This window comes from Nonomuraea sp. NPDC049486, assembly GCF_040676925.1.
GTDB classification, from domain to species: Bacteria; Actinomycetota; Actinomycetes; order Streptosporangiales; family Streptosporangiaceae; genus Nonomuraea; species Nonomuraea ferruginea.
Map to the genome: position 1 here is coordinate 55,515 of NZ_JBFAPV010000002.1, position 110,920 is coordinate 166,434.

The window sequence follows — 110,920 nt, forward strand, 5'->3', positions numbered from 1 at the left end:
GGACTCGCCGGTCTTGGGGCGCTTCTTGCCGACGTACTCCGGCCGCTCGATGTGGGCGGGAACCTTTCGCATGGGCGAAATTCGGCCGGGCTGGAGCAGTGTCGTCATGAAACCTGAGTCTACGGGGCAGAATCGACCTCATGACCGATGGCCAGTGGTGGTTCTGCCTCAAGCACATGCGGGTCGAGCCCGACGTGGGCTGCCCCAACAAGGACCGGATGGGCCCGTACGCGACCGAGCAGGAGGCTGCCGGGGCGCTGCAGCGCGCGGCCGACCGCAACAAGGCGTGGGACGAGGCCGACCAGGACGACGACTGACGGGAGTGCCACGGGTTCCGGCCCGTGGCCTCCGGCTCTCAAGCTGCGATAACGTTCCCTCATGGCCTCATCCGCTCAGCCTCCGACGATCCACGACGTGGCAAGGCTGGCCAAGGTGTCCACCTCCACCGCGAGCCGCGTGCTGGGCAACTACGGCCGGTTCAGCGAGGCGACGCGGAAGCGCGTCCTCGACGCGATAGAGACCCTGGGCTACCGGCCCAACAGCGTGGCCAGGAGCATGGTGACCCGGCGCACCGACACCCTGGGCGTGGTGTGCGCCGACATCAGCAGCCCGTTCTTCTCCGGCGTGGTGCGCGGCATCACCGACGAGGCCAGGAAGTCGGGCTACAGCATCCTGCTGACCAACACCGACGAGGACGTCCGCAGCGAGCGGGAGGCCGTCAACCTGCTGATCGACAAGCAGGTCGACGGCCTGATCGTCGCCACCGCCGACGTCGGCGACGTCGAGCACCTGCGGGCGGTCCGGTCGCACGGCAAGCACGTGGTGCTCTTCGACCGGCCGAGCAGCGCCGTCGGGGCCGACGCGGTCACCGTCGACGACGTCGCGGCCATGCGGGAGGCCGTGACCTACCTCCTGAGCCACGGCCACCGCCGCATCGGCATCCTGACGGAGCTGCGCATCGAGCGCGAGGCCGACTGGGCCACGCTGCTCCGTCCAGGGCTCGACCGCCTGCGCGGGGAGATCAACGCCAGCGCCGCCCGGCTGCTCGGCTACCTGCGCGCCCACCGCGACGCCGGGGTGGAGGTGGACCCGTCGCTGGTCGGCCGGACGGGCGGCTACGACGTCGAAGGCGCGGCCGAGGCCACCCGGCGCCTGCTGGCCTCGCCGGCCCGGCCGACGGCCCTGGTCACCACCGACAACATGATGACGCTCGGCGCCTACCAGGCCGTGCGCGAGCTCGACATCGAGATGCCGCGTGACCTGTCGTTCGTGGGCTTCGACAACCTCGACTGGACCACGCTGGTCCGGCCCGCCCTCACCGTCATCGAGCAGCCGGTGCACGAGATCGGGGCCAGGGCGGCCCGCAAGCTCATCGACCGGCTCAACGGCGACGAGGGCCCGCCCGAGCTCATCGAGCTGCCCACGTCGTTCCTGGTCCGCGAGTCGGTGGCGGCCGTCTGAGAACGTGCGGGGGCCCGGCGGACATCTCCGCCGGGCCCCGTGCGCGGTCAGGCGTGCTCGCCGCCCGCCGCCCAGCTGTCGAAGCCGGGCTTGTTGGCCAGCAGTCCGAGCTCGATCCGCAGGCCGAGGTCGTTGAGCAGGTAGCGGAACCGGACGCTGTCGTCAGGCTCCAGCCCGTCGGCCTCGACGCGGTACCTGCCGGTCGCCAGGAGCCCGGCCGTGGCCTCCTCGATGTCCGCCACCCAGTAGGTGAGGTGGTGCAGCTGCTGCACCCCGCCGGTGGGGGCCCAGACGCTGCCCTCGGCCGACTCGATCATCTTGACGTGGGCGGGCCCGCTCGCGGCGGTGACGAACCGTACCGGACGCTCCTCGCGCGAGCCGTCGGGGAAGCGGACCACGGTGTCCCACTCCAGGATGTCGCTCCACCCGCCGGCCACGGGCGTGGTGGCCGCGACGGCCTCCTCCAGGTCGTCGACCACGATCCCGACGTGCGCCACGCCCAGGAACCCGGCGGCCATGTCAGCGCGTCCTCTCGTAGGCGGCCGCGCCCGCCGCGGTGATCCGGCCGTCCCTGAGGTCGGCCTCGACCAGCTCGGCCGGGCGCTCGGCCGGGTCGCCGTAACCGCCGCCGCCGCCCGCGCGCAGGCTGACGATCTCACCCGGCAGGGCCGAGCCCTGGCCCTTGGAGGGGAGCGCGGTCTCGGTGCCGTCCTCGTGGATCAGCGCCAGCGACGCGGGCATCCCCGGCCGGCCGCCGGTCAGCCCCTGCGGCGCGAACTCCGGCCGGGTCTGCTCGGCCTCCGACAGGAAGCCCAGCGGCTTGCTGGAGATGTTGCGGTAGTCGGCCCGGATGCCGAGCCCGCCCCGGTGACGGCCGGCGCCCCCCGAGTCGGGGATGAGCGCGTACCGCTCCACCCGCAGCTCGTAGGAGGACTCGATCACCTCGGCCGGGATCAGCTGGCAGTTGGCCATGTGCACGTCGAGGGCGTCGGCGCCGTCGTGGTCCACGCAGGCGCCCGCGCCGCCGGCGACGTTGGCCAGCAGGACCACGCCGTCTCCCGACTTGGGGGAGCGGGACTCGCAGATGAGCACCGGCCAGCCCACGAACCACTCCGCGGACGCGCGGTGCGGCGCCGCCGCGGCCAGCGCCCGGGTGACGATGGACGCCAGGCGCTGCGAGGCGAGGTGCCGGTCCCCGACCGCGGCGGGGAACTCGGGGTTGACCGCCGTGCCGCGGGGCGCGTGGAAGGAGACCGGATCCAGCGAGCCCTCGTTGAACGGCACGTCGGAGGGCATCAGGCACTTCACCGCATAGTGCACCACGGAGCGCAGGGTCGAGTCGGGGATGTTCATCCCGCCGCGCATCTGCGGGTCGGAGCCGGTGAAGTCGAAGTGGATCTCCTCGCCCGAGATCACCGCCTTGACCACCATCCTCACCGGCGCGTCGAGGTCGAGCCCGTCGTTGTCCAGGCAGCCCTCCGCCGTGTAGTCGCCGTCCGGAAGCTTGGCGATCTCCGCGCGGGTCCGCCGCACGGTGTAGGCGAACAGCTCCTCGAACGTGTCGAGCAGCAGGCCGGTGCCGAACTTCCCGGCCAGGCCCGCGAACCGGCCGGCGCCGGAGCGGGCCGCCGCGATCTGCGCCCGCAGGTCGCCGTGGTTCTGGGCCGGGTGACGGGTGTTGGCGGTGATGATGTCCAGCAGGCCCCGCTCGGGAACCCCCTTGACCTCCACCTTCAGCGCCGGGAGGAGCACGCCCTCCTCGTACGCCGACTCCGACCGGGCCGCGGCCGTGCCGGGGGTGCGCCCGCCCCAGTCGGCGTGGTGGGCGATGACGCCGGTGAACCCGACGAGCGTCGCGGCGGCGTCGAAGACCGGGACGAAGATGTTGATGTCGTTGGTCTGGCAGGCGCCCAGGTAGGGATGGTTGTTGATGAAGACGTCCCCGGGATGGATGTCCTCACCCCACTTGTCCAGGCAGGCGCGCAGCGCCGGTGCCATGGACGCGAGCAGGCTCGGGATGTCGAGCGCGGCGGCGAGCATCCGCCCCCGGGCGTCGAACAGCGCGCAGGAGTAGTCGCGCATGTCCTTGACCACCACGCTGAGCGCGGTGCGGCGCAGCGCGGTGCCCATCTCCTCGGCGATGGTCTCCAGCGCATGCCGGACGACCTCGGTGGTGATCGGGTCGGCGCCGTTCTCGCGCGGCGTCATCATGCCTCCTCGCCGGGCTTGTCATAGGTGATGACCAGGTTGAGGTCGTCGTCGACCCGGAGCGTGGTGCCGGGGACGACCACCGTGGTGGCCTCCCGCTCCTCGACGATCGCGGGGCCGCGCAGCACGGTGCCCGGCGCCAGCGCGCCGCGCTCGTACACCGGGGTCCGCACCCGGCCGGGGCCCTTGAAGTAGACCTCGCGGTGGCGGGCGGGCTCGCCGCCCGCCTCGTCCGTACGGGCCGGGACGCCGGGGCCGTGGTCCAGGATCCCGTACGCCTCCAGGCCGACGGCCACCAGCTCCACCCGCTCCTCGGGGTTGCTGTGACCGAACTCGAACCGGTGCTGCTCGTGGAAGCGCTTGACCGCGTCCGCCAGCGCGCCGGCGTCGAGTTCCGGGGCGTCGATGAGCACCTCGACGTCGTTGTCCTGCCAGGCGTAGCGGAACCGGGCCAGCCGCACGTGGTCCACGCGCTTGACGCCGGTGCCGGCGAACCGCTCGGCGGCCGTCTCGGCCATGCCCTGGTACAGGGCCTCGACGTCCTCCGCCGGCACGTCGCCGACGCCGGCGTCGACCACCCGGGCGAAGGTGTACTTGATGTCGGAGCCGGCCAGCCCGACCGCCGAGAACGTGCCGGGGCTCGGCGGGATCAGCACGCCGCCGACGTCCACCAGGGCGCCGACGCTGAGCGCGTGCATCGGCCCGGCGCCGCCGAACGGCAGCAGGTAGAAGTCGCGCGGGTCGTGGCCGCGGTTGACGCTGACCACGCGGACGCCGCGGGCCATGATCGCGTCGGCCACGTCGAGGATGCCGATGGCCGCGGTGTCGACGTCGACGCCGAGCGGGTCGGCCACGTGCGTCTTCACCGCCCGCCTGGCCGCCTCCACGTCCAGGGGCATCTCGCCGCCGAGGAACGCCGCCGGGTCGATCCGGCCCAGCACCAGGTGCGCGTCCGTGGTGGTGGGACGCGTCCCGCCCCGGCCGTAGCAGGCGGGGCCGGGCATCGCGCCGGCGCTCTCGGGCCCGACGCGCAGCCCGCCGGCCTCGTCGACGCTCGCCAGGGAGCCGCCGCCCGAGCCGATGGTGTGGATGTCGAACTGGGGCACCAGCATGGGCCGCCCCTCGAACACGCTCTCCCGCTCGACCCTGGCCCGGCCCTCGTGGATCAGGCAGATGTCGGTGGAGGTGCCGCCCATGTCGAACGTGATCTGGTTCGGGTACGCCGACTGCCTGGCCACCTGGGTGGCGGCCAGGACCCCGGCGGCGGGCCCGGAGAGCACCATGCGGTGCGCGTTCGCGGCGGCCTCCTCCGCCTTCATCACGCCGCCGTTGGACTGCATGATGAAAGTGGGACAGGTGACCCCGGCCGGCTCCAGACCGCTCAGGATGCCGGACATGTAACGGGCGACCAGGGGCCGCAGCGCGGCGCTCACCACGGTCGTGCAGGCGCGCGGATACTCCTTGATCTCCGGCGCGACCTCGCAGCCGACCGCCACGGAGAGCTCCGGCATGGCCTCCCTGAGCGCCGCGGCGAGCCGCCGCTCGTGCTCCTCGTTGCGGAACCCGAACAGGAAGGTGATGGCGCACGCCTCGACGTCCGCGGCCCGTACCTCCTCGACCAGGCGCGCGATCTCGGCGTCGGTCAGCGGGGTCACCACCTCGCCCAGCCGGTCCACGCGCTCGGTGGCCTCGAAGACGAGGGACCGGGGCACGTACGGGCGGGGCTTGGCGACCCGCAGGTCGAACAGGTCGCCGCGGAGCTGGGTGCCGATCTCCAGCACGTCGCGGAAGCCGCGGGTGACCACCAGCGCGGTGCGGGGCAGCTTGGACTCCAGCAGGGCGTTGGTCGCCACCGTGGAGCCGTGGCTGAAGGTGTCCAGCGCCGCGACGTCCACGCCGCGGGTGCGCCGGATCTGGGCGATGCCGTCGAGGATGCCGATCGAGGCGTCATGCGGCGTGCTCGGCACCTTCTCGACGACCCGGCGGCCGTCCTCGTGCAGGACGACGACGTCGGTAAAGGTGCCGCCGACGTCGATTCCCAGCCTGGCCATCGCTCACTTCCCTTCCGGCTTGACGTACAGGTACTGGCTGATCTCGGGGGTGTCGAGGTTGTCCTTGGTCGCCACGACGAAGTCGTAGAGCTTCTCGCCCTGCGGGCGGGTGCCGTCCTTGGTGTACGCGGTCAGCGCCTCGACCGCGTCCTTGCCCATGTCGTACGGCTTCTGCACGACCAGCGCGTCGACCAGGCCCTGGCGCAGCAGGTCGACCTGGTCGGGGGAGGCGTCCACGCCGACGACCTTGATGTCGCCGGTCTTGCCGGCCTGCTGCACCGCCTTGGCCGCGCCGATGGCGGCGTTGGTCCAGGAGGCGAAGACGGCCTTCAGGTCGGGCACCCTGGAGATCAGGGCCGAGGTCTTGGCGACGTTCTCGGAGATGTCGGCGCCGGCGTACTCCTCGCCGCTGTTCTCCAGGCCGGCGTGCTTCTTCAGCTGCTCCTGCCAGCCCTTGAGCCGGATGTCCACGCTCTGGATGCCCGGGATGTAGCCGACGTAGCCCACCTTCCCGGTGCCCGCGAGCAGCTCGTTCACGGTGTCGGCGGCCATCTCGCCGCTGACGACGCCGTCGGACTTGAAGGTCGCCAGCCGGGCGTCCTGGTCCTCCACGTCGGCGTCGACGGTGACGATCGGGATGCCCTGCTCGTTCACCTGCCGCATCGGGGCCGACATCGCCTTGGCGTCGAGGGCCGACATGATGATGCCGTCCGGCTTGGTGGCCGCGATCGACTGCAGCAACTGGGTCTGGGCGGCCACGTCGAGCGTGGTCGGAGCCTGCCAGGAGAATTCGACGCCGAGCTCCGCCGCCTTCTCCTCGGCGCCCTTGGCCAGCGTCAGGTAGTAGGGGTCGAACTGGTCGTTGAGCAGCATGACGACCCGCGGCTTGGCGCCCGCGCCGTCCGCGCCGTCCGTGCCGCCCGCCTTCGCGGCGGTGTCCGGCGCCTCGGTGGCGCACGCGGCCAGGGTCAGCCCGGCCAGTGCCAGTACGGCGACCTTCTTGATATTCCGCAACATGATGGAGTTCCTCTCATTCGCCGGCTCTGGGCCAGGCAGGGGGGTTGAGCCGGGTGTTCAGGTGACGTTCATCGCCCGTCTGCGGTACTGGTCGACGAAGACGGCGAAGATGAGGACGCAGCCGACCGCGACGTTCTGCCAGAACGGCTGCAGGTTCATGATCACGAACCCGCTGGTGAGGGTCGCGGGGATGAAGGCGCCGACGACCGTGCCGGACATCTTGCCGCGGCCGCCCCACAGCGAGGTGCCGCCGATGATGACCGCGGTGATGCTCTGCAGCGCGATGTTCGCGTACCCGGAGACCGACGCGGTGGAGAAGCGCGAGATGTCGATCATCCCGACCAGCCCGGCCAGCAGGCCGACCATGCAGTAGATCGCCAGCAGGTGCCGGTCGACGTTGATGCCGGCCCTGCGGGCCGCCTCGGGGTTGGCGCCGATCGCGTACGTGCGCAGGCCGAACCGGGTACGGGCGAGCACGACCCACAGCAGGCCGGTGACCGCGGCGGCGGTCACGACCGGCCACGGGACGCCGAGCAGGGTGCCCATGCCGAAGGCGTCGGTGAGCGCCTGCGGCACCCCGCTGACGTTCATGCCGCCGGTCCAGACCTGGGCCAGGCCGAGGATGATCGTGCTGGTCGCCAGCGTCACGATGAAGGACGGGATCTTCGACTTCACCACCAGCATGCCGTTGACCAGGCCCCAGGCCGCGCCGGTGACGACACCCGCCCCGACGCCGGCCAGGATCGGCAGCCACAGCTCCGCGCCGCCCTGGGCGGTGCCGGCCAGGCCGGAAGTCAGGCCCAGCATCAGCTTGGCGGCCAGGACCGAGGAGAAGACCACCACCGCACCGACCGACAGGTCGAGCCCGGCCGCGATGAGCAGGAAGGTGACGCCGGCCGAGAGGATCAGCAGCTGGGACCCGGCCAGCGCGATGCTGGTCAGGTTGTAGTTCGAGAAGAACGTCCCGGACGGGGTGACCACCGTGAAGAACACGATGATCGCGACCAGCAGTCCGAAGATCGTCAGATTGGAGAAGCGCTGGCTGGCCAGCAGCCGCGCGGTGAGCGAAGGCCCCGCTTTGACGCCGGGGCTCGTGATCGTGCTCATGTCGTCGGTCCACCCGCTGGAATTCCCGCGCCGGTCATGGCGGCGATGAGGTCGTTGGTCGACAGGGCCGAGATCTCCTCGGTCAGCACGGTCTGGCCCAGGCGCAGCACCGTGACCCGGTCGGCGACCCTGAAGACGTCCGGCATGCTGTGCGAGATGAGCAGCACCGACAGGCCCCGCTCGTCGCGCAGCTGCTCGACCAGCTTGAGCACGAACTCGGTCTGGGAGACGCCGAGCGCCGCGGTGGGCTCGTCGAGCATGATGAGGGCGCTGCCCCACAGCGAGGCGCGGGCCACCGCGACCGCCTGCTTCTGGCCGCCGGACAGCGAGCCGACCTCCGAGGCCAGCGACTGCAGCTTGGCGCCCAGCGTCGACAGCTGCCGTTCGGCCGACCGGTTCATGGCGGCGCGGTCGACGAACCCCAGCCGGCCCAGCAGCCCCGGCTTGAGCACCTCGCGGCCCAGGTACAGGTTCTCGCCGGCGGTCAGCGTGGGCGCGAGCGCCAGGTCCTGGTAGACGGTCTCGATCCCGGCCGCCTGCGCGTCGGCGGGCCTGGCGAAGGTCACCGGGCGGCCGTCGACCGCGATGGTGCCGGAGTCGGGCGACACCGCGCCGGCGATGATCTTCATGAGGGTGGACTTGCCGGCGCCGTTGTCGCCCACCAGGGCGTGCACTTCGCGGGGCCGAACCTGGAGATCGACGCCGCGCAGCGCCTGCACGTGGCCGTAGCTCTTGGTGACGCCGGCCACGTCCAGGACAGGTGGGGGTGCGGTCATCTGGCCGCCTCCTTCCGGGAGTCGCTGATGGCGGTGGGATGGCCGAAAGCACCGAAGTGCTCGCAGACCGCGGCGGCGTACGCGGCCGCCCGCGCGGTCGCGTCCGGCAGGGCGAGCCCGTCGGACAGGCCGCACATGAGCGCGGCGAAGTAGGCGTCGCCCGCGCCCAGCGTGTCGACCGCACGGGCCGGCACGGCGGGCTGGACGACCAGCTCGCCCCGCCGCCAGACGATCGACCCGCGGGTGCCGCGGGTCACCACGACCGTGTCCGGCCCCAGGCCGCGGACCTCCTCGACGAGGCCGAGACACTCGGCCTCGGTGTCGTCGGCCCGGGAGAACATCGCCGCCGTCACGAACGGCAGGACCGGGGCCGCGACGTCGAGGCCCTGGTACGAGAAGTCGTAGGCGACGGCGGTGACCGCGTGCATCTTCGGCACCTCGGAGACCGTGAAGCTGCTGTGCCCGGTGTGGACCCAGTCGCAGCCGGAGAGATAGGCGAGATCCCGGTCCTCGAGCTCGATGCGGGTCACCGGCGGTTGGAACGTTCCGAAGAAGCGGTTGCCCTCGTCGTCGAGCGTGACGTCGGCGAAGGAGTTGGGCTCCGCCCGGTGCCGCACCCGCGTGACGTCGACGTCCTCGGCCAGCAGCGCCTTGAGCACGTGCGCCGCCGCCTCGTCGTCACCGAGGACGCCGAGGTAGCCGGCGGTCGCGCCCAGGCGCCGGGAGTGCACCGCCACGTTGGCCGCGCTGCCTCCCGGATACATCAGACCGGCGTGGAGGTAACGGTCGACGACGTTGTCCCCCACGCCGCACATGCGTGTCGTCATGGGGCTCAGTACTCGACCTTGTGCATGTATCGGCGGATGTCGAGATCGTGACCGGTCAGCGGCTCGAAGTGGTACGCGATGCGGGAGGCCACCGACGCCATGGCGATGTGGGCCACCTTGCCGCGGACCGCCGGGTCGATCCCGGGGAGGGTCAGCTTCGCCGGGTCCACGACGTAGTGTTCGCGGCCGTACCGGGAGAGGAAGGCGTTGACCCGCTCCGAGATCGGCCGCGTCTCGTCCTCGCTCATGAGGTGGATGACCCGCGTGCTGCGCGGGTCCACGATCTCGAACGGGCCGTGGAAGAAGTCGGCGCTGTTGAGGTGGGTGGACTTCTGCCGCTGCATCTCGACCAGGTAGCAGACCGACAGCATGTACGCCAGGCCCAGCAGCCGGCCGGTGCCCAGCACGAAGATGTTGTCGGCGTCGTAGAGCCGCGCCACGGCTTCGGCGGTGGCCCGCTCGGTCTCGTCCACGGCCGCGGCGGTGGCGTCGGGGATGAGGTCGAGGGCCGCCCGCAGCTCGTCCACCCCGTCCTTGAGACCGTGGGCCTCCAGCAGGGAGCAGGACATCTCTTCCAGGAGCTCGTACTTGCCGCCGGTGGCGGTGCTCTCGCTGCCGTAGACGAGGCTGAACTCGGCGGCCCGCGCCAGCTCGTTGTCGGCGTCCCTGGCCACGCTCACGACCAGCGCGCCGGCCTTGGCGGCGGCCTGCGCCGCGGCGACGGTCTCGGGCGTGCCGCCCGAGTGCGAGGAGGCGATCACCAGCGTGCGCCGCCCGGTGCGGCCGAGGTGGGTGAGCGGGAACTCGCCGGCGTTGACGTTCTGCACGCCGAACCCGGTGGCCTTGGCGCCGAGCGACATGGTGGCGGCGACCGACGACGCCCATGACCCGCCGACTCCGGCGAAGAGCACGGTGTCGACGTCACGGCGCACCGCCTCGGCGGCGATCTCCTGAGTGAGCGCGCGCTGGCCCACGGTGGTGCGCAGAGTCGACGCGATGTCCGACGCGATGGGGCGCAGGGGCAGGGCAGGGGAAGGCATACCTATCCTTGAGCTGGTTGTTTTGTCCTAGTTCGACCTTGCGAGAACGTTCCCGCGTTGACGTCAACGCTGCCACCCCCAGGTCAGCGTCGGCCAGAGAAATTCAATAACGTTTGGGTAACCGTCTTGACGTGAGCGGTGTCACTCGTTCAAGGCGGGAGCGGAATCGCCCGTACCGTCAGCGCGTGCCGACCGGGCCAGCCTCATCAGCTTGACCAGTGCGACCACGCCGATGGAGGCCCACACCAGATTCAGCCCCGCCGAGGGCCAGGCGTCGTTGTAGGCGCTGTTGACCATGAGGCCGACCGCGCCGCCCAGGTTGATGAGCTGATAGAGGAGCCCGTCGCCGTGCACCCGGGCGGACGAGACCAGGGCGTAACCGGTCAGGAGCAGGGCGGCGCCGAGCCAGCCGATGGCCTCAAGGAGAAGATCCATCAGGACATTCTGCGGATCCGCCGAGCTGAAGGGCAATCAACGGAAATTGAAGACACGCGTAAGGTCGGCTTCATGGACATCGACCCCCGGCGGTTACGCGTGCTGCGCGAGGTCCACCTGCGCGGCGGCGTCATGCGGGCCGCGGAGGCGCTGCATCTGACCCCCTCGGCGGTCTCCCAGCAGCTCGTGCAGCTGGAGCGGGAGGTCGGGCTGGCGCTCGTCGACCGCTCGCAGCGCCGCGTCTCGCTCACCCCCGCCGGGCGGGTCCTCGCCGGATACGCGGAGCGGGTCGAGGAGGAGCTGGCCGAGGCCAGGCGGGAGCTGACCCGCTTCACCGAGCGGCTGGCCGGGCCGGTGCGCATCGCCGCGTTCCCCACGGTGATCCAGCACATCCTGGTGCCGGCCCTGCGCGACCTCGCCGCCCGCCACCCGAGGATCGAGCCCGCCATCCACGAGGTCTTCGGGCCGCCAGCGCTGCAGGAGCTGCGGCTGGGGGAGGCGGACGTGCTCATCACCGAGCAGGACATGAGCCGGCCCGTGCTCGCGCAGCCCTCGCTGGCCACGCGCGCCCTGTTCGTCGACGAATATCGCGTCGTGGTGCCGCCTGACTGGCCGGAGCCGCCCCGGCACGTCTCCGAGCTGGCGGACGTGCCGTGGGTGGCGAGCGAGCCGCACCTCGCCTGTGGGCAGGCGCTCGACCGGCTGGCCGGGCTGCACGGGTTCGAGCCGCGCAAGCTGCACGTCATCACCGATTTCGCGCCGACCCTGGCGCTGGTGGCCGCCGGGCGCGGGGTGGCGATCGTGCCCACGCTGGCGCTGCTGGACGTACGGGAGGGCGAGGTGCTGGTCAGCGACATCCGCGACGTGGGCGCCCGCCGGATCGACGCCGTCACGCGGGTGAGCCGGACCCGTTCGGGCGAACCCGACCCGGTGCAGGCGGTGGTCATCGCCGCCATCGAGCGCGCCACCGCCGAGCTGGAATCCTCGCTCAGCGCCCGCCTCGGCCAGCCCCGCGACGAGGTCCCCGGCTGACCACCGCGGAGCGTGCCCGGCTGGACAGCGGGGCGGCCGGCGCGGCAGGCGAGGGTGTCGCCGGGCAGCAGGCCGGCGTCGTGCGCGCCTTGCCGCGGAACGACTACGGAGTCCGCGCCGAGCGGCGAGATGCCGCCCGCTGTCAGTCGGAGACGCGGGGGCCGCTCATCTTGTCGAGCAGGCGGGCCAGCCGCTCGCGTAGCCCGGGTCGTTGCGGGATCTCGCCCGCGGCGATGCTCACCAGGTGCTGGGCGCCGTCGAAGCTGACCGGCGCGTGCTCGGGGACGGCGATCGCGTCGTGCGCCAGCCCGGCCAGCTCCGCGTCGCCGCTCTCCAGGGCCAGGATGGTGGCGCCGACGCGGCGGGCGTCGTCGACCCGCTCCAGGAGCGGGGCCGGCGCCTGCTGCCCGGCCACCACGAACAGCGTCTCGCCGCGCGTCGTACGCTCGATCCGCTCCAGCCCCACCCGGAGGTGGGCGGGGGCGCCGGCGGGCGGTGACCAGCGGACCAGGGTGGGCGCGAGCTGCGGCAGGCCGGACAGGCGGGCCTCGTCGGTGAGGTGTGCGGTCAGGTGCCAGGGCTCGTCGCCGGGCGTGCCCACCAGCAGCAGCCCGCCGGGGGAGCGGGTGGTGCGCAGCGCCCGGCCCAGCTCGCGGGTGCGCTCAACCCAGCCCGTCTCCGCGAGGACTTCCCGCAGGTGTGCGACCGCCCCTGAATCCATGGCTCCATCGTGCCTGACAGGTGCGTCCGGGGTGAGAGGTTTCGCGGTGACCTTCGTGCACCCCCGACGTGTCAGTCCTTGACAGCTGGTGGCGTCCGCCGCGCCGGGGGCGTGTGTGGGCGCTGATGGCGTGCTGGCATGATGCGTCGTATGACTGACGTGAGCGGGCTGAGCATCGGCATTCTGGGCGGCACCGGTGACCAGGGGAAGGGGCTGGCGCGGCGGTTCGCGCTGGCCGGGCTCAAGGTGGTGATCGGGTCGCGGCGCGCCGAGCGGGCGCGGGAGGCGGCCGAGTCCATCGGGGCCGGGGCCACCGGGGCGGAGAACGCCGTCGTGGCCGCCGAGTGCGACCTCGTGATCGTGGCGGTGCCGTACGACGGGCACAAGGCGCTGCTGGAGTCGCTGGCCACGCAGCTCGCCGGGAAGATCGTGGTCGACTGCGTGAACCCGCTGGGCTTCGACAAGCAGGGCGCCTACGCGCTGCCCGTCGAGGAGGGCAGCGCGGCCCAGCAGGCGGCGGCGGTGCTTCCCAAGAGCCGGGTGGTGGCGGCGTTCCACCACGTCTCGGCCGTCGTGCTCATGGACCCGGCGGTGGAGAAGGTGGACCTCGACGTGCTGGTGCTGGGCGACGACCGGGAGGCGACCGACACCGTGCAGGCGCTGGCCGACCTGATCCCCGGCGTGCGCGGCGTCTACGGCGGGCGGCTGCGCAACGCCTTCCAGGTGGAGGCGCTGACCGCGAACATCATCTCGGTCAACCGCCGCTACAAGGCCCACGCAGGCATCCGCGTCACCGACATCTGACGGCCTCCTCCGTACGACCGCGCCTCGGCTCGCGACCGTGAGCCGAGGCAACCGGTATCCGCCCTGAGGGGACGCGCACGTCGTCGCGGACGTGGACAGATCCGGCAGCGCCGGACCAAGCGGCCGTCCAGGAGCTCACGAAGCGGAGGCACAGGTGACGCGCGCCGACCGGCCTCGGGACAGGAGCCTCCTGAAGGTGCAGGTGACGCGCGCTGACCGGCTTCGGCCCAGTGACCTTGCCCGGGAGCACGGGCTGTCCGCGCAGGCCGTGCGCAACTACGAGGATGACGGGATCCTGCCCCCGGCCCCGCGCGGTGACCAGGGGTACCGCCGCTACACGCCGGTCCACGCCCAGGCTCTGCGGGCCTTTCTGGCGCTCCGGCCGGGGTTCGGGCACCAGGGCGCGGCCGCGATCCTGCGGGCCGCCAACGCGGGCGACGAGGAGGCCGTCTTCCGCCTCCTCGACCAGGGCCATGCCGAGATCCTGCGCGACCGGGCCACGCTGGACGAGGTGACCGCCGCCCTCACCGAGCTCGCTCCGGCGGGCGACGAGCCGGTACGCGGGGCGCCGTCCGTCGGCGCCCTCGCCCGCCGGCTCGGCATCCACCCGGCCACGCTCCGCAAGTGGGAGAAGGCCGGGATCCTCCACGCCGAACGCGACCCGGTGACCGGCTACCGCCGCTACCCGCCCGCCGCGGTACGCGACGCGCACATGGCCCGCCAGCTCCGGCGCGGCGGCTACCCGCTGCGTCAGATCGCCGGGGCGATCGCGAACGTCCGGGAAGCCGGCGGGATCGGCCCGCTGGAGGAAGCGCTGAGCACCTGGCGCTCCCGCCTCCGGCGGCGCGGCCGGGCGATGCTCGACGGCACGGCCGAACTCGCCGCCTACCTCCGCCTGCGCGGCCTCTGACCCGGCTGGACGGGTCCTTTCGAAGCCGGTTCCGCATGAGACGCGGCCAATTTCCTGAATCCTCGGCCTATTTCATTCGGCCGGCGTTCACAGAAATGCGACACGGCGCCGGCAACGTTGTGCGCGCTTTGCGGCGGACTATATGCTCGGCGATCGTGAAACGACCTGCAACTGGTATTCGGAGGCTGTAGTGGGATCTCTGCAGAGAAATCTGATTCGGCTCGCCATGGTCGTGACAATGACCGCTTCCGGCATGATGACGGCCGGAGCCGGTATGTCGGCGGCCGACCCGGAACCCCAGGCGCCTTCTGAGCTGTCGCGCCTGCTGGGCGCCGACCTGGGCACGGTGTTGCACATGGTCCCCGGCGCCTTCTGCGGCAACCGGCTGGTCAACTACAACTCGCCTTCCTCTAATTCTCCCACGAAATGCGTCAACGGCGCAGAAAACAGCGGTAACTCCACCAACAGTGGGAATTATTACAGCGAGGGGGACCCCATCAACAGCGGCAACTTCTCGAACGTGAACGGCTCCACAGCGAGCAACAACGCGACCAACAGCGGGAACACGGCCAACGGATCCCAGTCTCTCGTGCGGTGACCCGGCGGCGGTAAGAGCGGGAAACATTGGAGTGTGAATGCATATGACTGGTCTTGCCATCGCCGGTATCGGGCTGGCGTTGCTCGCGGCGGGGACGCCCGCCTCTCCCGCCGAGTCGGCGATCCGGCAGAATCCCGCGACGTCCAGCGTGGCGGAGGCGGCCCATCCGGTGGACAGGGGCAATTCCCGAAACAGGGGGAACTACTGGAACAGGGGAAAGTCCGTCAACAGCGGAAACTTCACCAACGTGATCCGTTCCTACAAGTCCAACAACACCCATGCCGGCAGCGGCAACAACGTCAACGGTTCGCAGCACCTCATCGTGAGATCCAGCAAGTGGTAGAGGACCGCGATCAGAGCCAGCCGGCGTCTTCCGCGATGCGAATGGCGTCGATCTTGTTGCGGGCGCCCGTCTTGGTGATCGCGCCCGTCAGGTAGTTGCGCACCGTGCCGGGCGACAGGTGCAGGCGGGAGGCGATCTCCTCCGCCGAGGCGCCCCGGGCGGCCTCCCTGAGCACGGTCGACTCGCGCGGCGTCAGCGGGCTCTCGCCGTACTCCATCGCCGCCGACACCAGCTCGGGATCGAGCACCCGTAGCCCCGCCGCGGTGCGCCGGATGGCGTCGGCGAGCCGGTGGCCGGGCGCGTCCTTGACCAGGAACGCCCCGATCCCGGCCGCCAGCGCGCGGCGCACCTGGCCTGGCTGCCCGAGCGCGGTCAGCACGAGGATCCGGCACTCGGGGAGCCGCGCGCGCAGCTCGGCGGCGGCGGTGATGCCGTCGACGACCGGCAGGTCGATGTCCACGATCGCCACGTCGGGGCGGTGTTCCAGGGCGGCGGGCACGATCTCGTCGCCGCGCGTCACCTCGGCGACCACGTCGATGTCGGACTCCAGGCGCAGCAGCGCGGTGAGCGCGGCCCGGATCATGTGCATGTCCTCGGCCAGCATCACCCTGATGGCCGTCATGCCGGGACCTCCATCGCCAGCAGGAAGCCGCCCGTCTCGCCGCGCGCCGCGGTGAGGGTGCCGCCCGCCTGGGCGGCCCGCTCGGCCAGCCCGGTCAGCCCGCCCCCGAGGACGACCGGAGCGTCCGGGACGCCGTCGTCTGCCACCTCCAGGCGCACCCTCCCGTCACGGGCCGACGTGGTGATCGTGCAGGTGGTGGCGTGGCTGTGGCGCAGGATGTTGGTGACCGCCTCCCGCACGGCCCAGGCCAGCGCCTCGTCCGACCGCTTCGGCGGCGTCACGTCCGCCAGGTGGGCCTGGCAGCGCACGCCTGAGGACTCCAGCAGCGCCACCGCCCGGTCCGTCTCGCCCGCCAGCGACAGCTCGCGGTAGCCGCGCGCCACCTGCCGCACGTCCTGCGCCGCCTCCCTGGCCACCTGGACCAGCTCCGTCACCTCGCCCCGCGCCGACGCGGGGTCACGGTCGAGCAGCCGGGACGCCAGGTCGCCCTTGAGCGCGATGGCGGTGAGGCTGCGGCCCAGCCCGTCGTGCAGGTCGCGGGAGATGCGCAGCCGCTCCTTCAGAACCGCCGCCTCGGCCAGCTCCGCCCTGGCCTCCTCCAGGTCGGCGGCGAGCCTGGCCAGCCGCACCAGCGTGTAGATCATGGCCCCGGTGATGGGCACGGCGAGGGTGAAGAAGAAGGACACGATGGCGAAGGGCAGGCCGCCCCAGGTCGCGTTCGCCCCGTACAGCGTCATCACCGCGACGAGCGGCCCGCCCCAGCGCAGCGGCAGGAGCACCAGCACGCTTCCCGCCAGCATCGGCGCCGCCACCGACGAGTAGCCGGACGGCAGCAGGAAGTCGGGCACGTAGGTGACCAGCGTCTGCAGCACCAGCGTGAGCGGGAACAGGGCAGGCCGCCCGCCGCGCAGCCCCGCCCGCATGTTCACGTAGTGCAGGGCCACGACCGTCAGCATCATCGCCGTCGCCATGAGCCCCAGCAGCGCGCCGAACTGGTAGTAGAGCAGCCCGAGCAGCGTGTAGGCGATGGCGACGCCGGTCAGCAGGCCGCTCGCCATGCGCCGGGCGGAGGTGGAGGTCACGACGTCAGATTATGAGCGCCTCGGCTCCCACCGGAACCAGAGCCTCAGGCTCACGACCCCGATCACGGTCCACGCGGCCAGGTTCAGCGCGGGCGCCAGCACCTCGCCGTGGCGCACCGCGGCGACCACGGCGGCGGTCGGCAGCAGGTCGAGCGCCGTCTGGACGAGGGACGGCAGCGGGATCGGCCCCATCGCCCCCGCGCCCACCCCGGCCAGCAGGAACACCGGCATGGCGAACGCGGCCGACAGCTCGGCCCGCGGGATCGCGGCCGTGTACGCGGCGGCCAGCAGCGCCATCACCGCCGAACCCGCCACGACGGCCGCGGCGAACAGCAGCGGGTCGCCCGGCAGCGGCACGCCCGCCAGGACCCGCACAGCCACCGCCGACAGCGCGACGATGACCACGGTCTGGGTCACGACGCTGGCGATCTGCCCGCCCAGGATCTGCCCGTCGGTCAGCTCGGTCGTACGCAGCCGCTTGAGCACGAGCTGGTCGCGGCGCATGGTCAGGGCGACGACCATGGTCATGAACGTGGTGGTCGCCAGGACGATCGCGATCATGCCGTGGAAGAGATGGGCGACGTCGGCCACGCCCGCGCTGGTGACGTTCCGCATCAGGACCGGCAGCCCGATGGCCAGGCCCACGGGCGTGACGACCGAGCCGAAGAGCATGCCCCGGTCCTTCCAGAACAGGCGGGTGCCGAGCCGGTAGGTCGCGGCGAGACTCATCGTGCGCTCCTGGGCAGGTCGAGGAAGAGGTCTTCGAGGGTGGCGGTGCGGACCTCCAGGCCCGCCAGCCGCAGCCCGCGCCCGGCGGCCCAGGTCAGCAGCGTCTGGGCGGCCAGGTCGGGGTCGTCGGCGCGGCACACGGCCAGCTCGCCGTCGAGCGAGACCGGCAGCGGCAGGTCATCGGGCCGCACGCCGGCGGGCAGCCGGAACGCCACCCGGCCGCGCAGCCCGGCCAGCGTCTCGGCCATGCCGCCCGCGGCCACGACCGCGCCCTCGTCCATGATCGCCATGGCGGCGGCCAGCCGCTGCGCCTCCTCCAGGTAGTGGGTGGTCAGCAGGACCGTGGTGCCCTGCCGGGCCAGCTCGCGCACCACCTCCCAGGTGTCCACGCGCGCCCGCGGGTCCATGCCGGCGGTCGGCTCGTCGAGGAACAGCACGTCGGGCCGGCCCAGCAGGGCCAGCGCCAGGTCGAGGCGCCGCTTCTCCCCGCCGGACAGCTGGCGCACCCTGGTCGCCGCCTTCTCCTTCAGCCCGGCCAGCTCCAGCGCCTCCTCGCGGGGGCGGGGCGCGGAGGTGAAGTCGCGCCAGGTGTCGACGGTCTGCGCCACGGTCAGGTCGGGGAAGAACCCCGCCTCCTGCACCATGACGCCGGTACGCTGCCGTACCGCCGCCCGGTCGGCCACCGGGTCGAGGCCGAGCACCCGCACCGAGCCGCCGTCAGGCCGCTGGAACCCGGCCAGCACCTCCACGGTCGTGGTCTTGCCCGCGCCGTTCCTGCCGAGCAGGGCGAAGATCTGCCCGGCGGGCACCTCGAACGAGACGCCCTTCACCGCCTCGAAGGCGCCGTAGCGCTTGACGAGCTCGTTCACCAGGATCGCTGTCATGCCTGCGACTCTTCCCGGCCGGGGCGCGCGGCGGCAGTGAGGAATTCACGACCTGCGGGAGAGCTTGAGCAGCGCGCCGGTCACCGCCTCCGGGTCGACGACCGGGTGGAGGTGGTGGCCGGGGACGCGGAGCACGGGCCAGCCGCGCCGCCGCGCCTGCTCCGCCACCGTGTCGTACGGCGGCCCGAACCACAAGAAGGAGCAGCGCACGGCGTCCCACCCGGCGGGCACCGGCACCGGGTCGGTGTAGAAGCCGAGCGGCAGCCGCGGCTGCTCGGCGACCACCCGGTCGCGCACGGCCGGGTCCGCAGGGAACATGGGCGCCACGTCCTCCTCGCTCCACCAGTCGGTCCAGCGCGGCAGCACGCCGTCATCCCCGGCCAGCTCGCGCAGGAACGGCAGGAAGTCGTCCTGCCCCGGCCTGACCAGCCCGCGCTCGGGCGGCAGGTGGGCGTCGGCGAACACGCACGCCACCACCCGGTCGCCCAGCCCTTCCTTGATCACCGGCACGAACAGCCCGGCGTTGCTGTGGGCCGCCAGCACGATCGGGCCCCCGGCGGGCGTCGCGGCGCGCACCGCCTCCACGATCCGCGGCCAGTGCGGCGGGCCGCCCCCGGTGACTCCGGTCAGATCGGGCACCACCGCCTGGTGGCCCCGGCGCTCCAGCGCCTGGGCCACCGGCGCCCACGTGGACGGGCCCACGCTGGGGCTGTGTACGAGCACGAAGGTCATGCTGCACACCTTGCCGTACGCGCGCGCCCGCCCGCCGCGGTGTCAGCTCCTGGCGGATCCGCTCTCGGCCGGTGTCAGACGACGAGGGTCGGCCGTGACGGCAGGCGCTCGGTGGGGTCGTAGGCGTGCCAGGCCGCGGCGAGCACCCGCACCGCCGCCGACAGCTCCGCCTCGGGGAACAGGAAGTGCAGCCGCATCCGGTCCGCGAGGCCGCCGAGCGGGTCGAAGGAGCGGCCGGGCGGCACCGCCACCCCGTGCCTGAGCGCGACCTGGGCGAAGGAGTCGGCGTCGCCGCGCGGCAGCCGGACCCAGATCGTCTGGCCGCCCCGTGCCGGTTCGAACGACCAGGACGGCAGGTGCGCGCGCAGCTCGGCGCACAGGTGGTCGTGGCGGGCGCGCAGGACCCGTACGCGGTCGCGCCTGATGTCGTCGAGGCGGTGCAGCAGCGCGGCGGCGGCGAGCTGGCCGACCACGTCGCCGCCGAGGTCGTGCACGGCGCGGAGCCGGGCGAGCCGGGCGGCCAGCGGCGCCGGCGCCCTGATCCAGCCGACCCGCAGGCCGCCCCAGACGACCTTGCTCAGCGACGCGATCGTGACCACCTGCTCGCCGGTGGTGTAGGCGGTGAGCGGGGCCGGCGTGTCGCCGTCGAAGCAGAGCTCCGCGGAGACCTCGTCGTCGATCACCGGCAGGTCGTGCTCGGCGGCCAGCGCGGCCAGCCGGCGGCGTGCCGGCCCGTCCATGACCGACCCCGTGGGATTGCTCGCTGTCGGCACCGTGTAGAGCAGCGCGGGCCGCTCCCGCACGGCCCGGACGAGGTCGACCGGAGCGGAACGGCGGGCGGGTGGTTCTCCGGGGGAGAGGGTTTCCCGGGGGTCGAGGGTGACCGGGCGGATCGCGGCCGCGGCGTGGCGGAAGACCTCCAGGGCGCCGGGGTACGTCGGGGACTCGGTCAGGACCCGGTCGCCGGGGGACACCAGCAGGCCGGTCAGCAGGGTGAGCGCCTGCTGGGCGCCGTTGGTCACGATGATCTCCGCCGCGCTCGTGGGCACGCCGCGCCGCCGGTAGTAGGCGGCCACCGCCTCCCTCAGATCCGGCTGGCCGGCGGGCTGGTAACCCAGGTCGCGCATGCCCGCGAGCCGCCCGGCCGCTTCCTCGTACGCCTCCGCGAGCTCCGGCGGCGGCTCGTCCGGGGCGGCGCAGGTCAGCAGCGTCACCCCGTCGGGCGGGTGCAGGATGTGCAGCAGCAGCGGGTTCGCCGTCACCCCGTCGCCGGTGCGGGTGGCCGGCAGGTCGAGTTCGGCGACGCGGGTGCCGCTGCCCTGCCGCCGCATCACCCGCCCTTCCCGCTGGAGCAGCTCGTACGCGGCCACCACGGTGCCGCGGCCGACCGCCAGCCGTCTGGCCAGCACCCGGTCCGGCGGCAGCAGCTCTCCGGGGGGCAGCACGCCGTCGTCGACGAGTGCCCTCAGCCGGGCCGCGAGCAGCAGGTAGAGCGGCCCGCGCCCGGACGCCCAGCGGCCCAGCAGATCGACGAGATGGTCGACATTGGCCCCATTCATAGACCAATCTTGTGGGATTGGCTCTGATCTCGTGCGACTTTTCCGGACATCCTTACGTACATGACCGAATACCGTCCTGAAACCCGCGCGGTCCACGTGCCCCACCCCGTGGTCGAGGGCAGCCGCCCGATCACCGTGCCCATCTACCAGACCTCCGGGTTCACCTTCGACGACCCGGCGGTCATGGCCGACGGCATGGGCAGGCCCGACGGCCCGTACGTCTACGGCCGCTACAGCAACCCCACCGTCCGCGCCCTGGAGGAGGCCGTCTCCGGTCTGGAGGGCGGCGTCGCCGCCATCGCCACCGGCTCCGGCATGGCCGCCATCAACACCGTGCTGCTCGGCCTGCTCAAGCCGGGCGACCACCTGATCGCCCAGCGGGCCCTGTACGGCGGCACCGCGGGCATGATCAACGAGCTGGTGTCGCGGTTCGGCGTCGAGGTCAGCTACGTGCCCGAGCACGACCCCGCCGCGCTCCGCGCCGCCGTCGGGCCGCGGACGAAGCTGGTCTACCTGGAGACCATCGCCAACCCGATGTGCCAGGTCGCCGACCTGCCCGCGATGTGCGCGGCGGCCCGCGAGCTGGGCCTGGTCAGCGTGGTCGACAACACCTTCGCCACCCCTCTGCTGTGCCGCCCGATCGAGCACGGCGCCGACGTCGTCGTCCACTCCACCACCAAGTACCTGTCCGGGCACACGGACGTGGTCGGCGGCATGGCGGTGTTCGCCGACGACGCGCTCTACCGCGACGTCTGGCACTTCGCGATCGAGCTGGGGCCGTCGCCGGACCCGTTCGCCGCCTGGCTGAGCCTGCGCGGGATGCAGACGCTGGGGCTGCGCATGGAGCGCCACTGCGCCAACACCCGCCTGCTCGCGACCCGCCTGGCCGAGCACCCGTCGGTGGCGGCCGTGCACTGGCCGGGCCTGCCCTCGCACCCGTCGCACGAGGTGGCGGCCAAGCTGCTGCCCGACTTCGGCGGCCTCTTCTCGTTCGACCTGACGGGCGGGCGCGCGGCGGGGGAGAGGTTCATGCGGTCGGTACGGCTGGCGCTGGTCGCGCCGTCGCTGGGCGGCGTCGAGACGCTCATCCTGCACCCGGCCACCACCTCGCACCGCTCGCTCACCGCCGCCGAGCTGGCCAGGCACGGCATCGGTGAGGGCACGGTACGGGTCGCCGTCGGCATCGAGCACCCCGAGGATCTCTGGGCGGACTTCGAGCAGGCGTTGACTTAGTCCTTAGGCATTGAGGAAAATGCCTAAGTGCTGTCCGAGCTCCGCGCCGTGGCCAGCGAGCCGCGCCTGCTGATCCTCCACTGGCTCAAGGACCCGGTCGCGCACTTCCCGCCCCAGGTCGACGGCGATCTGGTGGCCGACGGGGTGTGCGGCCGGTCCATCGCCGGCAAGCTCGGCATGACCCAGCCCAGCGCCACCGGCCACCTCAAGATCCTGGAGCGCGCCGGCCTCATCCGCGGCAAGCGGATCAGGCAGTGGGTGTTCTACCGGCGCGACGAGGAGCGGATAGCACAGCTCAAACGGATGATCGAGGGGGAGCTGTGACGGTGACGTACGAGGACGTGGTGGCGGCGGCCGGGCGGATCGGGGCGCACGTGCTGCGCACGCCGGTCCTGGAGGTCGCGCCGGGGCTCGTGCTCAAGCTGGAGCTGCTGCAGCACTCCGGGTCGTTCAAGGTGCGCGGGGCGTTCAACCGGATGCTGGCGGCGGGCGAGCTGCCGCCGGGCGGGGTGATCGCGGCCAGTGGCGGCAACCACGGGCTGGCGGTCGCGTACGCGGCGCGGGCGCTGGGGGCGCGGGCCGAGATCTTCGTGCCGGAGGTGACCAGCCCGGTCAAGATGGCCGGGCTGCGGGCGCTCGGCGCCCGGATCAACCAGGTCGGGGCGATCTACTCCGAGGCGGCCGAGGCGGCCGCCAAGCGCGCCGCCGAGACGGGCGCGCTGAAGGTGCACGCCTACGACCAGGCCGAGGTGGTCGCCGGGCAGGGCACCACCGGGCTGGAGCTGATGGAGCAGACGGGCGGCGTCGACACCATCCTGGTCGCCGTCGGCGGCGGCGGCTTCGCCGCGGGCATCGCCCTCGGCTCCGCTGTCCCGCCTTCCTCCCAGGAGCCGCCGCTGTCCGGCTCGGAGGCCTCGCCCACGTTCGCTTCGGGTCAGGGCTTCCGGCAGGGGCGGCCCAGGATCGTGGCGGTGGAGCCGGAGCGGATCCCCACCTTCCACGAGGCGCTCAAGGCGGGCCGGCCGGTGCCCGTGGAGGTGGGCGGGGTGGCGGCCGACTCGCTGGGCGCCACCGCGCTGGGCGACATCGCGTACGAGATCCTCGCCTCGTCCGGCGCGCGCAGCGTGCTGGTCGCCGAGGACGCCATCGTGGCCGCCCGCCGCGCCCTCTGGGAGAGGCACCGCCTGGTCACCGAGCACGGCGGCGCGACCGCGTACGCCGCGCTGTTGTCGGGCGCCTACACCCCCGCGCCCGGCGAGCGGGTGGCGGTGGTGGTCTGCGGCTCCAACACCGACCCCGCCACACTCGCCGCCGAGTGACCGTCCACGGGGCCGGGCGTCGGGTGGAACGGTCGCGCGGTGATTTCAGGACGAAACAGGATGCGATGCCGGGATCGCCGGGATAGCGTCGCCCCTCATGAGCATGTCCCGGGAACGTCCCCCTTTCGTCGCCGATGAACGCACCCAGCTTGTGGGCTGGCTCGACATGCAACGCGCGATCGTCCAGTGGAAGTGCGCGGGGCTGTCGGAGGAGGACGCCGACATGCGGATCGACGGCGTCCCCCTGGCGAAGCTCCTCGACGAGTACGAGTGTCAGTGCCGGATCTCGAACGAGATCGTCGCCGCCCACTCGCTGGACGACGTGGGCAAACACCCCGACTACCGCTCGGGCGCGGCGAGCCTGCGCTGGATGCTGATCCACATGGTCGAGGAGACCGCCAGGCACGCCGGCCACCTGGACACCATCAGGGAACTGGTCGACGGCGAGAAGGGCTACTACTGACCCCCACCCGGGCTCAGCTGTACGTGTGCTCGGGGCCGGGGAAGGAGCCGCCGACGACCTCGTCGGCGAACGCCCGCGCGGCCCTGTCGAGCTCGGCGCCCAGGTCGGCGTAGCGCTTGACGAATCGGGCCGGGCTGGGGGTCAGCCCCATCATGTCCTGCCAGACGAGCACCTGGGCGTCGGTGGCGGCGCCCGCGCCGATGCCGATCGTGGGGATCGACAGCGAGGCCGTCACCCGTTCGGCCAGGTCGGCGGGCACGCATTCGAGCACGACCGAGAACGCGCCGGCCCGCTCCAGGTCCTTGGCGTCGGCCATCAGCTCGTCGCCCGCCTCCCCACGCCCCTGGACGCGGTAGCCGCCGAGCGCGTTGACCGACTGGGGGGTCAGGCCGAGGTGGGCCATGACCGGCACGCCCGCCGAGACGAGCGCCTCCACCTGGGGCACCACCCGCCGGCCGCCCTCCAGCTTGACCGCGTGCGCGCCGGCCTCCTTCATGAACCGGGCCGCCGACTCCAGCGCCTGCCCCGGTGACGTCTGGTAGGAGCCGAACGGCAGGTCGGCGACCACGAGCGCGCGAGAGGAGCCGCGCACCACGGCCGCGGTCAGCGACAGCAGGTCGTCGACGGTGACCGGCAGGGTGGAGTCGTAGCCGTACACCACCATGGCGGCCGAGTCACCTACGAGCAGGACGGGAATGCCCGCCGCGTCGAACACCCGGGCCGTCATCGCGTCGTAGGCGGTGATCATCGGCCACCGCTCCCCGCGCTCCTTGGCCGCGGCGAGGTCGCGCACGGTGACCCGGCGGCCGGAAACGCCGCCGTACAGGGTGGTTGAGGACATCAGGTCAACCTCCGAAAGCGTCTCGAGGCGCCCTGGTGGCGTCCCCGGACTCCCTCCGATGATGCCAGGCGCGGCCCCGGCAGGAAAACCCGTGGCGGAAGTGTCGGTGGGGGCTGGAACAATGGGCCTGGAGGTAAGCAATCTAGATGGCAATCGAACCTTACCGGCGTCTTTTCCGGCTGCCGGGTGTGGGCGTGCTGCTGCTGGTGGGACTGGCCGCCCGGGTCCCCACCACGGCCATGAGCATGGCGCTGACGCTGCATGTGGTGGAGACGCTCAAGCTGGACTACGTCATGGCCGGGACCGTCACGGCGGCGATCACGCTCGGCATGGCCGTGGGCTCCCCGCTGGCCGGGAGGTTGGTCGACCGTTACGGGCTGCGCCCGGTGCTGATCGTCACCACGGCCGCGCAGGCGCTGTTCTGGTCGTCGGCCTGGAAGCTGCCGTTCCCGGTGCTGACGGGCGCCGCGCTGGTGGCCGGGCTGCTCGCGCTGCCGGTGTTCTCGGTGGTCCGCCAGTGCCTGGCCGCCATGGTGCCGCTGGAGCAGCGCCGCACGGCGTTCTCGTTCGACTCGATGTTCGTCGAGGTGTCCTACATGACCGGGCCCGCGCTGGCGGTGGCGGGCATCACCGTGCTCGGCAGCGGGCCGACGATGACCGCCATCGCGGTCGGCACCGCCGGCGCCGGGATCGGGCTCCTGCTGCTCAACCCGCCGACCAGGTCGGCGGCCGAGCTGGCGGAGCCGGAGGTCAGGATCCCCAGGCGGGCGTGGCTCACCCCGCGCATGGTCGCGCTGCTGGGCACCGCCGCCGCCGCGACGTTCGTGCTCACCGCGACCGAGCTGGCCGTGGTCGGCACCATGAAGGACTCAGGCCACACCCAGTGGATCGGCCTGGCCGTCGGCATCTGGTGCTTCTATTCGCTGCTGGGCGGGTTCCTCTACGGGATGCTGTCGCGCGGGTTCTCGCCGCTCGTGCTCATCGGCCTGATAGGGCTGCTCACGATGCCGGTGGCGCTGGTCTCCGGCGGCTGGTGGTGGCTGGTGCTGGCGCTGCTGCCGTCGGGCCTGCTCTGCGCGCCCTCGCTGTCGTCCACTGTCGAGACGCTCAGCCGCTGGGTGCCGGCGGGCGCCAGAGGAGAGGCCATGGGCCTCAACGGCACCGCGCTGCTGATCGGCGGCGCGGCCTCCGCGCCGATCGCGGGCAAGGTCATCGACCTGTACGGCGCGTCCTGGGCGTTCGTGGTCGCCGGTGCGGCAGGCGGGGTGATGGTGCTGGTGGCGCTGCCGTTCTGGCGGCGCGGCAGGGAGATCGCCCCGGTCGCCGCCGATCCCGCGAAGGTGCCGGAGGAGCTCCCCGCCTGACCTGATACGAAACGATACGGTTGCGTATCGGAACGCCCTGCGATACGGTCACGTTGCGAAACTTGACCGTATCGGAATTTGGGTGTGCTCATGGACGAGAACGCGGGACATCCGCGCCGGTGGGCGATCCTCGGCGTGCTGGTGTTCAGCCTGCTGGCGGTCGTGCTCGACAACACGATTTTGAACGTGGCGATGAAGACCATCGCCGACCCGGTGGCCGGGCTGGGCGCGACCCAGAGCGAGCTGGAGTGGGCGATCAACTCCTACACGCTCGTCTTCGCCGGCCTGCTCTTCACCTTCGGCGTGATCGGCGACCGCACCGGCCGCAAGCGCATGCTGTTCGTCGGCATGGTGCTGTTCGGCCTGTCGTCGCTGGCCAGCGCCTACGCCCAGGACCCCACCCAGCTGATCCTGGCGCGGGCGGCGATGGGCATCGGCGGCGCGGCGATCATGCCGGCCACGCTGGCCATCATCTCCAACGTCTTCCCGGCACGGGAGCGCGGGAAGGCGATCGGCGTGTGGGCGGCCGGCGTCGGGCTGGCCGTCGCCATCGGCCCGATCACCGGAGGGCTGCTCCTTGAGCGCTTCTGGTGGGGCTCGGTCTTCCTGATCAACGTGCCGATCGTGCTCATCAGCATGGCGCTGATCGGCCCGGTCGTGCCCGAGTCGCGCGACCCCAGGCCGTCGCGGCTCGACCCGGTGGGCGTGCTGCTGTCGATCATCGGCCTGGTCGCCGTCGTCTACGGCATCATCCGGGGCGGCGAGCTGGCCACCGTCACCTCGCCCGAGGTGTTCGTGCCGGTGCTGGCCGGCGTCGCGGTGCTGGCCGCGTTCGTCTGGTGGGAGCGGCGCATCGACAACCCGGCCTTCGACGTGCGCTACTTCGGCGACGTCCGGTTCACCTCGGCCATCGCCACGATCGGCATCGTCTTCTTCGCGATGATGGGCGGGATGTTCTTCCTCACCTTCTACCTGCAGGTGGCGCTGGGGTTCAGCCCCGTGCAGGCGGGGGCGCTCATGCTGCCGTTCGCGGTCGCGCAGCTCATCTTCGCGCCGCTCAGCCAGCGGGTGAACGAGAAGTTCGGGGCCAAGCTGTCGGCCACCGTCAGCCTCCTGGTGCTGACCGCGATCCTGCTCGGCTACACCTTCTTCGACCTGCACACGCCGGTCCCCGTGCTGCTCGCCGTGTTCTTCGTGCAGGGCGTCGCGATGGCCAACATCATGCCGCCCGCCACGACCGCCATCATGGAGGCGCTGCCCCGGGAGAAGGCCGGGGTCGGCTCGGCCATGAGCAACACCGTCCGCCAGGTCGCCGGCGCGCTCGGCGTGGCCGTGCTGGGCTCCGTGCTCTCCTCCTCCTACCGCGGCGAGATCGCGCCCGCCCTGGCGGGCCTGCCCGCGGACGTCCAGCACGCGGGCGGCGAGTCCGTCATGGCGACGGCCGCGCTGGCGCACTCACTCGGCGAGCGCGGCGAGTCGCTGCTGGGCCTGGCCAACGAGGCGTTCGTGCACAGCATGCACGTCACCTCCCTGGCCTCGGCGGGGATCGCCCTGGCCGGCGCCGCGGTGGTGGCCCGGTGGATGCCCGGCAAGCCACGCCCGGTCTCCCAGCCGGAGCAGCAGGAACCAGCGGTAGTCTGAGATCGACATGACCACCCAGCACCAGGCCCGGGCGGGCCGCCCGCGCAGCGAGAAGGCCGAGAAGGCGATCATCGAGGCCACCCTCGACCTGATCGCCGAGGGCATGGGCGTCGCCGAGCTGTCGATCGAGGCGATCGCGTCCCGCGCGGGCGTGGGCAAGACCACGATCTACCGGCGCTGGGCCAACAAGGAGGATCTGGTCGTCGACGCGCTGGCGACGCTCCGCGAGCCGCTCCCGCCGCTGGCGGGCGAGTCGGTGCGCGACGACCTCATCGCCCTGCTCGACGTCGTCCGCCGCGAGGCCGGTCAGCGGCGGGCCCGCTGTGTGATGAACGTCGCGATGGGCGAGACCGACCGGTCCAAGCGGGTCAGCGAGCGGTTCTTCAAGCTGGCGCTGGAGCCGAGGCGGGTGGCCATGAGGCGGGTGCTCGGCCGCGGCGTCGCCAACGGTGAGCTCCGCCCCGACCTGGACGTGGAGCTGGGCATGGCGCTGCTGTCGGGCGCCATGATCTGGTTCAGCAAGTGGGGCCCCGAGGGCGACCTGCCCGAAGACCTGGCCGAGCGCGTCGTCGACCACGCCCTGGAAGGGCTCGTCTCACGCCGCTAGGGGTAGGCACAAGGTGAGCCTTGCTCTACTCTCGCGATCATGCGTCCCTTACGCAGGATCACGGTGCTCGCCGCGCTCGCCCTGGCCCTGCTGGCGCCCGCCGGCGCGGCGCTGGCGCACGAGGAACGGCCGGTCACGTTCCCCGACGGGTCCGGCAGCGTCCCCGTGCTGCGCACCGAGGATCCCGACCTGCTGGTCTGCAAGACCGACCGGGCCGACTTCGAGCGGCGCGTCGCGGGCTTCCCCGCGGACCTGAGGGAACGCAACCTCCGCCTGTTCGCAGACTGCCAGGAGAACGGGGTCAGGCACCTCCAGGAGGCGGTCGACCGGGTCGACGAGCCGGGCATGACGATCGCGATCCTGCCCGGCCTCTACCGCGAGGAGCCGAGCCAGGCCCCGCCCACCGGCGAGTGCGCCCGGCTCCCCGCCCGCTGGTCGGACTGGGGCTACCAGATCCTCTCCTACGAGCAGCAGGTCCTGTGCCCGCACAACCAGAACCTCGTCGCCATCCTCGGCAAGGAGAACCTGCAGATCGAGGGCACCGGCGCCGGCCCCCTCGACGTGATTGTCGACGCCGAGTACCGCAAGCTGAACGCCATCAGGGCCGACCGCACGAACGGGATCTACTTCCGCAACCTCACCGCCCAGCGCACCACCTTCAACTCCCTGTACGTGCTCGAAACCGACGGATTCGCCATCGACCGCGTCCTCACCCGCTGGAACGACGAGTACGGCTTCCTCACCTTCGCCAGCGACCACGGCCTCTACACCGACTGCGAGTCGTACGGCAACGGCGACGGCGGCCTCTACCCCGGCAGCGCCTCGAACATCAACGACGGCCGCGGCCACGACGTCCCCCGCTACGCCATCGAGATCCGCCGCTGCAAGAGCCACGACAACGCCCTCGGCTACTCCGGCACCGCGGGCGACTCCGTATGGGCGCACGACAACGAGTTCTACGACAACATGGTCGGCGCCACGATGGACAGCCTCTGGCCCGACCACCCCGGCCTGCCGCAGAACCACGCGCTGTTCGAGAACAACAAGATCTACGACAACAACCGCGACTACTACCGCTTCACCCGCGACGGCACCTGCTCCCGCCCGCCCGCCGAACGCGGCTACGAGCAGGGCGTCGTCTGCCCCCAGGTGGGCGTCCCGCCCGGCACCGGCGTCATCGTCGCGGGCGGCAACCACAACGTGTTCAGGAACAACCACCTGTGGAACAACCGCGGCGCCGCCTTCCAGCTCTTCGGCGTCCCCGCGTTCATCCGCGGCGAGGGTGACCTGGCCAAACAGGCCGACACCTCCAACCACAACCGGTTCGAGGCCAACGTGCTCGGCGTCGCGCCCACCGGCGAGCGGCGGCCCAACGGCAGGGACGTGTGGTGGGACGGTCAGGGCACCGGCAACTGCTGGCAGCCAGGCGTCGCGCTGACCACGCCCGCCGCGCTGCCCCGCTGCGGCGCGCGGGCGCCCGAGCTGTCGGGCGGCTCCGACCGGCTGCTCGCCGAACCCGTCAAGATCGCCAAACTGTTCCTCTGCTCCGACTTCAACGCCGCCCAGGCCCGCCTGCCGGCCGGCTGCGACTGGTTCGGCGCCTCCGGACCCGGCCGGGTGGAGACCCAGCTCGCCCTGGGCGGCTCGCTCGTCCTCGGGCTGGTCGCGGTCCTGTTCTGGGTACGGGCGCACCGCGCGGCCAGACGGCGCCGCGGCACCCCAGGGGGGAACGGGGTGCCGCCGGGCGTGGGCGAGGCGGGGGAGCGGCGGCTGCGCCTCATCTCGGCCGGGTCGGTCGTGGGGCTGACCGGGCTGGCGCTGGACGTGGTCGCGGCCGCCATGGACGACCCGTACCTGACGGGGGTGGCGCTGCTGCTCGTGGCCGGGTGGTCGATCTGCCTGGGCGCGGCGCTGCGGCCGGGGGCGTTCGCCTGGTTCACGATCGTGCTCGGCCTGCTGACCGTGGCGGACGCCTACGACCGGATGGTCGGCCTCATCCCCCTCATCCCGCTCGGACCGGGCTGGATCCGCGGCTTGCTGACGGGCGTCTGGGTCCTCTGGGCCGTGGTCCACCTCGCCCCGCGCCGCACCCGTACGGAGGAGAAGACCCCCGGCGACAGGGAGGCCGTCGCGTGAGGGGTCGCGGCGTCTGCGCGGTCCTGATCGCCGTGGTCGCGACGGCGGGATGCGGGCCGCTCTCGGACACCCATCACAGGCCAGGGAACAGTCACGAGGTCGCCACCGCCGCGCCCGTGCCGGGGGAGGCGCACGCCGAGATCACCGTCGAGGCGGGCCGCGTCCGGCCCCCGTCCGGCTGGCTGGAGGCGGCCCGCGGCCAGACCGTCAGCATCACCGTCACCAGCGACGTCCCCGACGAGCTGCACGTGCACGGCTACGACGTCGAAGCGGCCCTGCGACCCGGCGAACCGGCCACGGTGCGGTTCGTGGCGGACATGACCGGGGTGTTCGAGGTGGAGACCCACAACAGCCATCTGGTCCTCGTCCAGGTGGCGGTCCGATGACGGCGCTCCCGCACGGGGCGGCGCCCTGGGCGGCGGGGTATCCGGACGTCGCCCGGCGAGGGGAGGCGCTGCTCGCGCACGGCATCGGCGACCGCGCCGACCTGCCGATCCCGCTCTTCTACGCCTACGCCGGGGCGCTCGCCGCCCTCGTCGTGTCCTTCCTGGCGCTCGGCCTGCTCTGGGCCGACTCCCGCTTCCGCGGCGACCGCGCCGGCGTGACCCTGAACCTCCGCCTCCCCGCCCGCCCGCTCCGCGTCCTCACCCTGGTCGCCGCCGCCTACACCGTCGGCTGGCTGCTGCTCGGCCCCGAAGCAGGGAACGCCGGCGCGTACCTCGTCTATGTGCTCTTCTGGGTCGGCCTGATCCCCGCGTCGCTGCTGTTCGGCCCGGTGTGGCGGCTGCTCAACCCGTTCCGCCTGCTGCCCGACCGCCCCCGCCGCCCGCTCCCGCCGCGCCTCGGCTACTGGCCCGCCGCCCTCGGCCTGCTCGCCTTCACCTGGATGGAGCTCGTCGCCCCCGAACCCGCCGCCCCGCCCACCCTCCTCGCCTTCCTCACCCTGTACGCGGCCGCGCAGACGACCGGAACCCTCGTGTACGGGCACGGATGGCTGGAACGCGGCGACCCGTTCGAGGTGTACTCCACCCTGGCCGGCCAGCTCGCCCCCATCGGCCGCCGCGCCGACGGCACCCTCGTGCTGCGCGGCCCCTTCGACGGCCTCGACGCCATCCGGCCCGCCCCCGGCCTGGTCGCCACCGTGTGCGTGCTCCTCGGCAGCACCGGCTACGACGGCTTCTCCACCACCCCTGCCTGGGTGGACGCCCTCCAGTCAGGCCCGCTCGGCCGCGCCGGCCTCGGCACCGCCGGCCTGCTCGCCGCCATCGCCGCCGTCGCCCTCCTGTACGGAGCCTGCCTGTGGCTGGCCGGCCGGATCGGCGGCGCCCGCGACCTGGCCCCGCGCTTCGCCCACTCCCTGGTCCCGATCGCCATCGGCTACCTGATCGCGCACTACTTCTCGCTCCTGGTCATCGAGGGCCAGCGCGCGGTCATCCTGTCACTGGGGCTGGACGCGGAGGTGAACCCGGACCTGGTGTCGCCCCCGGTGATCGCCACCGTGCAGGTGCTGGCCATCATCGCCGGTCACGTGGCGGGCGTGGTCGCGGCCCACGACCGCTCGGTCCGGCTGCTTCCCCCGGCCAAGGCGGTGGCGGGCCAGATCCCGCTGTTCGTCCTCATGCTCTGCTACACCCTCGGCGGCCTCACCCTCCTCCTGGCCTGACGGCCGGGGAGGAAATGTGCGAACAGTCACATCGGGGGCGACACGCGGGCGGCAACCATGAGTCAGTGCCATCCTGACAACTTCCCGACGGAAGATCGAAAGGATATTCGTGCGCACACGTAAGCTGGCGACCCTCCTGGCCGGCACGGCCCTGGCCGCGACGACCACGCTGGTGGCGGGCGCGGCCCCGGCCGGCGCCGCCGGACCCTGCGGCAGCAGCTACTCCCGGGTCGGCGTCTACGCGGTCTCCAAGAACGGCACCCGCACGGGCACGCTGGAGGTGTACTACAGCTCCAGCACCGGAAAGAACTGCGCCCTGACCTACGGCTACGGTCAGTACGACGGCACCACCAGCTGGAAGCACGTCACGATCTCGAGGGGTGACGGCAGCGGGGCGGACACCGACGCGGGTAACTACAAGTACTACGCCGGCCCGGTGTACGTCTCGGCGCCCGGCCAGTGCATCGACGTCAGCGCGACCGTCCCCGCCTGGACGATCCTCGAGCTCAACAACGTGCACTGCGGCTGATCCCCTGACCAGGAGAAGGGCCCGCCGCGCGGCGGGCCTTTCCGTAGGGGAGAAGGCCTACGTGGTCTCGCGCCAGCGGTTGGTGATGGGGAGACGCCGGTCGCGGCCGAAGTTCTTCGGGGTGATCTTGGGACCCGGCGGATACTGGCGGCGCTTGTACTCGGCCAGGTCCACCAGCCGGATGACGCGGGCGACCAGCGCCGGATCGTGCCCGGCGGCGATGAGCTCCCGGGAGCCCATGTCCTTCTCGACGTAGTCGTCCAGCAGCTTGTCCAGGACCTCGTACGGCGGAAGGGAGTCGGTGTCGCGCTGGTCGGGGCGGAGTTCGGCGCTGGGCTCCTTGGTGATGGAGTTCGGCGGGATCGGCTCGTCCACCTGGAGCCGGAACGACGGGTCGCCACCGCCGTTGCGCCACCTCGACAGCTCCCACACCATGAGCTTCGGCACGTCCTTGATCGGCGCGAACCCGCCCGCCGAGTCGCCGTAGAGCGTGGAGTAGCCGGTGGCCAGCTCGCTCTTGTTCCCGGTGGTGAGCACCAGGTGGCCGTGCTGGTTCGACAGGCCCATGAGGATCATGCCGCGCACCCGGGCCTGGAGGTTCTCGGAGGCCAGGCCGGACAGCTCGATCTCCTTCTCGAACGAGGTCACGATCTCCGCGATGGGCACCACCTGCGCCCGCAGGCCCTGCCGCCGTACCAGGTCCTGGGCGTCCGACAGCGAGTGCTCGGAGGAGTAGCGGGAGGGCATGAGCACCACGTGCACCCGCGACGGGCCGATGGCGTCGGCGGCGATGGTGGCCGTCAGGGCGGAGTCGATGCCGCCCGACAGCCCGAGGATGACCGACTCGAACCCGTTCTTGGCCACGTAGTCGCGCACCGACAGCACCAGCGCCTCGTAGACCTCGGCGACCGTGTCCAGCGGCTCGGCCACGCTCGGGGGCTCCGGCTCGTACGCGGGAAGCGGGTCGTCCGACAGCACCAGCCGGTCCACGGTGATGGTGGTGCCGTCGCCGGCGTCGTACGGGAAGGAACCGGTCCCGGCGGACGAGACCGGCAGGTCGAGGTCGCAGACCAGCAGTTCCTCACGGAACTGGGCGGCCCGCGCGACCAGCTCGCCGCGGGCGTCCACCACCAGCGAGTCGCCGTCGAAGACCAGCTCGTCCTGCCCGCCGACCTGGTTGACGTAGACGAGCGCGCTGCCGGCCTCGCGTGCCCTGCGCGCGCACAGCTCCAGGCGGATGTCGTCCTTCTCCTTCTCGTACGGGGAGGCGTTCGGCACCACGAGCAGGCCCGCTCCCGCCTGGCCGACCACGGCGACCGGGCCGCCGTCCTGCCAGAGGTCCTCGCAGACCGCCACGGCGACGTCGACCCCGTGCAGCCGGAAGATCGGCAGCCGGTCGCCGCGGACGAAGTAGCGGTACTCGTCGAACACCCCGTAGTTCGGCAGGTGGTGCTTGGCGGTGCGGGCCACCACCCGGCCGCGGTGGAGCAGGGCGGCGGCGTCGAGCGGGGCGCCCTTGGGCTGGCCGACCCGGGGGGCCAGGCCGGCCCGGTCGACGTAGCCGACCACCACCGGCAGGTCGCCGAGGCCCTCGCGGTCGAGCCGGAGCGCCACCTCCTCGATCGCGGCGATGCTGGCGTCCACGAAGGAGGTGCGCAGCACGAGGTCCTCGACGGGGTAGCCGGTGAGGAACATCTCGGTGAACACGGCCAGGTGCGCGCCGCGGTCGGCGGCCCGGCGGGTCCACGCCACGAGCTTGTCGGCGTTGCCGGCCAGGTCGCCTACGGTCGGGTTCGTCTGGGCCAGGGCGATACGCAGTTGTGCCACGGCCCCAGCCTAGTACGGGGTTATTTTTAGCCTCAAAATGACGATAAATCGGCCTACTTCGCTGCGATGCTTCCCGGGGTCACCAGGCCGGACTCGTAGGCCGCGACCACGAGCTGCGCCCGCTCGAACAACCCCAGGTTGTCGAGCAGCGTCCGCACCGTCCCCTGCACCTCCGGCTCCGGCATGGCCAGCGTCTGGCCGATCTGCCGGTTCGTGAGCCCGCGCGCCACCAGCTTGAGCACGTCGAGCTGGGCGTCGGTGAGCCCGGCCAGCGCGGGCGGCGAGGCCGGGTCGGTGCGCCCGGCGAAGGCGGAGATGAGCCGGGTGGTGACCGCCGGGTCGATGAGGGCGTCGCCCGCGGCGGCGGCCCGGATGGCGGCGACGAGCTGCTCGGGCGGCGAGGTCTTGAGCATGAACCCGCTGACGCCCGCGCGCAGCGCCGCGTAGAGGTTCTCGTCGCTGCCGAAGGTGGTCATCATGATCACTTTGGGCGGATCGGCGGCGGTGAGGATGCGGCGGGCGGCGGCCAGGCCGTCCAGGTTCGGCATCTGGATGTCGAGCAGCACGACGTCGGGGCGCAGGGCGCGGGCGGCGGCGATGGCCTCCTCGCCGTCCCCGGCCTCCCCGGCCGCCTCCAGCCCCGCCTCCGCGGCCAGCACGACCTTGAGCCCGGCGCGTACCAGCGCCTGGTCGTCGGCGACGAGCACCCGCAGGGGCGGGCCGCCGGGGGAGGCCGCGGGCTCCGCGTCGGCGGCGGGCCGGTCCGCCACGGGGGTCTGCGGGATGTCCGGCAGGGTCTGGGAGAGCATGTCGTGCTCCAGCCGCTGCAACCCCGCCGTGAGGTCCAGGCCCAGTTCGTCCCGCCAGACCGCGCGGGCGCGGCGCAGCGCGGCGAGCGCGTCGCCCTGCCGGCCGGTGCGGTAGAGGGCCAGCGCCAGCAGGCGCCAGGCCTCCTCGCGCAGCGGATGCGCGGCGGCGTGCGCCTCCAGGTCCGCGACCAGCGCCGTCGGGCTCCCGAGCGCCAGCCCGGCCGCGCCCCGCCGCTCGATCGCGACGAGCCGCAACTCCTCCAGCCTGGCCGCCTCGGTCGCCGCCCACGTCAGGTCGGCGAACTCGGCCAGCGCGGGCCCGCGCCACAGCGCCAGCGCGCCGTCCATGGCCGCCCACACCTCGCCGGGCGGCCCGTCGGACTTGGCCAGGCGCTCGAACCGCCAGGTGTCCACCTGCTCTGGACGGGCCCGCAGCGCGTAGCCCGGCGGGGCCGACACCAGGACGGACGCCTCCTCGCGGGGCGCCCGGCCCGGTTCGAGCACGCGGCGCAGCCGGGAGACGTACCCCTGGATGGTCGAGAGCGCCTGCGCGGGCGGATCGCCGGGCCAGAGCTCGTCGATGAGCGTGTTCACGGGAACGGCCCGGCCCCCGGCCACGATCAGCCGGGCGAGCACCGCCCGCTGTCGCTGACCGCCGAGGTCGAGGGGGACGCCGTCCGCCCAGGCCTGGAACGGTCCGAGCGCAGTGAAAGTCAACATTGTGGGCATAAGCCTACGGCCATCCAGATGTGCCGGTAAATGGGAACTCATGGCGTGGGCAGATCCGCGCTCACCACGGTTCCGCCGTCTTCGGCGGCCCGTACCACGCAGGTGCCGCCCAGCTCGGCGGCGCGCTCGCGCATGGACCCCAGCCCGACGCCCGCGCGGGCGTCGGGCGGCAGGCCGATCCCGTCGTCGGCCACCGTGACGCGCAGCACCCGGTTGTCGCGCTCCAGCCGGACCGTCACGCGGGAGGCGGCGGCGTGCTTGCGCGCGTTCGTGAGCGCCTCCTGGACGATCCGGTACGCCGCCACCTCCACCGCCGCGGGCAGGCCGTCCAGGTCGCCGTCGGTCTCCACCGAGGTCGCCGGCTCCTCGGGCGTGCGGGCCAGCTCCCCGATCGCGCCGGCCAGGCCGAGCTCGTCGATCGCCGGGGGGCGCAGCCCGTACACGAGCTGCCTGATGTCGCCGCTGATCGCGTCCATGCCCGCGCGCAGGTCGGCCAGCAGCCGTTCGGCCTGCTCGGGGGAGCGGCGCAGGGAGACACGGGCCGCGTTGATCACCATCGCCATCCCGGTGAGCGACTGGCCCAGCCCGTCGTGCAGGTCGCGGCGCAGGCGCCGCCGCTCCTCCTCGCGCGCGGTCAGGATCCGCTCGCGCGACCGCCGCACGGCCGCGGTCATGCGCACCGCGTGCGCGGCGTCGGCGAGGTACGGGAGGAGCGTGGCGATCACCCGCTCGTCGTGCGCGGCGGGGAAGCGGCGCCGGGCCGCCGGGCCGATGAGCAGCAGCCCGACCGGCTCGCCGTGCCAGACCAGCGGGACGGTACGGGCGACGGGCTCGGGCGAGCCGGTCACCGTGGTCGCGCCGTCCACCTCGACCGCCGCCCCGGTCACCGACAGCCCCTCGCGCAGCACCTCCAGCGCGGCCAGCAGCCCGTGGCCCGGGTCGACGCGCTGCAGCCGGTGCTTGAGCCGCTCGGCCAGCTCGGCGGGCACGCCGATGCCGCCGTAGAGCAGACGGTCCACGCCGCGCTGCAGCGCGTGCCGCATCGGCTGGAAGAACACCCCGGCGAACAGCGCGGCCGCCAGCCCGGCGACCGGGTCCACCTCGGCCAGGAACAGGCTGGAGGCGGCGCCCACCGCCAGGTAGACGGCGGTGATGACCAGGGCGAGCCCGGTGCCGACCATGGCCCGGCTGATCAGCGTGTCGATGCCGAACAGCCGGTAGCACAGCACCGCCACCGCGATCGCCGCCGGGATGAGCGGGATGCCGAGCGTGGCCAGCCACCAGAACGGCCCGCCGAGCATCCACGGGATCAGCAGTCCCGGCAGGGTGACGAGCACCCACAGGATCTGCCGCCGCTCGACCGGGTCGCCCCGGGTGAACCGCACGGCCAGCGAGGCGAAGGCCAGCGCCATGCCCGCGGCGACGAGCACGTGGGCGGCGTCCCTCAGCTCCCTTTCCATGATCGCGATCGCGGTCCAGTCGAGCAGGTGACCCGCCACCGCCGGCAGGAGCGCCCACCGCCAGCGCGGCGACGGCATCCGGCCCGCCGGGTAGAGCAGGGGCAGCAGCACGCCGAGCGAGAGCTGGCAGGCCTGCCAGGTTGCCTGCACCACGATCCAGCCCCACCCCGGCTCCCCGTACAGGGCGATGAGGTTGGCGGACAGGATGTTGGCGGCGGCGCTCACGCCGCCCGCGCACAGCAGCCACCCGATGGCCAGCTGCGGCCTGCGCACCACCAGGATGGCGCCGAACACCGGGAACGCGGTGCCGGCCACGTCCTCCGGCGCGAACGGGAGCGGCGTGTAGGAGGCGGGCGGCAACTGGGCGGTCACCCAGGCGTTGGCGAGCTCCAAGGCGATCGCGAGCGTGGCGAGCCCGATCGCCACACCGCGCGCCGCCCCTGCGTGGCGCATGAAATCCGTCCTCCCAGCCCTCTGGCAGGGAGGAAATTATCGGGCCTGGGCCAACAATGAATCAAAATCCGTTCAACGGCGCCTGATCGCTGGGCCGATCGCGAGCATCCCCGCCGCGGAGACGAGGCCGATCCCGCCCGTCGTGAACCAGAGCGCCGGCTGCCCGCCGACCTCCAGCAGGGCGCTGCCCATCAGCGGCGTCAGCATCCCGGCCGCCGACCAGGCGAACCCGAACAGTCCCGCGTACCGGCCGCGCAGGTGGGCCGGGGCGAGCCTGGCCAGGATGGTCCCGGCGATGCCCGCGGTGACGATCTCGCCGGCGGTCCACACGGCGATGGTGACCGCCAGCATGGCCGTGCTGGTGACGAAGGCCGTCAGCGTGAACCCCACCCCCATCACCGCCAGCCCCGCCGCCAGCGTCCTGGGCGCGTCCCTGCGGCCCAGCCAGCCGGACACGAGCGGCTGCACGATCACGATGAGCACCCCGTTCAGCGCCATCGCCGCGCCGAACTGGGCGGTCGTCAGCCCGGCCAGCTTCGTCATCGCCACCGGCAGCATCGTGTACGTCTGCGCGTACATCAGCGCGTTCCCGAGCGTCACCAACGTGAACGCGACCATCAGCCGGTCGCGCAGCACCATCCCGAACCCGCCGGGCCCGGACTCGCCCGTGGGCCGGGTCTCCGGCACCGCCCGCCACACCAGCGCCGCGAAGACCAGGCAGCTCGCCGCGTTCAGCCAGAACAGCAGGAGGAAGCCCTGCTGCGCCAGCCACCCGCCCGCCGTCATGCCGACCGAGTAGCCCAGGTTGATCGCCCAGAACAGCAGCCCGAACGCCCGCGGCCGGTGCTCCGGGGAGACCAGGTCGGCGACCAGCGCGTTCGAGGCCGGCCGGTAGGCGTCCACGACCAGGCCGAGCGCCAGCATCGAGGCCAGGATCGCGGGCAGCGTCGTGCTGTAGCCGAGCGCCATCAGCGCCGCCGCGGTGGCCACCATGCCGCCGGCCAGCGTGGCCCGGCGCCCGATCCGGTCGGCCAGCGTCCCGGCCAGCAGCTGCGACAGCAGCGACCCCGCCCCGAAGACGGCCATGACCAGACCGGCGGCGGCCACGGACAGGCCGCGTGCCTGGGTGAGGAACACGCCGGTGAACGGCAGCACCATGGCGCCCAGGCGGTTCACCAGGGTGCCGCCCCACAGGGCCCAGAAGGGGCGGGGCAGCCCGCCGAACGCGGCGCGCAGGAAGGGCGGTTTTTCGGGAGCGGTGGTCGTCACCCCGCCAGGTTCCGGCCCTCGGATCGCCGGGTCGAACGATTTAGGGCACACTAAAAGCATGCCGGTGACGTGGGAGCTGAAGCCTGAGGACGTGGCCCGGATCCGGTTCGCCTTCTCCCCGCTGTGGGAGCTGGTCGCGAGCCTGCGCACCCTCCAGGACCCGGCCAGGCAGGCCCTGCATCTGCCGTGGCTCACCTGCGTGCGGCCCCGCCTGGCCGGGCTCGACCTGGCCGAGCTGCTCGCGCTCGTGCCCCCGAGCGGCTATCTCGCCGACTTCCTCACGCCGCCGCCCGACACGCCCATGCCCGACTTCGCCGCCGAGCTGGAGCGCGTCCGGCGCACCTCGCCGGAGCGGGCGCTGCACGAGGCGCGGGAGGTGCGCTCCGCCGATCCGGCCGCGCTCGGCCGGTTCGTCGCCGACCCGGCGGGCGGGATCCAGCGGGTCGCCGACGCCCTTGAGGCGTACTGGCGGACGTGTCTCGCCGAGTTCTGGCCGCGCGTCCACGCGCTGCTCGAACGCGACGTGCTGCGCCGCTCGCGGCAGCTCGCCAGGGGCGGCGCCCGCGAGCTGTTCGACGGGCTCGACCCGGCCGTCACCTGGACCGGTGGCCGGCTCCTCGTCGACCGGCCCTGGTGCAACGACGACCCGGCGCTGCACGGCGACGGCCTGGTGCTGGTGCCGAGCGCGTTCTACTGGCCGTCGGTCGCCGTCATGTCCGCCCCGTACCAGTCGATGCTCGTCTATCCGGTGCTCGGCGTCGGCACGCTGTGGGAGCAGGGCCCGCCGCCCGCGCCCGGCGCGCTCGCCGCGCTCATCGGCCGCAGCCGCGCCCGCATCCTGCTCGCGCTGGCCGAGCCGGCCACCACCACGGCGCTGGCCGGCCGCATGGCGCTGACGCCCGGCGCGGTCAGCCAGCACCTGACCGTGCTCAGCGGCAGCGGCCTGACCGTCGGCATGCGGGTCGGCAAGCAGGTCGTCTACCGCCGCACCGCCACCGGCGACGCGCTCGCCGCCGCCCCTCACGCGTAGCGGGACGACTCCAGCAGCCAGTCGAGGTGGGCCCGCGGCGCCGCGAGGTAGGCGCACGCCACCTTGCTCACGTCCCTGGCGGTGCCCGGCGCGAGATCGTCCAGCGGCAGCCGACGCGCGGCCCCGCTCATGTCGCGGCACCGCTCGGCGATCCGGTCGAGCACCCAGCCGACCGCCTCCCGCTCGCCCAGGCCCAGCTCGCGCATCGCGATCACGACGAGGTTGTGGCCGTCGCCGCGCTCCTTGGGCCGCGAGGCCACGTCGTTGCACCAGGCGGTGATGTCGCTGCAGGAGTTCACCAGCTCCTGCCACGGCTCCGACCGGTGCACCCAGGCCGGCACCTCCACCCGCAGGCACGGCTCCACCAGGTCGTACAGGTAGGGGCCGACCGTGCCCCTGCGCAGCATCGGGTAGTCGGCCAGCGTCGGCGCCTGGCCCGCCGCCCTGTTGTCGGCCTCGGTGCGGCAGGCGTAGTGCTGGCGCTGCAGGTTGACCGCGAACCGGCGGCGCCACTGGTCGCTCATCCGCGCGCTCGTCACCCGCCACAGGTCGGCGAAGGCCGCCTCCAGCGGATGGCCGCCGGCGCCCTCCAGCATCCCCTGGAACACCTCCAGCGGGCACGGCCCCTCGTCCAGCTCGTCGTCCAGGTGGAACAGCCACGTCAGCCACTGCGCGAACAGCGCCGCCGCGGCCGCGTCGAACTCGGCGAACGCCCGCCCCGCCATCCGGTGGAAGCCGACCCCCGGGTCGGCGCGCAGGCCCGTACGGCGCGCCCAGTCGATGACGGCCGCCTCGATCGCGTACACGGCGGGATGCATCCGGCACGGCGCCGCCATCCCGGGCACCCGCTCGACCAGCGGCAGCAGCGCGGCCGCGGCCCTGCTGCCCCGGCGGGGCAGCGGCAGCAGGGGCTTCCAGTGCAGGACGGATCGGAGCGCGGACCGTACGGAAGCCATCACGGTCGTGCTCACCGCGGTGTTCACAGGGGCCCGAAGAGCCAGTTGCCGGGCGCCTCGGGGTCCTCGCCCGTGTAGAAGTCGCGGGCGGCGCGCACCAGCTCGTCCACCGTCAGCACGCCCCGGCCCGTGGTGTCGAGCCGGTCGAACGCCGCGTCGGCGTCGTCGTGGCCGGTGCCGAAGGCGGCCAGCAGCGTGCGGAACTCCTCCGGCCCCGCGTAGCCGTCGCCGCCGCGGTCGCACAGCCCGGCCACCGCCGCGGCCGCCGGGCCGAAGACCGGAGCGTACCTGTCGCCCTTGACGAACGCGGCGGTCATGGCGAGCGCGAAGTCCTCGCGGGACATGTCGACGTCCTCGTCGCGGCCGAGCGCGGCCGACAGCTCCGCCCAGACGCGGTCGAAGCCGTCGACGAGGGCGCTGCCGGTCACGGACGTGGGGGACTCCCCGAAACCGACCAGGATGCGGGCCCCCAGGCCCAGCAGGTCCTCGCGGTCCACGACGCCCCTGCCGGCCGCGTCGATGTGGTCGAAGGCCCGATCGAGCTTGTGATTGAGCAGGTCGATAGCCACCAATGCCTCCCCCGAGACTGACTGCGTGATCACATTAAGACCGGGCACGCCCTTTGTCAGTGAGGCTCGCACCGGCACCCCTCGTAACCTGTGCGAAACACGGACACGGCATGCTGATAAGTGACCTGTACCATCTGCACGAGGGGATGCCGTGGACCGCCAGCAGGAGTTCGTGCTCCGCACGCTCGAGGAACGCGACATCCGGTTCATCCGGCTCTGGTTCACCGACGTGCTGGGCTTCCTCAAGTCCGTCGCGATAGCGCCGGCCGAGCTGGAAGGCGCGTTCGCCGAAGGCATCGGCTTCGACGGCTCCGCCATCGAGGGGTTCGCCCGGGTCTACGAGTCCGACATGCTCGCCAAGCCCGACCCGTCGACGTTCCAGATCCTGCCGTGGCGCAGCGAGACGCCCGGTGCCGGGCGCATCTTCTGCGACATCCTCATGCCCGACGGCTCCCCGTCCCACGCCGACCCGCGCTGGGTGCTCAAGCGCACGCTCGCCAAGTGCGCCGACATGGGGTTCACCTTCTACACCCACCCGGAGATCGAGTTCTTCCTGCTGAAGAACCGGCCGGGCGACAGCCTGCGGCCCGAGCCGATCGACTCCGGCAGCTACTTCGACCACACCCCCCACAGCTCCGGCCATGACTTCCGCCGTCAGGCGATCATGATGCTGGAGTCGATGGGCATCTCGGTGGAATACAGCCACCACGAGGGCGCCCCCGGCCAGCAGGAGATCGACCTGCGCTACGCCGACGCGCTCACCACGGCCGACAACATCATGACCTTCCGCCTGGTCATGAAGGAGGTCGCGCTGGAGCAGGGCGTCTGGGCCTCGTTCATGCCCAAGCCGTTCACCGAGCACCCCGGGTCCGGCATGCACACCCACATGTCGCTGTTCGAGGGCGACCGCAACGCCTTCCACGAGCCCGGCGCCGACTACCAGCTGTCCAAGGTGGGCCGCTCGTTCATCGCCGGCCTGCTCAGGCACGCCGCCGAGATCACCGCCATCACCAACCAGTGGGTCAACTCCTACAAGCGGCTGTGGGGCGGCGCCGAGGCCATCGCCGGGCAGGGCGGCGAGGCCCCCTCCTACATCTGCTGGGGCCACAACAACCGCTCGGCCCTGGTGCGGGTGCCCATGTACAAGCCGCACAAGGGCGGCTCGACCCGCATCGAGTTCCGGTCGCTCGACTCGGCCTGCAATCCGTACCTCGCCTTCGCGCTCGTCCTGGCCGCGGGGCTCAAGGGCATCGAGGAGAGCTACGAGCTGCCGCCGGCGGCCGAGGACAACGTGTGGACCCTCACCAGCGCCGAACGGCGCGCCCTGGGCATCCAGCCGCTGCCGCAGTCGCTCGACGAGGCCATAAGCGTCATGGAGCGCAGCGAGCTGGTGGCCGAGACGCTCGGCGAGCACGTGTTCGACTTCTTCCTGCGCAACAAGCGGGCGGAGTGGCGCGACTACCGGCGCACGGTCACCGAGTTCGAGCTCGGCCGTTACCTGCCCGTCCTCTGACGCCTATACGCCCATTTGGGTCCTAGTTTGGGCGCTTTGTCGCGTTCTCGGGTAGGCCGTGCACTGGAAGGGCCACTTCCTCGGCGCATCAGCCGTTCCCGACGGGCGGGGAGGAGCGCGGACATGACCGATGACGTGCCGGAGGCCGCCGGCGAGCATCCGGACCTGCTCTACTCCGAACCGGAGCGGAGGCCTTCCGGCTCCGCCGACCCGGATGTCCTGCTGGACGTGCCGACGGTCAAGGTCGACAAGATCAGCCTCGATGTGGAGGACCTGCGGGCGCGGGTCTCCCTCCAGGCCGACGTGCTCGACCTGCTCAACCTGCACGTCGGCGTGGACGTCGTGCTCGGCAAGGTGAACCTGGAGATCGACGGCGTGGACGCGCAGGCGATGCTCAAGGTACGGCTCGACAACGTCGCGTTGATCGTCGGTGACGTCCTGCGGACGATCGACCGCAACCCCGAGATCGTCACCGGCGCCGTCGACAGCGTCGCGACCGCCGTCCGGGACGTGGGCGACGCGCTGCCGGAGGTCGAGCGGCCGATCGCGGACCTGGGCCGCGACGCCGAACTCCTCGGCGAACACGAGGAGCCGTACGCACCCGGCGACGCGACACTCGAAGAGCCCGAACCCGAACCCGAACCGGAACCGGAACCGGAACTCCAACCCGAGTCCGAACCCGAACCTGAGTCCCAGCCGGAACCCGAACCCGAGGACAAGTCCGAACCTGAACCTGAGCCCAAACCGACGCCCGAGTCCGCCTCAGCCCGGCCCGAGTCCGGGACCGGGGAGGAAGGGCCGCATCTGGGGGACTCTCTGCGGGATCTCGGCAGGGCCGTGGGGCGGGTGGGCGCGCGGCAACTTCTGGAACTGTCCAAACGGGTCCGCCGCTAGACCCTGGAGCCGTCATGAACGACGACCGTCCCAGCAGCCGGCTCATCGAGGACGCCGACATCGTGTTCACCGCCACGGTGCGCGCGGACCGCATGCGGTTCGCGGAGGTGCCCGAGACGTCGGTGCGGTTCGCCGGCGAACCGGGGGAGGAGTCCGGCTCCGGCAGCCGCCGGGACCGGTTGCCGGAGCGGGTCCGCGAGGGCGAGGAGTACCGGAACGTCCGGATCGAGTACGTGATCGCGTCCAGGATCGCCTTCCCCGGCGCCGAGGACGGCCAGGAGGAGCCGGACCGGCGAACGTGAGCAACATCACTTCCACCCGGAAGTCACCTGCTCGCAACGTCGGCACCGTATCTTTTACTGATTCCGGAGGTTCCCTCCTGGAGATCTCGGGCAGCGGCAGGGCTCCGCGATGCGCGGGACATCACCTGGTGTGGGCCCGAGTATGGGCTGATCAGCAGGTCCAGTAGTATCGGCCCATCTCAAACGACGTTTCAGGACTTCGCCGATTTATGGCGATATTGGAGGGTGTTGCATGACGACGGCTGCCCTGCAGACCGTACTGACCGTTCCCGACCGCTTCCGGGGGCCCGCGCGATCCGCCAACGGCGGCTGGCTGGCCGGCACCCTCGCGGGCGTGCTGAACGGCGGGCGATCGGCGGTCGAGGTCACGCTGCGCGCCCCGACACCGCTCGGCACCGAGTTGAAGCTGGAGCATCTGGCCAACTCCGTCTCCCTCTACGACGGCGGGAAACCGCTGGTCGAGGCCATCCCGGTGGCCGAGGACGTGCAGGCGCCGCCGTTCGTGTCCTTCACCGAGGCCGCGCGGGCCGAGGCCGGGTTCGCCGGTCGCCGCGCGCACGCCTTCCCCGAGTGCTTCGCGTGCGGGTTCCGCGAGCCGGGTGACGGCCTGCGCATCTTCCCCGGCCCGGTCGAGGGCAGCGACGACCTGGTCGCGGCCGGGTGGCGGGTGCCGTTCACGGTGGCCGACGAGGACGGCGTGCCGCCCGCGGTCGTGGGCGCCGCGCTCGACTGCGTCACCGGCTGGGCCCACTTCAGGCCGGGCGAGTCGGCGCTGCTCGGACGGCTCGCGGTGCAGTTCCACCGCAAGGTGACCGCCGGCGGGGTCTACTCCGTGGTGGCCCGCGAGACCGGCCGCGAGGGCCGCAAGATGTTCGGCCAGAGCGCGATCTACGAGGTGGACGGCACGCTGGTGGCCGCCGCGAAGGCCACGTGGATCGCTCCTCGCTGACCCACGGCGCCGGACGGCCCCCTGTGCGGGGCCGTCCGCCATGTCAGGAGGTGAGCCGCTCGACGATGGTCGCCACGCACCGATCGTCGAACAGGATCGTGTAGTGGTTGCAGTCCGGCACCACCTCGTCCCTCAGCTCCGGCAGCCGGACCAGCCAGGGAGCGGTCAGGTCGTCCGGGAACATGCCGACGTCCTGGTTCAGCAGCCCGCGCGGAGCGCGCAGCAGGTGCAGCGGCGCCTCGATGTTCTGGAGCGCGTCGCCGATCCTCGCCCCTTCGCGCAGCAGCCAGTGCCCGTCCTCGGCCACGGCCTCCGGCACCGCCCGCGAGCGCAGCGCGCCCTCCGGCCCGGTCAGGTCGTAGCGCACGTACTCCTCCACCTCGGCGCTCCAGAACCCGTCGAAGGCGGGATGCGCCCGGAAGAACTCCAGGTACGCCTCCGCCGAGGGGAACGTCTGGCGCAGCCGGGCCAGCGCCGGGCCGAGCGTGGCGACCATGGCCTCGTCCGCGTCCATGCCCGGCGGCAGCGGCAGCGGCAGGCCGCCGTCGATCAGCACCACCCGCGCGAACTCCCGCCGCGCCGCCGCCAGCGCCGCCACGTACCCGCCCATCGAGTGGCCGGTCAGCACCGCATCCGGCCCGGCGCCCACGTGGTCCGCCACCCGCAGCACGTCCTCGGCGTGCCGGTCCAGCCCGTACGGACCGGGCAGGCCGGCGCTGTGGCCGCGGCCGCGCAGGTCCATGGCGACCATCGACCATCCGTCCGGGAGCCGCCGCCCGACCGCCTCCCAGGCCTTCGACGAGGCGGTGATCCCGTGCACCGCCACGATCACCCGCGGCCCGGCGCCGTAGGTGGCGATCCGCAGGCCGTCGACATCCTCGATCCTCATGCTGGGAGTTTAGGGACAAAGCGGGCTTTACATTAGGTGCTATGCGCATCACGGTGATCGAGAACGAGGCCGACGCTCCGCTCGGCTACCTGGCCGGCTGGCTGGGGCTGCCCTGCGACGTCGTCAGGCCGTACCTGGGGGAGGAGATCCCCGAGCGGGCGGCGGACGGGCTGATCGTGCTCGGTGGCGAGGCCGCCGCGTGGGAGGACGAGCGCTGCCCCTGGCAGCCGGCCACCCGCGCGCTGCTGCGCCGGGCCGTCGAGGACGGCACGCCCACGCTGGCCGTCTGCCTCGGGGCCCAGCTGCTGACCATGGCCTGCGGCGGCACCGTGGAGCGGGGCGGCGACGGGCTGGAGGCCGGCGCGTGCGAGGTCGTCGCGCTGCCCGCCGCGGCCGCCGACCCGCTGCTGGCGGGCGTCGGGCGCGCGGTCGCCGTCCAGTATCACCGGGACGCCATGACGCGGCTGCCCGACGGCGCGGTGCCGCTGATGACCGGCGACCGCTACCCGAACCAGGCCTACCGGCTGGGCGAGGCCTGGGCGGTCCAGTTCCACCCCGAGGCCACGCCGGACATCTTCGCCTCGTGGACCGCGGGAACCGGCCTGGAACACCTCGACGACCAGGTGCGGGCCGCGGCGCCCGCCCTGGAGTCTACCTGGCGCCCGATGGCGCGGGCCTTCGCGGCCCGCGTCCGCGCCCACGCGGACGCGGCCCCCCTCACGCCCGCCCAGGGCGCCTGATCCGGGTCCGCCCGCGGCCGGTGAGGGCGTGGGCGAGACCGTGGACGGCGGCGGCCAGCACAGGGAAGGCGGCGAGCGACGCCGGGGGTCCGGCGTCCACCGGCACGCCCGCGGCCTTGAGCCGCCGCCACGCCCACACCGAGAACGGGATCACCACCAGCGGCGAGGTCACCACCCCCGGCGTGTAACCGCGGGTGAGCGCCGCCTGCGCCAGGTGAACGACGCCGTGCGCGCCGAAACCCGCCAGCGCCGCCTGGAACAGCGGGCTGCGCCCGCCGGTGCGGGCGCCCTCGGCCGACGCCGCCGCCATCACCGCGCCCATCAGCCCGATCGCCACGGTGACGTGCGCCTGCGAGACCTCCAGCCGCTCCCACGGCACCGGCGGGAACAGCCGCTCCAGCCGCGGCCGGGCCGAGCGTGACCATCGGGCCATGGTCGCCAGCTCCTCCGCGTCGTGCACCACCCACGCCGCGAATAGCCCCCACGTCACCGTCGCCGGCACCCTCTCCACCACGAAACCTCCCCAAACGCAACGCACCGTTGCGTTTTATCCTAGGCCGCCGCCCGGCGGGCCTGTCAAACTGGAGGGGTGCCCAGGATCGAGTCCACCGCCGCCCGCCTCGCCAGACTCGGATTCGCCGACGCCGCCACCGCCGCCCGCCTGGTGGAGCAGGCAGGAGTGGAGCTGGGCGACCTGCTCGACGCCCTCGCCGGCGTCGCCGACCCCGACCTCGCGCTGGCCTCGCTGACCAGGCTCGCCGAGCGCGAGCCCGCCGTCCTCGACCGGCTGCGCGCCGACGGCGCGCTCAGGGAACGGGTGCTCGCCGTGCTCGGCGTCAGCGCCGCCCTGGGAGAGCACCTGGTACGCCACCCCGCCCAGCTCGACACGCTGGCCCTGCCCGGACTCGGAGAGGCGAGGGCGGAGCTGCTGCGCGCCGTCGGCGCCGACCCCGGCGACCCCGAGCCGCGCGCCACCGGCTCCGGCGCGCTCGCCGGCCTCCGGATCGCCTATCGTGGCCGGCTCGCCCACCTGGCCGCCCGCGACCTCACCGGCCAGGCCGGTTTCCAGGAGGTCACCGCCGAGCTCTCGGACCTCGCGGGCGCCGCCCTGGAAGCCGCGCTGGCGATCGCCCGTACCGAGGTCGACACCGACGACGCGCGGCTCGCCGTGATCGGCATGGGCAAGTGCGGCGCCAGAGAGCTCAACTACATCAGCGACGTGGACGTCGTCTTCGTCGCCGAGCCGCGCGAGGGCGCCGACGAGACCAAGGCGCTGCGCACCGCCACCCGGCTCGCCCAGGCCATGATGCGCGCCTGCTCGGCCGCCACCGCCGAGGGGTCGCTGTGGGAGGTGGACGCCGGGCTGCGCCCCGAGGGCCGTTCGGGCCCGCTGGTGCGCACCCTCGCCAGCCACCTCGCCTACTACCGGCGCTGGGCCAAGACGTGGGAGTTCCAGGCGCTGCTCAAGGCCCGGCCCGTGGCCGGCGACCTGGAGCTGGGGCAGGAGTACGTCGGCGCGGTCAACGAGCTCGTCTGGTCGGCCGCCACCCGCGACAACTTCGTCGAGGACGTCCAGGCCATGCGCCGCCGCGTGGAGGCGCACGTGCTGGCCGAGGGGGAGCGGCAGATCAAGCTGGGCCCCGGCGGGCTGCGCGACATCGAGTTCGCGGTGCAGCTGCTGCAGCTCGTGCACGGCCGGCTCGACCCGCTGCTGCGCCGCCGCGCCACGCTGCCCGCGCTGGCCGCCCTGTCGCGGGGCGGGTACGTCGGGCGCGACGACTCGCGCGGCCTGGCCGAGGCGTACACGTTCCTGCGCCAGGTGGAGCACCTGCTCCAGCTCCACCGGCTGCGCCGCACCCACGTGCTGCCCGAGGACCCCGCCGACCTGCGCAGGCTCGGCCGGGCGCTGGGCATGCAGGCCGACCCGGTCGGCGAGTTCACCACCCGATGGAGGCGGCACGCCAGCCAGGCCCGCCGCCTGCACGAGAAGCTGTTCTACCGGCCGCTGCTGCAGGCCGTGGCCCGCCTGCCGGAGACCGAGGCGCGGCTGTCGACCTCCGCCGCCGAGGCCCGCCTCGGCGCGCTCGGCTACGTCGACCCGGAGGGCGCGCTGCGCCACATCGCCGCCCTCGCCGGCGGCGTGTCCCGGCGGGCGGCGATCCAGCGGACGCTGCTGCCGGTCATGCTCGGCTGGTTCGCCGACACGCCCGACCCCGACGCCGCGCTGCTCGGCTTCCGCCAGGTGAGCGACAAGCTCGGCGCCACGCCGTGGTACCTGCGGCTGCTGCGCGACGAGACCGCCGTCGCCCAGCGCCTGGCGCGCGTCCTCGGCACCAGCCGGTACGCCACCCAGCTGCTCACGCACGCCCCCGAGGCGGTCGCGCTGCTCGGCCGCGACGAGGACCTGGCCGTCCGCCCGCCCGAGGCGCTGCTCGGCGAGGCGTCCGCCGCCGTGTCCCGCTACACCGACGAGGCGGAGACCGCGGTGGCCGCCGTCCGGGCGCTGCGCCGCCGCGAGCTGTTCCGCACCGCCGTGGCCGACGTCGCCGGGCTGATCGACATCGAGCGGGTCGGCGTGGCGCTGTCCGCGCTGAACGACGTCACCCTCCAGTCCGCGCTCGACGCGGCCATCGGCAAGGTGTCGGCCGAGCGGCGCGGCGAGCTGCCCACCCGGTTCGCGATCATCGCCATGGGCCGGCTCGGCGGCATGGAGTCCTCCTACGCCAGCGACGCCGACGTGATGTTCGTCCACCGGCCGCTGGAGGGCGCCGCCGAGCGCGACGCCACCGACGCCGCCTTCGCCGTGGCCAACGAGGTGCGCCGGCTGCTCGCCCTGCCCGCGCCCGACCCGCCGCTGCTCATCGACCCCGACCTGCGCCCCGAGGGCAGGCAGGGGCCGCTGGTCCGCACCCTCGCCTCCTACCGCGCCTACTACGCCCGCTGGTCGTCGCCGTGGGAGTCGCAGGCGCTGCTGCGCGCCAGGTTCTCCGCCGGTGACGCCGGGCTCGGCTCCGCGTTCATCGCCATGGTGGACGAGCTGCGCTACCCGGCCGGCGGCATCACCGACGACGCCGTACGGCAGATCAGAAGGCTCAAGGCGCGGATGGAGGCGGAGCGGCTGCCGCGCGGCGCCGACCCCGCCCTGCACACCAAGCTGGGCCCCGGCGGCCTGTCCGACGTGGAGTGGGTGGCCCAGCTCCAGCAGCTCCGCCACGCCGGCGCGCTGCCCTCCCTGCGCACCACCCGCACGCTTAAGGCGCTGCGCGCCGCCGTGGCCGAAGGGCTGCTCGACGCGGCCGACGAGACGGTCCTGGCCGAGGCGTGGCGGTGCGCCTCCGGCGTCAGGGACGCGATCATGCTGGTGAAGGGGCGGCCCGGCGACAGCGTCCCGGCGAGCGCCCGCGAGCGCCGCCACCTCGCCCGCGCCCTCGGCTACCCGGCCGACGGGTCGGAGGACTTCCTCGACGACTACCGCCGCGTCACCCGCCGCGCCCGCCAGGTCGTCGAGCGCGTCTTCTACGGAGACTGAGCCTTTTCGCTGCCTTTCCGCTGCCTTTCCGCTGCCTTGCCGCTGCCTTTCCGTTGCGGCCGCGCGGCGCAGGGTGTATCAAGGCGCGGGGTGATCGGCTTGTTATCCGCTTACATCGATCTGGCGCTCGGCCTCGTGCTGGCCTTCCTCCTGCTGTCGCTGCTCGTCAGCGGGCTGAACGAGGCCATCGTGCGGCTGCTGGCGATCCGCAGCAAGTTCCTCTGGGCCTACCTGCGCGACACGCTCGACGACGACGCGCCGAAGGGCCGCTCGTGGCTGCCGTCGGGCCTGCGCGAGGTGTTCGCGGCGCTGCCGTTCGCCCGCGACCCGCGGCCCGAGCACGAAAGCCGGCCCGCCCCGGCGGTTCCCGCCGCCGTGCCGGCCGGCGCGCCCGCCGGCGCGGACGGGTTCACTGGTCTGCTGTACGAGCGCGTACGGGAGATCGACCACCCCACCCGGGGCCGCACCAGCATCGCCGACCTGCCGCCGGGGCGCTTCTCGATGGCCATGATGGAGCTGGCCGCGAGCGAGCCGGGCGGCGTCGAAGGGCTCCTGGAGAAGCTCAGGGCCACGGGCAGCCCGCTCTACGGCCATCTCCAGGGTGTGTGGGAGTCCGCCCAGCGCGACCTCGACCGGTTCCGTCAGGGCGTCGAACGCTGGTTCGACAGTGAGATGCAGCGGCTGTCGATGCTCTACAAGCGGTACGTCAAGTGGGTGCTCGCCCTGCTCGCGCTGGTGGTGACGCTGCTGTTCACCGTGGACGGGCTGGAGTACGGCAAGACGCTGCTGCGCGACAACGCCTATCGCGCCACCGTCACGGCCGTCACCGAAGCGGGTCCTGACGCGTACAGCGAGTTGAAGGCGCAGTGCGAGCAGTCGGACCCGGTGCCGTGCGTCACCGAGACGCTCAGCCAGCCCGCGCTGGTCAAGGTGCTCGACAACGCGATCGTCAGCATGGCGGTCCCCGCCGAGGGCGAGCCGTCCTTCCACTGGAACGGCGGCGCCTGGTGGGACCGCCTCACCACCCCCAGCCACTGGCCGGGCTTCCTGCTGACGTACGTGGCGCTGTTGTTCGGCGCCCCCTTCTGGTGGGACGTCCTGCGCCGCATCACCGGCATCCGCTCCCGTCGCTAGGGTGTCGGGGATGGAGACCGAGCGGCTGATCATGCGCAGGTGGCGGGAGAGCGACCGGGAGCCGTTCGCGGCGCTCAACGCCGACCCGCGGGTGATGGAACACTTCCCCGCCCCGATGACCCGGGCCGAGAGCGACGCCCTCGTGGACCGGATCGAGCAGCGGTTCGACGAGCACGGGTACGGGTTGTGGGCGCTGGAGGTGCGGGAGACGGGGGAGTTCATCGGGTTCGCCGGGCTGGCCCTGCAGACGTTCGAGGCGCCGTTCACGCCCGCCGTCGAGGTGGGCTGGCGGCTGGCCCGTTCGGCGTGGGGACACGGCTACGCCACCGAGGCCGGCCGGCGGGCGCTCGCTCACGGGTTCGGCGAGGCGGGCCTGGAGGAGATCGTGTCGATCACGGCTGTCCTGAACGTGCGCTCCCAGGCGGTGATGCGGCGGCTCGGCATGACCCGCGACCCGGCCGACGACTTCGACCACAGCATGATCCCGGAAGGCCACCCGCTCCGCCCGCACGTCCTCTACCGGATCAGCGCGGCTGGGGTCGTTCGTCCCACGACTTGACCATAAGCATGATTCTGTGTCAGAAGTTGTACGACGGGCATGTGGGAGCTTTCCGCCACTGTCCGGCAGTCGATTGCGGGCACCCGGCCGACCCTCTTCCATAGGGCCATGACCGTGACCCGCAGGGAGATCGTCGCCGTGCTGACGCGCTATCTCGGCGCTCACCCCGGCCGCGCCGCCGACGCCGTCATGCTGGCGCAGGCGCTCGACCGCGAGCAGGACCTCGCCTCGCGCGAGACCCTGCCCCTGCACGTCACCACCAGCGCCGTCGCGATCGACGGCTCCGGCCGGGTGCTGATGATCCGCCACAGCGCGCAGGACCGCTGGCTCCTGCCCGGCGGCCACGTGGAGCCCTCGGACGACAGCCTGTGCGACGCCGCCCTGCGCGAGCTGGAAGCGGGGACGGGTGTTCCCCGGCGGGAGGTCGTCGTCCCGGCCGAGGCCGTCCCTGTGGACATCGAGGTCCACGAGATCCCCGCCGACCCGGCCAGGGGTGTGCCCTCGCACCAGCACGCCGACTTCCGCTTCGCCTTCCGGACGCTGCATGCCCGGATCACGCCGCAGGCCGGGTCCCTCGCCTGGCGCGATCCCGCCGGACTGCTCACCGACCGCCTCGTACGCGGCATCGCGGCGATCCTGTCTTCGACACCTCCGCGAGTCGCACAGGGCGAAAGCATGAATGAGCCCTGAGCCGAGACGGGACAAGGCGGGCATCCCCCACGGGCGGCCGGCGGCTACGACGTGCCGGATCGGCACCCGCGCGCCCATCGGGCAACGCGCCGACCACCCACCGCGTCGGCCTCGCGCCGCAGGCGGCAGCGGCCGGCGCGGCGCCCCAGATCGGCCAGGAGCACTCCGGCACCCAGGCACCCCATTCGGCGAAGGCGAACCGGCCTGCGATCGTCCACCGGATGTCACCCTCGCCTCGCCGCTGGAAGGGCTGGCCGCGTGCGTGTTCTGAGGGCCGGGCGCGCTCCTCGCCGCCGCTGTCGGGGGCTACCTGCGTTCTCGATGTACGGCAGACCCGCGCCGTGACCGCCCCGCGTTATCGTTTCCGGCGTGACGGACGGGACGCTCACGTACAGGGATCAGATCTTCATCAACTTCAGCGCGTTCGACTTCGAGGACCACGCGTTCCGCTGGATCGACGTCAAGCGGTTCGGCCTGTCCCGCCGGGACGTCGCCGGCGGCCAACTCCTGGCTGACCTGGTCGGGCATGAGCAGTACCGGGACGACTACGCCGGGGGAGGAGCCGAGGCCGCGGGGCTCCGGCACGGCCCCTACTGGCTGCGGAACCTGAGCCCGGCCGCGTACGAGCAGGTCGACGGGGCGGCCGCGCACGCCGTTCTGCGCGGCTGGGCGGACCAGTTCGGGCCGCTTCCGGCGGCTCTGTCCGCCCGGCTGGAGGACGAGGTCCACCCGCTGCTCGCGGACGCCACCGAGCGGTACCGGCTGAAGGACCTCGGCCGTGGGGCGTTCCACGACTGGGGCGGGGTCCAGATCGACTTCCACGAGCTGGTCCTCGTCGATCGGACCGCCGGGACCTTGTCACTCCTGGTCGCCGCCGACGACTGACATCCGGGCGTCATGACGGCACGCCGTCGGCGAGTTCCAGACGGGAGCCGGTGAACCCGGCCCGCAGGCGCCGATCGTGCGTGACGACCACCAGCGCGCCGGGGAACGATTCCAGCGCCTCCTCCATCTGCTCCACCAGCATCGGCGACAGGTGGTTGGTCGGCTCGTCGAGCAGCAGCAGGTCCACGGGCTCGCTCACCAGCCGCGCCAGCTCGACCCTGCGCCGCTGCCCATACGACAGCTCTCCCAGACGCAGCCCCAGGTCGGCCGGCCCGAACAGCCCCAGAGCCAGCAGCGCGTCCGCGTGCTCATCCAGACTCCCGGCCCGCCCGTGCGCATAGGCCCGCAACACGGTCCATTCGGCCCTCACCAGCACATCCCTGGTCCGCCGCGTGTCACCGTCGTCCGGAATGTGCTCGCGGAAGGACCCGAACCGTTCTGTCCGCCGTGCGTCTGTGTCCGGGTCGTCCTGGCGGAAGAGTCCGGTGCGGCCGCTCCGCCGTACCGCGCCCGCGTCGGGCAGCAGTTCGCCGGCGAGCACGCGCATCAGCGTGGTCTTGCCGGCCCCGTTCGGGCCGGTGACGAGCAGGCGCTCGCCGGCCCTGATGGTCAGGGAGTCGAGCTGGAGCCGTCCCGCCACCACCACGCCGTCGAGCGCGGCCACCTCCGCACCCTCGCGGGCACCCGCGGCGGCGAGGGTGGGGGTGAAGCGCAGCGGTTCGGGCGGCGGCGGCGCCGGGTGGTCGGTGAGCCGGCGCAGCCGCTGCTGGGACTGGCGGATGCGCCGGGAGGCCCCGTGGGTACGCGAGCGCGCACGCCACGTCCCGGTGCCCATGCCCGCCTTGGGCGTCTTGCGCGGGATCACGGCCAACCGGCCCGCGTTGGCCGCCACCAGACCGGCATGCCGGTCCAGCTCCGTCTTCCACTCCTCGTGGGCCCGCGCCTGCGCGGCGCGTTCGGCGGCCTTGGCCGCGAGGTATCCGGCGTACCCGTCGCCGTAGCGGCGCACCTGCCCGCCGGAGACCTCCAGGATGGCGGTGGTCACCCGCTCCAGGAACACCCGGTCGTGCGTGATCGCCACGACCGTGCCCCGATGGGCGCGCAGGCGCTGTTCGAGCCAGGACACGGCCCGGTCGTCCAGGTCGTTGGTCGGCTCGTCGAGCAGCAGCAGCTCGGGGTCGGACGCCAGCGTGGCGGCCAGAGCCAGCCTGGCGCGTTCGCCGCCGGACAGCGTGCCCAGCGGGCGGCTCCGGTCCAGCCCGGGCAGCCCGAGTTCGTGCAGCGCGACATCCACCCGGACGTCGGCTTCGTAGCCGCCCCTGGCCTCGAACTCCGCCACCAGCTCCGCGTACACGTCCAGATCCGGAGAGGACTCCTCCCCGAGCGACCGCTCGGCCGCCCGCATGCGGGCTTCGAGCTCCCGAAGGTCGGCCAGCGCCAGGTCGACGGCTTCCGCGACGGTCACGTGCGGCGGCAGCGCGAGCGTCTGCGGCAGGTATCCGACGCCACCGGGCGCGACGACCACCAGCTCACCGTTGGTCGGCTGTTCCTCGTCCGCCATGAGCCTGAGCAGCGTGGACTTGCCCGACCCGTTGTCGCCGATCACCCCGATCCGCTCGCCGGGCTTGACGGCGAACGACACGCGGTCCAGGACGACGCGGGTGTCGTAACGCTTCGTGATCTCGGCCAGTGACAGTTGGGCAGCGGTACGTATGAGGCCCACCTCCTCGCTTCCAGTGAGACGAGACGATCCGTCTCATGAGAGAGTAGCGTCACGTCCTCCAAGACGCAACGTCTCGTCTCAGGTCTATCCGAGGAGAAGGCGGCGGCGTAAGATCAACGCCGATTCCCCACCCTCCAGGGAGCGGCCATGCGGAAGGCAGTCGTCACCGGCAGCACCAAAGGGCTCGGGTTCGCTCTCGCCCGCGAACTGCTCCGGCGCGGGCACTCCGTGGTCGTGTCGGGCCGTACCAGGGCGGCGGTGGACGAGGCCGTGGCGCGACTGCGCCCGGAGGCGGCGGAAAGCGCGGCCGTGCACGGGTGCGCCGTCGACATGACCGACCCCGAGCAGGTCGAGAAGCTGTGGGCCACCGCGGTGGACGCCCTCGGCGGCGTGGACCTGTGGATCAACAACGCCGGGGTCGCCAACACCACCCGCCCCATCGTCGAGACCGCGCCCGGCGACGTCCGCGCGATGGTCACCACGAACATGCTCGGCACCGTCTACGGCTCCCAGGTCGCGGTACGCGGCATGCTCGCTCAGGGCGGCGGCCAGGTGTTCAACATCCTCGGCGGCGGCAGCGACGGCCGGATCCGTCCCGGCATGGGCGTCTACTCGGCCACCAAGCGCGGCCTCGACTCCTTCACCCGGGCGCTGGCCAAGGAGGTCGCGGGCACCGGCGTACGGGTCGGGCAGGTCAGCCCCGGCATGCTCATCACGGAGGGCTGGCTGCGCGAGGCCGCCGCCGCCCCCGAGCAGGTGGCCAAGCAGCGCAAGCTCCTCAACATCCTCTGCGACCACGTCGACGAGGTCGCGCCGTACCTGGTCGGCAGGATGCTGGCCGGCACGGGGAACGGCGATGTCATCGCCTGGCTCACCACCGGCCGGATGGCCCGCAAGTTCCTCACCGGCCGCAAGCGGGACGTGCTCGGCCGTTACGGCCTCTGAGCGGGGGGATTCCGGTTCCGAAGCCCGCCGGAGACACCGGTCCGAACGTCGCCAGCCCGCGTCGGGGCCCGCGCCTAGCGTGTTCCGCGATGGAAACCCTCCGCTCGTCCGGAGGGCCCCTACGGCGAAGGAGCACCTATGGATCTGCAGTTTTCCGGCCGCGTCGCGATCGTCACCGGCGCGTCCAAGGGCATCGGCCTGGCCGTGACCCGCACCCTGCTCGGCGAGGGGGCCAGTGTCGTGGCAGTCTCCCGCAAGACCAGCCCCGAGCTGGCGGAACTGGGCGGCGACCTGCTCCACGTGCCGGTCGACCTGATGGACCCCGAAGCGCCCGGCCAGGCCGTGGCGCGGGCCGTGGAGGAGTTCGGCGGGCTCGACATCCTGGTCAACAACGCCGGTGGCCCGCCGCCCGGGGTTGCCCTGCCGCGCTTCTCCTTCATGGCCCCCGCCGACGAGGACTGGCGGGCCATGTTCGAGTTCAACCTGTTCGCGGTGGTGCGCTTCGTCCGGGCCGCCATCCCGCCGATGCTGGCGCGCGGCGGCGGCTCGATCGTCAACGTCTCGTCGGGCTCCGCACGGCTCCCCGCCCCGATGAACGTCGACTACAGCGCGGCCAAGGCGGCACTGAACAACGTGACCAAGGCGCTGTCGGAGGAGTACGCCCCCCAGGGCATCCGCGTCAACACCGTCTCTCCTGGACCGGTGCGCACGGCGTGGTGGACCGAGGAGGGCGGCGCGGCCGACATCATCGCCGGACAGGCGGGCGCCGACCGTGACTCCGTGCTGGACCGGCTGGCGCCGGAGATGATGAACCTGTCGATCCCGAGGCTGGTCGACCCCCAGGAGGTCGCCGATGCGATCGCCCTGCTGGCCTCGCCCCGCTCGGCCGCCACGACCGGCGCGGACCTCGCGGTGGACGCGGGCTTCCTCAAGCAGGTCTGACAGGGTCCGGCAGCACGACGCGGCCGGACGACGCGGAAGGCCATCGATCGCGCCCTCGATGGCCTTCCGAATGCCGTGGACCTGGCCGTCAGGGTCCGTTACGCGGGCAGGACCGAGCCGGTCCACACAGCGCCGGCGGCGGAGTAGACGCTGGCCAGTTCGCCGTCGAAGTAGGGAGAGAAGCTCGTGTCGTAACGCAGGCTGCCATCGGTGTCGGCGACGCTGATGGTGATGCCGTTGAGGTACCCCATGCGGCTGGCCTTGTCATAACGCAACAGCCAGGAGGAGCCGAGGGCCCCTTCACCGGTGAACCGGGAATCCACGGCCATGAGTTCCTCCGCCTTCAAGCTGGGAACCCTTACGGCGCTTGTGTCACCCCTCGACGATTCGATGGTCTCACCCGTGTACGGCCGGGTGCCGTCGGGATGGGGGCCGGCGGGATAGCCGAAGACGTCGACCGAGGAGCCCAGCGGCTGGCTCCAGGCCAGCCCCTGGCCGCCGACGTTGTCGACCAGCCTTCCGAAGTTGGTCAACCCGCCTGAGGCAGAGGAGACGACGCCGCCGTAGACGTTGACGAAAGCGTAGTCGCGGTCGTAGTCGTCGTAGGTGGTGAAGTCGTAATGGCCGGAAACCTGCTTTCCGACGTAGAGACCCCACGGAGTCGTGCCACCGGAGTAGCCGGGAACGAAGACCCACTTGTCGAGGGTGGCGTAGGAACGCTGGGTGTCGTACACGCAGTGCGCTGCGGTGGCCACGAGGTTGCGGTACTGCGACTGCACGGCGGTGCCGGTGCACCAGTGCGGCTGACCGTCGGCGCCGACGAAGAACACCTTGCCCGAGGTGCCGGGCGCCTTGGCCTTCGCCGGATCGGAGGTGGACGGGGGCGTCGGCGGGATAGTGCCGGGCTTGGTGTCCGCGGGGATGCCGCTGATGGGAAGGACCTTGTCGACGGCGGTCCGGACGTTGTACGGAGTGGCGCTCATCAGATGGGCGCCGCCGTCGCCGAGCCAGAACGTCGCGATCTCAGCAGCGGTCGCTTGGGAAGAGGCCAGAGGATCGGTCACCACGCTGGAGGCCCCGGCCGGTGCGGTCACCAGACCGGAGACCAGCAGGCCGACAGTTAATAGACTAAGTGTTCGCTTCATCTCACATCTCCAGATCTGCGGGCCGGACAGATGGCGAAAATTCGAACAAGTGATCGCCACTGATCGCAGACGCTACCTGTCGGCCTCGTAAGGATCAACGATTTTCGCGCGGCGCCATCAACCACTGTCAGACGAGGAGTCACCGACCTGCGGGCTCCGCCGAAATCCGTCCGTGACAGCGTTGAGATCTTCGATCGCGACGATCTCCCACAGCCTCCGTTCCGGACGGCACGGAATCGAGCGGGGAGTGCATGAGCATGGGTCGCCGGACGATCGGGCTGGTTCTCGTGCTGACAGCATCGATCACGGTCATCGGCCCGCACGCCGGAGCCGTCACCCGTCCAGATCCGGTCGCGGCGCTGAAGCGGCAGCTCGACGGTCATGGCGGGGTGCGGGCGAGTTCGGTCTACCGAATTGTCTGGGGTCCGAAGAAGGACCACGTCACCCGCCGATCGCGGGCCGTCTACAGGTTCGGTGGCGGTGGAATCGTGGCCCTCGATCTCCGCCATTCGAAGCCCTCAGCCGACGGTGCCTCCCGGGCCGTCGTCTTCCCGGGTCGTTCCTACGGCTGGTATCCCGACCGCCCTGCCCACCTGCCGGAGGGCAAGTCCTGGATTCTGGACACCGAGAAGAACGAGCTGTACCTGGAATGCGGGAAGATCAGGCTGAGCGATCCCGCCACTCTCCGGCACGTGCTGTCCACCACGACGGCCAAGCGGCCCGCCGGCGTCTACGACGGCACCCGCACCACCCTCTACGAGGGCAGCACCACCATCGGCAAGCTGTACAAGCTGAATCCGCGTCTATGGGTGGGCGACTTCGAGAAGCCCACAGGACGCTACGCGAGCTACACCAAGTTGCCCGTGAAGTGGCGGCTGTGGCTTGGTCCGGATCAGCTCGTACGCAGGTGCCAGACGCGGTATGACGAGCCCGAATACCCCTGGAACGTCAAAGACCGCAGCCTCACGACCGCCGATGTGCGGTTCTCCGGCTGGGGCGACGCGATCCACATCGAGCCGCCCCCCGCCGAAGAGGTGGCTACGCGCGATGAGCTGGTCTTTCCCGACCACGACTGAACGCGGCGATGGCGGGAACCAAACGGAAACCGCGCGGTGAGCGTGCAGCTCACCGCGCGGTAACCGATCACACGTCGTAGTAGAGCTCGAACTCGTGCGGGTGCGGGCGCAGCCGGATCGGGTCGACCTCGTTCTCGCGCTTGTAGGAGATCCACGTCTCGATCAGGTCGGGCGTGAAGACGCCGCCTTCGAGCAGGTAGTCGTGGTCCTCCTCCAGAGCGTTGAGCACGTCGGTGAGGGAGCCGGGCACCTGCGGGACCGAGCGGGCCTCCTCCGGCGGGAGCTCGTACAGGTCCTTGTCGACGGGCTCCGGCGGCTCGATCTTGTTGCGGATGCCGTCGAGCCCCGCCATCAGCATGGCGGCGAAGGCGAAGTACGGGTTGCAGGACGGGTCGGGCACGCGGAACTCGATGCGCTTGGCCTTCGGGTTGGAGCCCGTGATCGGGATCCGGACGCAGGCCGAGCGGTTGCGCTGCGAGTAGACCAGGTTGACCGGCGCCTCGTAGCCCGGCACCAGCCGGTGGTAGGAGTTGACCGTCGGGTTGGTGAAGGCCAGCAGCGACGGGGCGTGCTTGAGCAGGCCGCCGATGTAGTAGCGGGCGGTGTCGGACAGGCCCGCGTAGCCGACCTCGTCGTAGAAGAGCGGCGAGCCGTCCTTCCACAGCGACTGGTGGCAGTGCATGCCGGAGCCGTTGTCACCGAAGATCGGCTTGGGCATGAACGTGACGGTGTGACCGTACTCCATGGCCGTGCTCTTGATGATGTACTTGTAGAGCATCAGGTTGTCGGCCGTCTTGAGCAGCGTGCCGAACTTGAAGTCGATCTCCGCCTGACCGGCCGTGCCGACCTCGTGGTGCTGCATCTCGACGTCGATGCCGCACTCGATGAGGTTGCGGACCATCTCCGAGCGCAGGTCGGTGAAGTGGTCCATCGGCGGCACCGGGAAGTAGCCGCCCTTGTAGCGCGGCTTGTAGCCCAGGTTGCCGCCCTCGGTGGCCTTGCCGGTGTTCCAGGCGCCCTCGATGGAGTCGATGTAGTAGTAGCCCGCGTTGGACTTCGTCTCGAAGCGGACGTCGTCGAAGATGTAGAACTCGGCCTCGGGCCCGAAGAAGACGGTGTCGGCGATGCCGGTGCCCTTGAGGTACTCCTCGGCCTTGCGGGCGACGTTGCGCGGGTCGCGGCTGTAGGCCTCGCCGGTCAGCGGGTCGTGCACGAAGAAGTTGATGTTGAGCGTCTTGTGCTGGCGGAACGGGTCGACCACGGCGGACGACGGGTCCGGCAGGAGCAGCATGTCGGACTCGTGGATCGCCTGGAAGCCGCGGATCGACGAGCCGTCGAACATGAGGCCGTCAGAGAAGACGTTCGCGCCGAAGTTCTCGACCGGGAAGGTGAAGTGGTGAGTCGTCCCCGGCAGGTCGGTGAACCTGACATCGACGAACTGCACCCCTTCGTCCCTGATGAACTTCAGGACGTCGTCGGCGGAGTTGAACACTCTCGAACCTCCCTGGGGACGGGCTATCACCCGTGAAGGTACGGCGCGGCCGTTTCCGCATGGTGTCTCGATTGTTTCGCATGTGTTACGCGGCGTTCACGTCCCCCGAAGGGCCCGGAACGTGGGCGCGCAGGACCGGTGACGGCGACTCCGCGGCCGGCTCGGGGGCGGGGGAGAGCAGGTCGGGGCGGACGGCGACGATCAGCAGGGCCGCCACGACCACCGCCAGCACGGCCGCGAACGCGTACCAGACCCGTCCCACGCGCCGGCGCCGGCGCGGGCGGGCGCCCTTGCTCGCCGCGGCGCTCAGCCTGCGCCGCTCCTCCTCGCTGAACTGCGCGACCAGTTCGTGGAAGCGCGCGTCCAAGTCGTCCCCGTACGGCATGGCCTCCATCATGCGCCGGACCACCCGCGTCACGGAAGCGCGGACGGGTCACGATCCCGACCGCCCCCACCGGCGGATACCTTTGACACATGAGCAGCAACGAGCCGCGGTGGACGCAGACCTGGCTGGGCGGGCTCCGGTCCGCCGGGGTCGATCTCGGTTATCCGGGGCAGCGCCTCGGGCTGCCGGAGGAGGGCAGCGGGTCCGTCTCCGGCTGGGGGCGCAGGATCGCCGCCCTGGTCATCGACTGGATGATCTGCACGTGGGCGATCACGCAGTTGCTGCTCGGGATCAGCACGGCAGAGCAGCCGTGGGTGCCCGCGATCGTGTTCGCCGTGCAGTACGTCGTGCTGGTCGGGTTCCTCGGGCAGACGTTCGGCCACCGGCTGGCCGGCATCCGGGTGGCGGCGATGGACGGCGGCGACCCCCGCCTGTTCCCGGTGCTGGTGCGCACGGTGCTGCTCGTGCTGGCCCTGCCGGCGCTGATCTTCGACCGCGACCACCGCGGCCTGCACGACCGCGTGTCGAACACCGTGGTCGTCCGCATGTGAAAACCGTACCGGGTTTACTTTTGTACTGAGTACGGTTTACGCTGCCGTCATGATGATGGCGGGTTTGCGCGAGCGCAAGAAGGAAGAGACCCGGCGGCGCATCGCGGGCGTCGCGCTGGAGCTGTTCGCGGAGCGCGGGTACGACGCGGTGACGGTCAGCGAGATCGCCGAGGCGGCCGGGGTCGCCAAGGTCACCCTGTTCAACTACTTCCCCAGCAAGGACTGCCTGGCTCTCGACGGCATCCACGACGACCTCGCCTCGATCGTGGCCCGGCGGCCGCCCGGCCAGACGGCCCTGGACGCGCTGCGCGCCCACTACGCCGCGCTGGCCGCCGACGGTCCCCGCGACGTCGGCCGGATGCTCGCCCAGGTCAGGGTCATCGCGTCCACGCCGGTGCTCATGGCGGGCGTCTACCAGGCGCACATGGGGCAGCGTCACGAGCTGGCCGCCGTGCTGCGGGACACGGCCGGCTCCGAGACGGCCGCGCAGCTCATGGCCGCCCAGATCACCGCCGTCATCACCACGGTCGAGGAGGCGTTCTTCCAGCGGCTGGCGTCCGGGACGCCGCTGGAGGAGGCGGGCCGGATGCTCGCCTCCGACGTGGAGCTCGCCTTCGACCAACTCCAAGACGGTATTGGTAAGGACAAATCATGAAAAAGGGCATCAACTATGACACCGGCTTCCTGCCCGAGCCCGACCGCAGCCGCAAGGCCTTCGACCGGGACACCGTCCGGCGCGACCTCCAGGTGATCGCCCGCGAGCTGAGCTGCCAGGCCGTCCGCGTCTCCGGCGGCGACCCCGCCCGCCTCGCCGTCGCCGCCGAGGAGGCCGCCGCCGCCGGACTGGAGGTCTGGTACGCGCCGTTCCCGGTCGACCTCACCCCCGAGGAGACCCTGCCGATGCTGGCGGAGTGCGCCACGAAGGCGGAGGAACTGCGCGCGGGCGGCGCCGAGGTGGTGCTGGTGGCGGGCTGCGAGGCCAGCGCGTTCCTGTCCGGTTTCATGCCGGGGGAGACGTACGGCGAGCGCCTGGGATCACTCACCGAGGCGTCCCCCGAATGGTGGAGCAGGGAGATCCCGGCGATCACCGAACGCCTGGACTCCTACCTGGCCGAGGTCGCCGCCACGGTCCGGCCGCTGTTCGGCGGCAGGATCACCTACGCCTCCGCGCCCTGGGAGTTCGTCGACTGGACCCCGTTCGACGTCGTCGGCCTCGACGCCTACCGCGCCGCCTACAACGCCGAGACCTTCCGCGACGAGCTGCGCGCCCGCTCCGGGCAGGGCAAGCCGGTGGCCGTGACCGAGTTCGGCACCTGCGCCTACCGCGGCGCCGGCGAGCGGGGCGGCTCGGCCTACCTGGTGCCCGAAGGCGCGGTGCCCGACGAGGACGAGCAGGTCCGCTATCTCGACGAGCTGCTCGACGTCTTCGAGCAGGAGGGCGTCGAGACGGCCCTGTGGTTCACCTTCGCCGGTTTCACCAGGATCGGCCGGGACAATCAGGCCGACCTCGGCTCGTACGGCGTCGTCAGGATGCTCGACGAGACGCGCTGGGAGCCGAAGGCGGCCTTCCACGCCATGGCCGCTAGATACGCGCGCAGCTGAAGATGGCGGTGCCGGGCAGGTGGCGGCCGCGCAACGGGCTCCAGCCGCCCCACACCCGGTCGTGCCCCTCGGGCCACTCGGGCTCCAGCAGCCCGGTGATGGCGAGCCCGGAGGCGGCCAGCAGGCCCACCCAGTCGCCCATGGTGCGGTGGTGCTCGGCGTAGGTGAGGGCGCCGTGCTCGTCGCGTTCCTCGTACGGGCTGCGGTCGAAGTAGGAGCGGTCGGAGGTCAGCCCGCGCGGGCCCGGGTCGTCGGGGAACGCCCACCGGATCGGGTGGCTGACCGAGAACACGAACCGGCCGCCCGGCCGCAGCACCCGGCGCACCTCGCGCAGGACCGCCGCCGGGTCGGCCACGAACGGCAGCGCGCCGTACGCCGAGCAGGCCACGTCGAAGCTCTCCGCGGCGAACGGCAGCGACTCGGCGTCGGCCTGGACCGCCGGCACCCGCACGCCGGTCTCCTCGTCGATGCGGCGCGAGTGGAGCAACTGGCCGCGCGACAGGTCGAAGGCGGCCACCCGCGCACCCCGCGTCACCAGCCAGCGGGCGCACTGCGCGGCGCCGCAGCCGATCTCCAGCACGTCGCGCCCGGACACCTCGCCGAGCAGCCGGGCGTCGGCCTCGTCGACGCCCTCAGGGCACCACACGAAGCCGGCGTCGCGCAGGAACGCGCCGTGCTCCGCCTGGTAGTCGTCGGCGTTGCCGTCCCACCAGCCGCGGTTGGCCCGCGACGACAGGGACGGCACTAGCGCATCTTGGGGCCGCGCGGCATGCGGGCGCCCTTGGGCATCGGACCCTTGGGCATCGGCATGTTCTTCGGCAGGGACCGCAGACGGTCCTTCACCTCGTTGACCGAGGGCTTCTTCAGGTTGCGCGGCAGCTTCATGATGTGGCGCTGCAGTTTGGCCAGCGGGACCTGGCCCTCGCCGTCACCGCACTGGATGTCGTAGATCTCCACGCCCAGCACCGCGCGGGCGATGCGCTTCTTCTCCGCCGCGAGCATGCGGGCCGTGCGGTTGCCCGGCCCCTCGGACACCAGGATGACGCCCGGATAGCCCACCACCATGTGGACCAGGTCCTGGTCGCGGTTGACCGCGATGGCCGGGGTGACCTGCCAGTTGCCGCGCATGCCCTGCAGCACGGCGGCGGCGGCGCCGGTCTGGCCGTGCAGCAGCGAATACTGCGCCCGCTGCGCGAGCTGCCCGAACACCACCAGGCCGACGGTGAACGCCAGCAGGATGCCCAGGAAGATCGAATACCACAGATAGTCCGTGACCAGACCGATCACGACCACCACAGCCAGCGTGCCGACCGCCGAGAGGAAGACGATCGGCATCCCCTTGGGATTGGACTGCTTGATGATCTGCGCGATCATGCGGAGCTGCTTGATGCGCCCCGGCTTCTCTGGGTCCTTGGACTTCGCCATGGAAGGAAGGATACAAACGAACCGGACAGGACGGAGAACGCGGCCGCCAGGCAGCCTCGCCGCGACCGCGATCTTTTTGCCGAATCCTGACTCTCAGACCTTGACCGTCGCCGAAAGCCTCCGGTCGGCGTAGTGGCGGGCGGCCTCCAGCAGGTACTCCCCGGACGCGACGCGCCACCCCCGCCCGTCCCAGACCTCGAACGTACGGTCCGGCACGTCCACGACGGTGCTCACGCTCTGCCCCGGCTCGGCCTCCACCACCGCGAACCCGGCCAGCCACCGGGCCGGGCGCTCCGGATCGGGCGTGACCGGCGCGGCATAGACCTGCACGACCTCCCGGCCGCGCCGACGGCCGGTGTTGGTCACGCGCACGGTCACCGACCCGCTCCCGCCGGAGATCGAGTCGTACGACCAGGTGGTGTAACCGAGCCCGTGCCCGAACCAGAACGCCGGCGCGCGCCCGCTCCGCTCCCACGCCCGATACCCGATGAACAGCCCCTCTTCGTAGACCATGACACCGCGGTCCGGAGTCACGTTCACCACCGGCGCGTCGGCCAGCCGGGCGGGCCAGGTCGTCGGCAGCCGCCCGCCCGGCTCGGCGTCGCCGAACAGCACGTCCGCCAGCGCCGCCCCCGCCTCCTGCCCCGGGAACCAGGTGAGCAGCACCGCCGCCACCGAGTCCAGCCACGGCATCTCCACCGGCGAGCCCGCGTTCACCACCACGACGGTGCGCGGGTTGGCGGCGGCGACCGCGGCGATCAGCTCGTCCTGCCGGCCCGGCAGCACCAGGTCCCCGCGGTCGAAGCCCTCGCTCTCCACCTCCGGCGTGGTGGCGGCGACCACCACGGCCACGTCACTGCCGGCCGCCACCCGCACCGCCTCGGCGAACAGCTCGTCCTCGCCGGGCGACGGCTCGGCGTGGCCGAGCACGCACACGATGAACACCATCCCCCGGAACCCGGCCGTCCGGTGCAGGACCTCCAGCTCGTACGTGACGCCCGCGTCCAGGTCGGCGGTCACCCGCCGCTCCGGCGGGGACAGCAGCGCGGCCGGGTCGTCACCACCGGGGGTCAGCGTCTCGTCGAGCAGCACCCGGCCGTCCACCGACAGCGTGTACGCGCCCGCGCCGGCCACCGACAGCTCGTGCCGCCCTCCGGTCTCCGGCGTGTACGCGGCGCGCAGCCGGACCGCCGCGAGCCGGTCGGCGTCCACTCCGGGCGGGGTCTCGCCGATCCAGCGCCCCTCGGCCGCCGGCAGAGGATGCTCGGCCAGGACCCGGCCGCCGGCGTCCAGGAAGGCCGCGGTGGCCGGGACCGCCAGCGGGGACAGGCGGACGCGCGGATCGGTGCCCCGCGCGTACCGGACCTCGACGCCGTCACGCCCGCGCAGGCCGTCCAGCGGGGAGACGACGCGGGCGGGGAACACCTGGGCGCTGCCGCCGCCCATCACCCTGGCCTCCCTGGCCGCCGACCCGATCAGCGCCACGGACCGCACGCCGGACAGCGGAAGCAGCGGCCCGTCGTTCTTCAGGAGGGTGAAGCTCCGCGCGGCCACCTCACGCGCCAGCGCCACCCCGTCGATGACCTCGCCGGCCGCGGCGGGCGGCGGCCCGCCCAGCGCGCCCGTGCGCTCGGCCAGGCGGAGCACACGGCGCACCCGGTCGTCGATCAGCGACTCCGGCACCCGCCCCGCGCGCACCGCCTCCTCCAGCTTGTCACCCCACGGCCCGTGCGGGCCCGGCATGGCCACGTCGGTGCCGCCCAGCGCGGCGGCCTCGGTGGTGCGCACCGCCGTCCAGTCGGACACCACGAGACCGTCGAAGCCCCACTCGCCCTTCAGCACCCCGTGCACCAGATCGGCGTGCTCGCTCATCGTGACGCCGCCGACCGCGTTGTAGGCCGTCATGACACCCCACGCGCCGGCCTGGACGACCCGCTCGAACGGCCGCAGGTACAGCTCGCGCAGCGCCCGCGCGGACACCTCGACGCTGACCGTGAACCGCTCGGTCTCGGAGTCGTTGGCCACGAAGTGCTTGGGGGTGGTCGCCACCCCGCCCTCCTGCACGCCTTCCACGTACGCGGCCGCCACCTCGCCCGTCAGGTGCGGATCCTCGGAGAAGCACTCGAAGTGCCGCCCGCCCAGCGGCGACCTGTGCAGGTTGACGGTCGGCGCGAGCAGCACGTGCACGCCCTTGCGCCGGGCCTCCTGGGCGAGCAGCCGCCCCACCCGCCGGATCAGCTCCACGTCCCAGGTGGCGGCCATGGCGGTGGGGCTCGGCAGCGCGATCGACGGGCTGGCCGCGCTCCACCGCTCGCCGCGCACGCCGATCGGCCCGTCGCTCATCACCAGGCGGTCCAGGCCGATCTCCGGCACCGGGTGCAGCGCCCACATGGAGGCGCCGGTCAACATCCTGACCTTGGTACGCAGGTCCAGCCCGCTGATCACGTCATCGAAGTCCACGATCACAGTGTCGGCGACCCGGCGGCCGGGGTCACGCCACCACGAAGAACTCCAGCAGTTCGGGCAGCAGGGCCTCCGGGGCCACGGCGTGCGCCTGCCCCTCCAGCACCCGGTGGACGGCGCCGGGGACGCGCCCCGCAACGGCCCGCGCGGCCGCCGCCATCCACGCCGGGCCGGCGTCGCCGTTCATGACCAGCGCCGGCTGCGTGACCTCGGCCAGCCGGGCGGCCGGCAGCGCGTTGCCCGGCCCCATGACGGCCGCCTCGTACGCCAGCGTGTGCGCGACGGCCTCCACCTCCGGCCAGGACGGGTCGGCCCGCATCAGCGCCACGGCCTCCCGCGGCACCTCGGCCGCCGCCACCATGAACAGCTCGACCGCGTCCCCCCGCCGCCCCTCCCGGACCAGGGCATCGAGCTGGGCGGCGAAGTCGTGCGGCAGTGCGGGGGCGTCGGCGGTCACGTGGTAGGGCGGCTCCCACACCGCCAGCTTGGTGACCTCCGGCAGCCGGGCCGCCGCCTCCAGCGCCAGCGCGCCGCCCGACGACCCGCCGAACACCATCGCCCGCCCGCCCGCCGCCCCGACGACCGCGGCCAGATCCTCGATCTCGCGCTCCACCGCGTACGGGGAGGTGTCGCCGCTGCCTCCCCGCCCGCGCCGGTCGTAGTCGTACACGGTGAACCACGGCGCCAGCCCCGCCGCCACGCCCGCCAGCGTGGGGTGGCCCCTGCCGGTGAACGCGCCGTGCACCAGGACCACGGCCGGTCCCGAGCCGTGGCGGTCGTAGGCGATGGCGGTCCCGTCGGCCGAGACCGCCGTGCCCGTCAGCGTCACGGTGCTCATCCGGCCGGCTGCGCCAGGCAGAGCGCCTCCCAGTGGTGGCCGTCGAGGTCGGCGAAGGCCCGCTGGTAGCGGAAGTCGTCCTGCCGGGGCGGGCCCAGCGGGGTGGCGCCGGCGGCGACGGCCTTCTCGGTCAGCTCGTCCACCTGGGCCGGGTTCTCCAGGCCGATGACCAGGATCGCCTCGGTCGTCTTGGCCGGGTCGGCGAGCTCCCTGGCCGCGTAGCCGGCGAACACCGGCTCGGTCAGCAGCATGACCTGCGCGCCGTCGTTGATCATCACGGACGCCATGTCGTCGGCCATGCCGAAGAAGGCGAAACCGAGCGCGGTGAAGAACTCCTTCGAGCGGTCGAGATCCTTGACCGCCAGGTTCACGAAGAGCTGCATGACCGGACTCCATCCTCGTCAGGGGGTTCCCGCGTTCTCGCGGGCATGGGACCAGTCTGCGGATCGCGGCGGCCCCGGTCTTGGATCTGCGCGCCACCCCCTTGACGATGCGCGCCTACAGCAGGCTCGCCCGCCGGTACTCGGCCGGCGGCACCCCGTACGCGCGCTTGAACAGACGGCTGAAGTGGGCCGGGTCGGGCAGCCCGCAGCGGGCCGCCACCGCGCTGACCGGCACGCCCGCCAGCGCCGGATCGGCCAGGTCGCGGCGGCAGCGCTCCAGCCGCCGATGGCGGATCCAGCCCGCCACCGTCGTGTCGCGGGCCTCGAACACCCGGTGCAGCGAGCGCGGCGACACGTGACAGGCGGCGGCCACGGCGGCCGGGTCCAGGCCGGGATCACCCAGATGGCGTTCGATGAAGGCGTGCACCCGCGCCGTCAGCGCCTCCTGCCGGGCCCGCTCGGGCACCTCGTCCAGCCGGTCCACGCGCTCGGCCACGGCGGTGGCCACCAGATCCATCACCACCGTGGACAGCCGCGCGGCGCTGGCCGGCCGGTAGGTCTCCAGGTCCAGCGCCACCCGGCGCAGCAGCGGCGCGGCCAGCGCGGCGGTGCCCTCGCCGGCCGGGATCGGCACGGCGGTGATCGAGGTGGCCGCGCCGGCGGGCAGCGACAGCAGCTCGCGCGGGAAGCTGAACACCGCCAGCCGCACCGCCGCGTCGTAGGCCAGCTCGTAGGGCCGGGTGAAGTCGTAGAGGGCGAACCCGCCCGGCGCCAGCCGGACCGAGCGGCCGTCCTGCGACAGGATCGGGCTGCCCGACACGGCCAGCACCAGCCGGTAGAGCTCGGGGCTGTCACGCCGGATCAGGCCCGCCGTGCGGTGCACGCTGTGGGGCGTGGAGGTCTCCACCTTGCCGACGCCGATCGGGCCGAGCTGCCCGGCCTCGATCTGCCCCCGCAGCGGGGTGCCACGGGCGATGTGGAAGTCGAGCGGGCCGAGCGTGTCGCAGACCACGCTGCGCCAGGCGTCGAGCCGCTGCCCCGGCGGCACGTCCCCGGTCCGGATCAGAATGGCCACGTCTCGCCCCCTTCCGACGCTCACGGTAGCGCGGCGGCCGGATAGGGGAAACGCGAAAGCCCCGGGACCCCGCCCGGGGCTTCCGACACCACGTGGCCACCGCGAACGACGCCGCGATCACGCCGCGATCACGCCGCGATCACGCCGCGATCACGCCGCGATCACGGCGCGATCACGCCGCGAACACGCCACGAACACGCCACGAACACGCCACGAACACGCCACGAAGACGGCGCGGTGACGCCGCGAACACGCCGCGCTGGCGGCGCGGTCAGGCCGTCTGGCGGGCGGTGATCGCCTGCTGGTAGAGCTTGCCCGCGCGGTACGACGAGCGGACCAACGGGCCGGACAGCACGCCGGCGAAGCCGATCTCCTCGGCCTCCCGCTGCAGCTCCACGAACTCCTCCGGCTTGACCCAGCGCTCCACCGGGTGGTGGCGCGGGGTCGGCCGGAGATACTGCGTGATGGTGAGCAGGTCGGTGCCGGCGGAGTGGAGGTCGCGCATCGCCTCCAGCACCTCCTCGCGGGTCTCGCCCAGGCCGAGGATGAGGTTGGACTTGGTCACCAGCCCGGCCTCGCGGGCCGTCGTGATCACCTTCAGCGAGCGGTCGTAGCGGAACGCGGGCCGGATCCGCTTGAAGATGCGCGGCACGGTCTCGACGTTGTGCGCGAACACCTCCGGCTTGCTGGAGAAGACCTCCTCCAGCTGGCCGCGGTCGCCGTTGAAGTCGGGCACGAGCAGCTCGACGCCGCAGCCGGGCAGCAGCGCGTGGATCTCCCGCGCGGTCTCGGCGTAGAGCCAGGCCCCGCCGTCGGGCAGGTCGTCGCGGGCCACGCCGGTCACGGTCGCGTAGCGCAGGCCCATCTGCTGGACGGACTCGGCCACCCGGCGCGGCTCGTCGCGGTCGTACTCCTTGGGCTTGCCGGTGTCGATCTGGCAGAAATCGCAGCGGCGGGTGCACTGGTCGCCGCCGATGAGGAACGTCGCCTCGCGGTCTTCCCAGCACTCGTAGATGTTGGGGCAGCCCGCCTCTTCACAGACCGTGTGCAGGCCCTCGCGGCGCACGAGCGATTTCAGCTCGGTGTATTCGGGGCCCGTCTTCAGCTTGGTCTTGATCCACGGGGGCTTGCGCTCGATAGGGGTCTCGGCGTTGCGCACCTCCAGGCGGAGGAGCTTTCGGCCTTCAGGAGCAACGGTCACCCTGCCAGCTTACGTCTCCCGCCCGCATGGCCCTCGCCAGGGGCGTGGATCAGGCGATGAGCCCGAAACCGCGCACCGCGCGGGTGTAGCGGGCGAGTAACTCCTCGTCGATGCGCCCGGACTCCATCTCGCCCAGCAACGGGGAACGCGCGGGCCCCGGCCGGTCGGCGCGGGCCAGCGCGTCGCGCCTGATCGCGGGCACGGTCTCGCCGCGCAGCGCGGCCGCCTGCATCGGCGCGAGGTAGCCGCCGGCGGCGATCAGCTCCTCCAGCTCCGCCACCTCCTCGGGCGTGACCGCCTTCGCGGCCAGCGCCAGCCTGCGCTCGCGCGCCCGCCCGTCGCCCGAACGGGCCAGCCGGGTGAGCGCGTACTCCACCAGCAGCACCGGGGCGCCCAGCACCCGGCCGATCACCCGGCCGATCCACCCGGCCACCTCGTAGCTCGTGTCCGGCGTGTGGAGCGCGCCGAGCGTACCGGTGAACTTGTCGCGGGCCTCCTCGCGCGCCGTCAGCGGCGCGGAGCCCAGCAGCGCCTGCCGCCACTCGCCCAGCGTGGACAGCGCGCCGCCCACCACCAGGTCGTCGCCGGTCGCCTCGCCCGCGTAAGCCGTCGCCAGCAGGGTCACGCGCTGCCGCGGGCTCAGCGCCAGCCACACCGGCAGCCCCACCAGGAGCACCGGCGTGCGCCTGAGCCCCACTCTCCGGTAAGACGTCCCGATCTCGAGATCCCTGACCGCCACCAGGTCCGGCGGCCTGACCCCCATCCGGGACGCGACCCGCCCGGCCGTCGCGTACAGCTCGGCGGCGTCCTCCCGGCCGAGCACCTCGGCGTCGGCGGGCACGCGCGCCAGGCGCGGACGCAGCAGCCACCCGATGCCGATCAGCATCCCGCCGATCAGCCAGCCGAAGACGAACTCGGCGTTGACCACGATCGTGCGCGCGCCCAGCACGATGAAGGCGAGCGTCAGCGCGTGCACCAGAAGGGCGATGAGAAAGGCCGCGGCGCGTTTCACGCCCTGATCATAGGCACCGCCGCCCCGGCCGGGTAAGGGCCCGAGGGTTGATCCGCGGGGTCAGACCAGGGGAGGTCAGCGGCGCAGGAGATCCTCCTCGTGGAGGTCGTACGGCTCGCGGCCGAGGGCCTCCGCCAGGCGCTTCTCCGCGATCGGCATGACCTCCTCGGCCACGATGCGCCGGCCCGTCTCCGCCGACAGCGTCGAGACGCCCACGTCGGGCAGGCCGCACGGCACGATCCGGTTGAACCACCGCGGGTCGTTCGCGCAGTTGAGCGCGAACCCGTGCATCGACACCCCGCGCGAGACCCGGATGCCCACCGCGCCGAGCTGCCGGTCGGGCAGGCCCAGGCTGGCGTCCCCGGCGGCCCACACCCCGGGACGCCCCTTGACCCGCCTGGCGGTGACGCCGAAGTCGGCGCACACCTGGATCATCGTCTCCTCCAGCCGGCACACGTAGTCGACGACGTCCGAGACCGCGACGATCGGATAGGCGACGAGCTGGCCGGGGCCGTGCCAGGTCACCCGGCCGCCCCGGTCGACGTCGATGACCGGCGTGCCGTCGGCCGGACGCTCGTGCGCGGCGGCCCGCTTGCCGGCGGTGTAGACCGGCGCGTGCTCAAGGATCAGCAGCGTGTCGCCGAGCTCTCCGGCGGCCCGCTTGCCGTGCACCCAGCGCTGCAGCGACCAGGCCTGCTCGTAGGGGACGTCGACGCCTAGACGGACGATGGCGAGGCTGTGGGGATCGACCCCGTTGATGGGGCGCATGGGTCCATTGTGCCGTTCCCTCACCCTTGTAGGGTAATTCAGGATGTCAGCAGCCGAGGTTCGATCCTGAACTCCTTCACCCCGCCGGCGCCGTCATGCTCGACGCGGTACGCGTGACCCTCGGGCCGGCAGCTGACCGCCTGGATGAACTCGGTGCCGGCGTAGTGGAGCGCCACGCCCTCGTCGGCGGCGTAGCCGTCGGGCAGCTCGCCGCTCGCCACCGACTCGTGCAGCAGCGGCCGCCGCTGCGGCTCGGAGTCGTAGTGGACGCCGCACGAGTAGGGCAGCAGGGCCAGCCCGTCGGACCACGCCCGCAGCTCGGGGCCGAAGGAGTCGGTGTTGCCGCCGACGTGCCAGCACAGCGCGCCCGCGCTCTGCCCCGACAGCACCACCCCGGCCCGCCACGCCTCCGCGAACGCCTCGTCGAGCCCGTGCAGCCGCCACAGCGCCATCAGGTTGGCCACGCTGCCGCCGCTGACGTAGATCATGTCCTGTTCGAGCATCCAGGCGGCCGGGTCCTCGACGTTCGGCATCGGGAACACGGTCAGGTGGCTGACCTCGACGTCCCATCCGGTGAACGCGCCGTACATCTTCAGCAGCCAGGCGGCGTCGTCGCCGGTCGCGGTGGCGAGCAGGCCCAGCTTGGGACGGTCCTGACCGGTCAGGTCGAGGCCGTAGCGCAGCAGCGGGCTCGCCTCCATGAAACCGTAGCGGCCGGTCGGGCGGAACGAGCCGCCCCCGATCGCGAGGATGTGCGACTGGCCTGACCTGGTCATACGGAGTCTCCCGGAGCGAAGGTGGAACAGCTCACTACAGTACGGCGCGGAGCGCGTCGGCGAGGTCGCTATGGGTGAACTCGTACCCGCTGTCCAGCAGTTTCCCCGGCCGCAGGCGATGGCTCGGCAGCAGCCCCGCCTTGGCGAACTCGCCGAGCCCCAGCGACAGCGCGAACCCCGGCACCGGCATCGGCATCGTCGGCCTGCGCAGGACCTGGCCGAGCGTCCGGGTGAAGACGGCGTTGGTGACGGGCGTGGGGGAGCCCATGTTGACCGGGCCCGCCACCTCGGGCGTCGCCAGGATGTGACGCACCGCGCCCACCCAGTCGGGCTCGCTGATCCACGACCAGTACTGCTTGCCCGAGCCGAGCGGCGCGCCGAGACCGGCCTTGAAGACGGGCAGCATCCTGACGAGCGCGCCGCCGCGCCCGCTCAGCGCCAGCCCGGTCCGCAGCCGCGCCACCCGCACCCCGAACTCCTCGGCGGCGGCCGCCTCCGCCTCCCACCGCTCGCACAGCTCCGGCAGGAACCCGCTGCCGCCAGGCGCGCCCTCGTCGACCACCCGGTCGCCGGTGTCGCCGTAGAAGTCGACCCCCGACGCCGAGACCAGCACGCCCGGAGGCCGCCGCGCCTCTCTCATCGCCCGCACCAGCAGCCTCGTGCTGTCGACACGGCTGCGCACCAGCTCCCGCTTGTACGCGGCGGTCCAGCGCCGCTCGGCGATCGGCGCCCCGGCCAGGTGCACCACCGCGCTCGCGCCGTCCAGGACGGCCGGGTCCAGCACCCCCTCAGCGGGCCGCCAAAGGGCCTCGTCGCCGCTCCTGGGCTCGCGTCGCACCAGAGTGACCACCCGCTCGCCCGCGCCCCGCAGCGCGGCGACCAGCGGCACGCCCAGCAACCCCGATGCCCCCGTCACGATGATCGCCATACGACCACCCTACGACGCCGCCTTCCCGCCGGCCGTCACCTCCCGCGCGATTCCCGACGACCCCATAACCGCGCCCGCCGCACTCACTGACCCGTGACCGTGCTCGCCGTGCTCACGGATCGACGGTCCGAGAGCGTCCGGCAGCCGCGCCGAAGCGGTCCCGGGGCCCCTGCCGTCGGAGCTTTGTCCTGCGGTTGGTGCCGGGTGCCCGAAGTTCGTTCGGGAACGCGCGAAGGGGCCGGGCGCGACGGTGCGCGCCCGGCCCCTTCAGATCCTCGTCAGGCGAGGCCGAGCTGGGCCTCGAAGCGGCCCTCCTCCAGGCGGCGCTTGATCGTCGTCAGGAAGCGGGCGGCGTCGGCGCCGTCGACCAGGCGGTGGTCGTAGGTGAGCGCCAGGTAGACCATCGACCGGACCGCGATGACCTCGCCCTCGGGCGTGTCGACCACGACGGGCCGCTTGACCACGGCGCCGGTGCCGAGCATGCCGACCTGCGGCTGGTTCAGGATCGGCGTGTCGAACAGGGCGCCGCGGCTGCCGGTGTTGGTCAGCGTGAACGTGCCGCCGGTGATCTCGTCGGGGGTCACCTTGTTGGCGCGGGTCCGCTCGGCCAGGTCGGCCGTCTTGCGGGCGAGCCCGGCGAGGTTGAGGTCGCCGGCGTTCTTGATGACCGCCGCGATCAGGCCGCGCTCGGTGTCGACCGCGATGGCGAGGTGCTCGACGTCGAAGTACGTGACCTCCATGGTCTCGTTGTTGATCGTCGCGTTGAGCTTCGGGTGCTGCTTGAGCGCCTCGATCGCGGCCATCTCGAAGAACGGCATGAACGACAGCTTGACGCCCTCGCGGCGGAAGAACTCGTCCTTGGCCCGCGCCCGCAGCTGCGCCACCTTGGTGACGTCGACCTCCACGACCGTGGTGAGCTGGGCGGCCGTCTGGAGCGACTCCACCAGGCGCTTGGACATCGTCTGGCGCAGCCGCGTCATCTTCTCGGTGCGGCCGCGCAGCGTGTCGTCGACCTCCACCTGCTCGGGCGCGGCGGCCGGGGCCTGAGCCGCCGGGGCGGCGGCCTGCGGCGCGGCGGCCGGAGCGGCGGCCGGGGCCTGCGCGGCGGCGGGGGCCGGGGCCTGCTCACGCTGCTGCTTGGCGGCCTCGAGCACGTCCTGCTTGCGGATGCGGCCGCCGACCCCGGTGCCGGTGACGGAGTCGAGGTCCACGCCGTGCTCGTTGGCCAGCTTGCGCACCAGCGGCGTCACGTACGGGCTCTCGCCCGAGGTGGGCAGCGGCGCGGGCGCCTGCGCCGCGGGCTGGGCCGCGGGCTGCGGAGCCGGCCGGGGCGCGGGCTGCGGGGCCGGCTGCGGAGCGGGGGCGGCCGGGGCGGGCTGCGGGATCGACGAGGCGGGCGCGGGCTGCGGCTCCGGCTCGGGCTCCGGCTCAGGCTCGGGAGCGGGGGCCGCCTCCTCGGCCGGGGCGGGGGCGCCGGCCTGGCCGCTCTCATCGATGACGGCCAGCTCGGCGCCGACCTCCACCGTCTCGTCCTCCGCCACGACGATCTTCTGGAGCACACCGCCGGCGGGCGACGGGATCTCGGTGTCGACCTTGTCCGTCGACACTTCGAGGAGCGGCTCGTCGGCCTCGACGCGCTCGCCCTCCTTCTTCAGCCAACGGGTGACGGTGCCCTCGGTGACGCTCTCGCCGAGCTGGGGCATCTGTACGGAGACCGGCATCGTTATCTTCTCTCGCGTTCTGATCTCGAGGGCTTGACTAGTTGTGTACGTGCAGCGGCTTGCCGGCCAGGGCCAGCATGGCCTCCCCGACCGCTTCGGACTGCGTCGGGTGTGCGTGGACGAGCTGGGCGACCTCCGCGGGCAGCGCCTCCCAGTTGTAGATGAGCTGCCCCTCGGTGATGAGCTCGCCGATGCGGCGGCCCACCATGTGGACGCCGACGACCGGCCCGTCCTTGCGGGCGAGCACCTTGACCGCGCCCGCCGTGCCGAGGATCTGGCTCTTGGGGTTGCCCGCCAGGTCGTAGACCTGCTCGACGATCTCCATCCCGCGCTCCGCCGCCTGCGCGGACGTGATGCCGACCGAGGCGACCTCGGGGTCGGAGTAGGTGATCCGCGGCACCCCGGCGTAGTCGATGGGCGCCGGGCCGAGCCCGGCGATGTGCTCGGCGACCATGATGCCCTCGGCGAACCCGGCGTGGGCCAGCTGAGGGGTCGCGATCAGGTCGCCGACGGCGTAGACGCCGGGCGCGGAGGTGCGGCAGTGCTCGTCGACGGTGACGGTGCCGCGCTCGACGGCCACGCCGGCCTCCTCGAAGCCCAGACCCTCCGTGACCGCGCCGCGGCCCACCGCCACGAGCAGGATCTCGGCGTCGAGGGTCTTGCCGCTGGCCAGCGTGACGAGCACGCCGGTCTCGGTGGTCTTGGCGGCGTCGAAGCGCACGCCGAGCTCGTACTTGATGCCGCGCCGCCGGAAGGCGCGCTCCAGCAGCTTGGAGCTGGACTCCTCCTCGGCGGGCAGCAGACGGGGGAGGGCCTCGACGATGGTCACCTCGGCGCCGAACGAGCGGTAGACGCTGGCCAGCTCGACGCCGATGACGCCGCCGCCCAGCACCACCACCGAGGACGGCACCCGGTCCATCCTGAGCGAGTGGTCGCTGGTGATGACGCGCTCGCCGTCGATCTCCAGGCCGGGCAGCGACCTGGGCGCCGAACCGGTCGCCAGCACGAGGTGGCTCCCCTCGTACACCTCGGAGCCCACCTGGACGCGGCGCCCGCCCGCGAGCCGGCCCTCGCCCTCGACCAGGGTGACGCCGGCGGCCTTGAGCAGCCCCTGCACGCCCTTCCAGGCACGGGTGACGATCTTGTCCTTGAACGCGTGGACGCCGGGGACGTCGATGCCGTCGAAGCGAGCCTTCACGCCGAACGACTCGCTCTCCCTGGTCTCGTCGGCCACCTCGGCGACGTGCAGCAGGGCCTTGGTGGGGATGCAGCCCCGGTGGAGGCAGGTGCCGCCGATCTTGTCCTTCTCGATCAGCGCGACGGACATGCCCAGCTCGGCCGCCCGCAACGCGCAGGCGTAACCGCCGCTGCCGCCACCTAGGACGACGATGTCGTAGGCCACAGGAAGGCTCCTTGTCGGGGTGGTCTTGTCGCCTTCATCTTTTCATTTGTTCGCCGTGCTCGCGTGCCGCTCCGCCAGTCCGATGAGCGTGCGCGTGACGGCACCGGTGCCGCCCTTGGGGACGTAGCCGTACGGCTCGCCCTTGTTGAAGGCGGGACCGGCCATGTCGATGTGGGCCCAGCGCACGCCGTCGGGCACGAACTCCTTCAGGAAGATGCCGGCGGCGAGCATGCTGCCCCAGCGCTCCGGCTGGAGGTTGGCGATGTCGGCGATCGGGGAGTCGAGGCCCTTGCGCAGCTCCTCGGGCAGCGGCATGGGCCAGGCGCCCTCGCCGGCGGCGCCGGCCGCCTCGACGACCAGGTCGCGCAGCTCGTCGTCGTTGCCCATGATGCCGGCGGTGCGCCAGCCGAGCGCGACGATCTGGGCGCCGGTCAGCGTCGCCACGTCGATGATCGCGTCGGGGTTGTCCTCGGCGGCGCGGGCGATGCCGTCCATGAGGACCAGGCGGCCCTCGGCGTCGGTGTCGAGCACCTCGACGGTCTTGCCGCTGTAGCTGTGGATGACGTCGGAGGGGCGCTGCGCGGTGCCGCTGGGGAGGTTCTCCGCCAGGCAGAGGTAGCCGATCGCGTTGACCCGCAGGCCGAGCCTCGCGATGCCGACGAGCGCGCCGAACACCGCGCCCGCGCCGCCCATGTCTGACTTCATCCAGTCCATGGACGCGGACGGCTTGAGCGACAGGCCGCCGGAGTCGAACGTGATGCCCTTGCCGACGAAGGCCAGGGTCTTGTCGGCCTCGGGGTGCGTGTAGGACAGGCGGACCAGCCGCGGCGGGTTGGCCGAGCCCTGGCCGACGCCGATGAGGCCGCCGTAGCCGCCGTCCTTGAGCTGCTTGTCGTCGAGCACCTCGACGGACAGGCCCGCCTCGCCGCCGGTCTGCTCGGCGATCTCGGCGAACTTGGCCGGCCACAGGTCGGACGGCGGGGTGTTGACCAGGTCGCGCACCAGCGCGACGGACTCGGCCAGGACGGCGGCGCGTGCGGCGACCTCGCCGGGCGCGCCGGACAGCACGGTCAGCTCGGCGACGGGGTCCTTCTGGCCCTCGCCGGTGCGGTAGCGCGAGAACGCGTAGGCCCCCAGCAGCCCGCCCAGCGCCACGGCCTCGGCCTCGTCGGCCGATTCGGCCGGCAGGACCAGCGCGGCGCGCGCGGTGCCGGCCAGCGAGCGCACGGCGGCGCCGGCGGCGCGGCGCAGCCCTTCGAGGTCCGCCGACTCGCCCAGGCCGACCGCGACCAGCAGCGGCGCGGCGACGGAGCCGAAGGCCGGCAGCTTGGCGATCTCGCCGGGCTTGCCGGCGAACCCCAGGGAGGACAGCGTGGCGGCCAGCTTGCCGCCGAAGGCCGCTTCGAGGGGATCGGCGCCCGTCGCGGGGCGGGGACCTTCGGGGCCGGACCGGAAACCGACGATCAGCGCGTCGGTGTCGAACGATACGGGATCTGCTGAGTTCAGCCGCACAGTGGTCACGTAAACCGACTCTATCGAGGGTTTCTGCGTACTAACAAACAGGGGTTCATCCCATGAATCGTGAGTCGCCTTCATGAAGACATGGTGCTAGTGTCATTAGCATCATGTTGCTGACGTTGGACCTCAACGACGCTCGTCCCCTGCACGAGCAGGTGGCCGCGGCCATCCGCCGCGCCATCGGCGAGGGCCGCTACGCCCAGGGAGACCGGCTGCCCCCGGCTCGCGACCTGGCGGCGGCGCTGGGCATCAACCCCAACACCGTGCTGCGCGCCCTGCGCGAGCTGCGCGACGAAGGACTGCTGGAGTTCCGGCGCGGGCGCGGCGTCAGCGTCGCCGCCCGCGCCGACGCGCGCACCCTGCTCCGCGAGCGGGCCCGCGAGCTGCTGGACGAGGCCCAGAGGTACGGATACGGCCGGGAGGATCTGATCGCCATACTCGAGGAGCTCGCATGAACCTGCGCACCATCGCCGTGCCGGCGGGCGCGGTCGTCGCCGCCGCGGTGGTGGGGCCGCCGCTGGCGCTGCGCGACCGGCTGCCCGACCCGATGGCCGTCCACTGGGGCCCCGGCATGGCCCCCGACAACGCCGTGTCCTTCCCCGCCTACCTGATCATGCAGGCGGCGCTGTGGGGCTTCCTGTGGCTGGGGCTGGTCGCCGCCGCGCGGCGGGCCGTAGACAGCCGGTCCGGGCGCATGTCGTGGTGGGCGCTGTTCGCCGGCGGCGCGGTGTTCGCGATCAGCATCTCCGCCATGACGCTGCTGGCCAACCTCGACGTCCCGGCGTGGACGGACGCGCGGCTCAGCCCGCTGGCGGCGGTCGCGGTGCTCGTCGTGCCGCTGGCCGCCGCGGCGCTCTCCGGCTACCTGGGCAGGGGCGAGCCAGACCCGCTGTCCGGCGACACGGAGCCGCCCAGGCTCACGTTGCGCAGCGGCCAGCGGGCCGTCTGGGTCAGCCGGATCAGCAACCCGTGGCCGCTGCTCATCACCGCCGCCGGGGCCGCCGTGCTGTTCGCGCTCGGCACGCTGGACGTGACCGGGGTCGTCCGCCTGTCCAGCTTCGGCGCCGTGCTGCCCGCGCTGGTGATCGTGCTGGCGGTGGGGCTGTTCGCCTCCTCGCTCACGGCGCGGGTCAGCGAGGACGGGCTGGTGCTGGCCTTCGGGCCGTTCGGCTGGCCCGTCCGCCGCATCAGGCTCGACAAGATCGACCGGGCCTACACCGAGGATCGCCACCCGAGCCAGGTCGGCGGGTGGGGCGTGCGCGGCCTGCCCGGCAGGGCCACCATCATGCTGCGCGGCGGCGAGTGCCTGGTCCTGCGCTACCGCTCCGGCGGTCAGCTCGGCATCAGCATCGACGACGCCGAGCGCGGCGCCTCCCTGATCAACACCCTCATCGCGGAGAGGAGGACCGCGTGAAGCCGCTCCCCGTCTTCCTCGCCGTCGCCTTCGTCCTGTCCTGGCTCGTCGCGCTGCCCCTGTGGCTGGGCGGCGGCCTCGGCCACCCGCTGATGCCGGTCTTCGGCATGCTGATGATGTTCACACCCACGCTGGGGGTGCTGGCGGCGTGGCGGGCGTCGCGGGTGCCGTTCCGCGAGTGGGCGCGAGAGACCGGGCTCACCCTCGGCGAGCGCAAGGGCCGCACCCTGCTGCTCGTGCTCGCCGCGTGGCTCGGCGTGCCCGCGCTGGTGGCCCTCGCGGCGGCGCTCAGCGTCGCGGCCGGGCTGCTCACCCTCGACCTCGACGGGCTCGGCCTCTACCGGGCGCAGCTGGAGGCGCAGAACGTGCCCGTGCCCGCCGGCCTGGCCACCGGCGTCGTCATCCAGTTCGTCATCGGCGTGGTGGCCGGGCCGCTGCTCAACGCCCTCCCCTCGCTGGGGGAGGAGTGGGGCTGGCGCGGCTATCTCGTGCCGAGGCTCACCGGCACCTGCGGCGTCGTGGCCGGTCTGATGCTCTCGGGCGCCATCTGGGGGCTGTGGCATGCGCCGCTGACCCTGCTCGGCTACAACTACCCCAACCTGGGCGCCGGGGCCGCGCTCTACTTCACCGGCTTCTGCGTGGTGGCCGGGGTGGTGCTCGGATGGCTGAGGCTCCGCTCGGGCAGCGTGTGGCCGGCCGTCGTGGCGCACGGCTCGCTCAACGCGACCGCGGGCGTCGTCCTGCTCCTCGGCGACGTCGCCGAGCCGCCCAACCTGGCGCTCGCCGGGCTGACCGGCCTCGTGGGCTGGGTCCTGCTCGCGATCCTCGGCGCGGTCCTGCTCAGGATCTTCCCGGTACGGGCACCGTCCGCCGATCGGCTCGCCGGGCGTCAGACGACCAGCACGTAGACCACGAGGGTCGCCGCGGCGGCGGTCTCCACGAGGGCGCCGAGCACGTCGCCGGTGATCCCGCCGAGCCTGCGCCGGGCATGGGCGAGCAGGAGCATCGCCAGCCCCAGCCCGGCCAGCAGCGCGACGGGCGGCCCGAGGACCCCCGGCCACAGCTCCCAGATCCCCGGTTCCAGCTGCTCCCGGTAGCGGAGCAGGTTCTGGAACGCCCCGGCAGGTTCGGGCGCGGTCCACGACCTCACCAGTCCGGCGGCCGGGGCGAAGGCCGCCGTGACGACCAGGGCGGCGAGGGTCACCAGGAGGGCGGCGCCGGTCCGTACCGTGCCCGCGACCATCGCGCCCAGCCCGTCGGGGCGGGCGGCGGGCACGGCGGGGCGGCAGGCCCAGGCGAGCGTCAGGCGGCCCGCCACGCACGCCGTGACCAGCCCGGCGGCCCCGGCCTCCGTCAGGGCGGCCGCCTGGACGAGGACCGTGAACAGCACGGCCATCACCCCGAACGGCCCGATGTCCGACTTTTTCATGATGTCGAGCGCCTGGGCGGCGGGCTTCCCGCTGCCCAGCCCGTCCGCCAGATCCGCGAGCCCGTCCAGGTGCAGCCCTCGCGTCAGCACCGCCAGCAGCCCGAGCGCCAGCGCCGCGCCGAGCAGCGGCGGCCCGGGCAGCAGCAGCGGCAGCGCGGCGACCGCGCCGAGCGCCAACCCCACGGCCGGGGCCAGCGCCATCGCCCGGCCCGCCGCCCCGCGGTCCACCCGCGTCACCCGTACCGGGAACACGGTGAGTGTGCCGAGCGCGAGCCGCAGCCCGGCGGCGCTCAAAGCAGCTCTGCCAGCAGCCGGTAGTAGGAGAGCCTGGCCTCGTCGACCTCGGCGGGCCCGTACGCGGCCAGGAGGTCGGCGGCGGCCCGCCCGTCCAGCTCGCGCAGCGCGACGGCCAGGTCCACGTGGCGGTCGGCCACGCCGAGCTCGCCGACGTCGACCAGGATCGCCTCGCCCGAGTCGGAGGCGAGCACGTTGGCGGGGGTGAAGTCGCCGTGCGTGACCACCAGGTTCTCGCCGGCCGGCCGCTCCGCCAGCAGCCTGTCGTACACCTGCTCGGGGGTGAGGCCGGCGTGGTCGCCGTGGAAGCGGGCGGGGTCGACCAGCCCGGCGCGCACGTGACCGGCCGCCCTGGCCAGCTTGACGTCCAGCCGCTCGTCGAAGGGGCACTCCGCCACCGGGATCTCGTGCAGCTCGCGCAGCGCCCGGCCCATGATCGTGCCGGCGTCCGGCGGCGGCCTGTGGTCGAGGCTCCGCCAGCCCGCCTCGGCCAGCACCAGCACGTCGCCCTCGAACGCCACCACGTCCGGCACGCTCGCCCACCGCTTGAGCCACCGCAGCCGCTCGTGCTCGGCCACCGCCACCGGGCCCTGCTTGATGAAGAACTCGCCGTGCGGTCCCGTCACCCGCAGCGTCTCGGCACTCAGGTCCGCGTGGTCGTCCGACCAGATCGCGTCTTCGCCGCCGACCAGATCGAAGACGTTCTCAGGGAAGCGCATGAGGACCGATCCTACGGGTGGCGGCGATCGCGGCGGCCTGTCACCCGGTGTCCCATAGGCTTGCCGGATGCACGTGGTTGAACTCGAAGGCGTAGGCGTCCGGGTCGTCGGCAAGACCCTGCTGGACGCGGTCGACTGGCACGTGGCCTACGGCGACCACTGGGTGGTCCTGGGCCCCAACGGCGCGGGCAAGACGACGCTGCTGTCGCTCGCGGCGGCCGTGCGCCACCCGACCGTGGGCGCCGTGACCGTGCTCGGCCACCGGCTCGGCCGCGTCGACCTGCGCGAGCTGCGCCGCCACATCGGCCTGGTCTCCTCCAGCCAGCATCTGATCGACGAGAGCCTGATGGAGGAGGAGGGCGCGACCGCCCACACCGTCGTCCTCACCGGCCACACCGGCACCAGCGCCCCGCTCTGGGACCGCTACGGCGACGCCGAGCACGACCGGGCCAGGCGGCTGCTCGCCGACCTCGGCTGCAAGGACCTCGCCGACCGGCGGTTCCGGGTGTGCTCGCAAGGGGAGCAGGCCCGGATCCGGGTGGCCAGGGCGCTCATGGCCGACCCGGCGGTGCTGCTCCTCGACGAGCCGTTCGCCGGGCTCGACCTGCCGGCCCGCGAGGACCTCATCGACGCCGTCGAGGGCCTGGCGGAGACCCGGCCGGTGCTCACCACCGTCACGGTCACCCACCACCTGGAGGAGGTGCCGTCGACGACCACCCACGCCCTGCTGCTGCGCGAGGGTCGGGTGCTGGCGGCGGGTCCGGTGGCCGACGTGCTCACCCCGGCCAACCTGTCCGACTGCTTCGGCCTCCCGCTCCACGTCGACCGGCTGCACGGCCGCTGGTACGCCCGCTCCGTCCGCTGACGTCAGAAGCCGACGTCAGAGGGGGAGCGGCCGGCCCGCCACGACCAGGGTGACGTCCTCCGACTCGGCCGCCAGCCGCTCGTTCAGCCGGCCGAGCGCGTCACGGAAGGCGCGGCCGCTCGCCGTGGCCGGCACCACGCCCATGCCGACCTCGTCCGACACCGCCACGACGCGCCCTGGCGCCCGCCGCCAGGCGCTCACCAGCTCGTCGCACCGCTCGTCCACCGGCGTGCGGTCGCCGTCCCACGCGCCGTGCTCGTCGAAGACCGCCGCCAGCCACGTGCCCAGGCCGTCGACCAGGAGCGGGGCCGTGGCCGCGCGGATCGCCCCGGCCAGGTCCGTGGTCTCCTCGGTGTCCCAGTGCGCGGGCCGCCGCGCCCGATGGGCGCGCACCCGGGCCGCCCACTCCGCGTCGCCCTCCGCCGAAGGGCCGGTCGCGACATACGTGACGTACGGCTCCGCCGCCAGCCGCAGCTCGGCCTCGGCCGACTTGCCGGAACGCGACCCGCCCAGGATCAGCGCCCGTCGCGCCGGGGGCACGGCCTCCCCCTCGACGCCGCCCGGCTGTCCGGGGTGGCGTGCGGTTCCGTCCGGGGGTCGTCCGGTGGTGAGCGCGGTCGCCTCCGGCGGCGGCCCGCCGGCGTGGAGGACGGTCCCGTCCGGCACGGTGACGGCGCCCCACAGGCGCAGCCGCCGGCGCAGCTCGGCCGCGGACCGGACGCGGTGGTCCAGGCCGACGGCGACGACCTGGGTCCGGCCGGTAACCGCGCCGGACCGGCGCAGCGCCCCGAGCCTCTCGGGGCGGTCCAGGAGGTCGATCAGGACGACGTCGTACGGGACCGCCGCGTCGAGCGGCGCCTCCCGATCGGCGGGCACGCACAGCACCCGACGACCGTCCGGCCCCGCGAGCCCCAGCCCGCCCGCGAGCACCTCGTAACCGCGCGGCGCCGCCGCCCACGGGAACGCCACCACGTCGTCGACGACCAGGCCGAACGGCCGTCGGCCTGGCCGGTCGGCTGTGCCGCAGGACGCGCACGGGCACCCCGGCTCCGGCCAGCCTCCCGTCCCCGCGGTCCCGGTGAGAAGAAGCCTCATCGCGCCGAGCGTACAAACCCGGGGGAGGAGGCCGCGCGGCGGGGGCCGATCATGGAGGGGAGCGGGCGCGCGGGATCGATCACGTGCCGCGGCCGGAGTAGGGTTCCAATGCCGCCGGGGGGTGTGCCGGCGGGTCGGCGGAGAAGGAGCGAATGGCATGACATGGCGTTGGCGTTACGAGGACGCGCACGGCGGTGAGGTGACGGACCGTCCCTTGCCCCGTGAGGTCTTTCCCAGCCAGGCCGACGCCGAGTCGTGGCTCGGCGAGAACTGGCGTGAGCTGCTCGACTCGGGGGTCGAACAGGTGGCGCTCCTCGAAGAGGAACGGGTCGAGTACCGAGGGCTGTCGCTGCGCCAGGAGTGACGTCCCCGTGAACGGGACGACCCCTTGAGCCCGGGGCTCAAGGGGTCGTCGCTCGTCAGGGACGCTTCGGCGGGCTCGCCGTCTTGCCGGGGTCGCGCTCGACCAGCGAGCCGAGCACGTCGTCGATGCGCTTCATCACCTCGGCCTCGAGCTTGACGCCCGCCGCCTTGACGTTGTCGCGCACCTGCTCGGGGCGGCTGGCGCCGACGATGGCGCTGGAGACGTTCGGGTTCTGCAGCACCCACGCCACGGCCAGCTGCGCCATCGACAGCCCCAGGTCGGCGGCGATCGGCTTGAGCTCCTGTACCTTCGCCAGCACGTCGTCCTTCATGAACCGGGCGATCATGCCCGCGCCGCCCGCCTGGTCGGTGGCCCGGGAGCCCTCGGGAGGGGCCTGGCCGGGCAGATACTTGCCGGTGAGCACGCCCTGCGCGATGGGCGACCAGACGATCTGGCCGACGCCCTCGCGCTCGCACAGCGGCACGATCTCGCCCTCGATGACCCGCCAGAGCATCGAGTATTGAGGCTGGTTGGAGACGATGCGGTCGAAGCCCATCTGATCGGCGATCTTCAGCGCCTCGGCGATCTGGGGCGCCGACCACTCGCTGACGCCCACGTACAGGACCTTGCCCTGCCGTACGAGGTCGTCGAAGGTCTTGAGCGTCTCCTCCAGCGGGGTCTCATAGTCGAAGCGGTGCGCCTGGTAGAGGTCCACGTAGTCGGTCTGCAGGCGGCGCAGCGAGGCGTGGATGGACTCGGTGATGTGCTTGCGCGACAGGCCCCGGTCGTTGCGGCCCTTGCCGGTGGGCCAGTAGACCTTGGTGAAGATCTCCAGCGACTCCCTGCGGACGCCCTTCAGCGCCCTGCCGAGCACCTCCTCGGCCTTGGTGCCCGCGTAGACGTCCGCGGTGTCGAACGTGGTGATGCCCTCGTCGAGCGCCGCCTGCACGCACAGCTTGGCGGCGTCCTCCTCGACCTGGGAGCCGTGGGTGAGCCAGTTGCCGTAGCTGATCTCGCTGACCATGAGACCGCTGCGGCCGAGGTGACGGAATTCCATGGATCAGACCTTATGGCTTCATGCCGGAAGATCCGCCCGTGGTCCGGCGGAGGCGTGCTGCGGCGGGGTTCCGCGCGCGGGTCTACTTCTTCGGCGGCACCGGCTTGCCGCCTGGCAGCAGCGTGGGCGGGGGGAAGCGCAGCCTGCGGATCTGCAGGGCGCGCATCGCGGCGTAGAAGCCCACCCCGCGCAGCGACTCGTCCGGCAGCTTCGCCGCCACCTCGCGCTTGACCTTCCAGGACACGTAGACGGACGTGAAGACCACGCCCACCATCATCACCGGCCAGCCCACCACGATCACCGCGTTGAGCACCTGGACGCGGACGGCGGGCGGCCACGGCACCCAGGTCGCCAGCAGGATCAGCAGCGAGAACGGCAGGAAGTACTGGCTGGGCAGCCGGCGGGAGTCGACCCAGTCGCGCGCGAACTTGCGCGCCGGGCCCTTGTCGCGCGCGGGGAGGTAGCGCTCGTCGCCCGCGAGCATGCCCCTGCGGGCCCGCTCACGCTCGGCGGTCTGCTTGGCCCGCATCTGCCGATAGGCCTCTTTGCGGTCCTTCGGCGCGCTCACCGGCTGGCGTCGTCTGCTCTCGGCGTCCCGGCGCTTGGGAGTGGGACGGCCCTTGCCCTGGGGCTTAGGATCGTCAGAGGGGACGGGGGAGTCGTCCACGGAGGTTTGGGAACGGCGTCGCAACACGTCTCAACCCTACCTGGACTGCAACTTAGTGACGCCCTCGTGCGTTATGCGTAGGGTAATCCCAAGGCGGCTGCGCTGCACTGGGTGACCACAGCACGACCGAAGAAGGGGACGGCCGACGCGCATGAGCGTGATGAAGAGACTTTCAATGATCTTCAAGTCCAAGGCCAACAAGGCCTTGGACAAGATGGAGGATCCACGCGAGACCCTCGACTACTCCTATCAGCGGCAGCTGGAGCTGCTGCAGAAGGTGCGTCGCGGGGTGGCGGACGTCGCCACTTCTCGCAAGCGTGTGGAGCTGCAGATCAATGGCCTTGAGCAGCAGAGCAAGCGTCTTGAGGAGCAGGGCCGCAAGGCGTTGTCCGTGGGGCGCGAGGACCTCGCCAGGGAGGCGCTGCAGCGCCGCTCCAACCTCCAGGCACAGATCGGTGACCTCAGGGTCCAGCACGACAACCTGCAGGGTGAGGAGGAGAAGCTGACCACCGCCTCGCAGCGGCTGCAGGCCAAGGTCGACTCCTTCCGCACCAAGAAGGAGACCATCAAGGCGACCTACACCGCCGCCGAGGCGCAGACGCGCATCAACGAGGCTTTCTCCGGCATCTCCGAGGAGATGGGCGACGTCGGCCTCGCGATTCAGCGCGCCGAGGACAAGACCGCCCAGATGCAGGCACGCGCCGGCGCCATCGACGAGCTGCTCGCCAGCGGCGCGCTCGACGACTACAGCGGCAGCCGCGGCGACGACATCCAGGCCGAGCTCGACCGCATGGGCGGCGGCATGGACGTCGAGCTGGAGCTGGCCAGGATGAAGTCCGAGCTCGGCCAGGGCCCCGCTCCGCAGTCCGCCATCGAGCAGGGCCAGCAGCCGCCGCAGCAGCAGGCTCAGCCTCAGCAGCAGGCTCAGCCCCAGCAGACCCAGCAGCTTCGTCAGCCTGGGGAGGGCGCATGATCGTCAGGATTATGGGCGAGGGTCAGATCGAGATCTCGCCCGAGGACATCGCGGTGCTCAACGACCTCGACAGCGAGCTCGAGGCGGCCATCGACGCGGGCGACGAGAAGGCGTTCCGCGTCAAGCTGCACGCGCTGCTCGACAAGGTGCGCCATGTAGGCAAGAGCCTGCCGGACGACTCCCTGGAGCCTTCTGAGCTGATCCTTCCCCCCGCGGACGCCTCTATCGAGGAGGTCCGGGAGATGCTGGGAGACCAGGGCCTGATTCCGGGCTGAGCCGATGAAGACCAGGTTCGCGCCCGACAGCGGCCTCACCCGCCGGATGGTCGCGACGATGTTCCTTCTCGGCCTGCTCTACGTGGTGTTCGTCGGCGTCCTCATCGCCTTGGGGGCGCAGGCGGTCACCGTGCTGGTGATCGCGGGGGTCCTGCTGTTCGTGCAGTACTTCCTGTCCGACCGCATCGCGTTGTTCGCGATGCACGGCCGGGAGGTCTCGCCCCAGGAGGCCCCCGAGCTCCACGGCATGATCGATCGGCTGTGCGCGATGGCCGACATGCCCAAGCCCCGGGTGGCGATCGCGCAGTCAGACGTCCCCAACGCGTTCGCCACCGGGCGCAACCGCAAGAAGGCCGTCGTCTGCGTGACGACCGGCATCCTGCGCAGACTGGAGCCGCGCGAGCTCGAAGGGGTGCTGGCCCACGAGCTGTCGCACGTCGCCCACCGCGACGTGGTGGTGATGACGATCGCGTCGTTCCTGGGCATCGTGGCCGGGCTGATGACCCGCGTCGCACTCTATACCGGGCTCGGCAACCGCCGCGGCAACGGCCAGGGCGGCCTGCCCATCGGGCTGATCGTCATGGTCGTCTCGATCGTGGTGTACGCGGTCAGCTTCCTGCTGACGCGAGCCCTGTCGCGCTACCGCGAACTGTCGGCCGACCGGGCGGCCGCGCTGCTCACCCAGCAGCCGTCGGCCCTGTCGAGCGCGCTGGTCAAGATCTCCGGGGACATGGCCAGGATCCCCACCCGCGATCTGCGCGACGCGGAGCCGTTCAACGCGTTCTACTTCGCGCCCGCCCGGGCCAAGGGGGAGACGCTGGCCAACCTGTTCTCCACCCACCCGCCGCTGGAGCGACGGCTGGACCAGCTCGCGAAGATCTCCAACCAACTCGGAAGGGGCTGAGCGCGATGGGTTGGCTCGATGCCATCCTGGGCCGGACGAAGCCGGTCAAACCCGATCTCGACGCGTTGTTCGCACTGCCGTCGGCGGCCGTGACCCTCCAGGCGGCGACAGGCATGGTGCCGACCGGCACCGGCTCGGTGTCGTTCCGCGCGGCCGAGGGCGGCGCCTTCGCCACCCTGGAGCGCGACGTCAAGGACCTGCTCGGCGGCCGGGTGGAGGAGTTCACCGACAGCTACGGCTACACCTGGCTGCTGGTGCGCCGGACGCCCGACGCGGTCGGCGACCTGGTCACCGAGCTGCACGCGGTCAACTCCTCGCTGGAGGACGCCGGGTTCGGCCCGTCGCTGCTGTGCTCGCTGGTGTCGTTCGCCGACCCCGACGGCAGGCGGCTGGCCGTCGTCTACCTCTACAAGCGCGGCACCTTCTACCCGTTCGCGCCGCTGTCGGGACAGCGCCGCGACAACGCCCTGGAGCTGCAGGCGCGCGGGGTGCTCGACGGCGAGCTGCCGCTGGAGGAGGACCTCAGCCGCTGGTTCCCGGTCTGGGGCGCTCCCGGGCTCTGACGCTTCCCGGCCCCGGTCGCCCACGGTGATGTAATCATCACGTGGAGCGAAGGTTGTGCGTGCTGGCCGCGTCCGCGTTCATCGGTGCCGCGCTGCTGTCCAGCGCGTGGGTCACCGGCCAGCTGACGACGCCGCGGGTCGACAGGGCTCACGGCTACGTCGGCGAGCTCGCGGCCCGCGACCAGGAGTGGACCCGCCTGTTCAGGGTCAGCGACGTGCTGGCCGGGCTGGCCTGCCTGGCCGGCGTGGCGCTCGCGCCCCGGGTCCGCCAGGAGTGGCAGGGCTGGCTCGCGCTGGCCTCGGCCGGCCTGCTGACCGCGCTCGCCGGCCTGTTCCCGATGGACTGCGCCGTGCTCAGCGATCCGGCCTGCGTCCCCGCCACGCTCTCCCACCGCGCGCACGTCGCCGCCGCCGTGCTCGCCGCCGTCGCCGTGCCGGTCTCCATGGCGGCGCTGAGCGCCCGCTGGCGCGCGACCGGGGCGTGGCTGCTCACCGGGCTGACCGCCGTCGCCGGCGTGCTCACCCTGGTCACGGCCGTCTCCGGCCAGCTCGCCGGGCTCGCCCAGCGGGGGCTGGTCACGCTGGTCGCCGTCTGGCTGGTGTACGTGGCCGTACGGCTGCTCGAATCGGACGCCACCGTCCTGATGCCGGGCCCCCTGCATGTCGTCCGGGAGGGCTCGGGCCCGGCCGTGCTGATCGCCTGCGGTCCGGGCGGCGCCTGGTGCCACTGGGACGCGATCGCCGCCGACCTGGCGCGTGACCGCCTCGTCATCCGGTTCGACCGCCCGGGGCTCGGGCTGAGCCCCGCGTCCCCCGTACCTCCGACCCTGCACGGCGAGGCGGCGCGGCTGGCCGCGCTCGCCCCGGAGCACCCCGAGCGGGTCACGGTGGTCGCGCACGCCGTCGCGGCCTGGCACGCCGAGGCGTTCGCCCGGCTGCACCCGCTGCGCGTGGCCCGGCTCGTGCTCGTGGACCCGGCCTGCCCGCCTCCGCCGGGGCGCGGCACCTCCTCGATCGGGCGGGCGCTCGGCGCGTGGTTGCCCGCGCTGGGCGGCACGTGGGGCGCGGCCGCGCTGGCCCGCCTGGCCGGGCCGGTGGCGCACCGGCTGATCGCGGGCTGCGCCGACACCCACCGGCTCTACCGGGGCGGGCGGGTGGCCGCCGCGATCGCGGGGGAGTGGCTGGCCCGCCGCGACATGGCCGTCGAGCTGCGCGAGATCAGGGCCGAGCATCGCCTGCCCGCCGTGCCCGTGACCGTGATCCGCACGCGGCGGAGGTCCGCGGGCTGCCCGGAACGGCTGGCCGCGCAGCTGAACGCGCGCCTCGTGCACCTGCCCGCCCACCGGTCCGCACCGGGGCTGCGGCTGCGTCCGCACGCGTTGCGGGCCATCGCCGACGCGGTCTGACGGCGTGAAAAGGTGACGCGGACCGCCGCGAGCCGCGACAATGTCCAGAAGTCATGACGTAGGCCACATGTGGGGAATATCGTGCCGGACCTCGCGCCTCTGCGCCCAGGGGACCCTGCCTCGGTGGGGGCGTACACGCTGGCCGGACGGATCGGTGAAGGCGGGCAGGGCCTCGTCTTCCTCGCGACCGCCCCCGACGGAGCCAGGGTGGCGGTCAAACTGCTCCGCACCGACCTGGCCGGGGACGAGGAGGCGTCGGTACGGTTCGTCCGCGAGGTCGAGCTGGCCCGGCGGGTGTCGCCGTTCTGCACCGCCCAGATGATCGAGACGGGGCTGGTCAACGGGCGCCCGTACATCGTCAGCGAGTACATCGACGGCCCCACGCTGGCCGACGTGGTGCGGACCGAGGGACCGCGGTCCGGCACCTCGCTGCACCGGCTGGCCATCGGCACCGTCACCGCGCTGGTGGCCATCCACCAGGCCGGGATCGTGCACCGGGACTTCAAGCCGTCCAACGTGGTGCTGGCCTCCGACGGGCCCCGGGTGATCGACTTCGGCATCGCGAAGGCGCTCGACCTGACCTCCACGCTCACGGCCAGCGCGATCGGGACGCCGTCGTTCATGGCGCCGGAGCAGTTCAGCGCCGGGAGCCCGGGAGCGGCGGCGGACATGTTCGCCTGGGCCTGCACGCTGCTGTACGCGGCCTCGGGGCAGGCGCCGTTCGGCCAGGACAGCGTCCCGGCGGTGGTGAACCGGATCATGAACACCGATGCGGACGTCGGCGTCATCGCCGACCCGGCGCTGCGGTCGCTGGTGGCCGACTGCCTGGCCAAGGACCCGTCCCGGCGGCCCACCGCCCAGCAGGCGCTGATGCGCCTCCTGGGGCAGTCGCAGGACGCCCCGTGGGCGAACCCCGCGGGTCCGGGGACGCCTGCCGGGTCCTTCCCGGGTGGCGCGGGTGTCATGGGCGGATTCTCCGCTCCGGGAGCGGCCGGGGGTTCGGGCCCGTACCCGGGTGGTCCCGGCATGCCCGCCGGCTCCTTACCGGGCGGCGCCGGTGTGCCCGGCGGGTTCTCCGGGAGCGGCGCTCCAGGCCCGTATCAGGGCGGGTACGGGGCGGACGCGGCGGGGCTGCTGTGGCAGGGGAGCGCCGCCGCGGCCGGGCCCGGCCACGCGCCGCGCCCCACCGGCCCCGGCCAGGCGCCGCACGGGCCGTACGGGCACGGGCCGTATCCTCCCCCCATGCGCCCGGGCAAGGGGCGCGGGACCGGATGGATCGTGGCGGGCGCCGCTGTGGCCACGGTCGTGCTCGTGGCCGCCGGCGCCTTCGTGGTGAGCAGGCTGGCCCTGCCCGACGCGACGCCCACGCCGTCCCCCACGCAGGCCGCCACCAGCGCGGCGCCCATCCCCACGCCCACGCCGTCCCCCACGCCGGAGGCCAGGACGATCCGGCTCGCCGCCACCTCCGTCGAGCTGGAGGAGCGCTCCTCCGACCCCATCAAGCTGGCCTCCTACACGACGGAGAGCGGCAAGAAGCTCTACGTCCGGCAGCCCGGCACCGACCGGTTCGGCCGCGACTCGCGCTACTTCGAGTACGTGCTCAACCACGACGGCAGCCGGGCGCTCGGCACCGACGTCGACTACAGCACCGGCCGCAAGGCGCTGCTGTCGGTCATCGACCACCGCACCGGGGACAGGCGCGCCATCGAGGTCAGCGACGCCCCGATCTTCCCCACCACCCCGCGCTGGTCGCCCGACGGGAAGCTCGCCCTGGTCACCCTGTACCGGGCCACCGACTCCGAGAGCGTCGAGTACGGGTACGGCATCGTCGACGTGGACTCCGGCACCGCGCGCACGTACGAGATCAAGCAGAAGGGCGCGGGCGAGTGGCGGTTCTTCTGGAACTCCGGCGGCGACGAGGTCGGCACCTGGGTGAACGGCCGGATGACGTTCTACGACCTGAACGGCGGGAAGCTGCGCACCCTGCCGAAGGCGGGCGAGCCGGTGTGGGTGGAAGGCGACGACGTGTCGCCCGGCGGCGACCGGTTCCTCGCCCACTGCGCGCCCGCCTCCGCCACCATCTGCGCGCACCCCACCAGCGGCGACGGCGAGGCCGACCGGGTGCCGTTCACCAGCGAGAGGCTGATCGGCTGGTGGGACGACGAGCACCTGGCCGTGTGGCGGGCCAAGGGCGCCGGGTTCGAGGCCGTGGTGATCGACCTGTCGGGGAAGGTACAGAGGGTGCTCGCGACCGCCCCGAAGCGGGCGGAGTTCGACAAAATGGCATTCCGATTCAGCAGGGGAACACCTTAGAGGCCGGAGGGCCCTCGTGGACATCACCGCGGACATCACCGTGATCGGAGAGGGCGCGGCCGACGCCGTGCCGGACGTGATGCGCCTGCACACGGGCGTCGAGGTGCGCAGGCAGTCGGCTGCCGAGGCGTTCGCGGGGGCCAGGGCCGCCGCGGCCCGGCTGGCCGAGGCGCTTCGCGGGGCCGGCGTCGCGGCCCACGACCTGCGCACCACCGAGCTGTCGCTCGGCCCCGAGTACGAGGCGTACCCCAAGGTGTCGGCCTACCGGGCGGCGCAGGGCGTGGAGGCGGTGGTCCGCGACCTGGCGCGAGCCGACCATGTCATCGACACGGTGGCCGGCGTGGGGGAGGAGGCCAGGCTGAACGGGATCGCGTTCGAGGTGTCCGACCCGGACGCCGCGCTGGCGACGGCCAGGGACGAGGCGTTCCGGCAGGCCGCCGCCAAGGCCGGGCAGTACGCCGGGCTGGCCGGGCGGCCGCTCGGCCGGGTGGTGTCGGTCAGCGAGGAGTCCGGCGCGCCGCCGAGGCCCATGGCGCGCACGATGGCGGCCGAGGCGCAGGATTCGGTGAGCCCCGGACGGCAGGCGGTGCACGTCACCGTCCGGGTCGGCTACGACTTCGGCGACTAGGCCAGGGCGAGCATCCGGTCCAGGGCGACCCGCGCCCAGTGGGCGGTGTCCTCGTCGACGGTGATCTGGTTGACCACGTCGCCGAGCGCCAGCGACTCCAGCGCCCACACCAGGTGCGGCAGGTCGATCCGGTTCATGGTCGAGCAGTAGCAGACCGTACGGTCCAGGAACGACACGCTCTTGTCCGGGAACATCTGGGCCAGCCGCTTGACCAGGTTGAGCTCGGTGCCGATGGCCCAGGCCGACCCGGCGGGCGCCTCGCGCAGCGTCTTGATGATGTGCTCGGTGGAGCCCACGTGGTCGGCCTTGAGCACCACCTCGTGCCGGCACTCCGGGTGCACCAGCACGTTCACGCCGGGGATGCGCTCGCGCACGTCGTCCACCGACTCGGCCGTGAAGCGGCCGTGCACCGAGCAGTGGCCGCGCCACAGGATCATGCGCGCCCGCTCCAGTTGCTCGGTGGTCAGCCCGCCGTTGGGGCGGTGCGGGTTCCACACCACGCAGTCGTCGAGCGACAGGCCCATCTCCAGCACGGCCGTGTTGCGGCCGAGGTGCTGGTCAGGCAGGAACAGCACCTTCTCGCCCTGCTCGAACGCCCACGTCAGGGCGCGGCGCGCGTTGGACGAGGTGCACACCACGCCGCCGTTGCGCCCGCAGAACGCCTTGATGTCCGCGCTGGAGTTCATGTACGTGACCGGGACCACGCTGCCGGCCAGCCCGGCGTCCTCCAGCGCCTCCCAGGCCTCCTCGACCTGGTCGAAGGTGGCCATGTCGGCCATCGAGCAGCCCGCGGCCAGGTCCGGCAGCACCACCTTCTGCGAGCCGGTGGTCAGGATGTCGGCCGACTCGGCCATGAAGTGCACGCCGCAGAACACGATGTACTCGGCCTGCGGCCGGGCGGCGGCCTGCTGCGCCAGCTTGAACGAGTCGCCGGTGACGTCGGCGAACTGGATCACCTCGTCGCGCTGGTAGTGGTGGCCCAGCACGAACAGGCGGTCGCCGAGCGCCTCCTTGGCCCTGCGGGCCCGTTCGACCAGCTGGGGATCTGAGGCCGGTGGCAGCTCGCCGGGGCAGTCGACCCCTTTCTCGCTGTGCGGATCGGCGCTCCGTCCGAGCACGAAGAGCGGAAGTCCCGTCTGGGTGGTCATCGCCCTGCCCCCTTATCGTCTAAGTGACGCATACATCATGTCATACCCGTACGACCGATTTGTCCCGGGGGGAGCGAGGTGGGAATGTGTGGCATCCCCCCGGTGTTGGTAGCGTCATTAGTAGGACGTCGGAAACAGACCCGGTTAGGGAGTCAGCAGATGACGGTTGAGAGCAGCGAGACCACGGCACAGGGCCTGGTCCTGACCGAGGCGGCCGCGACCAAGGTCAAGTCCCTGCTGGAGCAGCAGGGCGAAGAAGGTCTGCAGCTGCGCGTTGCCGTGCAGCCGGGTGGTTGCTCCGGGCTGCGTTACCAGCTCTTCTTCGATGACCGTTCGATGGACGGCGATGTCGTGACCGACTTCGACGGAGTGGGCGTGGTCACCGACCGGATGAGCGCTCCCTACCTGATGGGCGCCACCATCGACTTCGTCGACACCATCGAGAAGCAGGGCTTCACCATCGACAACCCGAACGCCACCGGCTCCTGTGCCTGTGGCGACTCGTTCAACTAGTCGATCAGCCCGCCCGATCGGGCACCGGGGGCCCCGATCCGTCTTTGTGCGGGCGGGGCCTTCGCGTATCCTCGTGGGGCTCAACTGGCTTGCTGACAACGAGGAAGAAGAATCCCGTGCGCATCGCCGTCACCGGCTCCATCGCGACTGACCACCTGATGACCTTTCCCGGCAGCTTCGGCGATCAGCTCATCGCCGAGCAGCTCGACCGGGTGTCGCTGTCGTTCCTGGTCGACGACCTGCAGATCCGGCGTGGCGGCTGTGCGGCCAACATCGCCTTCGGCATGGCCTGCCTGGGTCTGCGGCCCTTCCTGGTCGGCGCGGTCGGCAACGACTTCGCCGACTACCGCTCCTGGCTGGAGCGCCACGGCGTCGACTGCGAGTCGGTGCACGTCTCCGAGACGCAGCACACGGCGCGGTTCCTGTGCACCACCGACGACAACCACAACCAGATCGCGTCCTTCTACACCGGCGCGATGGCCGAGGCGCGGCTGATCGAGCTGCAGCCCGTCGCCAGCCGGGTGGGCGGCCTGGACCTGGTGCTCGTCGGCCCCAACGACCCCGACGGCATGCTCCGCCACACCGACGAGTGCCGCCACCGCGGCATCCCGTTCGCCGCCGACATCTCCCAGCAGCTCGCCCGCATGGCCGACGAGCAGATCCGCCAGCTCGTCGACGGCGCCGCCTACCTCTTCTCCAACGACTACGAGAAGGGCCTGATCGAGCAGAAGACGGGCTGGTCCGACGAGGAGGTGCTGAGCAGGGTCGGCGTCCGCGTCACCACGCTCGGCCCCAAGGGCGCGGTCATCGACCGCGAGGGCGAGCCCTCCATCCACGTCGCCCCCGCCCCCGAGCGGGGCAAGGTCGACCCGACGGGCGTCGGCGACGCCTTCCGCGCGGGGTTCCTGGCGGGTCTGGCCTGGGGGCTGCCGCTGGAGAGGTGCGGCCAGATCGGCAACCTGACGGCCACCCACGTGCTGGAGCGCGTCGGCGGCCAGGAGTACGAACTCGGCCAGAAGGTCTTCCTGGACCGTTTCACCGAGGCCTACGGCACCGACGCCGCCGCCGAGATCGCCCCGCACATCCGCTGCTACCACCCCTGACACGGGCGCGCCCCCGCCGCGGACGGCGGGGGCGCGGTGTCCTTCCGTACGGTCAGGTCCCCGCGTAGACCCGGTGGACGAACTCGGCGAGCTGGTCGTCGGGCAGGTGGCGGGCCAGGTCGGCTTCGCTGATCATGCCGACCATGCGGTGGTCGCGCATCACCGGGAGCCGCCTGATCTGGTGCTCCTCCATGCGCGCCAGAGCCTCCTCGACCGTCGCGTCGGCCGGTATCCACACCAGCCCGGTCGCCAGGTCGCCGGCCCGCACGCGGGACGGGTCGTGGCCCGTGGCCACGCACTCCACCACGATGTCGCGGTCGGTGATGATGCCGGTCACCCGATCGTCCAGGCATACCGGCAGCGCGCCCACCCCGAGCTCACGCATGAGCTGCGCGGCCCGGTCGAGCGTCTCGTGTGACTGGATGCACTCGACCCCTTGGCTCATCAGGTCGCCGGCGGTGTCGCTCATGTCTCTCCCCCTCGAAGAAGTGCTGCTTCCTCTCCAAGGGGCCGCTACCCCGTACAGGGCGGCTCAGTAGTTGCGCCGCACGTGGATCGCCCAGCCCCCCTGGGGCAGCTCGTACGAGCCCACATGGCGGTGGGACTTGAGCCGGCACCAGGCCGGCACGTCGGTGAAGGCGGCCGGGTCGTCGGCCAGCACGGCCACCACGGCGTTGAGCGGGACGTAGTTGATCTGCTCGGCGAGCATGATGATCGGGATGGGGCACTTCTTCCCCAGCGCGTCGATCGTCAATGCCGGCTGAGTGGCCTCGGTCATGCGACTCCTGCGTCCTGGCGGATCCGGTGCACCAGCTCGGGCAGCACGGTGAGGAACCTGTCGACCTCGGCCGCGGAAGCGCCCCTGGGCAGTGACACCCGGACATTCCCATGCGTGAGCACGCCCATCGCTTCCAGGACGTGCGATGGACGAAGCGTACTAGCCGTGCAGGAACTCCCGGACGAGACCGCGAATCCGGCCTTGTCGAGCTCGGTGAGCAGCGCCTCGCCGTTGACGTACAGACAGGAGAACGTGACGATGTGCGGGGCCCGGTCGTCGGGGTCGCCGATCACCTCCACGTCCGGCACCACCTTCGGCACCGTCTCCCTGATCTTGCCTACCAGCGCGGACAGCCTGGAGCGTTCCCGGGCGGCGTCGGCCGTCATCGCGCGCAGCGCGGCGGCCGCCGCCACGATGCCCGGCACGTTCTCGAACCCCGGCACGCGCCTGCGCTCGCGCTCGTCCTCCGGCAGGAACGAGCGGAACCGGGTGCCCTTCCTGACCGCCAGCACGCCGACGCCGGGCGGGCCGCCCCACTTGTGTGCGCTGGCCGTCAGCACCGACCAGCCCTCGGGCAGCGGCATCCGGCCGGCCGTCTGCGCCGCGTCCACCAGCAGCGGCACCCCGTGGCGCCGGCAGGCCGCGGCGGCCTCGGCCACCGGCTGGACCGTGCCGACCTCGTGGTTGGCCGTCTGCAGGCAGGCCAGGGCCGTGTCGGGGCGCGCCACCGCCTCGGTGAAGGCCGCCAGGTCGACCCGCCCCAGCCGGTCGACGCCGACGAGCTCGGCGCTGCCGCCGTCGCGTTCGTGCAGGCGGGCCGCGTGCAGCACGCTGGAATGCTCGACGGCGGAGGTCACCAGATGGCGGCCCGCCCGCCGCCTGCCCTGTAGGGTGCCGAGCAGACCGAGATGCACGGCCTGCGTGCCGGAGGAGGTGAACGTCACCTCGTCGGGCCGCGCGCCCAGCGCCTCGGCCACCTCCGTGCGGGCCTGCTCCAGCAGCAGGTGGGCACGGCGGGCCTGGTTGTAGAGCCGCGCGGGATCGGCCCAGCCGACGTCGATGGCCGCCAGCAGCGCTTCACGTGCCTGGGGATGCAGCGGCTCGGTGGAGGCCGCGTCGAAGTACGCCACGCTTCTATGATCCCACTCATGGCACGCCATCGAGGGGGCGCGCGGAAGGGCGGGGCACTTGCGCGCTAATGTGTCTGCAATCAGCTGTGCATCAGGAAATACGAGCGCCCGGGAGAGACTCCTGGGCTTCATCTGTGGGGTAGGCGATCCGTGAGTCCGACCCGCCGTTCGACGCGGCGTTCGTTGGCCCGGCGTAGAGTGCCGCGCGCCGCCGCTTTGGCGTTGCTACTGGCCTCCGCTACGGCGTGTGCAAATGACGTTCCCGAGGCAAAGTGGTCCAACGGACTGCTGCCGGACGCCATCACCCAGCAGGGTGAGACCGTCACGGCCCTGTGGAACGGAGCGTGGATCGCCGCGCTCGCCACCGGCGGAGTGGTCATCGGCCTCATCGTCTGGGCCTGTCTTTTCCACACCAGGCGCAGGGCCAAGGCTGATCTCCCGCCGCAGGTTCGCTACAACCTGCCGATCGAGATGCTCTACACCCTGGTGCCGCTCGTCATGGTGTCGGTGTTCTTCTTCTTCACCGCCCGTGACAGCGAGGAGCTGAGCCGGGTGACGGGCGACGCCGACGTGAAGGTCAAGGTGGAGGCGTTCCAGTGGAGCTGGCGTTTCACCACCACGACGGCCGACGGCAAGACGACCGAGCCGGTGAGCGGCATGCCGGTGAGCGACTACCAGCAGGGTCCGCAGCTCGTGCTGCCCGTGGACAAGAAGGTGGAGTTCGACCTCTTCACCGATGATGTGATCCACTCCTTCTGGGTGCCCGACTTCTTGTTCAAGCGGGACATCATCCCCGGCATCCCCGATGACAACCCCGGGCGCAAGTTCGAGGTGACCACCCTCAGCAAGCCCGGCGTCTACGCCGGCCGGTGCGCCGAGCTGTGCGGCGTCGACCACAGCCGCATGCTCTTCTCGATCAAGCTCGTGACGCAGCAGGAGTTCGACCAGTACGTCGCGTCCAACCAGGCGGGGAGTGCCCAGTGACCGCCATCCAAGAGCCGATCACCACCCCGGCCCCGCCGGTGCGCCGGCCCATCTCCAAGGGCCGGATCATCGCCAAGTGGCTGTCCTCCACGGACCACAAGGTGATCGGCAACCTCTATCTGATCACCTCGTTCATGTTCTTCCTGGTCGGCGGCATCATGGCGCTGGTCATGAGGGCCGAGCTGGCCCAGCCGGGGCTGCAGTTCACCAGCAACGAGCAGTTCAACCAGCTGTTCACCATGCACGGCACGATCATGCTGCTGATGTTCGCGACGCCGCTGTTCGCGGCCTTCGCGAACGCGGTCATGCCGCTGCAGATCGGCGCCCCCGACGTGGCGTTCCCGCGGCTCAACATGGTGAGCTACTGGCTCTACCTGTTCGGCAGCCTCATCGCGGTCTCGGGCTTCCTCACCCCGGGCGGCGCGGCGTCCTTCGGCTGGTTCGGGTACGCGCCGCTGTCCAACGCGGTCTACTCGCCCGGCATCGGCGGCGACCTGTGGATCATGGGCCTGACGATGTCGGGTCTGGCGACGATCCTCGGCGCGGTCAACTTCATCACCACGATCATCTGCATGCGCGCGCCCGGCATGACCATGTTCCGGATGCCGATCTTCACCTGGAACATCCTGCTGACCAGCATGCTCGTGCTGATGGCCTTCCCGGTGCTGGCCGCCGCGCTGCTCGCGCTGGAGTCCGACCGCAAGTTCGGCACGCACATCTTCAGCTCCGAGGTCGGCGGGCCGATGCTGTGGCAGCACCTCTTCTGGTTCTTCGGCCATCCAGAGGTCTACATCATCGCGCTGCCGTTCTTCGGCATCATCACCGAGATCCTGCCGGTCTTCAGCCGTAAGCCGATCTTCGGCTACATCAGCCTCGTGGCCGCGACGATCTCCATCGCCGGCCTGTCGATGACCGTGTGGGCGCACCACATGTTCCCCACCGGGCAGGTGCTGCTGCCGTTCTTCTCGTTCATGACCTTCCTCATCGCGGTGCCGACCGGCGTGAAGTTCTTCAACTGGGTCGGCACGATGTGGCGCGGTCACCTGAGTTTCGAGTCGCCGATGCTCTACTCGATCGGCTTCCTGGTGACGTTCCTGCTCGGCGGCCTGACCGGCGTCATCCTGGCCTCGCCGCCGCTCGACTTCCACATCAGCGACACCTACTTCGTCGTCGCCCACTTCCACTACGTGGTGTTCGGCACCGTGGTGTTCGCGATGTTCGCCGGGTTCTTCTTCTGGTGGCCCAAGCTCACCGGCAAGATGCTCGACGACAGGCTCGGCAAGGTGCAGTTCTGGCTGCTGTTCATCGGCTTCCACGCGACGTTCCTGGTGCAGCACTGGCTGGGCATGCTCGGCTTCCCGCGCCGCTACGCCGACTACGGGGCCGCCGACGGCTTCACCGACCTCAACATGATCTCGTCCGTGGGCGCGTTCGTGCTCGGGGCCTCGACGCTGCCGTTCTTCTACAACGTCTGGAAGACCTGGCGCACGGCGCCCAAGGTCACCGTCGACGACCCGTGGGGCTACGGTGGCTCGCTGGAGTGGGCGACCTCCTGCCCGCCGCCGCGCCACAACTTCACCAAGCTGCCTCCCATCCGGTCCGAGCGTCCCGCGTTCGACCTCAAGTACCCGCACCTGTCCGCCAAGCCCGCGCCGGAGGTGGAGGCCTGATGAAGGTCCAAGGTTGGCTGTTCCTGCTGTGCGGCCTGTTCTTCGCCGGTGTCACCGTCGCCTACTGGTTCTGGACCAAGGCGGCGACCGGGGTGGGCGAGCCGGTCGGCACCACCGCGCTGGCCATCTCGGTCGGCTTCGCGTTCATGATCGGCTACTACCTGATGTTCACCGCGCGGCGCATCGGCGCCCAGCCGGAGGACAACAAGCAGGCCGACATCAGCGACGGCGCCGGTGAGATCGGCTTCTTCAGCCCCAGCAGCTGGTGGCCGCTGTTCGTCTGCCTGGCCGCCGCCTTCACCTTCGCCGGGTTCGTCATCGGCCTGTGGATGTTCATCATGGGCGTGTTCCTGGTGATCATGGCGATGATCGGGTTCGTGTTCCAGTACTACCGGGGCCACTTCTCGCACTGACCCCTCGTCCATGAGCGGGCGTCCTTCTTCAGGGGGGACGCCCGCTTTTTGGTGTTCTTTACTGGACTGCGGATGTGGCCAAACGATCACCGAGGGTAATAACAGAGATGAATCTGCTCGACTCGGACGGGGGGAGTGCTGATGGGGCGCGTAGCGGGTCGATCGATGAGCCTGGGACTGGGCATGGCCGTGCTGCTGACGGCGTGCTCGGCGAGCAGCGCCGCCGACGAGGAGCGCAAGGCGGCGCCTGACGCCACTGTGGCGATCCAACCGGCCGACCGGGCGGCCGACGTGCCGACGGACCAGACGGTCGTCGTGGCGGCCCATGGAGGCACGCTCAGGAGCGTCACCGTACGCAGCGAGGACGGTGCCCTGCCGGGCGTGCTCAGCGCCGACGGGACCCGCTGGCGCAGCACCGCCACCGCCCGCCCCGGCACCACCTACACGATCCGCTCGGTCGCCGCCAACAGCGACGGCAAGCAGACCGAGAAGAGCAGCACGTTCTCCACCGTCAAGGCGGCCACGTCCTTCGACATCGAGAGCATCTCGCCCAGCAAGAACACCACCGGCCTGACCGTCGGCGTCGGCATGCCCATCATGATCGCCTTCGACCAGCCGATCGCCGACCGGGTCGCCGTCGAGCGCAACCTGCTCGTCCGTACCTCCAAGCCCGTCGAGGGGGCCTGGCACTGGTTCGACGACAAGCGGGTCGACTTCCGGCCGCGCGAGTACTGGCCCGCGCACACCGACGTGCGCGTCGAGGCCAACCTGGCGGGCGTGCAAGGCGGCAAGGGCATGTTCGGCAAGCGCGACCTGGCGATCGACTTCAAGATCGGCCGATCGCAGATCACCAAGGGCAGCGTCGACGAGCACGTGCTGGTCGTGCGGCGGAACGGCAAGAAGATCCGCGAGATGCCGATGAGCGCCGGCAAGGGCGGTGTGATGAAATATCACACCACCTCAGGCATTCACCTGGCCATGTCCCGCGAACCGGTCACCATCATGACCTCGCCCGGCATCGGCCCCGGCCAGGCCGGCTACTACCAGATGACCGTGTACAACACGGTGCGCATCTCCAACAGCGGCGAGTACGTGCACAGCGCCCCCTGGTCGGTGGGCTCCCAGGGGTACGCCAACGTCAGTCACGGCTGCGTGAACGTCAGCCCGGACAACGCGGCCTGGTTCATCAAGAACACCCTGATCGGCGATCCCATCATCATCACGGGCTCCCCGCGCCCGCTGGAGCCGACGAACGGGTGGGGGCACTGGCAGGAGAACTGGAAGCAGTGGCTCAGGTGGAGCTCCATCAAGGACGGGCCCACCCTGCCGTTCTCCTGACCTCGTACGGGCCTGACCGCGGCGGGGCCGCGGTCAGGAGGAGACGGAAGCGCTGGTCTTGATCCAGCCGTCGAGGGTGGCCGAGGCGCGGCCGGAGTCGACGGCCTGGGTGGCGCGGGCGTAGGCGTCGATCATGGCCGAGTCGAGGTCGTCGCCGGGGCCGTCGAGCGCGACCAGGGCGGCGGCGGCGTTCAGCAGGACGGCGTCGCGCACCGGCCCGGTCTTGCCGCCGAGCAGGTCGTGCACCGCCTGGGCGTTGAAGGCCACGTCGCCGCCGCGCAGGGCGCCCGCCTCGGCGCGCGGGATGCCGAGCACCGCCGGGTCGAAGGTGGTCTGCGTGGCGCTGCCGTCGGCGACCATCCACACCGTGGAGGTGGTGGCGATGGTCAGCTCGTCGAGCCCGTCGTCGCCGCGGAAGACCAGCGCGGAGACGCCCCGCTCGGCGAAGACCCCGGCCAGCACCGGGAGCATGCGCGGGTCGTAGACGCCGATGGCCTGGGCGGCCGGGCGGGCCGGGTTGGTGAGCGGGCCGAGGAAGTTGAAGACGGTGGGGACGCCGATCTCCTTGCGGGTCGGCCCGGCGAAGCGCAGCGCGGGGTGGTAGACCGGCGCGAAGCAGAAGGCGATGCCGGCCTCGGTCGCCACCCGGGCGGTCTGCTCGGGGGTCAGGTCGAGCCGGATGCCGAGGTGCTCCAGCACGTCGGCGGCGCCGCACGAGGAGGAGGCGGCGCGGTTGCCGTGCTTGACGACGCGGGCGCCCGCGGCGGCGGCCACGATGGCGGCCATGGTGGACACGTTCACGGTGTGGGCGCGGTCGCCGCCGGTGCCGACGACGTCCACGACCGGGCCCTCGACGTGCAGCGGCGTGGCGAGGTCGAGCATCGTGCGGGCCAGGCCGGTCACCTCGGCCACGGTCTCGCCCTTGGCGCGCAGCGCGACCACGAAGGCGGAGATCTGGGCGGGCGTGGCGGTGCCGGACATGATCTCCCGCATCGCCCAGGCCGTCTCGTCGGCCGTGAGGTGCTCCCCGGACAGGAGCGCGGAAAGGATGGCCGGCCAGGTCGTCCGCGAGTCCACGTCAGGCACCTACTTGGCGTTGAGTCGGGTGGAGGAGCGACGGCGCATGAGGTCGGCGACGGTGTCGGCCAGCACCATGGGCTCCAGGGGCTGGGACACGACGGCGTCGGCCCTGGACCAGTCGGCCAGCCAGCGGTCGTCGCGCCGGGCGATGATGAGGCAGATGGGCGGGCAGTCGTAGACCTCGTCCTTGGCCTGGCGGCTGATGCCCATGCCGCCCGCGGGCTGGGTCTCGCCGTCGAGCACGGCCACGTCGATCTCGCCGGAGCCGAGCCACTGGTGCACCTTGGGCTCGGTGGCGCACTCCACGACCTCCACGAAGGGCACGTCCATCGCCGGCCGCCGGCCGATCGCCTGCCTTACCGCCTGCCGGGTGGCGGCGTCGTCGCTGTAGACGAGGACCTTCATCGTGTCGGTGCTCACGGTCGCGCTCACTATCGGTCGTAGCGGTAGGGTCATCTGGGATCGTACCGTTGGCACGGCGTGCGGACCCAGGTTGGCGGCCCCTGGCGGGCGATATGTCCCAATTATCCCAGGTTAGACGCCTGATTGTTCCCGCTAACGGGGGGGCGTGCGCCGGACCGACCACCAGAGCCGCAATAATGCTGCCCGTGGCGACAGCATCCGCAATTACTTCGACGACGACAGGTCAGCCGTACCGCAGACCCAACCTGGTCAGCGTGGGTACGATCGTCTGGCTGTCCTCTGAGCTCATGTTCTTCGCGGCGCTGTTCGCGATGTACTTCACCATCCGGTCGGTGAGCGTGGGCCAAGGCATCGACTGGGCACCCGCCTACATCCCGGCGGGCGCCTCGGCCGAGGGCCTGGCTCACCTGAACATCCCGTTCGCGACGGTCAACACGACGATCCTGGTTCTGTCCAGTGTGACGTGCCAGCTCGGCGTGTGGGCCGCGGAAAAGGGGCAAGTCAGCAAGCTCAGGTTCTGGTATCTCGTCAGCTTCCTGATGGGGTCGGTGTTCATCGCCGGCCAGCTGTACGAGTACATGGAGCTGGCGAGCGAGGGCGCGACCTTGTCCGCCAACCCCTACACGTCGGTGTTCTACCTCACGACGGGCTTCCACGGCCTGCACGTGACCGGTGGCCTGATCGCGTTCCTGTTCGTGCTGGGACGTACGTACGCCGCGAAGCGCTTCACGCATGAGCAGGCAACCAGCGCCATCGTCGTGTCCTACTACTGGCACTTCGTCGACGTCGTCTGGATTGGTCTTTTCGCGACCATCTACATCATTCAGTAAGGAACGGGACCTCTGTGACTAGGATCACCGCTTGGCGGCGGCATCCCCTCGCGAGATATGCCGTCCTGATTTTGGCGTTGGCGCTGGTCGGGACGGCATATGCTACGTTTGTGCAGGTGAGCAGGCCTGCTGACGCGGCGCTCGCGTCGGGCAAGGTCGACGATGTGGCGAGGGGCAAGAGCCTCTTCCAAGCTCACTGCGCCAGCTGCCACGGGCTCAACGCCGAGGGCACGTCGACGGGCCCCACGCTCATCGGCGTCGGCGCCGCGTCCGTCGACTTCCAGATGAGCACCGGACGGATGCCCGCGGCCAACCCGGGCGCCCAGGTGCCGCGCAAGCCGCTGCCCGAGTGGGTCGACAGCGACAGCATCAGCGACATCGCGGCGTACGTGCAGTCGCTCGGCGGCGGTCCCACCGTGCCGTCCGGCGACCAGGTGGACCCGGCGCTGGGCGACGCCGCCAAGGGCGGTGAGCTCTTCCGCGCCAACTGCATCCAGTGCCACAACTGGGCGGGCGCCGGCGGCGCCCTGACGCGGGGCAAGTACGCCCCCAACCTGAACGAGTCTTCTCCCACCCAGATCTACGAGGCGATGGTCACCGGCCCGCAGGCGATGCCGGTCTTCAACGACACGACCATCACGCCCGAAGAGAAGCGCAACATGATCGCCTACATCGTCCAGGTGCGGGAGCAGACCGACCCCGGAGGTTTCGCCCTGGGTCGGATTGGCCCGGTAACCGAAGGCCTCGTAGCCTGGGTCGTGGGCATCCTTGCCCTCGTCCTCGCCGCAATCTGGATCACCGCGAAGAAGCGACAGAAGTCATGACTGACAACGAGCACGAGATCGAGCAGCCGGACGAGCGCGTCCCCAAGCGCGTGATCGGCACCCCGCCGCCGGGCACCCCGATGCTCGGCGAGGCGGAGGCGCGCGACGCCGGCGACGCCGGGGGCGAGACCCCCGGCATCACGCTGCAGGACGAGAAGAGGGCGAGCGGGGCCGAGAAGCTCGTCGCCCTCTGCTTCCTGCTCGCCTTCCTGGGAGGCGTCGCGTTCCTCGTCTCCTACGTGGTGTTCCAGGTGGGCAGCCCCGAGGCGACCGGAGTCTCCAACCTGGCTCTCGGCAGCTCCCTCACCGTGGCGGTGCTGGGTCTGGCCGTCGGCATCGTCGTCTGGGTCCGCCAGATCATGCCGAAGTACGCCCTGGTCCAGGAGCGCCACCTGATGGTCTCCGGCGAGGACGACCGCGAGGTCGTGGCCGACACCTTCGTCGAGGGCGCCAACGAGAGCGGCTTCGTCAAGCGCAAGATGATGCGCCGCACGCTGCTGCTGGCGGCCGCGCCGCTCGGCCTGATCCCCCTGATCCTGCTGCGCGACCTCGACAACACCAAGATGAAGGCCACCAGCTTCAACAAGCTGCTGCGCCACACCGTCTGGGGCGAGAAGACCGTGGAGGGCCAGCCGCGACGCCTCATCGTCGAGGGCACCGGCCAGCCGATCAGGGCGGCCGACTTCAACTCGCCCGGCGGCATCCTGTCCATCGTCCCCGAAGGCTACGAGCACGACCTGAACGTGCTCGCCAAGGCCACGCTGATCCTGATCAAGTTCCGGCCCGAGGAGCTGAAGTCGGGCGTCAACAAGAACTGGACGCACGACGGCATCGTGGCCTATTCGAAGATCTGCACGCACGTCGGCTGCCCCGCGGCCCTGTACGAGCAGACGACCCACCACATCCTGTGCCCGTGTCACCAGTCGACGTTCGACGCCGCCGACGGCGCCAAGGTCATCTTCGGTCCGGCGGCCCGGCCGCTGCCGCAGCTGCCGATCACCGTCGACAACGAGGGCTTCCTCGTTGCGGCCGGTGACTTCCCGGTGCCGGTCGGCCCCAGCTACTGGGAGCGCGGCGACGCCGAGGCGGAGGCCAGGGCCAAGGGAGGCCAGGCATGAGCGAGCTGACAACCGTGCCCAAGGCGGTCGGCGGACCGTCCAACTGGCTCGACGAGCGCCTCGGCGGAGCCAACTTCCTCAAGCGCAACCTGCGCAAGGTCTTCCCCGACCACTGGTCGTTCCTGCTGGGTGAGATCGCGCTCTACTCGTTCATCATCCTGCTGCTGACCGGTACGTTCCTGACGTTCTGGTTCAAGCCCAGCATGGAGCACGTCCTCTACGACGGCTCCTACGCGCCTCTGCAGGGCGTGGGGATGTCCGCGGCCTACGCGTCGTCGCTGGAGATCAGCTTCGACGTCCGCGGGGGTCTGCTCATGCGGCAGATGCACCACTGGGCGGCCCTGCTGTTCATCGCGGGCATGATGGTCCACATGCTCCGGGTGTTCTTCACCGGCGCCTACCGCAAGCCGCGTGAGATCAACTGGATCATCGGCATCCTGCTGCTGACCCTGGCCCTGGCCGAGGGCCTCACCGGTTACTCGCTGCCGGACGACCTGCTCTCCGGCGCGGGCGCGCGCATCACCCAGGGCGTGGCGATCTCGCTGCCGCTGGTCGGCACGTACGTCTCGTTCTTCCTGTTCGGCGGGGAGTATCCGGGCACGGATCTCATCTCCCGGTTCTACGCGCTGCACATCCTGCTCATCCCGGGCATCCTGCTGGCGCTGATCTCGGCCCACCTGGTGCTCATGTGGGTGCAGAAGCACACCCAGATGCCGGGCAAGGGGCGGGCCAACACGAACGTGGTGGGCGCGCCGTTCTACCCGGCGTTCATGGCCAAGGCGGGCGCCTACTTCCTGTTCACGCTCGCCGTGGTGGCAGGGCTGTCGACCTTCGCCCAGATCAACCCGATCTGGATCTACGGCCCCTACACGCCCGCCGACATCTCGGCCGGGTCCCAGCCAGACTGGTACATGGGCTTCCTCGAAGGATCCCTGCGCATCATGCCGGCGTGGGAGATCAACATGTTCGGCACGGCCCATGCCGGCACACTGCCACTGAGTGTGATCATCCCGGCGTTGTTGCCACTGGGGCTCGTCATGACGGGTCTGGCGCTCTATCCGTTCCTGGAACGCTGGATCACGGGCGACCACCGCGAGCACCACATGGCGGAGCGCCCGCGCAACAACCCGCACCGCACCTCGATCGGCATGGCCGGCATCTCGTTCTACGGGGTGCTCTGGCTGCTCGGTGCGAACGACGAGATCTCGGCGTTCTTCCACATCAACCTGAACTGGACCACGTACGCCGGCCGCGTGCTGGTGTTCGCCGCCCCGGTGCTGGCGTACATCATCACCTACCGGATCTGCCTGGGCCTTCAGCGTTCGGACGCCGAGGTCGTCTCCCACGGCGTGGAGTCGGGTGTCATCAAGCGGCTGCCGCACGGTGAGTTCATCGAGATCCACACGCCTCCGGCGGAGGACATCGAGGCCCACGTGCGGGGCAAGGAGCCGGTGGCCATGCTGCCGATGGCCGAGGACCCGTCCGGCATCCCGCACAAGGGCATGCGCGGGCCGATCGGCAAGCTCCGTGCCCGCATGTCCAAGGCGTACGGCGGGGAGAAGATCCCCCTCGTCGACGGCCACGCCCGCGAGGAGGAAGAGCACGCCGCGGTCGGTCCCGGCGAGGAGGACCATACGCTGACGCGATAGCTCATTCGCGAGGGGCTCGGGCGGTTCGCCCGGGCCCCTTTGCCTTTCCCGGCGTGGGGGTTCTTTTCTTTTACGGCACGGCCAAGGAAGGCCTACCCGCCGCACGTGGCCGGGGGCCTCCAGGAATACGGCCGCTGATCCCGCACGGGGCCGGGCGCCGTTACGCGCGCCTGCTGGGCCGTCTGAGCGGTAGTCGTGGACCGCTGTTCTCGCTGACAGCCCGAAAAGGAGTCCCGCCTCTGCGGGAGGCGGAGGCCGGGGCTGAGAGGTGGTGAGTCGGCGGCCGGTGCTGGGAGGTGGTCAGTCGGCGTCGGGGAAGCCGATGGAGAAGGCGGCGTCCAGGTCGTGCTTGGAGTAGGCGCGGAAGGCTATGTGGGTCTCGGTGTTGAGCACGCCGGGCACCTTGTTGATGCGGCCGGGGATCACCTCGGCGACCTGCTCGTACTCGGCCACGCGGACCATGGCCAGCAGGTCGTAGGCACCGGTGATGGAGTAGACCTCGCTGACGCCGTCGATCTCGGCGATCGTCTCGGCGACCTCCGGGATGCGGTCGACCTCGGCGTTGATGTGAACGATAGCCGTGACCATGGAACTACTGTATCGAATCACCGCAGAGGCCGCCCTTCGCGGTGGCGGACGCGGTCGATCCCCTGATAGGCCAGGTCGATGCGGGCCTTGTGGCGGGCGGCGCCGTGGGCCGGCAGGCTCCACTCGCCGTCGACCTCGACCAGCCGGACCCCCGGTGACTCCAGCCATCGCAGGATGCACTCGGTCTCCTCGGCGCTGGCCGCGTGGACCGGCCCGGGGCCGGGGATGACGGCCTCGGCCGTGGCGGTGAGCGACTCGACGAACGGCGTGGGGTGGGCGCCGCGCGGCATCACGCCGGCCGCGGCGAGGCGGCCGTAGCGGATGACGTGGATGTCCCAGCCGCCGTCGAAGGCGGGGCTGGCAGCCACCAGGTGGGGGATGCGGGTGACGGCGGAGAGCCGCTGCATGCGGGCGGCGGTGCGGACGAACGCGGCCAGCCGGTCGCGGTCGACGGACGCCTCCTCGTAGCGCTGCTCGACCGACAGCCGCTCCATCCGGGCCGAGACGGCGGAGAAGACGGGGGAGGCGTCGAGCGTCATCGCCCGCCGCGCCGCCTCGGCGTGGGCCAGGTAGTCGGCCTGGCTCTGCTTGCCCTCGCAGGGGGCGCCGCAGCGGCCCATGTCGTGCAGGACGCAGGCCGAGCGGAGGGTGCGCAGGCTGATCGGCTGCGTGCACTGGCGCAGCGGCACCGCCTCGTGCAGCGCGATGCGGGCGTCGTCGGCCAGGCGGGTGCTGGAGAAGGGGCCGAGGTAGGCGGCGTCGTCGTCCTTGACCTCGCGCACGATCGACAGGCGCGGGAACGGCTCCTGGGTGAGCTTGAGCCAGAAGACCTTCTCGGGGAACCGGGACCTGCGGTTGTAGCGCGGCTTGGCGCCGCCGATCAGGCGCAGCTCGCGCACCTCGGCCTCCAGCGCCGTCGCGCACACGACGTGGCGGACCCGATCGGCGATGCCGATCATCTCGCGGATGCGGGGCCTGGTCTCGCTGGCGGTGAAATAGGAGCGCACCCGGTTGCGCAGGTTGGTGCTCTTGCCGATGTAGAGGATCTCGCCGCGCTCGTCCTCGAAGAAGTAG

General features: G+C 72.0%; 114 protein-coding genes (2 of these 114 only partly in view). 57 read left to right on the top strand and 57 right to left on the bottom strand.

Annotation, left to right across the window (positions count from 1 at the left end; translation table 11 throughout):
• On the bottom strand, nt 1–108 hold the start of the coding sequence (gene map, locus AB0K05_RS05130) for a type I methionyl aminopeptidase (protein ID WP_148032898.1). 741 nt of this gene lie to the left of the window's left edge; 108 of the gene's 849 nt are visible here — the first part of the coding sequence; the start codon lies at nt 106–108; its stop codon lies beyond the left edge, outside the window.
• Nucleotides 109–140: 32 nt separating this feature from the next.
• On the opposite strand from map, the gene AB0K05_RS05135 reads away from it, so the two are divergent.
• Entirely contained in the window at nt 141–317 is a 177-nt protein-coding gene (locus tag AB0K05_RS05135) for a hypothetical protein (protein ID WP_364226837.1), read from the top strand.
• Nucleotides 318–378: 61 nt separating this feature from the next.
• Entirely contained in the window at nt 379–1,461 is a 1,083-nt protein-coding gene (locus AB0K05_RS05140) for a LacI family DNA-binding transcriptional regulator (protein WP_148032897.1), read from the top strand.
• Nucleotides 1,462–1,508: 47 nt separating this feature from the next.
• On the opposite strand, the gene AB0K05_RS05145 is transcribed toward AB0K05_RS05140, so the two are convergent.
• From AB0K05_RS05145 to AB0K05_RS05185, 9 genes are all read right to left on the bottom strand, one after another.
• On the bottom strand, nt 1,509–1,979 hold the full coding sequence (locus AB0K05_RS05145) for a VOC family protein (RefSeq protein ID WP_271276341.1): 471 nt from the start codon (nt 1,977–1,979) through the stop codon (nt 1,509–1,511).
• 1 nt (nt 1,980) lies between these two features.
• Nucleotides 1,981–3,672, bottom strand: a complete 1,692-nt coding sequence (locus tag AB0K05_RS05150; protein WP_364226842.1) for a hydantoinase B/oxoprolinase family protein — start codon at nt 3,670–3,672, stop codon at nt 1,981–1,983.
• Nucleotides 3,669–5,720, bottom strand: a complete 2,052-nt coding sequence (locus AB0K05_RS05155) for a hydantoinase/oxoprolinase family protein (protein WP_364226845.1) — start codon at nt 5,718–5,720, stop codon at nt 3,669–3,671. The genes AB0K05_RS05150 and AB0K05_RS05155 overlap by 4 nt, the downstream gene beginning before the upstream one ends.
• A gap of 3 nt (nt 5,721–5,723) precedes the next feature.
• On the bottom strand, nt 5,724–6,737 hold the full coding sequence (locus AB0K05_RS05160; RefSeq protein ID WP_271276338.1) for a substrate-binding domain-containing protein: 1,014 nt from the start codon (nt 6,735–6,737) through the stop codon (nt 5,724–5,726).
• Nucleotides 6,738–6,794: 57 nt separating this feature from the next.
• Nucleotides 6,795–7,844, bottom strand: a complete 1,050-nt coding sequence (locus AB0K05_RS05165) for an ABC transporter permease (protein ID WP_271276337.1) — start codon at nt 7,842–7,844, stop codon at nt 6,795–6,797.
• Nucleotides 7,841–8,620 (bottom strand): ATP-binding cassette domain-containing protein, encoded by a 780-nt coding sequence (locus AB0K05_RS05170; RefSeq protein ID WP_148032891.1) that lies wholly within the window; start codon nt 8,618–8,620, stop codon nt 7,841–7,843. Before AB0K05_RS05170 ends, AB0K05_RS05165 begins: the two co-directional genes overlap by 4 nt.
• Nucleotides 8,617–9,447: a PfkB family carbohydrate kinase gene (locus AB0K05_RS05175; RefSeq protein WP_271276336.1), complete on the bottom strand. Its 831-nt coding sequence runs from the start codon at nt 9,445–9,447 to the stop codon at nt 8,617–8,619. Before AB0K05_RS05175 ends, AB0K05_RS05170 begins: the two co-directional genes overlap by 4 nt.
• Nucleotides 9,448–9,452: 5 nt before the next feature.
• On the bottom strand, nt 9,453–10,487 hold the full coding sequence (locus tag AB0K05_RS05180; RefSeq protein WP_148032889.1) for an SIS domain-containing protein: 1,035 nt from the start codon (nt 10,485–10,487) through the stop codon (nt 9,453–9,455).
• 141 nt (nt 10,488–10,628) lie between these two features.
• A complete protein-coding gene (locus AB0K05_RS05185) occupies nt 10,629–10,922 on the bottom strand; it encodes a hypothetical protein (protein WP_148032888.1) in 294 nt (97 codons plus the stop codon).
• Nucleotides 10,923–10,994: 72 nt separating this feature from the next.
• Between AB0K05_RS05185 and AB0K05_RS05190 the strand changes: the two genes are divergently transcribed.
• Nucleotides 10,995–11,954, top strand: coding sequence for a LysR family transcriptional regulator (locus AB0K05_RS05190; protein WP_271276335.1), 960 nt, complete (start codon nt 10,995–10,997; stop codon nt 11,952–11,954).
• Between the two features lie 142 nt (nt 11,955–12,096).
• Here AB0K05_RS05190 and AB0K05_RS05195 read toward each other — a convergent pair whose 3' ends face one another.
• Nucleotides 12,097–12,675, bottom strand: a complete 579-nt coding sequence (locus AB0K05_RS05195) for a hypothetical protein (protein WP_148032886.1) — start codon at nt 12,673–12,675, stop codon at nt 12,097–12,099.
• A 150-nt stretch (nt 12,676–12,825) separates the two neighbouring features.
• Between AB0K05_RS05195 and npdG the strand changes: the two genes are divergently transcribed.
• The 4 genes from npdG to AB0K05_RS05215 all read left to right on the top strand — a co-directional run bounded on the left by npdG (nt 12,826) and on the right by AB0K05_RS05215 (nt 15,330).
• Nucleotides 12,826–13,479, top strand: coding sequence for an NADPH-dependent F420 reductase (gene npdG, locus AB0K05_RS05200; protein WP_364226854.1), 654 nt, complete (start codon nt 12,826–12,828; stop codon nt 13,477–13,479).
• Between the two features lie 202 nt (nt 13,480–13,681).
• Nucleotides 13,682–14,389 (top strand): MerR family DNA-binding transcriptional regulator, encoded by a 708-nt coding sequence (locus AB0K05_RS05205; protein ID WP_364226857.1) that lies wholly within the window; start codon nt 13,682–13,684, stop codon nt 14,387–14,389.
• 238 nt (nt 14,390–14,627) lie between these two features.
• Nucleotides 14,628–14,987, top strand: a complete 360-nt coding sequence (locus AB0K05_RS05210; protein WP_364226860.1) for a hypothetical protein — start codon at nt 14,628–14,630, stop codon at nt 14,985–14,987.
• 43 nt (nt 14,988–15,030) lie between these two features.
• Complete coding sequence (locus AB0K05_RS05215) at nt 15,031–15,330, top strand: hypothetical protein (RefSeq protein ID WP_364226863.1); 300 nt, start codon at nt 15,031–15,033, stop codon at nt 15,328–15,330.
• A gap of 10 nt (nt 15,331–15,340) precedes the next feature.
• Here the strand turns inward: AB0K05_RS05215 and AB0K05_RS05220 are convergent, their stop codons facing one another.
• From AB0K05_RS05220 to AB0K05_RS05245, 6 genes are all read right to left on the bottom strand, one after another.
• Nucleotides 15,341–15,952: a response regulator transcription factor gene (locus AB0K05_RS05220; protein WP_271276331.1), complete on the bottom strand. Its 612-nt coding sequence runs from the start codon at nt 15,950–15,952 to the stop codon at nt 15,341–15,343.
• Complete coding sequence (locus AB0K05_RS05225) at nt 15,949–17,034, bottom strand: sensor histidine kinase (RefSeq protein WP_271276330.1); 1,086 nt, start codon at nt 17,032–17,034, stop codon at nt 15,949–15,951. Before AB0K05_RS05225 ends, AB0K05_RS05220 begins: the two co-directional genes overlap by 4 nt.
• Before the next feature lie 9 nt (nt 17,035–17,043).
• Nucleotides 17,044–17,763 carry an ABC transporter permease gene (locus AB0K05_RS05230; RefSeq protein ID WP_271276329.1) on the bottom strand — a complete coding sequence of 240 codons (720 nt, stop codon included), beginning with the start codon at nt 17,761–17,763 and terminating at the stop codon, nt 17,044–17,046.
• A complete protein-coding gene (locus AB0K05_RS05235) occupies nt 17,760–18,647 on the bottom strand; it encodes an ABC transporter ATP-binding protein (protein ID WP_219544728.1) in 888 nt (295 codons plus the stop codon). The genes AB0K05_RS05230 and AB0K05_RS05235 overlap by 4 nt, the downstream gene beginning before the upstream one ends.
• 45 nt (nt 18,648–18,692) lie before the next feature.
• A complete protein-coding gene (locus AB0K05_RS05240) occupies nt 18,693–19,379 on the bottom strand; it encodes an alpha/beta hydrolase (RefSeq protein ID WP_271276327.1) in 687 nt (228 codons plus the stop codon).
• Nucleotides 19,380–19,453: 74 nt separating this feature from the next.
• Nucleotides 19,454–20,938 (bottom strand): PLP-dependent aminotransferase family protein, encoded by a 1,485-nt coding sequence (locus AB0K05_RS05245; RefSeq protein ID WP_364226870.1) that lies wholly within the window; start codon nt 20,936–20,938, stop codon nt 19,454–19,456.
• Between the two features lie 60 nt (nt 20,939–20,998).
• Here AB0K05_RS05245 and AB0K05_RS05250 point away from each other — a divergent pair, with 60 nt between their 5' ends.
• The 4 genes from AB0K05_RS05250 (at nt 20,999) to AB0K05_RS05265 (ending at nt 23,953) form a co-directional block, all read left to right on the top strand.
• Nucleotides 20,999–22,171 carry an aminotransferase class I/II-fold pyridoxal phosphate-dependent enzyme gene (locus tag AB0K05_RS05250; protein ID WP_148032876.1) on the top strand — a complete coding sequence of 391 codons (1,173 nt, stop codon included), beginning with the start codon at nt 20,999–21,001 and terminating at the stop codon, nt 22,169–22,171.
• A gap of 27 nt (nt 22,172–22,198) precedes the next feature.
• Nucleotides 22,199–22,495, top strand: coding sequence for a helix-turn-helix domain-containing protein (locus AB0K05_RS05255; RefSeq protein WP_271278753.1), 297 nt, complete (start codon nt 22,199–22,201; stop codon nt 22,493–22,495).
• On the top strand, nt 22,492–23,490 hold the full coding sequence (locus AB0K05_RS05260; protein ID WP_271278754.1) for a threonine/serine dehydratase: 999 nt from the start codon (nt 22,492–22,494) through the stop codon (nt 23,488–23,490). The genes AB0K05_RS05255 and AB0K05_RS05260 overlap by 4 nt, the downstream gene beginning before the upstream one ends.
• Nucleotides 23,491–23,587: 97 nt before the next feature.
• On the top strand, nt 23,588–23,953 hold the full coding sequence (locus tag AB0K05_RS05265) for a DUF664 domain-containing protein (protein WP_271278755.1): 366 nt from the start codon (nt 23,588–23,590) through the stop codon (nt 23,951–23,953).
• Between the two features lie 13 nt (nt 23,954–23,966).
• On the opposite strand, the gene panB is transcribed toward AB0K05_RS05265, so the two are convergent.
• Nucleotides 23,967–24,794 (bottom strand): 3-methyl-2-oxobutanoate hydroxymethyltransferase, encoded by an 828-nt coding sequence (gene panB, locus AB0K05_RS05270; protein ID WP_148032873.1) that lies wholly within the window; start codon nt 24,792–24,794, stop codon nt 23,967–23,969.
• Nucleotides 24,795–24,940: 146 nt separating this feature from the next.
• On the opposite strand from panB, the gene AB0K05_RS05275 reads away from it, so the two are divergent.
• The 7 genes from AB0K05_RS05275 (at nt 24,941) to AB0K05_RS05305 (ending at nt 32,734) form a co-directional block, all read left to right on the top strand.
• The gene (locus AB0K05_RS05275) at nt 24,941–26,158 is read left to right on the top strand and encodes an MFS transporter (protein ID WP_271278756.1); all 1,218 of its coding nucleotides are present in this window, start codon (nt 24,941–24,943) and stop codon (nt 26,156–26,158) included.
• 90 nt (nt 26,159–26,248) lie between these two features.
• The gene (locus AB0K05_RS05280; protein WP_271278757.1) at nt 26,249–27,799 is read left to right on the top strand and encodes an MFS transporter; all 1,551 of its coding nucleotides are present in this window, start codon (nt 26,249–26,251) and stop codon (nt 27,797–27,799) included.
• Between the two features lie 7 nt (nt 27,800–27,806).
• Nucleotides 27,807–28,406 carry a TetR/AcrR family transcriptional regulator gene (locus AB0K05_RS05285; protein WP_148032871.1) on the top strand — a complete coding sequence of 200 codons (600 nt, stop codon included), beginning with the start codon at nt 27,807–27,809 and terminating at the stop codon, nt 28,404–28,406.
• Nucleotides 28,407–28,445: 39 nt separating this feature from the next.
• A complete protein-coding gene (locus AB0K05_RS05290; RefSeq protein WP_271278758.1) occupies nt 28,446–30,542 on the top strand; it encodes a right-handed parallel beta-helix repeat-containing protein in 2,097 nt (698 codons plus the stop codon).
• Nucleotides 30,539–30,928 (top strand): hypothetical protein, encoded by a 390-nt coding sequence (locus AB0K05_RS05295; protein ID WP_219544720.1) that lies wholly within the window; start codon nt 30,539–30,541, stop codon nt 30,926–30,928. The genes AB0K05_RS05290 and AB0K05_RS05295 overlap by 4 nt, the downstream gene beginning before the upstream one ends.
• Entirely contained in the window at nt 30,925–32,205 is a 1,281-nt protein-coding gene (locus tag AB0K05_RS05300) for a hypothetical protein (RefSeq protein WP_271278759.1), read from the top strand. Before AB0K05_RS05295 ends, AB0K05_RS05300 begins: the two co-directional genes overlap by 4 nt.
• A 109-nt stretch (nt 32,206–32,314) precedes the next feature.
• Nucleotides 32,315–32,734, top strand: a complete 420-nt coding sequence (locus AB0K05_RS05305) for a hypothetical protein (protein WP_219544719.1) — start codon at nt 32,315–32,317, stop codon at nt 32,732–32,734.
• 57 nt (nt 32,735–32,791) lie between these two features.
• On the opposite strand, the gene AB0K05_RS05310 is transcribed toward AB0K05_RS05305, so the two are convergent.
• From AB0K05_RS05310 to AB0K05_RS05325, 4 genes are all read right to left on the bottom strand, one after another.
• Nucleotides 32,792–34,561, bottom strand: a complete 1,770-nt coding sequence (locus AB0K05_RS05310; RefSeq protein WP_271278761.1) for an NAD+ synthase — start codon at nt 34,559–34,561, stop codon at nt 32,792–32,794.
• Between the two features lie 53 nt (nt 34,562–34,614).
• On the bottom strand, nt 34,615–36,090 hold the full coding sequence (locus AB0K05_RS05315) for a BTAD domain-containing putative transcriptional regulator (protein WP_148032867.1): 1,476 nt from the start codon (nt 36,088–36,090) through the stop codon (nt 34,615–34,617).
• Between the two features lie 47 nt (nt 36,091–36,137).
• Nucleotides 36,138–38,012, bottom strand: coding sequence for a sensor histidine kinase (locus tag AB0K05_RS05320; RefSeq protein WP_364226881.1), 1,875 nt, complete (start codon nt 38,010–38,012; stop codon nt 36,138–36,140).
• A 72-nt stretch (nt 38,013–38,084) separates the two neighbouring features.
• Nucleotides 38,085–39,281, bottom strand: coding sequence for an MFS transporter (locus AB0K05_RS05325; protein WP_261808694.1), 1,197 nt, complete (start codon nt 39,279–39,281; stop codon nt 38,085–38,087).
• Between the two features lie 58 nt (nt 39,282–39,339).
• Here AB0K05_RS05325 and AB0K05_RS05330 point away from each other — a divergent pair, with 58 nt between their 5' ends.
• Nucleotides 39,340–40,311 (top strand): DUF5937 family protein, encoded by a 972-nt coding sequence (locus tag AB0K05_RS05330; RefSeq protein WP_271278763.1) that lies wholly within the window; start codon nt 39,340–39,342, stop codon nt 40,309–40,311.
• Here the strand turns inward: AB0K05_RS05330 and AB0K05_RS05335 are convergent.
• Nucleotides 40,302–41,282 carry a terpene synthase family protein gene (locus AB0K05_RS05335; protein WP_261808693.1) on the bottom strand — a complete coding sequence of 327 codons (981 nt, stop codon included), beginning with the start codon at nt 41,280–41,282 and terminating at the stop codon, nt 40,302–40,304. The two genes, AB0K05_RS05330 and AB0K05_RS05335, sit on opposite strands and share 10 nt — an antisense overlap.
• An 8-nt stretch (nt 41,283–41,290) precedes the next feature.
• Complete coding sequence (locus AB0K05_RS05340) at nt 41,291–41,836, bottom strand: EF-hand domain-containing protein (RefSeq protein WP_271278764.1); 546 nt, start codon at nt 41,834–41,836, stop codon at nt 41,291–41,293.
• Between the two features lie 151 nt (nt 41,837–41,987).
• On the opposite strand from AB0K05_RS05340, the gene glnA (AB0K05_RS05345) reads away from it, so the two are divergent.
• From glnA (AB0K05_RS05345) to AB0K05_RS05360, 4 genes are all read left to right on the top strand, one after another.
• Nucleotides 41,988–43,349, top strand: a complete 1,362-nt coding sequence (gene glnA, locus AB0K05_RS05345; protein ID WP_271278765.1) for a type I glutamate--ammonia ligase — start codon at nt 41,988–41,990, stop codon at nt 43,347–43,349.
• 123 nt (nt 43,350–43,472) lie between these two features.
• On the top strand, nt 43,473–44,243 hold the full coding sequence (locus AB0K05_RS05350; protein ID WP_364226888.1) for a hypothetical protein: 771 nt from the start codon (nt 43,473–43,475) through the stop codon (nt 44,241–44,243).
• 14 nt (nt 44,244–44,257) lie between these two features.
• On the top strand, nt 44,258–44,545 hold the full coding sequence (locus AB0K05_RS05355) for a hypothetical protein (RefSeq protein ID WP_364226891.1): 288 nt from the start codon (nt 44,258–44,260) through the stop codon (nt 44,543–44,545).
• 232 nt (nt 44,546–44,777) lie between these two features.
• On the top strand, nt 44,778–45,494 hold the full coding sequence (locus AB0K05_RS05360) for a hypothetical protein (protein ID WP_271278768.1): 717 nt from the start codon (nt 44,778–44,780) through the stop codon (nt 45,492–45,494).
• 43 nt (nt 45,495–45,537) lie between these two features.
• Here AB0K05_RS05360 and AB0K05_RS05365 read toward each other — a convergent pair whose 3' ends face one another.
• Nucleotides 45,538–46,383: an alpha/beta hydrolase gene (locus AB0K05_RS05365; protein ID WP_271278769.1), complete on the bottom strand. Its 846-nt coding sequence runs from the start codon at nt 46,381–46,383 to the stop codon at nt 45,538–45,540.
• Between the two features lie 41 nt (nt 46,384–46,424).
• Here AB0K05_RS05365 and AB0K05_RS05370 point away from each other — a divergent pair, with 41 nt between their 5' ends.
• Nucleotides 46,425–47,123, top strand: coding sequence for a type 1 glutamine amidotransferase (locus AB0K05_RS05370; RefSeq protein WP_148032858.1), 699 nt, complete (start codon nt 46,425–46,427; stop codon nt 47,121–47,123).
• Here AB0K05_RS05370 and AB0K05_RS05375 read toward each other — a convergent pair.
• The gene (locus tag AB0K05_RS05375) at nt 47,101–47,637 is read right to left on the bottom strand and encodes an HXXEE domain-containing protein (RefSeq protein WP_271278507.1); all 537 of its coding nucleotides are present in this window, start codon (nt 47,635–47,637) and stop codon (nt 47,101–47,103) included. The genes AB0K05_RS05370 and AB0K05_RS05375 overlap by 23 nt on opposite strands.
• A gap of 75 nt (nt 47,638–47,712) precedes the next feature.
• Between AB0K05_RS05375 and AB0K05_RS05380 the strand changes: the two genes are divergently transcribed.
• From AB0K05_RS05380 to AB0K05_RS05400, 5 genes are all read left to right on the top strand, one after another.
• Nucleotides 47,713–50,652 carry a bifunctional [glutamine synthetase] adenylyltransferase/[glutamine synthetase]-adenylyl-L-tyrosine phosphorylase gene (locus AB0K05_RS05380; protein ID WP_364226897.1) on the top strand — a complete coding sequence of 980 codons (2,940 nt, stop codon included), beginning with the start codon at nt 47,713–47,715 and terminating at the stop codon, nt 50,650–50,652.
• 90 nt (nt 50,653–50,742) lie between these two features.
• The gene (locus AB0K05_RS05385; protein ID WP_261808692.1) at nt 50,743–51,786 is read left to right on the top strand and encodes a hypothetical protein; all 1,044 of its coding nucleotides are present in this window, start codon (nt 50,743–50,745) and stop codon (nt 51,784–51,786) included.
• Nucleotides 51,787–51,796: 10 nt separating this feature from the next.
• Nucleotides 51,797–52,345, top strand: coding sequence for a GNAT family N-acetyltransferase (locus tag AB0K05_RS05390; protein ID WP_148032855.1), 549 nt, complete (start codon nt 51,797–51,799; stop codon nt 52,343–52,345).
• A 108-nt stretch (nt 52,346–52,453) separates the two neighbouring features.
• Nucleotides 52,454–53,035 carry an NUDIX domain-containing protein gene (locus AB0K05_RS05395; protein ID WP_364226902.1) on the top strand — a complete coding sequence of 194 codons (582 nt, stop codon included), beginning with the start codon at nt 52,454–52,456 and terminating at the stop codon, nt 53,033–53,035.
• Nucleotides 53,036–53,404: 369 nt separating this feature from the next.
• On the top strand, nt 53,405–53,920 hold the full coding sequence (locus AB0K05_RS05400) for a hypothetical protein (RefSeq protein ID WP_271278504.1): 516 nt from the start codon (nt 53,405–53,407) through the stop codon (nt 53,918–53,920).
• A 10-nt stretch (nt 53,921–53,930) separates the two neighbouring features.
• Here the strand turns inward: AB0K05_RS05400 and AB0K05_RS05405 are convergent, their stop codons facing one another.
• A complete protein-coding gene (locus tag AB0K05_RS05405; RefSeq protein WP_364226905.1) occupies nt 53,931–55,643 on the bottom strand; it encodes an ABC-F family ATP-binding cassette domain-containing protein in 1,713 nt (570 codons plus the stop codon).
• Nucleotides 55,644–55,790: 147 nt separating this feature from the next.
• Between AB0K05_RS05405 and AB0K05_RS05410 the strand changes: the two genes are divergently transcribed.
• Complete coding sequence (locus AB0K05_RS05410; RefSeq protein ID WP_271278502.1) at nt 55,791–56,588, top strand: SDR family oxidoreductase; 798 nt, start codon at nt 55,791–55,793, stop codon at nt 56,586–56,588.
• Between the two features lie 138 nt (nt 56,589–56,726).
• Nucleotides 56,727–57,530 (top strand): SDR family NAD(P)-dependent oxidoreductase, encoded by an 804-nt coding sequence (locus AB0K05_RS05415; RefSeq protein WP_148032851.1) that lies wholly within the window; start codon nt 56,727–56,729, stop codon nt 57,528–57,530.
• Nucleotides 57,531–57,628: 98 nt separating this feature from the next.
• On the opposite strand, the gene AB0K05_RS05420 is transcribed toward AB0K05_RS05415, so the two are convergent.
• Nucleotides 57,629–58,675, bottom strand: coding sequence for a hypothetical protein (locus tag AB0K05_RS05420; RefSeq protein WP_364226910.1), 1,047 nt, complete (start codon nt 58,673–58,675; stop codon nt 57,629–57,631).
• A gap of 251 nt (nt 58,676–58,926) precedes the next feature.
• On the opposite strand from AB0K05_RS05420, the gene AB0K05_RS05425 reads away from it, so the two are divergent.
• Complete coding sequence (locus tag AB0K05_RS05425; protein ID WP_364226913.1) at nt 58,927–59,751, top strand: hypothetical protein; 825 nt, start codon at nt 58,927–58,929, stop codon at nt 59,749–59,751.
• Between the two features lie 67 nt (nt 59,752–59,818).
• Here AB0K05_RS05425 and glnA (AB0K05_RS05430) read toward each other — a convergent pair whose 3' ends face one another.
• Together glnA (AB0K05_RS05430) and AB0K05_RS05435 are read right to left on the bottom strand one after the other, a co-directional pair.
• Nucleotides 59,819–61,243: a type I glutamate--ammonia ligase gene (gene glnA, locus AB0K05_RS05430; RefSeq protein WP_148032849.1), complete on the bottom strand. Its 1,425-nt coding sequence runs from the start codon at nt 61,241–61,243 to the stop codon at nt 59,819–59,821.
• An 85-nt stretch (nt 61,244–61,328) separates the two neighbouring features.
• Complete coding sequence (locus AB0K05_RS05435; RefSeq protein ID WP_219544698.1) at nt 61,329–61,628, bottom strand: hypothetical protein; 300 nt, start codon at nt 61,626–61,628, stop codon at nt 61,329–61,331.
• A gap of 89 nt (nt 61,629–61,717) precedes the next feature.
• Between AB0K05_RS05435 and AB0K05_RS05440 the strand changes: the two genes are divergently transcribed.
• From AB0K05_RS05440 to AB0K05_RS05450, 3 genes are read left to right on the top strand one after another with little or no spacing between them, the layout of a single operon-like run.
• Nucleotides 61,718–62,179 (top strand): RDD family protein, encoded by a 462-nt coding sequence (locus AB0K05_RS05440; protein ID WP_219544697.1) that lies wholly within the window; start codon nt 61,718–61,720, stop codon nt 62,177–62,179.
• 49 nt (nt 62,180–62,228) lie between these two features.
• A complete protein-coding gene (locus tag AB0K05_RS05445) occupies nt 62,229–62,834 on the top strand; it encodes a helix-turn-helix domain-containing protein (RefSeq protein WP_364226918.1) in 606 nt (201 codons plus the stop codon).
• On the top strand, nt 62,831–63,781 hold the full coding sequence (locus tag AB0K05_RS05450; RefSeq protein WP_364226921.1) for a hypothetical protein: 951 nt from the start codon (nt 62,831–62,833) through the stop codon (nt 63,779–63,781). The genes AB0K05_RS05445 and AB0K05_RS05450 overlap by 4 nt, the downstream gene beginning before the upstream one ends.
• Here the strand turns inward: AB0K05_RS05450 and AB0K05_RS05455 are convergent.
• From AB0K05_RS05455 to AB0K05_RS05520, 14 genes are all read right to left on the bottom strand, one after another.
• Nucleotides 63,762–64,526, bottom strand: coding sequence for a class I SAM-dependent methyltransferase (locus tag AB0K05_RS05455; protein ID WP_219544695.1), 765 nt, complete (start codon nt 64,524–64,526; stop codon nt 63,762–63,764). The two genes, AB0K05_RS05450 and AB0K05_RS05455, sit on opposite strands and share 20 nt — an antisense overlap.
• Nucleotides 64,526–65,206, bottom strand: a complete 681-nt coding sequence (locus AB0K05_RS05460; RefSeq protein WP_271278495.1) for a DUF4191 domain-containing protein — start codon at nt 65,204–65,206, stop codon at nt 64,526–64,528. The genes AB0K05_RS05455 and AB0K05_RS05460 overlap by 1 nt, the downstream gene beginning before the upstream one ends.
• A gap of 93 nt (nt 65,207–65,299) precedes the next feature.
• Nucleotides 65,300–67,666, bottom strand: coding sequence for a glycoside hydrolase family 3 C-terminal domain-containing protein (locus tag AB0K05_RS05465; RefSeq protein WP_364226926.1), 2,367 nt, complete (start codon nt 67,664–67,666; stop codon nt 65,300–65,302).
• Between the two features lie 31 nt (nt 67,667–67,697).
• Nucleotides 67,698–68,507, bottom strand: a complete 810-nt coding sequence (locus AB0K05_RS05470; RefSeq protein ID WP_271278493.1) for an alpha/beta hydrolase — start codon at nt 68,505–68,507, stop codon at nt 67,698–67,700.
• A complete protein-coding gene (locus tag AB0K05_RS05475) occupies nt 68,504–68,890 on the bottom strand; it encodes a VOC family protein (RefSeq protein ID WP_187281266.1) in 387 nt (128 codons plus the stop codon). Before AB0K05_RS05475 ends, AB0K05_RS05470 begins: the two co-directional genes overlap by 4 nt.
• Nucleotides 68,891–69,005: 115 nt before the next feature.
• The gene (locus tag AB0K05_RS05480; RefSeq protein ID WP_364226931.1) at nt 69,006–69,965 is read right to left on the bottom strand and encodes a helix-turn-helix domain-containing protein; all 960 of its coding nucleotides are present in this window, start codon (nt 69,963–69,965) and stop codon (nt 69,006–69,008) included.
• A 271-nt stretch (nt 69,966–70,236) separates the two neighbouring features.
• On the bottom strand, nt 70,237–71,166 hold the full coding sequence (gene lipA, locus AB0K05_RS05485) for a lipoyl synthase (RefSeq protein WP_271278491.1): 930 nt from the start codon (nt 71,164–71,166) through the stop codon (nt 70,237–70,239).
• Nucleotides 71,167–71,215: 49 nt separating this feature from the next.
• Entirely contained in the window at nt 71,216–72,178 is a 963-nt protein-coding gene (locus tag AB0K05_RS05490) for a M48 family metallopeptidase (protein ID WP_364226934.1), read from the bottom strand.
• Between the two features lie 75 nt (nt 72,179–72,253).
• The gene (gene lipB, locus AB0K05_RS05495; protein WP_271278489.1) at nt 72,254–72,946 is read right to left on the bottom strand and encodes a lipoyl(octanoyl) transferase LipB; all 693 of its coding nucleotides are present in this window, start codon (nt 72,944–72,946) and stop codon (nt 72,254–72,256) included.
• Between the two features lie 38 nt (nt 72,947–72,984).
• The gene (locus AB0K05_RS05500; RefSeq protein ID WP_148032838.1) at nt 72,985–73,722 is read right to left on the bottom strand and encodes a peptidase E; all 738 of its coding nucleotides are present in this window, start codon (nt 73,720–73,722) and stop codon (nt 72,985–72,987) included.
• A gap of 34 nt (nt 73,723–73,756) precedes the next feature.
• Nucleotides 73,757–74,650 carry a TIGR01777 family oxidoreductase gene (locus AB0K05_RS05505; protein WP_271278488.1) on the bottom strand — a complete coding sequence of 298 codons (894 nt, stop codon included), beginning with the start codon at nt 74,648–74,650 and terminating at the stop codon, nt 73,757–73,759.
• A gap of 278 nt (nt 74,651–74,928) precedes the next feature.
• On the bottom strand, nt 74,929–76,371 hold the full coding sequence (gene sucB, locus AB0K05_RS05510; protein ID WP_364226939.1) for a 2-oxoglutarate dehydrogenase, E2 component, dihydrolipoamide succinyltransferase: 1,443 nt from the start codon (nt 76,369–76,371) through the stop codon (nt 74,929–74,931).
• 37 nt (nt 76,372–76,408) lie between these two features.
• Nucleotides 76,409–77,773, bottom strand: coding sequence for a dihydrolipoyl dehydrogenase (lpdA, locus tag AB0K05_RS05515; protein WP_219544687.1), 1,365 nt, complete (start codon nt 77,771–77,773; stop codon nt 76,409–76,411).
• 42 nt (nt 77,774–77,815) lie between these two features.
• A complete protein-coding gene (locus AB0K05_RS05520) occupies nt 77,816–79,294 on the bottom strand; it encodes a leucyl aminopeptidase (protein WP_261808688.1) in 1,479 nt (492 codons plus the stop codon).
• A gap of 104 nt (nt 79,295–79,398) precedes the next feature.
• Here AB0K05_RS05520 and AB0K05_RS05525 point away from each other — a divergent pair, with 104 nt between their 5' ends.
• Genes AB0K05_RS05525 through AB0K05_RS05535 form a run of 3 tightly spaced genes read left to right on the top strand, consistent with a single transcriptional unit; the run spans nt 79,399 to nt 81,613 of the window.
• The gene (locus AB0K05_RS05525) at nt 79,399–79,746 is read left to right on the top strand and encodes a GntR family transcriptional regulator (protein WP_187281263.1); all 348 of its coding nucleotides are present in this window, start codon (nt 79,399–79,401) and stop codon (nt 79,744–79,746) included.
• Nucleotides 79,743–80,705 (top strand): hypothetical protein, encoded by a 963-nt coding sequence (locus AB0K05_RS05530; protein ID WP_271279990.1) that lies wholly within the window; start codon nt 79,743–79,745, stop codon nt 80,703–80,705. Before AB0K05_RS05525 ends, AB0K05_RS05530 begins: the two co-directional genes overlap by 4 nt.
• Nucleotides 80,702–81,613, top strand: a complete 912-nt coding sequence (locus AB0K05_RS05535; protein WP_271279991.1) for a CPBP family intramembrane glutamic endopeptidase — start codon at nt 80,702–80,704, stop codon at nt 81,611–81,613. The genes AB0K05_RS05530 and AB0K05_RS05535 overlap by 4 nt, the downstream gene beginning before the upstream one ends.
• On the opposite strand, the gene AB0K05_RS05540 is transcribed toward AB0K05_RS05535, so the two are convergent.
• On the bottom strand, nt 81,595–82,428 hold the full coding sequence (locus AB0K05_RS05540) for an adenosylcobinamide-GDP ribazoletransferase (protein ID WP_271279992.1): 834 nt from the start codon (nt 82,426–82,428) through the stop codon (nt 81,595–81,597). The two genes, AB0K05_RS05535 and AB0K05_RS05540, sit on opposite strands and share 19 nt — an antisense overlap.
• A complete protein-coding gene (locus tag AB0K05_RS05545) occupies nt 82,425–83,147 on the bottom strand; it encodes an aminoglycoside 3'-phosphotransferase (protein WP_364226946.1) in 723 nt (240 codons plus the stop codon). The genes AB0K05_RS05540 and AB0K05_RS05545 overlap by 4 nt, the downstream gene beginning before the upstream one ends.
• A gap of 67 nt (nt 83,148–83,214) precedes the next feature.
• Between AB0K05_RS05545 and AB0K05_RS05550 the strand changes: the two genes are divergently transcribed.
• Nucleotides 83,215–84,012: an ATP-binding cassette domain-containing protein gene (locus tag AB0K05_RS05550; RefSeq protein ID WP_148032830.1), complete on the top strand. Its 798-nt coding sequence runs from the start codon at nt 83,215–83,217 to the stop codon at nt 84,010–84,012.
• Nucleotides 84,013–84,027: 15 nt separating this feature from the next.
• On the opposite strand, the gene AB0K05_RS05555 is transcribed toward AB0K05_RS05550, so the two are convergent.
• Complete coding sequence (locus AB0K05_RS05555) at nt 84,028–85,107, bottom strand: bifunctional adenosylcobinamide kinase/adenosylcobinamide-phosphate guanylyltransferase (protein WP_271279993.1); 1,080 nt, start codon at nt 85,105–85,107, stop codon at nt 84,028–84,030.
• Nucleotides 85,108–85,264: 157 nt separating this feature from the next.
• On the opposite strand from AB0K05_RS05555, the gene AB0K05_RS05560 reads away from it, so the two are divergent.
• Entirely contained in the window at nt 85,265–85,471 is a 207-nt protein-coding gene (locus AB0K05_RS05560) for a hypothetical protein (protein ID WP_148032828.1), read from the top strand.
• A 55-nt stretch (nt 85,472–85,526) separates the two neighbouring features.
• On the opposite strand, the gene AB0K05_RS05565 is transcribed toward AB0K05_RS05560, so the two are convergent.
• Both AB0K05_RS05565 and AB0K05_RS05570 read right to left on the bottom strand, forming a co-directional pair.
• Nucleotides 85,527–86,528, bottom strand: coding sequence for an aldo/keto reductase family protein (locus tag AB0K05_RS05565; protein WP_148032827.1), 1,002 nt, complete (start codon nt 86,526–86,528; stop codon nt 85,527–85,529).
• 82 nt (nt 86,529–86,610) lie between these two features.
• Nucleotides 86,611–87,195 (bottom strand): DUF3043 domain-containing protein, encoded by a 585-nt coding sequence (locus AB0K05_RS05570; protein ID WP_261808686.1) that lies wholly within the window; start codon nt 87,193–87,195, stop codon nt 86,611–86,613.
• A 151-nt stretch (nt 87,196–87,346) separates the two neighbouring features.
• On the opposite strand from AB0K05_RS05570, the gene AB0K05_RS05575 reads away from it, so the two are divergent.
• The 7 genes from AB0K05_RS05575 (at nt 87,347) to AB0K05_RS05605 (ending at nt 94,257) form a co-directional block, all read left to right on the top strand.
• Nucleotides 87,347–88,168, top strand: a complete 822-nt coding sequence (locus tag AB0K05_RS05575) for a PspA/IM30 family protein (protein ID WP_148032826.1) — start codon at nt 87,347–87,349, stop codon at nt 88,166–88,168.
• A complete protein-coding gene (locus AB0K05_RS05580; protein WP_148032825.1) occupies nt 88,165–88,443 on the top strand; it encodes a hypothetical protein in 279 nt (92 codons plus the stop codon). Before AB0K05_RS05575 ends, AB0K05_RS05580 begins: the two co-directional genes overlap by 4 nt.
• Before the next feature lie 4 nt (nt 88,444–88,447).
• Nucleotides 88,448–89,347 (top strand): zinc metalloprotease HtpX, encoded by a 900-nt coding sequence (gene htpX / locus AB0K05_RS05585; protein ID WP_148032824.1) that lies wholly within the window; start codon nt 88,448–88,450, stop codon nt 89,345–89,347.
• A gap of 5 nt (nt 89,348–89,352) precedes the next feature.
• Nucleotides 89,353–89,910, top strand: coding sequence for a hypothetical protein (locus AB0K05_RS05590; RefSeq protein ID WP_271279994.1), 558 nt, complete (start codon nt 89,353–89,355; stop codon nt 89,908–89,910).
• 41 nt (nt 89,911–89,951) lie between these two features.
• The gene (locus tag AB0K05_RS05595; RefSeq protein WP_364226954.1) at nt 89,952–91,316 is read left to right on the top strand and encodes an alpha/beta fold hydrolase; all 1,365 of its coding nucleotides are present in this window, start codon (nt 89,952–89,954) and stop codon (nt 91,314–91,316) included.
• A gap of 123 nt (nt 91,317–91,439) precedes the next feature.
• Entirely contained in the window at nt 91,440–93,629 is a 2,190-nt protein-coding gene (locus AB0K05_RS05600) for a serine/threonine-protein kinase (RefSeq protein ID WP_364226956.1), read from the top strand.
• 16 nt (nt 93,630–93,645) lie between these two features.
• Nucleotides 93,646–94,257 (top strand): SIMPL domain-containing protein, encoded by a 612-nt coding sequence (locus AB0K05_RS05605; protein ID WP_261808685.1) that lies wholly within the window; start codon nt 93,646–93,648, stop codon nt 94,255–94,257.
• On the opposite strand, the gene nadA is transcribed toward AB0K05_RS05605, so the two are convergent.
• On the bottom strand, nt 94,254–95,405 hold the full coding sequence (nadA, locus tag AB0K05_RS05610) for a quinolinate synthase NadA (RefSeq protein WP_364226959.1): 1,152 nt from the start codon (nt 95,403–95,405) through the stop codon (nt 94,254–94,256). The genes AB0K05_RS05605 and nadA overlap by 4 nt on opposite strands.
• Nucleotides 95,406–95,564: 159 nt before the next feature.
• Here nadA and erpA point away from each other — a divergent pair, with 159 nt between their 5' ends.
• Entirely contained in the window at nt 95,565–95,918 is a 354-nt protein-coding gene (gene erpA / locus AB0K05_RS05615; RefSeq protein WP_148032819.1) for an iron-sulfur cluster insertion protein ErpA, read from the top strand.
• A gap of 116 nt (nt 95,919–96,034) precedes the next feature.
• Nucleotides 96,035–97,021 (top strand): carbohydrate kinase family protein, encoded by a 987-nt coding sequence (locus AB0K05_RS05620; protein WP_148032818.1) that lies wholly within the window; start codon nt 96,035–96,037, stop codon nt 97,019–97,021.
• Between the two features lie 52 nt (nt 97,022–97,073).
• Here the strand turns inward: AB0K05_RS05620 and AB0K05_RS05625 are convergent, their stop codons facing one another.
• The 3 genes from AB0K05_RS05625 to AB0K05_RS05635 all read right to left on the bottom strand — a co-directional run bounded on the left by AB0K05_RS05625 (nt 97,074) and on the right by AB0K05_RS05635 (nt 98,929).
• The gene (locus AB0K05_RS05625; protein WP_148032817.1) at nt 97,074–97,490 is read right to left on the bottom strand and encodes a CBS domain-containing protein; all 417 of its coding nucleotides are present in this window, start codon (nt 97,488–97,490) and stop codon (nt 97,074–97,076) included.
• Nucleotides 97,491–97,553: 63 nt separating this feature from the next.
• On the bottom strand, nt 97,554–97,799 hold the full coding sequence (locus AB0K05_RS05630) for a sulfurtransferase TusA family protein (protein WP_148032816.1): 246 nt from the start codon (nt 97,797–97,799) through the stop codon (nt 97,554–97,556).
• The gene (locus tag AB0K05_RS05635) at nt 97,796–98,929 is read right to left on the bottom strand and encodes a cysteine desulfurase family protein (RefSeq protein WP_364226964.1); all 1,134 of its coding nucleotides are present in this window, start codon (nt 98,927–98,929) and stop codon (nt 97,796–97,798) included. Before AB0K05_RS05635 ends, AB0K05_RS05630 begins: the two co-directional genes overlap by 4 nt.
• Before the next feature lie 183 nt (nt 98,930–99,112).
• On the opposite strand from AB0K05_RS05635, the gene AB0K05_RS05640 reads away from it, so the two are divergent.
• From AB0K05_RS05640 to AB0K05_RS05655, 4 genes are all read left to right on the top strand, one after another.
• A complete protein-coding gene (locus tag AB0K05_RS05640; RefSeq protein ID WP_364226967.1) occupies nt 99,113–99,913 on the top strand; it encodes a cytochrome c oxidase subunit II in 801 nt (266 codons plus the stop codon).
• A complete protein-coding gene (gene ctaD / locus AB0K05_RS05645) occupies nt 99,910–101,583 on the top strand; it encodes a cytochrome c oxidase subunit I (protein ID WP_271277930.1) in 1,674 nt (557 codons plus the stop codon). The genes AB0K05_RS05640 and ctaD overlap by 4 nt, the downstream gene beginning before the upstream one ends.
• Entirely contained in the window at nt 101,583–101,996 is a 414-nt protein-coding gene (locus AB0K05_RS05650) for a cytochrome c oxidase subunit 4 (protein WP_148032812.1), read from the top strand. Before ctaD ends, AB0K05_RS05650 begins: the two co-directional genes overlap by 1 nt.
• Nucleotides 101,997–102,161: 165 nt before the next feature.
• Entirely contained in the window at nt 102,162–103,334 is a 1,173-nt protein-coding gene (locus AB0K05_RS05655; protein WP_364226972.1) for an Ig-like domain-containing protein, read from the top strand.
• 33 nt (nt 103,335–103,367) lie between these two features.
• Here AB0K05_RS05655 and trpD read toward each other — a convergent pair whose 3' ends face one another.
• Nucleotides 103,368–104,411 carry an anthranilate phosphoribosyltransferase gene (trpD, locus tag AB0K05_RS05660; protein WP_219544671.1) on the bottom strand — a complete coding sequence of 348 codons (1,044 nt, stop codon included), beginning with the start codon at nt 104,409–104,411 and terminating at the stop codon, nt 103,368–103,370.
• 9 nt (nt 104,412–104,420) lie between these two features.
• On the bottom strand, nt 104,421–104,819 hold the full coding sequence (locus tag AB0K05_RS05665; RefSeq protein WP_219544785.1) for a hypothetical protein: 399 nt from the start codon (nt 104,817–104,819) through the stop codon (nt 104,421–104,423).
• 194 nt (nt 104,820–105,013) lie between these two features.
• Here AB0K05_RS05665 and AB0K05_RS05670 point away from each other — a divergent pair, with 194 nt between their 5' ends.
• Genes AB0K05_RS05670 through AB0K05_RS05685 form a run of 4 tightly spaced genes read left to right on the top strand, consistent with a single transcriptional unit; the run spans nt 105,014 to nt 109,258 of the window.
• Nucleotides 105,014–105,667, top strand: a complete 654-nt coding sequence (locus AB0K05_RS05670; protein WP_281429370.1) for a heme-copper oxidase subunit III — start codon at nt 105,014–105,016, stop codon at nt 105,665–105,667.
• Nucleotides 105,668–105,681: 14 nt separating this feature from the next.
• Nucleotides 105,682–106,491, top strand: coding sequence for a c-type cytochrome (locus AB0K05_RS05675; RefSeq protein WP_271277928.1), 810 nt, complete (start codon nt 105,682–105,684; stop codon nt 106,489–106,491).
• The gene (locus AB0K05_RS05680) at nt 106,488–107,609 is read left to right on the top strand and encodes a Rieske 2Fe-2S domain-containing protein (RefSeq protein ID WP_148032807.1); all 1,122 of its coding nucleotides are present in this window, start codon (nt 106,488–106,490) and stop codon (nt 107,607–107,609) included. Before AB0K05_RS05675 ends, AB0K05_RS05680 begins: the two co-directional genes overlap by 4 nt.
• Nucleotides 107,606–109,258, top strand: coding sequence for a ubiquinol-cytochrome c reductase cytochrome b subunit (locus AB0K05_RS05685; RefSeq protein WP_271277927.1), 1,653 nt, complete (start codon nt 107,606–107,608; stop codon nt 109,256–109,258). The genes AB0K05_RS05680 and AB0K05_RS05685 overlap by 4 nt, the downstream gene beginning before the upstream one ends.
• Nucleotides 109,259–109,558: 300 nt before the next feature.
• Here AB0K05_RS05685 and AB0K05_RS05690 read toward each other — a convergent pair whose 3' ends face one another.
• Both AB0K05_RS05690 and AB0K05_RS05695 read right to left on the bottom strand, forming a co-directional pair.
• Entirely contained in the window at nt 109,559–109,846 is a 288-nt protein-coding gene (locus AB0K05_RS05690; RefSeq protein ID WP_148032805.1) for an Lrp/AsnC ligand binding domain-containing protein, read from the bottom strand.
• A gap of 17 nt (nt 109,847–109,863) precedes the next feature.
• On the bottom strand, nt 109,864–110,920 hold the 3' portion of the coding sequence (locus tag AB0K05_RS05695) for a DEDD exonuclease domain-containing protein (protein ID WP_364226979.1). It continues 668 nt past the right edge of the window; only the last 1,057 of its 1,725 coding nucleotides appear in the window; its start codon lies off the right edge, out of view; the stop codon is at nt 109,864–109,866.

Bases quoted from the DNA above. Each gene is read 5' to 3' on its own strand.
- AB0K05_RS05150 (WP_364226842.1), bottom strand. From the start codon at position 3,672: ATGATGACGCCGCGCGAGAACGGCGCCGACCCGATCACCACCGAGGTC.
- AB0K05_RS05185 (WP_148032888.1), bottom strand. From the start codon at position 10,922: ATGGATCTTCTCCTTGAGGCCATCGGCTGGCTCGGCGCCGCCCTGCTC.
- AB0K05_RS05545 (WP_364226946.1), bottom strand. From the start codon at position 83,147: ATGCGCTTCCCTGAGAACGTCTTCGATCTGGTCGGCGGCGAAGACGCG.
- AB0K05_RS05170 (WP_148032891.1), bottom strand. From the start codon at position 8,620: ATGACCGCACCCCCACCTGTCCTGGACGTGGCCGGCGTCACCAAGAGC.
- AB0K05_RS05365 (WP_271278769.1), bottom strand. From the start codon at position 46,383: ATGAGGATCGAGGATGTCGACGGCCTGCGGATCGCCACCTACGGCGCC.
- AB0K05_RS05210 (WP_364226860.1), top strand. From the start codon at position 14,628: ATGACCGCTTCCGGCATGATGACGGCCGGAGCCGGTATGTCGGCGGCC.
- AB0K05_RS05195 (WP_148032886.1), bottom strand. From the start codon at position 12,675: ATGGATTCAGGGGCGGTCGCACACCTGCGGGAAGTCCTCGCGGAGACG.
- AB0K05_RS05290 (WP_271278758.1), top strand. From the start codon at position 28,446: ATGCGTCCCTTACGCAGGATCACGGTGCTCGCCGCGCTCGCCCTGGCC.
- AB0K05_RS05275 (WP_271278756.1), top strand. From the start codon at position 24,941: ATGGCAATCGAACCTTACCGGCGTCTTTTCCGGCTGCCGGGTGTGGGC.
- AB0K05_RS05525 (WP_187281263.1), top strand. From the start codon at position 79,399: ATGTTGCTGACGTTGGACCTCAACGACGCTCGTCCCCTGCACGAGCAG.
- AB0K05_RS05560 (WP_148032828.1), top strand. From the start codon at position 85,265: ATGACATGGCGTTGGCGTTACGAGGACGCGCACGGCGGTGAGGTGACG.
- panB (WP_148032873.1), bottom strand. From the start codon at position 24,794: ATGTCCTCAACCACCCTGTACGGCGGCGTTTCCGGCCGCCGGGTCACC.
- AB0K05_RS05670 (WP_281429370.1), top strand. From the start codon at position 105,014: ATGCTGCCCGTGGCGACAGCATCCGCAATTACTTCGACGACGACAGGT.
- AB0K05_RS05155 (WP_364226845.1), bottom strand. From the start codon at position 5,720: ATGGCCAGGCTGGGAATCGACGTCGGCGGCACCTTTACCGACGTCGTC.
- AB0K05_RS05575 (WP_148032826.1), top strand. From the start codon at position 87,347: ATGAGCGTGATGAAGAGACTTTCAATGATCTTCAAGTCCAAGGCCAAC.
- AB0K05_RS05370 (WP_148032858.1), top strand. From the start codon at position 46,425: ATGCGCATCACGGTGATCGAGAACGAGGCCGACGCTCCGCTCGGCTAC.
- AB0K05_RS05425 (WP_364226913.1), top strand. From the start codon at position 58,927: ATGAGCATGGGTCGCCGGACGATCGGGCTGGTTCTCGTGCTGACAGCA.
- AB0K05_RS05690 (WP_148032805.1), bottom strand. From the start codon at position 109,846: ATGGTCACGGCTATCGTTCACATCAACGCCGAGGTCGACCGCATCCCG.
- AB0K05_RS05470 (WP_271278493.1), bottom strand. From the start codon at position 68,507: ATGAGCACCGTGACGCTGACGGGCACGGCGGTCTCGGCCGACGGGACC.
- AB0K05_RS05460 (WP_271278495.1), bottom strand. From the start codon at position 65,206: ATGGCGAAGTCCAAGGACCCAGAGAAGCCGGGGCGCATCAAGCAGCTC.
- AB0K05_RS05250 (WP_148032876.1), top strand. From the start codon at position 20,999: ATGACCGAATACCGTCCTGAAACCCGCGCGGTCCACGTGCCCCACCCC.
- AB0K05_RS05190 (WP_271276335.1), top strand. From the start codon at position 10,995: ATGGACATCGACCCCCGGCGGTTACGCGTGCTGCGCGAGGTCCACCTG.
- AB0K05_RS05625 (WP_148032817.1), bottom strand. From the start codon at position 97,490: ATGAGCGACACCGCCGGCGACCTGATGAGCCAAGGGGTCGAGTGCATC.
- nadA (WP_364226959.1), bottom strand. From the start codon at position 95,405: ATGACCACCCAGACGGGACTTCCGCTCTTCGTGCTCGGACGGAGCGCC.
- AB0K05_RS05245 (WP_364226870.1), bottom strand. From the start codon at position 20,938: ATGAATGGGGCCAATGTCGACCATCTCGTCGATCTGCTGGGCCGCTGG.
- AB0K05_RS05360 (WP_271278768.1), top strand. From the start codon at position 44,778: ATGACGACGGCTGCCCTGCAGACCGTACTGACCGTTCCCGACCGCTTC.
- AB0K05_RS05180 (WP_148032889.1), bottom strand. From the start codon at position 10,487: ATGCCTTCCCCTGCCCTGCCCCTGCGCCCCATCGCGTCGGACATCGCG.
- lipB (WP_271278489.1), bottom strand. From the start codon at position 72,946: ATGCGCCCCATCAACGGGGTCGATCCCCACAGCCTCGCCATCGTCCGT.
- AB0K05_RS05230 (WP_271276329.1), bottom strand. From the start codon at position 17,763: ATGAGTCTCGCCGCGACCTACCGGCTCGGCACCCGCCTGTTCTGGAAG.
- AB0K05_RS05565 (WP_148032827.1), bottom strand. From the start codon at position 86,528: ATGGAATTCCGTCACCTCGGCCGCAGCGGTCTCATGGTCAGCGAGATC.
- AB0K05_RS05280 (WP_271278757.1), top strand. From the start codon at position 26,249: ATGGACGAGAACGCGGGACATCCGCGCCGGTGGGCGATCCTCGGCGTG.
- AB0K05_RS05650 (WP_148032812.1), top strand. From the start codon at position 101,583: ATGAAGGTCCAAGGTTGGCTGTTCCTGCTGTGCGGCCTGTTCTTCGCC.
- AB0K05_RS05590 (WP_271279994.1), top strand. From the start codon at position 89,353: ATGGGTTGGCTCGATGCCATCCTGGGCCGGACGAAGCCGGTCAAACCC.
- AB0K05_RS05415 (WP_148032851.1), top strand. From the start codon at position 56,727: ATGGATCTGCAGTTTTCCGGCCGCGTCGCGATCGTCACCGGCGCGTCC.
- AB0K05_RS05555 (WP_271279993.1), bottom strand. From the start codon at position 85,107: ATGAGGCTTCTTCTCACCGGGACCGCGGGGACGGGAGGCTGGCCGGAG.
- AB0K05_RS05285 (WP_148032871.1), top strand. From the start codon at position 27,807: ATGACCACCCAGCACCAGGCCCGGGCGGGCCGCCCGCGCAGCGAGAAG.
- AB0K05_RS05500 (WP_148032838.1), bottom strand. From the start codon at position 73,722: ATGACCAGGTCAGGCCAGTCGCACATCCTCGCGATCGGGGGCGGCTCG.
- AB0K05_RS05475 (WP_187281266.1), bottom strand. From the start codon at position 68,890: ATGCAGCTCTTCGTGAACCTGGCGGTCAAGGATCTCGACCGCTCGAAG.
- AB0K05_RS05420 (WP_364226910.1), bottom strand. From the start codon at position 58,675: ATGAAGCGAACACTTAGTCTATTAACTGTCGGCCTGCTGGTCTCCGGT.
- AB0K05_RS05355 (WP_364226891.1), top strand. From the start codon at position 44,258: ATGAACGACGACCGTCCCAGCAGCCGGCTCATCGAGGACGCCGACATC.
- AB0K05_RS05300 (WP_271278759.1), top strand. From the start codon at position 30,925: ATGACGGCGCTCCCGCACGGGGCGGCGCCCTGGGCGGCGGGGTATCCG.
- AB0K05_RS05445 (WP_364226918.1), top strand. From the start codon at position 62,229: ATGATGATGGCGGGTTTGCGCGAGCGCAAGAAGGAAGAGACCCGGCGG.
- AB0K05_RS05435 (WP_219544698.1), bottom strand. From the start codon at position 61,628: ATGCCGTACGGGGACGACTTGGACGCGCGCTTCCACGAACTGGTCGCG.
- AB0K05_RS05410 (WP_271278502.1), top strand. From the start codon at position 55,791: ATGCGGAAGGCAGTCGTCACCGGCAGCACCAAAGGGCTCGGGTTCGCT.
- AB0K05_RS05630 (WP_148032816.1), bottom strand. From the start codon at position 97,799: ATGACCGAGGCCACTCAGCCGGCATTGACGATCGACGCGCTGGGGAAG.
- erpA (WP_148032819.1), top strand. From the start codon at position 95,565: ATGACGGTTGAGAGCAGCGAGACCACGGCACAGGGCCTGGTCCTGACC.
- AB0K05_RS05685 (WP_271277927.1), top strand. From the start codon at position 107,606: ATGAGCGAGCTGACAACCGTGCCCAAGGCGGTCGGCGGACCGTCCAAC.
- AB0K05_RS05145 (WP_271276341.1), bottom strand. From the start codon at position 1,979: ATGGCCGCCGGGTTCCTGGGCGTGGCGCACGTCGGGATCGTGGTCGAC.
- AB0K05_RS05665 (WP_219544785.1), bottom strand. From the start codon at position 104,819: ATGAAGGTCCTCGTCTACAGCGACGACGCCGCCACCCGGCAGGCGGTA.
- AB0K05_RS05550 (WP_148032830.1), top strand. From the start codon at position 83,215: ATGCACGTGGTTGAACTCGAAGGCGTAGGCGTCCGGGTCGTCGGCAAG.
- AB0K05_RS05265 (WP_271278755.1), top strand. From the start codon at position 23,588: ATGAGCATGTCCCGGGAACGTCCCCCTTTCGTCGCCGATGAACGCACC.
- AB0K05_RS05220 (WP_271276331.1), bottom strand. From the start codon at position 15,952: ATGACGGCCATCAGGGTGATGCTGGCCGAGGACATGCACATGATCCGG.
- AB0K05_RS05215 (WP_364226863.1), top strand. From the start codon at position 15,031: ATGACTGGTCTTGCCATCGCCGGTATCGGGCTGGCGTTGCTCGCGGCG.
- AB0K05_RS05165 (WP_271276337.1), bottom strand. From the start codon at position 7,844: ATGAGCACGATCACGAGCCCCGGCGTCAAAGCGGGGCCTTCGCTCACC.
- AB0K05_RS05315 (WP_148032867.1), bottom strand. From the start codon at position 36,090: ATGTTGACTTTCACTGCGCTCGGACCGTTCCAGGCCTGGGCGGACGGC.
- AB0K05_RS05350 (WP_364226888.1), top strand. From the start codon at position 43,473: ATGACCGATGACGTGCCGGAGGCCGCCGGCGAGCATCCGGACCTGCTC.
- AB0K05_RS05450 (WP_364226921.1), top strand. From the start codon at position 62,831: ATGAAAAAGGGCATCAACTATGACACCGGCTTCCTGCCCGAGCCCGAC.
- AB0K05_RS05240 (WP_271276327.1), bottom strand. From the start codon at position 19,379: ATGACCTTCGTGCTCGTACACAGCCCCAGCGTGGGCCCGTCCACGTGG.
- AB0K05_RS05580 (WP_148032825.1), top strand. From the start codon at position 88,165: ATGATCGTCAGGATTATGGGCGAGGGTCAGATCGAGATCTCGCCCGAG.
- AB0K05_RS05235 (WP_219544728.1), bottom strand. From the start codon at position 18,647: ATGACAGCGATCCTGGTGAACGAGCTCGTCAAGCGCTACGGCGCCTTC.
- AB0K05_RS05680 (WP_148032807.1), top strand. From the start codon at position 106,488: ATGACTGACAACGAGCACGAGATCGAGCAGCCGGACGAGCGCGTCCCC.
- npdG (WP_364226854.1), top strand. From the start codon at position 12,826: ATGACTGACGTGAGCGGGCTGAGCATCGGCATTCTGGGCGGCACCGGT.
- AB0K05_RS05655 (WP_364226972.1), top strand. From the start codon at position 102,162: ATGAGCCTGGGACTGGGCATGGCCGTGCTGCTGACGGCGTGCTCGGCG.
- htpX (WP_148032824.1), top strand. From the start codon at position 88,448: ATGAAGACCAGGTTCGCGCCCGACAGCGGCCTCACCCGCCGGATGGTC.
- AB0K05_RS05140 (WP_148032897.1), top strand. From the start codon at position 379: ATGGCCTCATCCGCTCAGCCTCCGACGATCCACGACGTGGCAAGGCTG.
- AB0K05_RS05530 (WP_271279990.1), top strand. From the start codon at position 79,743: ATGAACCTGCGCACCATCGCCGTGCCGGCGGGCGCGGTCGTCGCCGCC.
- AB0K05_RS05395 (WP_364226902.1), top strand. From the start codon at position 52,454: ATGACCGTGACCCGCAGGGAGATCGTCGCCGTGCTGACGCGCTATCTC.
- AB0K05_RS05320 (WP_364226881.1), bottom strand. From the start codon at position 38,012: ATGCGCCACGCAGGGGCGGCGCGCGGTGTGGCGATCGGGCTCGCCACG.
- AB0K05_RS05175 (WP_271276336.1), bottom strand. From the start codon at position 9,447: ATGACGACACGCATGTGCGGCGTGGGGGACAACGTCGTCGACCGTTAC.
- AB0K05_RS05440 (WP_219544697.1), top strand. From the start codon at position 61,718: ATGAGCAGCAACGAGCCGCGGTGGACGCAGACCTGGCTGGGCGGGCTC.
- AB0K05_RS05330 (WP_271278763.1), top strand. From the start codon at position 39,340: ATGCCGGTGACGTGGGAGCTGAAGCCTGAGGACGTGGCCCGGATCCGG.
- AB0K05_RS05505 (WP_271278488.1), bottom strand. From the start codon at position 74,650: ATGGCGATCATCGTGACGGGGGCATCGGGGTTGCTGGGCGTGCCGCTG.
- AB0K05_RS05390 (WP_148032855.1), top strand. From the start codon at position 51,797: ATGGAGACCGAGCGGCTGATCATGCGCAGGTGGCGGGAGAGCGACCGG.
- sucB (WP_364226939.1), bottom strand. From the start codon at position 76,371: ATGCCGGTCTCCGTACAGATGCCCCAGCTCGGCGAGAGCGTCACCGAG.
- AB0K05_RS05160 (WP_271276338.1), bottom strand. From the start codon at position 6,737: ATGTTGCGGAATATCAAGAAGGTCGCCGTACTGGCACTGGCCGGGCTG.
- AB0K05_RS05135 (WP_364226837.1), top strand. From the start codon at position 141: ATGACCGATGGCCAGTGGTGGTTCTGCCTCAAGCACATGCGGGTCGAG.